Origin of the sequence: Butyrivibrio sp. LC3010 (assembly GCF_000424385.1) — a bacterium.
GTDB lineage: Bacteria > Bacillota > Clostridia > Lachnospirales > Lachnospiraceae > Butyrivibrio.
Map to the genome: position 1 here is coordinate 57,672 of NZ_AUJU01000005.1, position 115,343 is coordinate 173,014.

At 39.1% G+C, this 115,343-nt stretch carries 91 protein-coding genes (2 of these 91 cut by a window edge); 89 read left to right on the top strand and 2 right to left on the bottom strand.

The genetic code is table 11. The features are described from left to right. From G622_RS0105260 to G622_RS0105270, 3 genes are all read left to right on the top strand, one after another. Nucleotides 1–223 carry the final stretch of a diaminopimelate dehydrogenase gene (locus G622_RS0105260; RefSeq protein ID WP_026509819.1) on the top strand. Its footprint begins 764 nt before the window's first position, so the window shows 223 of its 987 coding nt (coding positions 765–987); its start codon lies off the left edge, out of view; it ends in the stop codon at nt 221–223. Between the two features lie 272 nt (nt 224–495). Then, nucleotides 496–1,485 (top strand): helix-turn-helix transcriptional regulator, encoded by a 990-nt coding sequence (locus tag G622_RS0105265; RefSeq protein ID WP_026509820.1) that lies wholly within the window; start codon nt 496–498, stop codon nt 1,483–1,485. 147 nt (nt 1,486–1,632) lie between these two features. Then, a complete protein-coding gene (locus G622_RS0105270; protein ID WP_026509821.1) occupies nt 1,633–3,291 on the top strand; it encodes a SulP family inorganic anion transporter in 1,659 nt (552 codons plus the stop codon). Nucleotides 3,292–3,399: 108 nt separating this feature from the next. Here G622_RS0105270 and G622_RS0105275 read toward each other — a convergent pair whose 3' ends face one another. After that, nucleotides 3,400–4,260 (bottom strand): YitT family protein, encoded by an 861-nt coding sequence (locus G622_RS0105275; protein ID WP_026509822.1) that lies wholly within the window; start codon nt 4,258–4,260, stop codon nt 3,400–3,402. A 97-nt stretch (nt 4,261–4,357) separates the two neighbouring features. On the opposite strand from G622_RS0105275, the gene G622_RS0105280 reads away from it, so the two are divergent. From G622_RS0105280 to G622_RS0105410, 27 genes are all read left to right on the top strand, one after another. Beyond that, the gene (locus G622_RS0105280; protein ID WP_305803653.1) at nt 4,358–5,011 is read left to right on the top strand and encodes a sugar transferase; all 654 of its coding nucleotides are present in this window, start codon (nt 4,358–4,360) and stop codon (nt 5,009–5,011) included. Then, entirely contained in the window at nt 5,011–6,009 is a 999-nt protein-coding gene (locus G622_RS0105285) for an ATP-grasp domain-containing protein (protein ID WP_196814179.1), read from the top strand. The genes G622_RS0105280 and G622_RS0105285 overlap by 1 nt, the downstream gene beginning before the upstream one ends. After that, nucleotides 6,006–7,109: a glycosyltransferase family 4 protein gene (locus G622_RS0105290; protein ID WP_026509825.1), complete on the top strand. Its 1,104-nt coding sequence runs from the start codon at nt 6,006–6,008 to the stop codon at nt 7,107–7,109. Before G622_RS0105285 ends, G622_RS0105290 begins: the two co-directional genes overlap by 4 nt. Nucleotides 7,110–7,320: 211 nt before the next feature. After that, nucleotides 7,321–8,637, top strand: a complete 1,317-nt coding sequence (locus G622_RS0105295) for a nucleotide sugar dehydrogenase (protein WP_026509826.1) — start codon at nt 7,321–7,323, stop codon at nt 8,635–8,637. A gap of 110 nt (nt 8,638–8,747) precedes the next feature. After that, the gene (locus tag G622_RS0105300) at nt 8,748–9,551 is read left to right on the top strand and encodes a DUF2334 domain-containing protein (protein ID WP_026509827.1); all 804 of its coding nucleotides are present in this window, start codon (nt 8,748–8,750) and stop codon (nt 9,549–9,551) included. Between the two features lie 2 nt (nt 9,552–9,553). Beyond that, on the top strand, nt 9,554–10,831 hold the full coding sequence (locus G622_RS0105305; RefSeq protein WP_026509828.1) for a glycosyltransferase: 1,278 nt from the start codon (nt 9,554–9,556) through the stop codon (nt 10,829–10,831). Further along, entirely contained in the window at nt 10,831–12,063 is a 1,233-nt protein-coding gene (locus G622_RS0105310; RefSeq protein WP_044912998.1) for a glycosyltransferase, read from the top strand. Before G622_RS0105305 ends, G622_RS0105310 begins: the two co-directional genes overlap by 1 nt. Nucleotides 12,064–12,249: 186 nt before the next feature. Then, nucleotides 12,250–13,344 carry a glycosyltransferase family 4 protein gene (locus tag G622_RS0105315; protein ID WP_026509830.1) on the top strand — a complete coding sequence of 365 codons (1,095 nt, stop codon included), beginning with the start codon at nt 12,250–12,252 and terminating at the stop codon, nt 13,342–13,344. Nucleotides 13,345–13,422: 78 nt separating this feature from the next. Then, nucleotides 13,423–15,360 carry an asparagine synthase (glutamine-hydrolyzing) gene (gene asnB, locus G622_RS0105320; RefSeq protein ID WP_026509831.1) on the top strand — a complete coding sequence of 646 codons (1,938 nt, stop codon included), beginning with the start codon at nt 13,423–13,425 and terminating at the stop codon, nt 15,358–15,360. A 33-nt stretch (nt 15,361–15,393) separates the two neighbouring features. Next, the gene (locus tag G622_RS0105325; RefSeq protein WP_049945696.1) at nt 15,394–16,647 is read left to right on the top strand and encodes a glycosyltransferase; all 1,254 of its coding nucleotides are present in this window, start codon (nt 15,394–15,396) and stop codon (nt 16,645–16,647) included. Nucleotides 16,648–16,657: 10 nt separating this feature from the next. Further along, on the top strand, nt 16,658–18,187 hold the full coding sequence (locus tag G622_RS0105330; protein WP_026509833.1) for an MBOAT family O-acyltransferase: 1,530 nt from the start codon (nt 16,658–16,660) through the stop codon (nt 18,185–18,187). A gap of 67 nt (nt 18,188–18,254) precedes the next feature. Beyond that, complete coding sequence (locus G622_RS0105335; RefSeq protein ID WP_026509834.1) at nt 18,255–19,364, top strand: hypothetical protein; 1,110 nt, start codon at nt 18,255–18,257, stop codon at nt 19,362–19,364. A 41-nt stretch (nt 19,365–19,405) separates the two neighbouring features. After that, nucleotides 19,406–20,449, top strand: coding sequence for a glycosyltransferase family 2 protein (locus tag G622_RS0105340; protein WP_026509835.1), 1,044 nt, complete (start codon nt 19,406–19,408; stop codon nt 20,447–20,449). 15 nt (nt 20,450–20,464) lie between these two features. Continuing rightward, nucleotides 20,465–21,334, top strand: a complete 870-nt coding sequence (locus tag G622_RS0105345) for an alpha-1,2-fucosyltransferase (RefSeq protein ID WP_049945697.1) — start codon at nt 20,465–20,467, stop codon at nt 21,332–21,334. A gap of 98 nt (nt 21,335–21,432) precedes the next feature. Further along, nucleotides 21,433–23,256, top strand: a complete 1,824-nt coding sequence (locus G622_RS0105350; RefSeq protein WP_026509837.1) for an ABC transporter ATP-binding protein — start codon at nt 21,433–21,435, stop codon at nt 23,254–23,256. Beyond that, nucleotides 23,225–24,397 (top strand): hypothetical protein, encoded by a 1,173-nt coding sequence (locus tag G622_RS0105355; protein WP_026509838.1) that lies wholly within the window; start codon nt 23,225–23,227, stop codon nt 24,395–24,397. The genes G622_RS0105350 and G622_RS0105355 overlap by 32 nt, the downstream gene beginning before the upstream one ends. Further along, nucleotides 24,369–25,778: a sugar transferase gene (locus tag G622_RS0105360; RefSeq protein WP_026509839.1), complete on the top strand. Its 1,410-nt coding sequence runs from the start codon at nt 24,369–24,371 to the stop codon at nt 25,776–25,778. Before G622_RS0105355 ends, G622_RS0105360 begins: the two co-directional genes overlap by 29 nt. A gap of 11 nt (nt 25,779–25,789) precedes the next feature. Then, a complete protein-coding gene (locus G622_RS0105365) occupies nt 25,790–26,824 on the top strand; it encodes a glycosyltransferase family 2 protein (RefSeq protein ID WP_026509840.1) in 1,035 nt (344 codons plus the stop codon). Beyond that, nucleotides 26,824–27,864: a glycosyltransferase family 2 protein gene (locus G622_RS0105370; protein WP_026509841.1), complete on the top strand. Its 1,041-nt coding sequence runs from the start codon at nt 26,824–26,826 to the stop codon at nt 27,862–27,864. Before G622_RS0105365 ends, G622_RS0105370 begins: the two co-directional genes overlap by 1 nt. Further along, entirely contained in the window at nt 27,861–29,246 is a 1,386-nt protein-coding gene (locus tag G622_RS0105375) for a DUF3329 domain-containing protein (protein WP_026509842.1), read from the top strand. Before G622_RS0105370 ends, G622_RS0105375 begins: the two co-directional genes overlap by 4 nt. A 1-nt stretch (nt 29,247) precedes the next feature. Continuing rightward, on the top strand, nt 29,248–30,459 hold the full coding sequence (locus G622_RS21715; protein WP_044957179.1) for a polysaccharide pyruvyl transferase family protein: 1,212 nt from the start codon (nt 29,248–29,250) through the stop codon (nt 30,457–30,459). Further along, a complete protein-coding gene (locus G622_RS0105385) occupies nt 30,460–31,374 on the top strand; it encodes an alpha-1,2-fucosyltransferase (RefSeq protein WP_026509843.1) in 915 nt (304 codons plus the stop codon). A 94-nt stretch (nt 31,375–31,468) separates the two neighbouring features. Next, entirely contained in the window at nt 31,469–32,278 is an 810-nt protein-coding gene (locus G622_RS0105390; RefSeq protein WP_026509844.1) for a DUF4422 domain-containing protein, read from the top strand. 27 nt (nt 32,279–32,305) lie between these two features. Beyond that, complete coding sequence (locus tag G622_RS24330) at nt 32,306–35,077, top strand: sulfatase-like hydrolase/transferase (protein WP_026509845.1); 2,772 nt, start codon at nt 32,306–32,308, stop codon at nt 35,075–35,077. Next, nucleotides 35,078–36,007 carry a LicD family protein gene (locus tag G622_RS21725; protein ID WP_049945699.1) on the top strand — a complete coding sequence of 310 codons (930 nt, stop codon included), beginning with the start codon at nt 35,078–35,080 and terminating at the stop codon, nt 36,005–36,007. Nucleotides 36,008–36,137: 130 nt separating this feature from the next. Beyond that, nucleotides 36,138–36,863 carry an IspD/TarI family cytidylyltransferase gene (locus G622_RS0105405; RefSeq protein WP_026509846.1) on the top strand — a complete coding sequence of 242 codons (726 nt, stop codon included), beginning with the start codon at nt 36,138–36,140 and terminating at the stop codon, nt 36,861–36,863. Then, on the top strand, nt 36,860–37,699 hold the full coding sequence (locus G622_RS0105410; protein ID WP_026509847.1) for a LicD family protein: 840 nt from the start codon (nt 36,860–36,862) through the stop codon (nt 37,697–37,699). Before G622_RS0105405 ends, G622_RS0105410 begins: the two co-directional genes overlap by 4 nt. Here the strand turns inward: G622_RS0105410 and G622_RS24335 are convergent. Continuing rightward, nucleotides 37,696–38,640, bottom strand: a complete 945-nt coding sequence (locus tag G622_RS24335) for a glycosyltransferase family 2 protein (protein WP_196814180.1) — start codon at nt 38,638–38,640, stop codon at nt 37,696–37,698. The two genes, G622_RS0105410 and G622_RS24335, sit on opposite strands and share 4 nt — an antisense overlap. Nucleotides 38,641–38,807: 167 nt before the next feature. On the opposite strand from G622_RS24335, the gene G622_RS0105420 reads away from it, so the two are divergent. The 59 genes from G622_RS0105420 to G622_RS24360 form a co-directional block, all read left to right on the top strand. Further along, nucleotides 38,808–40,523, top strand: a complete 1,716-nt coding sequence (locus G622_RS0105420) for a glycosyltransferase (RefSeq protein WP_026509848.1) — start codon at nt 38,808–38,810, stop codon at nt 40,521–40,523. A 66-nt stretch (nt 40,524–40,589) separates the two neighbouring features. Then, nucleotides 40,590–41,393 carry an ABC transporter permease gene (locus G622_RS0105425; protein WP_026509849.1) on the top strand — a complete coding sequence of 268 codons (804 nt, stop codon included), beginning with the start codon at nt 40,590–40,592 and terminating at the stop codon, nt 41,391–41,393. A gap of 116 nt (nt 41,394–41,509) precedes the next feature. Further along, nucleotides 41,510–42,451, top strand: a complete 942-nt coding sequence (locus G622_RS21735; RefSeq protein WP_081675194.1) for an ABC transporter ATP-binding protein — start codon at nt 41,510–41,512, stop codon at nt 42,449–42,451. A 1-nt stretch (nt 42,452) separates the two neighbouring features. Continuing rightward, entirely contained in the window at nt 42,453–43,538 is a 1,086-nt protein-coding gene (locus G622_RS0105435; protein ID WP_026509850.1) for a glycosyltransferase family 2 protein, read from the top strand. Between the two features lie 100 nt (nt 43,539–43,638). Continuing rightward, nucleotides 43,639–44,682: an NAD-dependent epimerase/dehydratase family protein gene (locus tag G622_RS0105440; RefSeq protein WP_026509851.1), complete on the top strand. Its 1,044-nt coding sequence runs from the start codon at nt 43,639–43,641 to the stop codon at nt 44,680–44,682. A gap of 109 nt (nt 44,683–44,791) precedes the next feature. After that, nucleotides 44,792–46,006 (top strand): CDP-glycerol glycerophosphotransferase family protein, encoded by a 1,215-nt coding sequence (locus G622_RS21740; RefSeq protein WP_044913030.1) that lies wholly within the window; start codon nt 44,792–44,794, stop codon nt 46,004–46,006. Then, nucleotides 46,006–48,006, top strand: a complete 2,001-nt coding sequence (locus tag G622_RS21745; RefSeq protein WP_049945701.1) for an LTA synthase family protein — start codon at nt 46,006–46,008, stop codon at nt 48,004–48,006. The genes G622_RS21740 and G622_RS21745 overlap by 1 nt, the downstream gene beginning before the upstream one ends. A 6-nt stretch (nt 48,007–48,012) precedes the next feature. Continuing rightward, a complete protein-coding gene (locus tag G622_RS0105455) occupies nt 48,013–49,728 on the top strand; it encodes a DUF6020 family protein (RefSeq protein ID WP_026509852.1) in 1,716 nt (571 codons plus the stop codon). 3 nt (nt 49,729–49,731) lie between these two features. Continuing rightward, entirely contained in the window at nt 49,732–52,164 is a 2,433-nt protein-coding gene (locus G622_RS26135; protein ID WP_049945702.1) for a CDP-glycerol glycerophosphotransferase family protein, read from the top strand. Nucleotides 52,165–52,310: 146 nt separating this feature from the next. Next, entirely contained in the window at nt 52,311–53,432 is a 1,122-nt protein-coding gene (locus G622_RS0105465) for a right-handed parallel beta-helix repeat-containing protein (protein ID WP_026509853.1), read from the top strand. A gap of 119 nt (nt 53,433–53,551) precedes the next feature. Beyond that, entirely contained in the window at nt 53,552–54,364 is an 813-nt protein-coding gene (locus G622_RS0105470) for a hypothetical protein (RefSeq protein ID WP_026509854.1), read from the top strand. 283 nt (nt 54,365–54,647) lie between these two features. Then, nucleotides 54,648–55,622 (top strand): glycosyltransferase family 2 protein, encoded by a 975-nt coding sequence (locus G622_RS21755; protein ID WP_044957180.1) that lies wholly within the window; start codon nt 54,648–54,650, stop codon nt 55,620–55,622. Between the two features lie 167 nt (nt 55,623–55,789). Continuing rightward, entirely contained in the window at nt 55,790–56,218 is a 429-nt protein-coding gene (locus G622_RS0105480) for a GtrA family protein (protein ID WP_026509855.1), read from the top strand. Nucleotides 56,219–56,279: 61 nt separating this feature from the next. After that, entirely contained in the window at nt 56,280–58,991 is a 2,712-nt protein-coding gene (locus G622_RS0105485) for an Ig-like domain-containing protein (protein ID WP_026509856.1), read from the top strand. Between the two features lie 77 nt (nt 58,992–59,068). Further along, a complete protein-coding gene (locus G622_RS0105490; RefSeq protein WP_026509857.1) occupies nt 59,069–60,439 on the top strand; it encodes an O-antigen ligase family protein in 1,371 nt (456 codons plus the stop codon). Between the two features lie 174 nt (nt 60,440–60,613). Continuing rightward, nucleotides 60,614–63,148 (top strand): YfhO family protein, encoded by a 2,535-nt coding sequence (locus tag G622_RS0105495; protein ID WP_026509858.1) that lies wholly within the window; start codon nt 60,614–60,616, stop codon nt 63,146–63,148. Between the two features lie 389 nt (nt 63,149–63,537). After that, nucleotides 63,538–63,816 carry a flagellar biosynthesis anti-sigma factor FlgM gene (flgM, locus tag G622_RS0105500; protein WP_026509859.1) on the top strand — a complete coding sequence of 93 codons (279 nt, stop codon included), beginning with the start codon at nt 63,538–63,540 and terminating at the stop codon, nt 63,814–63,816. A gap of 218 nt (nt 63,817–64,034) precedes the next feature. Next, nucleotides 64,035–64,556, top strand: coding sequence for a flagellar protein FlgN (locus G622_RS0105505; protein WP_026509860.1), 522 nt, complete (start codon nt 64,035–64,037; stop codon nt 64,554–64,556). Nucleotides 64,557–64,951: 395 nt separating this feature from the next. Then, nucleotides 64,952–66,637 carry a flagellar hook-associated protein FlgK gene (flgK, locus tag G622_RS0105510; protein ID WP_026509861.1) on the top strand — a complete coding sequence of 562 codons (1,686 nt, stop codon included), beginning with the start codon at nt 64,952–64,954 and terminating at the stop codon, nt 66,635–66,637. 47 nt (nt 66,638–66,684) lie between these two features. After that, on the top strand, nt 66,685–68,541 hold the full coding sequence (gene flgK / locus G622_RS24345) for a flagellar hook-associated protein FlgK (RefSeq protein WP_026509862.1): 1,857 nt from the start codon (nt 66,685–66,687) through the stop codon (nt 68,539–68,541). Between the two features lie 14 nt (nt 68,542–68,555). Further along, nucleotides 68,556–70,745 (top strand): flagellin N-terminal helical domain-containing protein, encoded by a 2,190-nt coding sequence (locus G622_RS24350; RefSeq protein WP_049945703.1) that lies wholly within the window; start codon nt 68,556–68,558, stop codon nt 70,743–70,745. Nucleotides 70,746–70,907: 162 nt separating this feature from the next. Continuing rightward, entirely contained in the window at nt 70,908–71,369 is a 462-nt protein-coding gene (fliW, locus tag G622_RS0105525) for a flagellar assembly protein FliW (RefSeq protein ID WP_026509863.1), read from the top strand. A 59-nt stretch (nt 71,370–71,428) separates the two neighbouring features. Continuing rightward, on the top strand, nt 71,429–71,650 hold the full coding sequence (csrA, locus tag G622_RS0105530; protein ID WP_026509864.1) for a carbon storage regulator CsrA: 222 nt from the start codon (nt 71,429–71,431) through the stop codon (nt 71,648–71,650). A 251-nt stretch (nt 71,651–71,901) separates the two neighbouring features. Further along, complete coding sequence (locus G622_RS21770) at nt 71,902–72,390, top strand: flagellar protein FlaG (protein WP_049945704.1); 489 nt, start codon at nt 71,902–71,904, stop codon at nt 72,388–72,390. A 118-nt stretch (nt 72,391–72,508) separates the two neighbouring features. After that, a complete protein-coding gene (gene fliD, locus G622_RS0105540) occupies nt 72,509–74,110 on the top strand; it encodes a flagellar filament capping protein FliD (RefSeq protein WP_026509865.1) in 1,602 nt (533 codons plus the stop codon). 113 nt (nt 74,111–74,223) lie between these two features. After that, nucleotides 74,224–74,655, top strand: coding sequence for a flagellar export chaperone FliS (fliS, locus tag G622_RS21775; RefSeq protein ID WP_242832960.1), 432 nt, complete (start codon nt 74,224–74,226; stop codon nt 74,653–74,655). A 93-nt stretch (nt 74,656–74,748) separates the two neighbouring features. Further along, nucleotides 74,749–75,228 (top strand): hypothetical protein, encoded by a 480-nt coding sequence (locus tag G622_RS0105550; RefSeq protein ID WP_026509866.1) that lies wholly within the window; start codon nt 74,749–74,751, stop codon nt 75,226–75,228. Between the two features lie 8 nt (nt 75,229–75,236). Further along, nucleotides 75,237–76,235, top strand: coding sequence for a hypothetical protein (locus G622_RS0105555; RefSeq protein WP_026509867.1), 999 nt, complete (start codon nt 75,237–75,239; stop codon nt 76,233–76,235). Nucleotides 76,236–76,301: 66 nt separating this feature from the next. Continuing rightward, on the top strand, nt 76,302–76,763 hold the full coding sequence (gene fliW, locus G622_RS0105560; protein ID WP_026509868.1) for a flagellar assembly protein FliW: 462 nt from the start codon (nt 76,302–76,304) through the stop codon (nt 76,761–76,763). Between the two features lie 374 nt (nt 76,764–77,137). Continuing rightward, nucleotides 77,138–78,655, top strand: coding sequence for a flagellin N-terminal helical domain-containing protein (locus tag G622_RS0105565; RefSeq protein WP_026509869.1), 1,518 nt, complete (start codon nt 77,138–77,140; stop codon nt 78,653–78,655). Between the two features lie 167 nt (nt 78,656–78,822). Further along, a complete protein-coding gene (locus G622_RS26440) occupies nt 78,823–80,742 on the top strand; it encodes a flagellinolysin (RefSeq protein ID WP_026509870.1) in 1,920 nt (639 codons plus the stop codon). 67 nt (nt 80,743–80,809) lie between these two features. Further along, complete coding sequence (locus G622_RS0105575) at nt 80,810–81,160, top strand: hypothetical protein (RefSeq protein ID WP_155831423.1); 351 nt, start codon at nt 80,810–80,812, stop codon at nt 81,158–81,160. Between the two features lie 19 nt (nt 81,161–81,179). Then, the gene (locus G622_RS0105580; RefSeq protein WP_026509872.1) at nt 81,180–83,018 is read left to right on the top strand and encodes a motility associated factor glycosyltransferase family protein; all 1,839 of its coding nucleotides are present in this window, start codon (nt 81,180–81,182) and stop codon (nt 83,016–83,018) included. Nucleotides 83,019–83,376: 358 nt separating this feature from the next. Then, nucleotides 83,377–84,858 carry a flagellin N-terminal helical domain-containing protein gene (locus G622_RS0105585; RefSeq protein ID WP_026509873.1) on the top strand — a complete coding sequence of 494 codons (1,482 nt, stop codon included), beginning with the start codon at nt 83,377–83,379 and terminating at the stop codon, nt 84,856–84,858. A 280-nt stretch (nt 84,859–85,138) separates the two neighbouring features. Continuing rightward, nucleotides 85,139–88,339, top strand: coding sequence for a hypothetical protein (locus G622_RS0105590; protein WP_026509874.1), 3,201 nt, complete (start codon nt 85,139–85,141; stop codon nt 88,337–88,339). Nucleotides 88,340–88,356: 17 nt separating this feature from the next. Continuing rightward, nucleotides 88,357–91,659 carry a hypothetical protein gene (locus G622_RS0105595; RefSeq protein ID WP_026509875.1) on the top strand — a complete coding sequence of 1,101 codons (3,303 nt, stop codon included), beginning with the start codon at nt 88,357–88,359 and terminating at the stop codon, nt 91,657–91,659. Between the two features lie 147 nt (nt 91,660–91,806). After that, nucleotides 91,807–92,484 carry a DUF3990 domain-containing protein gene (locus G622_RS0105600; RefSeq protein WP_026509876.1) on the top strand — a complete coding sequence of 226 codons (678 nt, stop codon included), beginning with the start codon at nt 91,807–91,809 and terminating at the stop codon, nt 92,482–92,484. Beyond that, nucleotides 92,462–93,100, top strand: coding sequence for a helix-turn-helix domain-containing protein (locus G622_RS0105605; RefSeq protein WP_026509877.1), 639 nt, complete (start codon nt 92,462–92,464; stop codon nt 93,098–93,100). The genes G622_RS0105600 and G622_RS0105605 overlap by 23 nt, the downstream gene beginning before the upstream one ends. A gap of 240 nt (nt 93,101–93,340) precedes the next feature. Then, nucleotides 93,341–93,553, top strand: a complete 213-nt coding sequence (locus G622_RS0105610; RefSeq protein WP_026509878.1) for a type II toxin-antitoxin system Y4mF family antitoxin — start codon at nt 93,341–93,343, stop codon at nt 93,551–93,553. A 26-nt stretch (nt 93,554–93,579) separates the two neighbouring features. Further along, the gene (locus G622_RS0105615) at nt 93,580–93,900 is read left to right on the top strand and encodes a HipA N-terminal domain-containing protein (protein WP_026509879.1); all 321 of its coding nucleotides are present in this window, start codon (nt 93,580–93,582) and stop codon (nt 93,898–93,900) included. Beyond that, complete coding sequence (locus tag G622_RS0105620) at nt 93,897–94,841, top strand: HipA domain-containing protein (protein WP_026509880.1); 945 nt, start codon at nt 93,897–93,899, stop codon at nt 94,839–94,841. The genes G622_RS0105615 and G622_RS0105620 overlap by 4 nt, the downstream gene beginning before the upstream one ends. A 340-nt stretch (nt 94,842–95,181) precedes the next feature. Beyond that, on the top strand, nt 95,182–96,180 hold the full coding sequence (locus G622_RS21790) for a Gfo/Idh/MocA family protein (RefSeq protein WP_049945705.1): 999 nt from the start codon (nt 95,182–95,184) through the stop codon (nt 96,178–96,180). A 9-nt stretch (nt 96,181–96,189) separates the two neighbouring features. Next, complete coding sequence (locus tag G622_RS0105630; RefSeq protein WP_026509881.1) at nt 96,190–96,978, top strand: transcription termination/antitermination NusG family protein; 789 nt, start codon at nt 96,190–96,192, stop codon at nt 96,976–96,978. Nucleotides 96,979–97,105: 127 nt separating this feature from the next. Then, nucleotides 97,106–98,458, top strand: a complete 1,353-nt coding sequence (locus tag G622_RS0105635) for a Gfo/Idh/MocA family oxidoreductase (RefSeq protein WP_026509882.1) — start codon at nt 97,106–97,108, stop codon at nt 98,456–98,458. Nucleotides 98,459–98,900: 442 nt separating this feature from the next. Further along, entirely contained in the window at nt 98,901–99,767 is an 867-nt protein-coding gene (locus tag G622_RS21795) for a hypothetical protein (RefSeq protein WP_049945706.1), read from the top strand. Nucleotides 99,768–100,131: 364 nt separating this feature from the next. Continuing rightward, on the top strand, nt 100,132–101,343 hold the full coding sequence (locus G622_RS21800) for an AAA family ATPase (protein WP_044957183.1): 1,212 nt from the start codon (nt 100,132–100,134) through the stop codon (nt 101,341–101,343). Nucleotides 101,344–101,428: 85 nt separating this feature from the next. Continuing rightward, nucleotides 101,429–101,854, top strand: a complete 426-nt coding sequence (locus G622_RS0105650) for an adenylyltransferase/cytidyltransferase family protein (RefSeq protein WP_330363570.1) — start codon at nt 101,429–101,431, stop codon at nt 101,852–101,854. Between the two features lie 73 nt (nt 101,855–101,927). Next, a complete protein-coding gene (locus G622_RS0105655) occupies nt 101,928–103,070 on the top strand; it encodes a CDP-glycerol glycerophosphotransferase family protein (protein ID WP_242832961.1) in 1,143 nt (380 codons plus the stop codon). Between the two features lie 41 nt (nt 103,071–103,111). Continuing rightward, nucleotides 103,112–104,620 (top strand): amino acid adenylation domain-containing protein, encoded by a 1,509-nt coding sequence (locus tag G622_RS0105660; RefSeq protein WP_026509885.1) that lies wholly within the window; start codon nt 103,112–103,114, stop codon nt 104,618–104,620. Beyond that, nucleotides 104,617–105,486 carry a formyltransferase family protein gene (locus G622_RS0105665; protein ID WP_026509886.1) on the top strand — a complete coding sequence of 290 codons (870 nt, stop codon included), beginning with the start codon at nt 104,617–104,619 and terminating at the stop codon, nt 105,484–105,486. Before G622_RS0105660 ends, G622_RS0105665 begins: the two co-directional genes overlap by 4 nt. Then, nucleotides 105,483–105,971, top strand: a complete 489-nt coding sequence (locus G622_RS0105670) for a methyltransferase domain-containing protein (protein ID WP_026509887.1) — start codon at nt 105,483–105,485, stop codon at nt 105,969–105,971. The genes G622_RS0105665 and G622_RS0105670 overlap by 4 nt, the downstream gene beginning before the upstream one ends. Before the next feature lie 265 nt (nt 105,972–106,236). Next, the gene (locus G622_RS0105680; RefSeq protein WP_026509889.1) at nt 106,237–106,473 is read left to right on the top strand and encodes a phosphopantetheine-binding protein; all 237 of its coding nucleotides are present in this window, start codon (nt 106,237–106,239) and stop codon (nt 106,471–106,473) included. Nucleotides 106,474–106,476: 3 nt separating this feature from the next. Further along, nucleotides 106,477–107,445 carry a DUF1919 domain-containing protein gene (locus tag G622_RS0105685; protein WP_026509890.1) on the top strand — a complete coding sequence of 323 codons (969 nt, stop codon included), beginning with the start codon at nt 106,477–106,479 and terminating at the stop codon, nt 107,443–107,445. A 180-nt stretch (nt 107,446–107,625) separates the two neighbouring features. Further along, nucleotides 107,626–108,633 carry a radical SAM/SPASM domain-containing protein gene (locus G622_RS0105690; protein ID WP_026509891.1) on the top strand — a complete coding sequence of 336 codons (1,008 nt, stop codon included), beginning with the start codon at nt 107,626–107,628 and terminating at the stop codon, nt 108,631–108,633. Between the two features lie 9 nt (nt 108,634–108,642). Further along, nucleotides 108,643–110,784 carry a hypothetical protein gene (locus G622_RS0105695; RefSeq protein ID WP_026509892.1) on the top strand — a complete coding sequence of 714 codons (2,142 nt, stop codon included), beginning with the start codon at nt 108,643–108,645 and terminating at the stop codon, nt 110,782–110,784. 22 nt (nt 110,785–110,806) lie between these two features. After that, nucleotides 110,807–112,222, top strand: coding sequence for a glycosyltransferase family 4 protein (locus tag G622_RS0105700; RefSeq protein ID WP_026509893.1), 1,416 nt, complete (start codon nt 110,807–110,809; stop codon nt 112,220–112,222). A gap of 64 nt (nt 112,223–112,286) precedes the next feature. Beyond that, nucleotides 112,287–113,414, top strand: coding sequence for a radical SAM/SPASM domain-containing protein (locus G622_RS0105705; protein ID WP_242832962.1), 1,128 nt, complete (start codon nt 112,287–112,289; stop codon nt 113,412–113,414). A 15-nt stretch (nt 113,415–113,429) separates the two neighbouring features. Next, entirely contained in the window at nt 113,430–114,602 is a 1,173-nt protein-coding gene (locus G622_RS0105710) for a radical SAM protein (RefSeq protein ID WP_026509895.1), read from the top strand. Beyond that, nucleotides 114,593–115,343: the 5' portion of a radical SAM protein gene (locus G622_RS24360; protein WP_026509896.1), read on the top strand. 341 nt of this gene lie beyond the right edge of the window; 751 of the gene's 1,092 nt are visible here — the first part of the coding sequence; its start codon is at nt 114,593–114,595; its stop codon lies beyond the right edge, outside the window. The genes G622_RS0105710 and G622_RS24360 overlap by 10 nt, the downstream gene beginning before the upstream one ends.

Consider the following 115,343-nt stretch of genomic DNA (forward strand, 5'->3'; position numbering starts at 1 on the left):
AACAGGTAAGACAGGTGCAGATAAAGAGCACAACCATGTTATTGAGTATAGCTTAAAGCTTGATTCCAATCCGGAATTCACAACAAGCGTACTTGTTGCAGCAGCAAGAGCAGCACTTCGCATGAACAAGGAAGGTCAGACAGGCTGCAGAACCATGCTTGACATCCCTCCGGCATATCTTTCAGATAAGAGCGGTGAGGAATTAAGAGCACACCTTTTATAATCTCACATATTGATCAGACTTTTGGGTTATGGAATTATGTGGAAAACTGTCAGTATGGGACAGCACATGATTTATTACTGCAGATAGTTTAAATTATCAGGCGCCATCGGATTTATACCGGTGGCGCTAGGCATATTTTGCCAAATGATAATTATTGCTTAAAATCATTTAAAAGTTTACTATATAAAGAGAATTGATTATAAGAGCCGGCTATATCAGTATCCGGCCGGCCCGGGTCAGATATAAGTCAGCGTTTATAGGGGAGGTCTGCAATGCCTAAAGGGACAAATCAGAAGCTTAAACTGTACTATCTTTCGAAAATCCTGCTTGAGGAGACTGACGATGATCATGGTCTTACCATGCCGGAAATTCTGAAGGAATTGGAAAAATACGGGGTTAGTGCTGACAGAAAAAGCATTTACACTGATATAGATGCCCTGAATGATATCGGGCTTGATGTGGTAGGTGAAAAAACAGGGAAAAATTTTTGCTATCATATCGGAAGCAGAAGATTTGAACTGGCTGAATTAAAGCTTCTGGTGGATGCCATACAGTCCTTTAAATTTATAACCGAGAAAAAATCCAATGCTTTGATAAAAAAACTGACTACTCTTGCAAGTAATTATGAAGCTATTCAGCTTGAGCGACAGCTTTCCGTGAGTGGACGCATAAAAACCATGAACGAGAGCATCTATTATACTGTCGATGAGATTCACAACGCTATTGCACAAAACAGAAAGATAAAATTTAATTACATGACCTGGAATACAGACAAAAAACTTGTTCCAAGAAAAAAAGAGGCTTATGTAATAAGTCCCTGGCGTCTTACCTGGAATGATGAAAATTATTATCTCATCGCTTATGACTCTGATGCTGGAATTATTAAGCACTACCGCGTAGATAAGATGAATAAAATAGAAATTCTAGATGATAAGAGAGAGGGAAAAGAGCATTTTAAGGCCTTTGATCTGGCTGAATACACCAACAGGGCTTTTGGTATGTTTGGCGGTGAAGCCACGAATGTGACTTTGACAATAAAGGATGAGATGATCGGAGTTCTTCTGGACAGGTTCGGAAAAGAAATAATGATAAAACCTGCCAAAAAGAAGGGGTGGTCTGATGTGAGAGTTGAGGTTGCTGTCAGTGAGCAGTTCTTTGGGTGGTTGTTTGGTCTTGGACCATCCATAAAAATATCTGCTCCCGCCTCTGTGGTAAAAGCGTACAAGGAAGAGCTCAATAATCTTTTGGATTTATACAAATAATAAATTTTTATAACAAAAAAATTGTGATATAATTTTGTCTGTTTTAAGTAATCATCCGGTGAAGTAGTGTACTGATATATTCTTTATGATTTGATGAAGATGAACATGCAGGCACATGATCCGGGCATTTATGGGAGATTTTAGATTATGAAAAAGGACAAAATTAAGCCGATGCTTTTCTCTGTGATAAAGCAGTATTCGGCGAAGCAATTCACTACTGATGTGATTTCCGGTATTATTGTTGCAATCATTGCACTTCCGCTATCGATTGCTCTGGCGCTGGCTTCCGGTGTTGGACCTGAGGAAGGTCTTTATACGGCAATCGTGGCAGGATTCATCATTTCATTCCTGGGCGGCAGCAGAGTTCAGATAGCCGGTCCTACGGCAGCATTTGCTACAATTGTAGCAGGCATTGTGGCTAAGGACGGAATGGAAGGCCTGATGATGGCAACCATAATAGCCGGAATTCTTCTTATAGTAATGGGTCTTTTAAGACTCGGAACTCTTATCAAGTTTATTCCCTATACAATCACAACAGGCTTTACTGCAGGTATTGCAGTTACTATTCTTGTGGGACAGATAAAGGACTTCCTGGGACTTACATATCCCAAGGGAACAGTGACTATCGAAACTACTGAGAAAGTAGAAGCCATTATCAACAATATATCTACCTTAAATTATCAGGCACTAATTGTTGGTCTTGTGTGCCTTGCAGTCCTTATTATATGGCCTAAGTTTTTCGAGAAGATTCCTGCATCACTTATTGCGGTAATCGTCGGTATCCTGATGGTCAAGGGACTTGGTCTTAAGGTTAATACCATAGGAGATCTTTATACAATAAACGGTGGACTTCCTAAATTCCATGCTCCGGTATTCAGCTGGAAGCTTATAAGAGGATCTTTTTCAAATGGCTTTACTATTGCAATACTTGCTGCGATAGAATCACTTCTTTCAGCAGTTGTTGCAGATGGAATGATCGGTTCACATCACAGATCCAATATGGAGCTTATAGCACAGGGCTGTGGTAACATCGGTTCTGTTTTATTCGGTGGTATTCCTGCAACAGGTGCTATCGCAAGAACAGCTGCAAATATCAAGAATGGTGGTAGAACACCCATCGCCGGTATTGTTCATTCTATAGTACTTTTGTTGGTACTGGTGGTTCTGATGCCCTATGCGGCTCTTATACCGATGCCTACAATTGCAGCAATCCTGTTCCAGGTTGCCTACAATATGTGCCAGTGGAGACCCTTTACACATCTGTGTAAGACAGCTCCCAAGAGTGACATAATCGTACTTGTTACAACTTTTGTTCTTACAGTTGTATTTGATCTTGTTGTTGCTATTGAAGTTGGAATGGTTCTCGCATGTCTACTTTTCATGAAGAGAATGAGCGAGGAGTCTTCAGTTCGAAGCTGGACTTATGTAGATCCTGATGACACAGATGTGACAAAAGAGGATCCGGACAGCATTGATCTCAGAGTAGTACCTAAGCATGTCCGTGTATATGAGATATCAGGACCTATGTTCTTTGGTGATGCTGATGCTCTGGCAAACATAACCACCAAGGAATTTACAAAGAGCCTTGTAATAAGAATGAGAAGCGTACCAGCCCTCGATGCAACAGCTATGAGATCTTTGGAGATGCTCTATGAGGACTGCAAGAAGAAAGGTGTTCGCCTCATATTCTCACATGTTAACGAGCAGCCCATGAGAACCATGGAAAAGGATGGATTTGTGGACAAGGTCGGCCGTGAGAACTTTGCGGCACATATTGATGAAGCTCTTGAACTTGCATCCAAATAAATAATGAATAAAAAATCCCACACCGCATGTGATATGGTGTGGGATTTTTGCATAGCTAAAGCATTTATGAGTGTTACCAGACAATAATCATTTTAAGTGCTATATGGATCAGTCTCTGGGCTTTAAGTAGAAGTTACCCTGAACCCTGTCGGTTCTGATGGAGTTTATGAAAGCGCCATCGTCAACTTCCTTAATAGCAGGGATCAGTTTCCTTATATCGGAGGCACTGACTACGGAGTAAACAACCATCTTGTTGTTGTGCTCAAAGGAACCTTCGCCGTGCATGAGGGTAGCTCCGTGGTTACTGATTCTGTAGATGATCTCACATACTTCTGCAGGCTTGTCGGTGATAATGAACAGTGTCTGCTGCTGATAGGTTCTGTACATAATATGAAGAACCTGTGTGGATACATACTGGAAGATGATTGAATATAAAGCTTTGTCCCAACCAAAGAGTATACCTGCAACAGTAAGGATGATGCAGTTGCCGGCAAGGATTATCGGGAAGGCGTCGATACCCTTTCTCTGTGAAAGGAATATGGAGATAAAATCAGTACCACCGCTTGTAGCATCAACCTTAAGGCAGATTGAAAGTGAAACGCCTGCGATGATACCGCCAAATACGGATATCAAAAGCGGATCGTGGGTTATGACATGGCTGGGAATAAGGTCAACAAAAAAGCCGTTGAATACAACCATTATCATGGAATATAAAGTGAATTTTTTACCGATATAACGAAAACCAATATAGATGGGAATTATATTCAGTATGATGTTAATGGGCGTATAGGGGATTCTAATGCCGAAAAACTTAAGGGCAATACGCTGGATGATGATGGTAAGTCCCTGAGCTCCGCCGGGATAAAGACCTCCTGCGTTAACGAAGGTCTGGATATTTAATGCCATCAAAAAAGCAGCTAAAAGTACTACTACAAGCCTGATGCTGCCTCTTCTTAAATCTAACTTCATTTTATTAAAACTCCCTGCAAAACGATTATTTGAAATAAAACTTCTATAGGTTATAATACAATATTGGAATAATAATTGGCAATTATGGATGATAAAAATGAACGATAAAAAAAGAAGGCAGGGAATCTATGCCCTGTGCATAAAAAGAATAATAGATATAATCCTTTCACTTATGGTACTGATATGCTTTAGCTGGCTTTATCTTATACTTGCGATACTGGTCAGGGTTAAGCTGGGGAGTCCTGTGATATTCAGGCAGCCCCGTCCGGGAAAGGATGAGAAGGTGTTTAACCTGTACAAATTCAGATCTATGACAGATAAAAAGGACGAGAACGGCAATCTCTTACCTGATGAAGACAGGCTTCCTGAGTTCGGGAAAAAACTTCGCGCCACAAGTCTTGATGAGCTTCCTGAGTTTATAAACATACTTAAGGGTGATATGAGCTTTGTGGGACCAAGACCGCTTCTTGTAAAATATCTTCCTTTATATAATTCAGAGCAGAAGAGACGCCACGAGGTTCGTCCGGGACTTACCGGATGGGCTCAGGTGAACGGAAGGAATCTTCTTAGCTGGGAGGACAGGTTTGAGAAGGATGTATACTATGTTGATCACATGTCCTTTCTGATGGATTTAAAAATAGTATTTATGACTGTTGCTGTTGTCTTTAAGCATGATGATGTAAACAGCAAAACAGATGCTACTATGGAGGCCTTTACAGGCACTCCTGAAAAGAACGAGGTGAACCAATAATGAATATTTTATTTACCAGCGTGGGAAGACGCTGCGAATTACTTAAGGATTTCAGACAGACACTGGGTGATAAGATTAAGATAGTAGTTACGGATAACAGTCCCTATGCGCCTGCGCCTGCCTTTGCAGATGTGGTATACAGAGTTCCGCTTATAAATGATATAAGATATGTTCCTACCATACTTGAGATATGTAAAAAGGAAGAGATAGATGCCATAACCACACTTATCGATCCTGAAATATCCATACTTGCTGAGCACAGAGCTGAATTTGATGCCATAGGAGTAGAGGTTCTTGCACCTTATAAGGAGACAGCTGATCTGTGCTTTGATAAATATGAGATGTTTAAATATCTGACAGAGAAAGGAATTCCTACGGTTCTGACCTTTGGATCATTCTCTGATTTTAAGAAAAGCTACGACAGAAAAGAGATAGATTTCCCTGTATTTGTAAAGCCCAGAACAGGCAGTGGAAGTGTTGGAGCTAGAAAGGTTGAGAGCCTTGAACTTTTAGAGGAGCTCACTGCCAGAAATCCTGAACTTATAATCCAGCAGTTCATGGATGGTAAGGATATGGATGCAGATGTTTATGTTGATACCTTCACACATGAACCTGTGGCGATTTTTTCCAAGAAGAAGATCTCAACCACCATCGGAGGAGCTAATAAGACGATATCCTTCAAGGATGAGGCTCTTTTTGACTTTGTTAAAAATGCCATGAAAGTATTTAAGTTCAATGGCCCTCTTGATATGGATCTGTTCTATAAGGACGGGCAGTATTATCTTTCCGAGATTAATCCCCGCTTTGGCGGAGCATATCTTCATGCCTATGGAGCGGGAGTTGATTTCCCTGCACTGATATATAAGAACGTAGTAGAGAAGAAGGCAAACGAGCCTGTTATTGGAGAGTATGAAGAAGATATCTGCATGCTCATGTACGACAGTGTGGTGATTGAGAAGCTTTCTGAGCTTGAAGGCAGAATGAAGGAAATGCAATGAAAATACTGATACTGTCAAATTATGCCAATGGGCTGTGGCTTTTTCGAAAGGAACTTTTAAAATCCTTATTAGATGCAGGACATGAGGTCCTTATCTCAGTGCCGCCCGATGAAAACTGTTATAAGCTGAAGGAATACTGTACAAGGCTTATAGAGACTCCGCTTGAGAGGCATGGTAGTAATCCTTTAAAGGACCTTGCACTCTTGATCGGATACAGGGATATGATAAGGAGAGAAAAACCCGGGGCAGTTCTTACTTATACAATAAAGCCTAATATATATGGCGGTATGGCATGTAAGCTTACCGGTACTCCATATATAACCAACATTACCGGTCTTGGAACAGCCATTGAGAATGGCGGAGTCATGAGCAAGGTTCTGATAGGGCTTTACAGAGGAGCCACAAGGGGAGCAAGAAAAGTCTTTTTTCAAAATGAGAGAAACAGACACTTCATGCAGGAAAGAGGAGTTGCTCTTAAAAACAGCGGACTTCTTCCCGGTTCCGGAGTTAATCTGACAGACCATCCTTTTCACGAATATCCCGATGAGTCGGAAGGAATCCACTTCCTTGCGGTTATTAGGATGATGAAGGATAAGGGTATAGAGGAATACCTGGAAGCTGCTGAAAAAATCAGCTCCGAGTATGAGAATGTATGCTTTGATCTGGTGGGAGAGTTCGAGGAGGATGAGAGAGACATCTATGAACCCCGCATAAAAGCCCTTGAGGATAAAGGAATCCTTCATTACTTTGGACATCTTGATTCTGTCGAGCCGGTGATGGCAAAGAGCCACATAATAGTTCATCCTTCCTACCATGAGGGAATGTCAAATGTGCTTCTTGAAGCTGCAGCCTGCGGACGACCGATTTTATGCACCAACATTCATGGCTGTATAGAAGCTCTTGACGGAGAAAAAAGCGGCTTTACCTTTGATGTAAAAAGTGCTGACTCTCTGGTAAATGCCATGAGAAGAATCCTTTCTCTGGGAGAAGAGGACCGCAAGAGGATGGGAATCGCCGGCAGATCATATATAGAGAAGAACTTCGACAGGCAGCTTGTTATTGATGCCTATAAGAAGGAACTTAACGGTATATGCTCCTAAGTTGACATACATAGTATAATAGGTTGTGAAGGCTAAAAATCTAGACAGGCTTGATTACTGCCTGTAGAGTAAGTCTTTATAAAGTTTTAAAGAAATGAAGTGTTGCTGTGAGCACTTTAAGGTGCGAAAAGTAACGACGAAGAAATTCGTATCATCAGTGAGTGGAGATTTTTTCTCCCTTAAATCACTATATAATAGTAGAGGTATAAAAATGAGTTTGTATGAGAAGCTCCTTGCAGGAGAAGAAAAGCTTTCATTAGTAGGTCTTGGATATGTGGGTATGCCTATCGCAGTAGCCTTTGCAAAAAAGATAAAGGTTGTAGGTTATGACTTTAATGCAGAGAAGGTTGCACTTTATAAGAGTGGTGTTGATCCTACAAGAGAGGTTGGAGATGCAGCAATCAGCGAAACTACTGTAGATTTTACTGCTGATCCCGAGAAACTTAAGGAGTGCAGATTCCACATTGTTGCAGTTCCCACACCTGTTAATGATGACCACACACCGGATCTTACTCCTGTTGAAAGTGCCAGCAGAACACTTGGTAAAAATCTGACTAAAGGCTCAATAGTTGTTTATGAATCAACAGTATATCCCGGAGTAACTGAGGATATCTGTGTTCCGATCCTTGAGAAGGAATCAGGCTTAAAGTGTGGTGTTGATTTCAAGGTTGGTTATTCACCTGAGCGTATCAACCCCGGTGATAAGGTTCACCGACTTGAGACCATCGTTAAGATTGTTTCCGGAATGGATAAGGAGACACTTGAGGAGGTTGCAAACGTTTATAAGCTCGTTGCTCTTGCAGGTGTTCATGAGGCTGACAGCATCAAGGTTGCCGAGGCTGCCAAGGTTATCGAGAACAGCCAGAGAGACATCAACATAGCATTTATGAATGAGCTTTCTATGATCTTCCATAAGATGGGAATAGATACAAAGAGTGTCCTTGAGGCAGCAGGAACCAAGTGGAATTTCCTTGGATTCAGACCCGGACTTGTAGGAGGACATTGTATAGGTGTTGATCCCTATTATCTTACATACAAGGCTGAGGAGCTTGGCTATCACAGCCAGATAATTCTCTCAGGACGTCGTATCAATGATGATATGGGTAAGTATATTGCAGAATCCTGCGTTAAGAATCTGATAGCACAGGATCTTAATGTTAAGAATGCAAGGGTGGCAATTCTTGGTTTCACATTTAAAGAGAACTGCCCTGATACAAGAAATACCAAGGTAATTGATATTTATAATGAGCTCAGGGAATATGGCATCGATCCTGTAGTGGTTGATCCAGAGGCTGACAGCGCAGAAGCAAAAAGACTTTATGGCATCACTTTTGATAACATGGATGCTGTTAAGGATATGGATGCAGTTATCATGGCTGTTGCTCATGAGGAATTCAAGGGTATTACCATTGATGAGATTAAAAAGTGGTACAACCCGGAGCATAATAAGAGAGTATTCCTTGACGTGAAGGGAATATATAATAAGGATGATTTCGATGGCGCTGAGTTCAGCTATTGGAGACTTTAATAAGAAAATATATAAATGCTGTTTAGTGGTTATCGGATGATAACAGTATTTAGTCAAATAGCAAAGACTAGGGGGATATGCCGCCACCGAAAAAGTGGCGGCGTTGTTGTATGAAGATAGTTATAAGACTTGATGACATTTCTCCGGGAATGGATATGGGAAAATTCAGAAGGTTTAAGAGGCTGTTGGATGAGAATCACATAAAGCCTCTTATTGGTGTTGTCCCGGAAAATAAGGATCCTAAACTGGATGCCTTCAGAGATGAAGAGGAGGACAACTCTTCAAATGGATCAGATGATGACTTTAGCGGTGATGATAAGATAAAGGAGAAGGATTATCATTTCTGGCATCTGATAAGGAATCTGCAGACAGAGGGCTGGATAATTGCCATGCATGGTCTTAACCATGTATATACGACTAAAAAGGGCGGAATGTTCCCACTTAATAAAAAGTCGGAGTTTGCAGGTATCAGTCTTGAGAAGCAGATAAGCATGATCTCTGAAGGAAAAAGCATTCTTGGCAGTCATGGCATAGCCACTGATTTTTTCATGGCTCCAAGTCACAGCTATGACAGAAATACCATAAAAGCACTTGCGGAAAGCGGCTTCAGAAGAATTACTGACGGCTTTGGAAAACAGGCCTACAGACGATTTGATTTGACTTTCTTTCCTATATCTTTCAGGAAGGATTCAGTGCTTAAGGATGAGAGCGAGGGATATACTACCTTCGTAATTCATACTAATACATTAAACGGGGATGATTTTGCATATTACGAGAAGGTATTCGAATCAGGCAAAGTGGTGAGTTGGGATGAATGGCTCATGCAGGAACCTGTGGAAGCCCCGGTTTTTCAGGGGATTAAAGAATATCTGATGGCACGCTTAAAATATATCGCCGTAAATAAAAGGTGGTAACGATGGCAGAACCGATAAGAATTTTGCATGTTTTTGGAACATTGGGACTTGGAGGGGCTGAGAGCAGGATTATGGATCTGTACAGGCATATAGACAGAGAGCGTGTACAGTTTGATTTCCTGGTTCACTCGGATCCCGAAGCTACAGGCAAAAAATGTCCCACCTCGGATGAGCTTATGGCGGTCAGGGAGCCTGACTATTTTGATGCCACGGTTAAGAAGCTCGGTGGAAATATATATGCGATTCCAAAATTTCATGGAACAAACGCAAGGGATTACAAGAATGCTATACGTATGTTTTTTATGCAGCATCGCGGTGAGTGGAGGATGGTGCAGGGGCATATGACAAGTACTGCTGCGATATATCTTCCTCTTGCGAAGAGCTGTGGTATCAATACTACAATTGCTCATGCAAGAAGCGCAGGTGTGGACCCGGGAATCAAGGGCGTTGTCACCAGAATAATCAGAAGCCCTCTGGCTAAGGCAGGGACATGTGATCTCAGGTTTGCCTGCACGGAAAATGCCGCAAGATCAGTATTTGGCGATGCCATGACAGACGATGGACAGGTAAGGATAATTCCCAATGCAATCGATTTGAGGCGTTTTGTCTATAATCAGGAGATCAGAAACAAGATAAGGAATGAACTTGGACTTTCAAATGCAATTGTCATAGGACATGTGGGAAGATTTCATTATGCCAAAAATCATGAGTATCTTCTGAAGGTGTTTGCAGAGTTTTTGAGAATCTTAAGCCATGATGATTCGAATTCCTTTAACATTCTTCATGGAATGCGAATACGTCTTCTGATGCTTGGCGAGGGTTCGCTTATGGACACCATGAAGCAGCTTGCATCTGACCTTCACATAGATAAGCATGTTATATTCTGCGGGAACAAGACCAATGCCAATGAGTATTATCAGGCTATGGATTATTTTCTTTTCCCTTCAAGATATGAGGGACTTCCGGGAACAGTTGTTGAAGCGCAGTCTGCAGGACTTCAGTGCCTTATATCTGATTCAATCACTCCGGAGGTTGATATTACTCCTCTTGTCAGCAGGATGAGCATAGAGGAGCCGCCGGCGGTCTGGGCCAGAAAGATTTTAAATGATCTTATGCTCCGTGACTACAGGGAAAGTGACAGTGAGAATGAGGAAGAGATACCTATAGGCGACAGAGAGGCTTCCAGAGAGCCTGTAAATGCAATGATAAAAAAAGCCGGTTTTGATGTCAGGACCCAGGCTGAGATAATGCAACAATTCTATCTTACAGGGAAATTTTAATGAAACGACTTTTACTTATGGTGCCGATGCTTCACCAGGGCGGATTTGAGAGAGTCTGCGTGGCGACTGCCAGGCTTATGCAAAAATATTATAAGGTGACTATTCTGATTTTTTCTGACAAAGATATCAATTATGATGTATCCGGAATAGACGTGGTAAACATTAATGTGCCTGCCACCAGGAAATTTGGGAAGCTTGGCAAGGTTGTAAATGTACTTCGCAGAGTGCGAAAGGTCAGAAGTTATAAGAAGAGCCATAATATTGATATTTCATACAGCTTCGGCTCAAGTGCCAACTATGTTAATGTTCTTTCAAAGGCTGGTAACAGGGCTAAGGTACTTACGGGCCTTAGATGTTCTACTGATATGGAGAATAAAAGGGAAGTTACTCTTTTTTGTAAAAGGGCAGACCAGGTTCTTTCCTGTTCCAAGGAAATAATGAGAGAACTTGAGCGTGATTACAACTATGAGAAGAGCAGCTATATCTATAATCCGCTGGATATATCCATGATTACTGAAAAAGCCGGGGACAAGGAAGGGCTCTTTAGAGCAAAGGATATGTTTGGAAATGGACTGCTTGTTGACAACACACTGGATAGTCCTTTCACCATCGTATCTGTTGGAAGACAGGATTATATCAAGGGATTCTGGCACTTAATCAAGGCATTTTCAATCGTGGCCAGGGATTATCCTGATTCAAGGCTTGTGATTGTAGGAACAGGTGATTTTAGCGGACTTAGGAAACTGGCTGATGATCTTGGAATTGGAAAGAAGGTCTTTTTCCCTGGACTTCAGAAAAATCCCTTCCCGTTTGTGGATGCGGCTGATCTGTACGTTTTAAGTTCAAACCATGAGGGATTCCCTAATGCGCTTCTTGAAGCCATGGCACTGGGAAAGCCCTGCGTGGCTGCTGATTGCAAAACCGGACCAAGAGAGATTCTTCTGAATGAGAAGGAATATCAGAAGCTTATTTCCGATGCGCCTGACGGATCATCAACAGATAAGATAATTGAGGGTGAATTCGGAATAATCGTTCCTGATATGGATCAGAACATTGATCTTGATGCATCCAATATTACAGAGGAGGATATGCTCCTTGCCTATGGAATCCTCAAAATGATCACAGATGAGGAAAAGATGAAAAAATATGGCAGGAAGGCCTACGAGAGAGCACTTTCCTATAATCCTGAGGGATATGCAAAGAATCTTTATACAATACTTGAGAAGATTTGATGACTTTTTGTGGGCAAAAGCGGAAATCGCCCGCAAAAATCCTGCCTTCGGCAGGACACGCCCCTCGCTTTGCGAGGACCTGGTCCAATACGATTCCCGTTTTTCTGAGGAAAAACAGGAATCTATAACATCCTGCTTGTGCGGGTAGTGTAAAATCAATTATGAAAACAGTGGAATGAGATAATTATGAAAAGAATTGCGTTTCATTTAAATAGCCTTGGTCAGGGCGGAGCTGAGAGAGTTGTAAGTAATCTGGCCAATCAGTTCGCCAGATCCGGGTATGAGGTTTTCATTGCTACAGAGTGGTATGATGAGAATGAATTCACCCTTGATCCCAGGATAAACAGAATCCATGTGGGACTTCTTGAGAGTGATGAGAAGAAGGACAGAATTACCAAATTCTTTTTGAGAGTGAAGTATCTTAAGGCGTTTCTAAAGGAGTACAAGCCGGATGTTCTTGTGGCATTTGCTCACAGAGCAAATTACAGAGCACTTATGGCAAGCAGGAGTACAAAAACACCTACGGTGATTTCAGTCAGAATAAATCCTGTCGGTAACTATGATGCATTTTCAGATAAGATACAGATAAAATGGCTTTTTCCAAGGGCAGCAGGCTGTGTGTTTCAGACTGAGGAACAAAAAGAATTCTTTAAGCCCTACCTGCAGGATAATTCAAGGATTATATTAAATCCTATAAATGCAAAGTATCATGGAGTTGCACATCCGCAACAACCGGATAAGGCAGTTGTGCATCACGCAAGACTTGTGGATTTTAAGAATCAGCTCATGCTCTGTGATGCATTTTTGAAGGTCCATGACCGCCATCCAGATTATGTCCTTAGAATATACGGAGGCGGATCTGAGGATGGAACCAGGGAAAAGCTGGAAAAGAAGATAGCAGATAATAATGCAGAGGATTTTATCTTTTTGATGGGGCCCTGCAAACACATAGATGCAGAGATACCTAAGGGAGAGGTATATGCCTACAGCTCGGATTACGAGGGCTTTCCAAACTCTCTGCTGGAAGCAATGGCTATGGGAATGCCAGTGGTGTCTACTGACTGTCCTCCCGGAGGACCAAGAACAGTTATACGGGACGGAGAAAACGGATTTCTGGTTCCGGTGGGAGATGCTGATGCTCTGGCTGACAGAATATGCCGTCTTATTGAGGATAAAGACATGGCAAAACGTTTTGGCATAGAAGCAGCCAAGGTATATGATATAGCAAACTCTGAAACAATATTTGAGCAGTGGAAAGAGTTTTTGGAAGAGGTTATATAAGTCTATATTACGCTGACCACTAAATATCACGATCATTACTTATTTCAATAAAAATATAAAAAGGAAAAGGAGCAGCCCATGTGCGGAATCTGCGGATATATATCCAGAAACAGAATAACCAAGGAAGAGCTCACAGTCATGAATGACACAATGATCCACAGAGGTCCTGATGACAGTGGAGTAGAGCTTTACCCGGGCAGAGACGGCTACGTTATAGGCTTTGCACAGAGAAGACTTTCAATCCTGGATCTTTCGCCCCTTGGGCATCAGCCCATGTCTACGGAGGATGGCAGGATTTCTGTCGTTTTTAACGGAGAGATATATAACTTTCTCGAATTAAAGGAGGAGCTTAGAGATTATCCTTTTAAATCCACCTGTGACACAGAAGTTATCCTGGCAGGATACCTTAAATGGGGAGCTAAATTTACGGAGCATATCCATGGTATGTTTTCAATTGCGCTATATGACAGGGAAACACAGGATGTTTATCTTGTGCGCGACAGAATAGGTAAAAAGCCTCTTTATTACTGGCTTGAGGATAACAATCTTGTTTTTGCCTCTGAGCTTAAACCTATAATGAAATGCCCCGGATTTACAGGTAATATCAGAAAATCCATAATACCCAGATACCTTTACCAGCAGTACATCAATGCTCCGGAGAGTATTTTTGAGAATGTGTGGCAGGTAGAGCCCGGGCAGATGCTTATTTTTAATAACGGAAATACTACAAAATACAAGTACTGGGATGTTAAAAAAGCCTATAAGGATAATTCAGCCAATATGGTTTCTTCCTATGAAGAGGCGAAGGCCGGACTCAAAAAGCGACTTCAAAAGTCGGTTGCAAACAGAATGATAGCCGATGTTCCGCTGGGGGCCTTTTTGTCTGGAGGCTATGATTCCTCACTTATAACGGCACTTGCCCAGGAAAACAGTAAGGAGCCGGTAAAGACCTTCAGTATAGGATTTAACGTTCCTGAGTATAATGAAGCAGAATTTGCAAAGCAGGTTGCAAAGCATCTTGGAACAGATCACACAGAGCTGTACATCGACGAGTCTGAAATGCTTGATCTTGTGGAAAGCATTCCTGCATACTATGACGAACCCTTTGCGGATGAGTCGGAAATACCGACCATGCTTGTATGCAAGCTTGCAAGGGAGTCTGTTACTGTTGCATTATCAGGTGATGGCGGTGATGAATTTTTCTGTGGCTACAATATCTATGAAAATGTAGCGCAGGCACAAAAGCTGGATATTCCGGGGGCAATCGTAAACGGCATTGGACAGATTCCTGTAGGAAATGAGAAGCTTCTTAAGAAAATGCCCTTCAGGGTACAGGTTGTCGCAGATAACAGGAATCCGGAGACAAAGACACAGTTTTCATCTCCCAGCTATATTCTTTCAGCACATGCTTTTGTAACAGGTAAAGAGAGCATGGATCAGACTCTTACATATGATCAGTATATGAGAGGTGACTTTGGAGATGATGGCCTTTTCCCCTGCAAATATCCTATAGAATCTTCTTACGGGATATCAGACTGGCAGATAAGGCGTATGATTCTGGATATGGATACATATCTTCCTGGAGATATTCTTGTTAAAATGGACAGGGCATCAATGAAGTATTCTCTTGAGTGCAGATGTCCGATCATGGATACGGATGTAATGGAATACAGCTTTTCCATACCACATAAATATAAGTTTATGGATGGGGATAAGAAGCATATTCTTAAGGATATTGCGTATGATTACATACCAAGACAGTTACTGGACAGACCCAAAAAGGGATTTGGAGTTCCCATGGATGCATGGCTTAGAGGGCCTCTTAGAGATAAGCTGATAGATTACAGTGATGAAAGCTTCCTTAAGAGACAGGGAGTGTTTGATGCTAAATACACTTCACACTTTATCAGAAATTATCTTGAAAAAGGTGATGGAGGTCCTGCAACCGGCGCTAATTATTCGAAGCTTTCCTGGAGCTTTTTCAATTTCCAGCAGTGGTACGAGAGATATATGTAGTCAGATTTTTGTAACTGACAGATGAGGTTTTATATGGACGAAAGAGCGAGTCTGAAGAAAAAGCACATAGCAATGTACATAGGCTCACTTAATAAAGGTGGAGCAGAGAGGGTGATGTGTAACCTGGCTGAATATTTTTTCAGTATAGGTTATAGAGTCACGCTGGTAACAACCTACCTTTCTGATGATGAATATGATATTCCTGATGCTGCCTGGAAGGTCCTGAAAGCAAATAATGGCAAAAATGCGGTCAAGGTGCTTAATCCCGATGAAGATGAACGTTATGTTGACTTAAAGGGTGGAGCACCGGTGGGGATAAACAGAGTCTTTTCTGCGCTTATGCCTTATGAAAAGGGCAGCAGAATTCAGAACTTTACCAAGAGAATCGATAAACTTACAAATATCTGGGAGACATTAAAGCCTGATCTTATTTTGTCATTTCTTGGGAAAAATAATGTGATGGCAATACAGTCTGCATCAGGACTGGGAATTCCCGTAGTGGTATCTGTAAGAGCAACGCCTTCAGAGGAGTATCCGTCATTTGGTCTTAATACCTCTATGAAATTCCTGTTTCCAAAGGCAGCAGGGGTTGTGGTTCAGACTAACGGAGCCATGGACTATTTTGGGGCATTTATAAAGCCTAAGTGCAAGGTTTTGCCAAATGCAATAAACGAAGAGTTTATAAATCATGAGGTAGTTCCCTTCGACGATAGAAAAAAGGTAATAGTATCGGTGGGAAGACTTGATGAGAACAAGAATCAGAAAATCCTTATCCATGCTTTTTCACATGTGGTTAAAAAGTATCCTGATTACAGGCTGATGATATATGGAGATGGACCAACCAGGAATGTTCTTGAGAAGCTATGCGGAAGTCTTGATATTCTCGATGAGTCCGGAAGAGGCCTACCCGGAAAGGTGACTTTTAAGGGAAGCGTTGACAGAATCGCCGACAGGATAAGCGAAGCAGAGTTCTTTGTGCTGACATCAAGAACAGAGGGTATGCCCAATGCGCTGATAGAAGCAATGTCATTGGGACTTTGCTGTATTTCTACGGATTGTCCCTGCGGAGGACCGGCAGATCTTATTGAAAATGGTAAAAACGGTCTTCTTATACCTATGGATACGGATGTGACAATGGCAGCAAATATTTGTCATGCCCTTGACAGGTTGATGGCTGATTTGCCACAAGCCAGACAAATGGCAGGAGCGGCACTTGAAGTCAGGGAAAAATACAATCCTGATCGCGTCAATAATATGTGGCGCGAGTATTTTGAAGAATTGATTTAGGAGCAAATGAATGCAATTTAATTCATACATTTTCATACTGTGCTTTCTGCCGCTGTCGCTCATAATGTATTTTTTATTTCATAAAACGGGCAGACATAAGACGGCAATGCTTTCCCTGCTTTTAATGTCATTGTGGTTTTATGGATATTTTAATCCGAGCTATCTTCTTATCATCTGCAGCAGTATTGCAATAAATTATCTGTTGTCAAAAGCCATGATATTGCACGGAGGGGAAGAGAAAAAGAAGCGGAAGCCCTTTTTGATATTGGGGATAATTTTTAATGTAGGCCTGATATTTTACTTTAAATACTATGATTTTTTCATACAGAACATAAATACAGTTTTTAAGGCGGATTTTAATCTTAGACATATAGTACTCCCACTGGGAATAAGCTTTTTTACATTCCAGCAGATTTCATTTGTGGTAGATGCGTACAGAGGAGAGACAGACGATTATTCTTTTCTTGAGTATGCGCTGTTTGTTTCATATTTTCCACAGCTTGTGGCAGGGCCGATTGTACTGCATTCGGAGCTTATTCCACAATTTCGTGACAGTAAAAAACAAAAACCGTATTTTGAGAATTTGAGCCGTGGCATCATGATGTTTACCAGAGGACTTGGTAAGAAGATGTTGATAGCTGATATGTTTGGCAAAGCAGTGGATTTTGGATATTTACAGGCATCTCTTATTCCCGCAGGGGAGGGGGCTCTCACAATACCTGAGATAATAATTGTAATGACTGCTTATGCATTCCAGCTTTATTTTGATTTTAGCGGTTACAGTGATATGGCAACAGGTCTTGGAGCGATGTTTAATTTTGACATTCCCATGAATTTCAATTCTCCTTTCAAGGCTATATCAATCGCTGAATTCTGGAAAAGATGGCATTTGACACTGACCAGATTCCTTACCACATATGTTTATATTCCTCTTGGAGGAAACAGAAAAGGAAAACTCAGAACCTATATAAATACGATGATAGTTTTCCTGGTAAGTGGAATATGGCACGGTGCTAACTGGACCTTTATCCTGTGGGGAATATCCCATGGCATAGTTCAGTGTATCAATAAGCTTACTCACGGCACATATGTAAAGGTCTGTGATGCTGCAGGAAGGCTTCCTTTTGGAGTTATCCTGAAGGGCATAATAAGAGCAGTGAGCTGGTTTGTTACCTTTGAATTTCTGTGCGTATCATGGATCATGTTCAGGGGAGCGAGTGTAACACAGTTTATTCAGATCATCAAACGTTTTGGCGTAGTTAATCTGGATGTAAGATCAGAGCTGATAGAGGGATTCAGAATACCTAAATTCAAGTATGTGTTAGAATTCCTGCATCTTCCAAGCTCAGATCACACGGTACTTATGACAGGATGCATTTTATCGCTATTGGCCGCTTTTGTTATCTGCCTTTGCTGTGAGAACAATTATGAAAGAAAGTATAGGACCAATGCATTATCCCTTGTGTTTACATGGGTTATACTTGTTGCCTGCATTGTGTCCATGAGCTCAATATCGACTTTTCTTTATTTTAATTTTTAAGATATTGAATTTTCTCAGTAGTGCAATCTCTGCTTTTGAGGAAAAAATAATATTATGGAGTTAACCGATGTCTGCAAAAAAATGGTTTAATGCAATTTTGATCATGACTATTCTTACCCTGTTCCTTATTGGAGGGGTGGTGTTTTTTGTGGACCCGTTTTTTCATTACAGAGCACCAAATCCTTTGTTTTTCTATAAACTGTATGATCAGAGATCCCAAAATGACGGGATTACAAAGCATTTTGATTATGATGCTATAATTACGGGAACTTCAATGTCTGAGAATTTTAAAGCAAGTCAGTTTGAGGAAGGACTTGGATTTAGCACGATAAAGGTCACTTACTCAGGTGCTACATATAAAGAAATCAATGACAATCTGGCGGTGGCTTACAGAAGCGGACATAATCCCAGATATGTTTTGAGACCGCTTGATTATTCACTGCTTGTTAAGGATAAGGATGAACTCAGAGAGGATATGGGCGAATATCCTGAATGGATCACAAACGATAATCCTATAGATGATGTAAAATATCTGTTGAATAAAGATGTGCTTTTGAGATATGCACTCCCTGCCCTTGCTTCATATTTTCAGGGAGAGGAACCGGGACATACAAGCTTTGATGATTACAGCTATACTGATCAGGACAATAAGTATGGTAAAGACTATGTCCTAATGGGAAAGAAGAGGTTTAAAGAGCCTGAGAGCCAGCTTCTTATCACCGGACAGGAAGAAGAGTTTAAAATACTTGATGCCAATATTGAGCAGAATGTAGTATCTCTTGCAAGGAAGCATCCGGAGACGAAATTTTTATATTTCTTTCCTCCATATTCAATGGTATATTGGGGGAATCTGTATGAAGCGGGAGAGCTTGATGAGATTCTTGCTTATAAGGAAGCTGCCATAAGGCAGATGCTTGAGTGTGATAATATTCATATTTACAGCTTTACGACTCATACGGATATTACAACTGATCTGTCAAAATACAGAGATCAGGCTCACTATGATGCAGAGGTAAACAGTTTTATTATGGATACCATAATAAAATATGAAAACGGCTATGAGGAGACAGATATGTTTACTTCCTCTGACAGGATTACCGGTGAAAATGTAGACGACTACTTAATGACGGAAAAAGTTTTATTAAATAGCTTTGATTATAATAGTCTGATAAAATAAAAACCGTTTTAACACATTGCATATATGAAAATGGTGGATATATGAAAGATTTAAGTCATTTTTATTTTGATGGCATACCTAAAGCAGAGCAGCCCCTGATTACGGTGGCAATTACCTGCTACAACGTTGAAAAATATATGGCCAGATGTATTGAGTCGGTGATGGCACAGACTTATTCGAATCTGGACATACTTATAATAGATGATGGTTCAAGAGATAATACCGCGCGAATTTGCGATTATTATATGACTCAGGAAAAGAGATTAAGAGTAGTCCACCAGTCGAACCAGGGACCGGGGACTGCCAGGAATCAGGCAATCGCTCTGGCTAAAGGAGAGTACATTGCTTTTCTTGATGGCGATGATTATGTGGAAAGCTATATCTATGAGTACATGATGAGTGCTATATTGGCTGCAGAATGTAAACTGGCTATCTGTGATTATTATGAGGATAAAGAAGACAGGGCTATTGATATTCATCCACTTACAGAGGATATGAGAGCAGGAAAAGTATTTCTGCTTGGGCTTGATGATATGATCGCCAGCTGCATAGAGGAATCAGATGTTCTGCCAGTGAGAAGCATGGTGTGGAACAAGCTTTATCACAGGAGCCTTCTTGTGAATAAAAGCTTTCCCAATAAGCTGTTCTATGAGGACAGGCGATTCACGCTGGAAATCCTTGGAAGCGCAAAAAAGGCCGTGTTCGTTGACACTCCGCTTTATCATTATATAATAGACAGGAAGGACAGCGTGAAGGATCAGGAAGGCTTTTTTGCCATCTTTTCCGAGTGGATACCGTCCTGTAAATCAGTCAGGGATTACCTTGTTGGAATCGGCAGAGATGATCTTGCATATACCCAGGACTATCTTATGTATAAGAGGCTTTTGGATTTTTATACCGAGGCAAAGCTTGACAAGATTGGTGACAAAAAGAAGTATCTTAAGGATATAACTTCCTACACCGAGAGATGCAGAGATGATTTTGATAAAATCTATAGCTGCCGGATTGCAGATCCCAGAGAAAAAAAGAGGATGCAGAAGTTTTTAGAGCATCGGTTTATATTTGATCATTTTTACATAAAGTAAGGATCAGGGGGACGTATGATAATTATAAGAATGATGGGCGGTCTGGGTAATCAGATGTTTCAATATGCCCTGTATCTTCAACTGAAAGCGTTGGGGAGAGAAGTTAAGATTGATAATTTTTACGGATTTCGCGATGACCCTCAAAGAGATCCGGTTTTGGAGGATATGTTTGGCATCACCTATGATAAGGCAACTGATGCCGAGGTGGTCGATATCACGGATTCATATATGGATCTGTTCAGCAGGATCCGCAGAAAGATTTTTGGGAGAAAAACCAAAGAATATGAGGAACTGACAGGAATCTTTGATCCTAAGATCTTTGAAATGGAGGAAGCTTATTTAAACGGCTATTTCCAAAGTGATAAGTATTTCAGTGATAAGAATGTTATAGCACAGCTTCGGAAAGAATTTACTTTTAATCCGGCCGAAGTATTTACCTCGGAAGAGAGCTGGGAGCTGTACAGACAGATAAGGGAAACAGAATCCATCAGTATTCATGTGAGAAGAGGAGATTATCTGCTGCCGGGTGCCATTGAGACCTACGGCGGAATCTGTGATACTGATTATTATAAAAGAGCAATCGATCTAATGCTTTCCGAACATCCGGGAGCTATTTTCTATGTATTCACTGCAGATAAGGAATGGTGTGAGGAGAACGTCAAAGGAAAGAAATTCCGCATTGTAGATACAGGCGAAGAAAATGAGGATGCAGCTGATATGCTGCTCATGAGTCTGTGCAAACACCATATTCTTGCAAATTCAAGTTATAGCTGGTGGAGTGCATGGATCAATGATTCACCGGATAAGACTGTTATTGTGCCTAAAAAATGGCTCAATAACAAGCCTATGGATGATATTTATACTGAGCGTATGACGCGCATTTGATTCATACGAAGGCACGAGTCAGGATAACATGCCTGCATGTTCATCTTGCGATACCCGCGGGTATTTAACTTTAAATAAATCGATTACAAAGGATATTTATGAGTTTAACTGATCCAAAGGAGAAGAAGGCTGAGAAACTCAGTCTTTTTTCCAAAATAAATTATATTTTTGATAAAAAACAAAAGAGAATGCTGGTAATTTTAGGATTTATGATAATTATCGGCGGTTTATTTGAGACACTGGGTGTCGGAATCCTTGCTCCCGTGGCAGGGGTTATTCTTGATCCCGGTAAGGTGCGCGAAAAGATAGACAGCATAAAGATATTGAGGAGCCTGACGGATTCGATGGGGCTTGATACCGATGCAAAGCTGATCTGTGCTATGTTATCGCTGCTAATTGTAATATATATAGTAAAAAATATTTATCTTATATTTTTGGTATATGTCCAGAACAGCTTTATCTCAAGAACCCGCAATGACATGATTTCCAGAGTTATGAGAGAGTTTTTGAACAGACCCTATGAGGATTATCTTGGGGCGGATATACCTACGGTATTCCGTATTACAGATGGTGATATACCAAAAACATTTTCTTTGATGCTGGCTCTTTTGAATTTGTGTACAGAGCTGGTTGTCTCATCATTTTTAGGTATTTTCCTTATTTATACCAACTGGAAGATGGCGCTGCTTATGATAGTGGTGCTTGGAGGCATGACTGTTCTTATTACCAAGATTTTAAAGCCACTTATGAATGAAATCGGAAGAAAGAACCAGTCCATTGCTTCAAGGATTGCAAAGTGGAGAATTCAGGCTATCTATGGTCTTAAAGAAGTTAAAGTATTAAACCGTGAGGACTTTTTCATAAGAAATTATTATGAGTCAGGTAAAATCGGTGCAGAAACGGACATCAGATACACGGTTCTTAATAATTCGCCAAGGTCTTTGATAGAGACGGTTTTCATGGCTGCTGTGTTTGGATTTATGATTGCCTATGTGGCACGGGGCGGAGATACCAAGCTTCTGGTTACACACCTTACAGCCTTTGGTGTTGCAGCTGTAAGACTTATACCCAGTGCAAACCGTATAAATACTTATATTACGGAGATTGCATATGAAGAGCCTTCGCTTAATTTCGTCTATGACAATCTCTCTGAGTCCATGAAGACAGACAAGAAGATGGCGGCTGAGAGGATGGCTATAGCTGGTCCTGCCTTAGAGCTACGTGACAAGATTGAACTCAAGGGAATTACATTTGCTTATCCTGATTCCGATAAGAATATTTTTACAGATGCCAATATGACAGTACCTAAGGGTAAATCAGTTGGTATCATGGGATCATCGGGAGCAGGAAAGTCAACCGTTGTAGATATTCTGCTTGGATTATTACACACTCAGAGTGGAGAAATTCTCTGTGATGGGGTAAATATTTTCAGCAATTATGAATCATGGCTTGCACAGATAGGATATATTCCGCAGAGCATCTATCTCATAGATGAGTCAATCAGAGACAATATTGCGTTCGGTATAGATGCAAATGAAATTGATGAAGACAGAATATGGCAGGTATGTGAGGAAGCTCAGCTCGCTGATTTCATAAGAACTCTGCCTGAAGGTCTTGATACTAAAATCGGTGACCGCGGTGTAAGACTCTCCGGCGGACAAAGACAGAGAATCGGAATTGCCAGAGCTCTTTACCACAACCCTGAGATTCTTGTTTTTGATGAGGCAACAAGTGCTCTTGATAATGAGACAGAGGCAGCGGTTATGGAGGCGATAAACAGCTTTCATGGTAAGAAGACGATGGTGATCATCGCGCATAGGCTTAATACAATCGAGAAATGTGATCTTATATATGAAGTCAGTGACGAAAAGATCGTGGAGACTACACTTGATGGAAAAATCGTTTATCACAAGACTACGTAATATATTTTTATATATTGCTCTTACCATAGAACTTTTGCTGATGATATATGAAAGAAGTGTATTTCCGCTTTCGAGTCCAAAGCCTGTTTTCAGGGTAAGCTTTATATTTACGGTACTGGCACTATTGCTGACGCACTATTCAGTTAAACAATGGATAGTGATAGTGATCACAGGGGTAATAAGTGTGATAGGCTACAGGGTTACCGGGAATAATGATCTTCTCAGATTTTCATTGTTTGTGATAGCCTGTAAGGATGCTGATCTAAAGAAAATGTTAAAGTATATCTTTGCAGTAACTGTTGCCGGGGCTCTCATTATAGTGGCAGGATCAGTTTTTGGTATTGCAGGAGATGTAAAGCTTATTGGTGATTTTGGAAGAGGAGCGGATGAAGTCAGATATGCCTTTGGCTTCGGACATCCCAACACCCTTCAGAGCGTGATATTTTCTATCACTGTTTTGTTCATTTATCTGATAAAAGATTTTGAGAAATTCAAAAGAAATGTTATAATGTTAGCCGCGCTTGTATTTAATGTGATCATATATTTTCTGACATATTCACGGACAGGTACAGCGCTTACGGTTTTTACTATCATGATCGCATTTTTGGTTTATGGGATAGAACCGCTGAAGAGGTCAAAGCTTCTGTATATCTCCGGGGTAGTGGTGATAGCAGGATGTGTCGGCTTTTCAGTTTGGGCAGCAGCCATAAGCAGATATGCAAGGAAGAAAAAGTATCCGTTTTACTATAAGCTGGACAGACTGCTTACAGGTAGGATACAGTCGTTGTATTATGATACAAAGCCGCATAAAGGCTCACTTCAGACCTGGAGCTTGTGGGGAGACGAGTTCAGTGGTAATGCCTTTTTTGATATGGGGTGGGTCAGGCTTTTTTACTGGTATGGGATTATACCCGCGATATTGATTCTGATAGTGATCGTTTATCTGATATTCAAGTTGTATCAGAGGAGAGATTATGGTGTTATGATCATGATAATCTCTGTAAGTTTATTTACTCTGGTTGAAGCAAGTTTTGTTTCTTCTTTTATAGGTAGGAATTATTTGCTTCCCATCGCCGGGGTTTATCTGTTGTCAGACAGATGGGAGGAGAACAGTGCAAGGAAAAGCAAAGTATCTAATTAACTACACATTATGGATAGTAGATATAATATCCATAATCATTTCATTCGTGCTCGGTACATATTTCCGTTTCTGGAATTTCAGGGACATGCAGGATAAGTCAATGCACTTCTATATCTGCGTTATTATGATACTTATCTGTACGATCTACACTTTCGCAATTGATTCAAACAGAGGATTTCTAAAGCGAACCATATGGCAGGAGGGCGCAGCCATTGCAAAATTTGAGTTTGTGCTTATTCTGGGAACTATAGCTGTTGCTTATGTGCTTAAGCTGGCGGAGCAGTTCTCCCGTCTGGTTATGCTTTATTTTATAGTGATAAATGTCATTCTGACATTTGTTTTTCATCAGTTGGTAAAACTGTTCCTGAAAAACTACTGGCAGAATGGAGATTCTGCGATAAAGCTTCTTGTGGTTTCCGAGAAAGAAATCATGATGCCTACTATCAGACATCTTCAGCACAGACTTGAGTTCAATTATTCCATTGAAGGAGCTGTCTGCCTTGATGAGGATATGTCCGGTGAGGAGATCAGAGGCGTAAAGATAATCGCTAACAGAGATAATCTTATCGATACAGTGACATCATATCCTGTTGATGAGATATTTATATACACTCCCAACATCAGCCAGAAAGCATTGAATGATACAATTGCTGCTTTTGGAGATATGGGTGTAACTGTTCATTATTGCGTAGAACTTCCCAATATTGCAGGAAGTACTTCAGTTGGTAACCTTGCAACCTATTCTGTTATTTCATACATCCATGGAACCGAGAGATACAGAGCACTTATCTTAAAGAGAGTCATGGACATAGTTGGATCTTTGGTAGGACTTGCCATAACAGGAATTGTTACTCCTTTTGTGGCACTTGCCATTAAGCTTGATTCTCCGGGACCGGTATTCTTTTCACAGGTTCGTATCGGCAGAAACGGAAGACGTTTTAAGATTTATAAATTCCGAAGCATGAGGACCGATGCTGAGGAGGTTAAACAGAAGCTTGAGGATCAGAACGAGATGAACGGTCTGATGTTTAAGATGAAGGATGATCCGAGAATTACAAAGGTGGGAGCATTTATCAGAAAGACAAGTATCGATGAGCTTCCACAGTTCCTCAATATCTTTAAGGGTGATATGAGTCTTGTGGGTACAAGACCACCCACCGAGGATGAATTTGAAAAGTACAATCAGTACTACAGAAGAAGAATCAGCATGACTCCCGGTCTTACAGGGATGTGGCAGATCAGCGGCAGAAGTGATATAGAAGATTTCGATGATGTTGTAAAACTGGATCTTCAGTATATTGATAACTGGTCTTTAGGACTTGATATCAGTATTCTTTTAAAGACTGTAGGCGTGGTACTTTTTGGAAGAGGTGCACGTTAAGAGAGGAATACATGGCAAATAAAGAGGTTAGCGTTATTATTCCTGTTTATAATATTCGGGAATATATTGGCGGTTGTATAGAGAGCGTTATAAACCAAACCTATAGAGATATGGAAATTATCCTGGTGGATGACGGAGCCAGCGACGGAAGCGGAGAAATCTGCGATGAGTACGCCGCAAAGGATGAGCGCATCAGGGTAATCCATAAGGAAAACGGTGGCCTGATATCTGCATGGAGTGAGGGCGTAAAGGCTGCCAATGGCAGATACGCCCTCTTTATTGATGGTGATGACTGGGTAGAAACCAATATGATAGAGGAGCTTTTGAAGTATGTGTCAAAAGAGCCCGGAATCAGGGAAATCATCAGCAGTAATTATATAATTGAAAAGAAGAACGAAAAAAGAAAAGCTACTCAGGGTTTAGCGCCGGGAGTTTATGAAAACGAAGCACTTGACAGTGTACGTAAGAGACTTCTGGGTGAAGAGAACAGACCTGTAACAATGTCCAGGTGTATGAAGCTTATAAGTCGTGAGCTTATCCTTGATAATCTGCATTATCTGAATTTTAATCTTCGTATGGCGGAGGATGTGAATATTACCCTTCCGTGCCTGCTTGATGCAGACAGACTCACTGTAGTGGAGGACGGATATTTTTATCATTACAGGACGGTGGGAGAGTCCATGTCCCATGGCCACGACAAGAGACTTCTTGCTGACATTAAAATGATATACAAGACTTTTCTGGACATCATGAAGGATAAGGGAGTTTCTAATGCAGTGGAGCAGATGGACAGAGAGTATGTAAGACTCCTGTTTCTGGTTATGAAGAGTGAGCTAAGGATCAATGCTCCGGATGTTACGGGTAGAGTAAAGGAAGTATTTGGAAAAGGAGAGGTGGCAGACATTATTAAGAACACGCCTGTTACCGTATCTGAAAAAGGAAATAAACTGATATACTTATGTATGAGGCATCCGATCACGCCGGTAATACTTGGAGTTCGGATGATAATAAAGGGGTTCGACAGAGTGACGATGGGGGCACACTAATGAATAAAGCCATGGCAGAGCCGTTGGTCAGCGTTATAATTCCGGCTTATCAGGCACAGGACTATATTGAAAACTGTGTCAGATCAGTATGCTCTCAGAAAATATCAGAAGATGTAATTAATGGCTTTACCAAAAGCGATAATATAATTGAAGTCATCATTGTTGATGATGGTTCTAAAGATTCTACAGGGAGAATCTGTGATGAGCTCTCTGCACAATTTTCGAATGTAAAGGTACTTCATGTAAAAAACGGCGGTGTATCAAAAGCCAGGAATCTTGGTATTGAGAATTCCTGCGGCAGATATATCGCTTTTGTTGACGCTGATGATCTGGTTGAAGAAAGCTATATTTCTGATCTTCTAAGGAGTGCTGCGCAAAATAATGCAGACATCGTCATCATGGACGGAAAGATTAAAACGGATGAACTGATTTCCGGATACAGATATATTGAAGATGGGATCCTTAGTGAGGATACACACGTATGGGGGAAGCTTTTCATAAGAAGTCTTCTGGAAGAAGATGGAAAAATCAGATTCCCTGACGGAATTACCATTGGTGAGGATATGCTTTTCCTGCTGGATATACTTATAAAAGCAGGTAGTAAAAAGTGCATCAGCATGATAACCGGAAGCGGATATAGGTATAACTTTAATGACAGCGGTGCTATGCTGACAGAGTTTAAGCCATCCTATTTTGACCAGATAAAATGCTGGGATATAGCTGATGAAAGATTAAATAAAATTGAGTATAAGCTCTCTGATAAAGCTCGTTTGAAATTTGCAGTCATTAGAATAATGGCAGCGCTGTTAGTGGTTTCTAAATTTGCTAAATCAAATAATATGAGAGAAAATATAGATAAAATATCCGCAGAAGTCATGAAGGATAAGGTTATAGGTAGTGCTTCTCAGGTTATTAGCAAAGCTCTGCGGATAAAAGGCTCCTATAACCGGCTTTCAGCCGGTTATAAGATAAAAGTTGCGATTTTTAGATTCAGTCCTGATTTATATATAAAATTATACGGACAATGGAAAAAGAGATGATAAAGGAAGAAAACACAAGAAAAAAACTGTTCATCTTATCAGTAATAATGTGCTTTATTACCATTTTGATATATGAGATGCTGACTCCCAGACTTATGGATGACATGTCCTATGGTAGAGAAGTGGAGGAGGCAGGTAATTTTCTTAAACTTTTTGGGCAGGAACACAATCAGTATCTGACCTGGACCGGGAGATCTGTGGCCCATATAATGCTGAGAATCTGCATGTTCATAGACCTGCACACCTTTGGGGGAAGAGTCTTTTTTAATTTCCTTTCGGCAGCGGTCTTTACAGCACTTACTTTACTTATATATCTTAATGTGGACAGTAATGTACGATATAACATAAATAATTATCTTTTATCAGTATTGCTTATATGGATGACAGGCATATCCTTTGGAGAAACCGTGCTCTGGGAGACCGGTGCCTGCAACTACCTTTTTACCACAACGATCATAATGACAATGATCACTCTCTACAGGAGAGCCTACAGAGACAGTATTTCCGGAAGGAAAAGTACCGGAAGTGACCTTTTGATCAGAAGTGTCGGCTTTTTCATCCTGGGTATCATAGCAGGCTGGTGTAATGAGAACACAAGTGGTGGACTGCTCCTGCTTATGCTGATAATTGTTTTGTACTATAAAAAGATTTTTCCCTGGACAATTACCGCCATATCCGGAACCTTTGTCGGGCTGTTATTTATGGTGCTTGCCCCCGGGAATAAGATAAGAGTTCAGTATATGGAGGAGTCAAACACAGGTCTTTTGGCAATTGCGGCGAGATTCCTGAAAATAACTCTTACATTGAAGGAAGAATTCATGGTTCTTCTGATCGTACTTGCAGTTCTTTTTATATTGCTGATGGTGCAGGGAAGGAATTTTGAAGCATTAAAAGAGATGTGGCTTTTTGCTTTTATATTCTTTGCCACATCATACAGCCTGATTCTTACGGTTACGCCTCAGGTGAGAGCGTACTTTGGTGCCGGGATTTTTCTTATAGTAGCCATAGTCCAGGGATTTTCAAATGTAAATACCATGGATGAAAAGGGTGATGTTTCTGAGCTCATGAAGACTCTTAAGCTTGGAAGTGTAGCAGCTTTGCTGATCTTTATGACCTTTACTTATATTGAGAATGCTGCAAATCTTGCGAGAATATATCGCGATGAGAATAAGCGCTTTGCATATCTTGAGGAGAAGGCCCAAGAAGGCGCGGTTGACGCAGAGATACCAATGCTTCACAGTCAGTTTGACAATAAGTATTCAGCAGCTTTTGAATCCGATGTGACAGAGGACTGGCAGAACTGGAATAATCAGATGATTGCAAGATATTATGGCTTCCAGACAGTATTGGGATTAGATCCTGATGCCTGGGAGGAGGAGTGATATGGATAGGCAGCTTTTATTTTATATGCATGCAGGCAGCGGGAATCATGGCTGCGAAGCCATAGCAGATGCTACGCTGGAAGCTTTTGACAAGGTATGTGGGGGTGAAGAAAGCATACCTCCGATCATAATCTCAAACAGCAAAGAGCAGGACTTGAAATACGGTCTGGGTGACAGGGTTTCAAAGAACCAGTGCTCAATTGTGCAGGAGAGACTAATTTCAGAGGACCTTATACCTCATATTTATTATTATGTATATAGAAAACTCACAGGAGATGCGGTTTCATTTCTCAGGTACCAGTTTAAGGACGTTCTGAAAAAGGCAGGTTCCTATAAGCGACCCATTGCAGTTTCAATAGGCGGTGATAATTATTGTTATCCTGAGATGGTGAATGATTTAAAGCTTGCTCATGAAGCCTTTTTGGAAAAAGGCATGTCCTCGGTTCTTATGGGCTGCTCTGTTGAACCTGATACGGTTCCTGCGCTAAAGGATGATCTTATGAAATTTGATCTCATAACCGTAAGAGAGTCCATATCCTATGATGGAATGATTGCAGGAGGAATCCCAAAGGATAAGGTGAAATTATGCCCGGATCCGGCATTTATGCTTCCTGTGAAAAATAAAAAGCTTCCTGAAGGCTTTGTCGAAGGTAAGACTATAGGATTAAATGTAAGTCCCATGGTTCAGGGAAAAGAGTCAAAGCCCGGAATTACCATGGAAAACTACAGGAATCTTATAAGACATATTCTGGAAGATAAGAGAGATTTATGCGTTGCTCTTATTCCTCATGTAGTGTGGAAGAGTAATGATGACAGAGGGCCGCTTACTGAGCTCTATAATGAGTTTAAGGACACCGGAAGGGTTATACTTGTGGAGGATGCCTCAGCTGAGGAGCTTAAGGGAATAATCAGCGCCTGCAGGATTTTCATAGGTGCAAGAACGCACTCCACGATTGCAGCCTATTCAACCTGTGTGCCTACGCTTGTTCTTGGATATTCCGTAAAGTCGAGAGGAATTGCAAGAGACCTTTTCGGAACTGATGAAAACTATGTGGTGCCGGTACAAAAGCTTGCTACCGAGGAGGATCTGGTGAAGGCTTTTGACTATATACTTGAAAATGAAGATTCCATCAGGGACAGGTTAAATACGATAATGCCGGATTACATATCCCGTGCGGATTTAAACGTGAGATACATAAAGGAGCTTTTCTAAATGCTTATAATACAGATTGCCGGCGGGCTCGGAAATCAGATGCAGCAGTACGCTATGTACAGAAAGCTGAAAAGAGCCGGAGCTGACAAAGATATAAAACTTGATACATCCTGGTTTGATTCAAAAAATCAAAGCGGAGTACTGGCTAAGAGACAGCTTGAGCTTTCCTATTTTCAGAATCTTCCTCTGCCTGTCTGCACAGATGAGGAACGGGCATATTTTCAGGACAGAAGTGTATTCAGGAAGGCTGTTGAGAAGCTGATCCCTGCTGCAAGTAAAAGATTTACGGAAAGCTGTATGTATCATCCGGAGATATTTGAGCTCAAGGACAAATATATAGAAGGTTATTTTGCGTGTCAGAAATACTATGACGACATCATGGATGAACTTAGGGAACTGTTTATTTTCCCTACACATCCGGATCAGGAGATCAATATAAAAAATATGGATCTTATGAATGAGATGGAAAACGTTACCAGTGTAAGTGTCCATATAAGAAGGGGCGATTATCTCGATCCTGAAAATGCAGCGCTCTTTGGAAATATCGCTACTGAGAGATACTATGAGAGTGCCATGGATTACTTCAGAGCTCTTAACCCTGATACGCATTTTTATATTTTTACCAATGACCCTGAATATGCAAGGCAGAAGTATTCTGATCCCAAAAGGTACACCATCGTGGATCATAACACAGGAAAGTACTCACTGCTTGATATTCAGTTAATGAGTCATTGCATGGGGAATATATGTGCCAATTCCACGTTCTCATTTTGGGGTGCAAGGTTAAATAAAAGGCCTGACAGGAAACTTGTCAGGACGCTTACAATGCGAAATAACCAGCCTGTCACACCGCAGCTTATGCATGAATACTGGCCCTCATGGGTGCTCGTGGACAAAGATGGCAATGTAATGTAAAATAGAACTTTAGTACAGATTTCAGTGAGACATGGAAGCCGACGTGACTTGCTCATATGAAATTGGCGATTATGTATGAAGAAGGAAACGGCAGATGCCCGATATAAAGATCATTATAGCAACAACAAAAAAATATAGAATGCCAAGTGATCCGGTGTATATGCCTTTACAGGTGGGAGCAGGTCAGAAGAAGGCAGCTTCTACACCTTATGAAAAGGACAATACTGGGGATAATATTTCGCTTAAAAACAGCAGTTACTGTGAGCTTACAGGTTTGTACTGGGCTTGGAAAAATCTTAAAGCAGATTATATTGGACTTGTTCATTACAGAAGATATTTTGCTTCACCCGAGACCAGGGGAGAGGATGATCCCTTTAACAGGATCATGGGCGGTGAAGAGATTAAGCGTCTTTTGGCTAAAAATTGTATTATAGTACCTAAAAAGAGAAAGTATTATATAGAGACTCTTCAATCGCATTATGCGCACACTCATTATGTGGAACAGCTTGATGAGACCGGTAAGGTCATAAAGGACCTTTATCCTGATTACATGGAATCATTTGAGAGAGTGATGACTCAGACTTCAGGACATATGTTTAACATGTTTATAATGCGCAGGGATGTACTTGATAAGTATTGTGAGTGGCTGTTCAGTATTCTCGCGGAGGTTGAGAACAGATATCCCGAGAAGAATTTGAGCGCTTATCAGGGGCGTTACATTGGAAGAATAGCAGAGCTCATATTTAATGTGTGGCTTGATTATCAGGTTACAACAGGAGCGATTCCCAGATACCAGATTCAGGAGCTGCCATGTGTACATATAGAGACGATTAATTGGTTAAAAAAGGGAGGAGCATTCCTTGCAGCCAAGCTCTTCCATAAAAAATATGATCATAGTTTTTGATCATAAGGAATTAGTGGGAATTGTAAAGTGGAAAGAAAATCAGGAAAAAGTGCTGTTGTCGGCATTGTTTATTTATTATTTATATTATTTGTTTCAGCTATTAGTTTTAAGCACATAACTGATTTTACAGGAAAAAGATATATTATCATAAGTGCTTTTCTGTTTGTGTTTGCGGCTTCTTCACCCTTTTTGCCGGGTAAAGTGAAGCGGGAGGCACCGAAAGCACTTTATATAGCAGGACTCATTCTTTATCCGCTCCTGTGCTTCTATTTTACTGAAGCTGCACTGGAGACAGGATTTGATTTCCCAGGGAATGGATTAAAAATTATTCTGGGCAATTATGGACTGTATGCACTTATCGTATGGTTCATTTTCGCGTTAACCCTATCTTACGGCATTTCGTTTTTTATTAGCGGACTGCTCTTTATTTCTTTTGGACTCGCAAATTATTTCACGGTTTTATACAGACAGGTTCCTATTCTAGCCGGTGATGTGGCAACAGCAGGAACGGCGATGAATGTGGCAGGACATTACAGCTATGAAATGGGAATGCGTCAGTTCATGGCAATACAGTTCCTTTTGGCAACGTTGGCTTTTGCTCTGTTTTTCAGAGTGAAAATGGAAAAGAAGCCTGGCCTGTTAAAAAGGGTTTCAGTTGCAGCCATAGCGGTAGTAGTATTTTTATTTGCTGCAAGAACAATAGCTTTTAGTGATTTTTTGGAAAATCAGGGTATATCAGTTCATGTATGGATACCTATTAAAACCTACAGACAAAAGGGCGGACTTCTGACTTTTGCCAGAAGCATCAGGAATATGGTAGTTGATAAGCCTGAAGGATATGATCCGAAAGAGATAGAAGAGCTTATGGAGACATATAACTCTGATTCCATATCTGATGATAAAGTAAGACCCAATGTGATCGCTATTATGAACGAGGCATTTTCTGATCTTCAGGATGTGGGGGATTTAAATACCAACATACCGGTTATGCCTTTTTATGACAGTCTTACGGAAAATACCATAAAGGGATGGAGCTATGTGTCGGTATTTGGTGGCCAGACAGCCAGCAGCGAGTACGAGTTTTTATCCAATGATTCCATGGCGTTTTTACCTGCGGGAACAACACCGTATCAGCTTTATATCAAGGATTTTATGCCAACCCTTACAGGGAATCTTCTCCTTGATAATTATTGCAGGGCGATAGCATTGCATCCTTACAAACCGAATGGATACAATCGTAATAACGTATATCCCGCTCTGGGCTTCGATCAGTTTATTTCGGCTTCGGATTTCCCTGAGGATGTGGAGACTATGTCTGAGCACATCACTGATAATGCGGATTATGACAGAATCATAGAGGAATATGAAAAGTCAAGGAAAGACAGTGATGAACCATTTTATATATTTAACGTGACCATGCAGAACCACGGACCTTTTTCAAATGATATGGAAAATGTGCCTGATGAAGTGAAAGTAACAGATGAAGAGCTGAACATGGAGGGTGTTCAGGATTATCTTAATCTTATACACGAGAGTGATAAGGCTTTGGAGAAGCTTGTTAAGTACTTTGAAAAAGTTGATGAGCCGACGGTTATAGTTTTCTTTGGGGATCATGAACCCGGAGTGGGAAACAGTTTTTATAATAAGCTGGTTGGCGGAAATAAGAATAACCTTGAGGGAGAGGAGCTTTTGAATCTGTATCACACGAAGTTCCTTATATGGGCAAATTATGACATACCCGAGGCGGATTATTCCGGAGAAAACGGAATAAGCGTCAATTACCTTCAATCACTTATGCTGGATGCGGCAGGAATGAAGATGAGTGGATACAATAAATATCTTCTTGATGTGATGAAGGAGGTTCCTATAGTTACTTCCAATGGGTATATTGGGGCTGACGGGAATTTCTATAACACAGATGACAGTACTTCGCCATATTATGAACGTATGGAGCAATACAGAAGACTTGTATACAACCATCTGTTTGATAAAAAGACAAGGGTGGATGATTTTTATGAGTTTTCATTGAGTAATCCGCAGGAAACAGCCCAAATAAGAAATGACCTTGTGGCGGAAAAGCATATAGTTCATGCAGGAGGATATATCGAATCGGTAGGCGGTGAGCAGATAAATTACACCAGCAGCGTGGAAGCGCTGAATAACTGCAATTCCAAGGGGAACAAATTCTGCGAGCTGGATTTTTTGATGACAACGGATAAAAAGCTCGTATGCGCCCATGCATGGAAGCAGCTCTATAAAGATGGTGAGCCCCTGGAAGAGGCGGTATCACTGGAGGATGCACTTTCCTGCAGGATGGAGAACGAATTTACACCCCTCTGGCTTGGAAGTCTTGTGGATTTCTTGAGAAGCCACGATGACTTGTATATCGTAACAGATATAAAACAGGACTATAACGCAGAGGGCGCGAAGATGATCGCGGAGTATTGCCCTGACCTTAAGGACAGATTTATAATTCAGGTTTACCATGAGGAAGAAGCAACGGTCATGGAGGAGCTTGGATTTAACAATATTATTTTTACGCTTTATAGAACCGAAGAAGAGGAGCGGACAGCGGCTGCCCTTCTGGACGCTGCATCAAAGCATGACTTTGTTGCCTTTACTGCAAAAAAAGCCTTCATAAATGAGGAGTTTGTAGCTGATATCAAGGCTACTGGAATTCCGCTGTTTACACATACTGTAAATAGTGCCGATGAGATGAAGGAATTCATCAAGCTCGGAGTAGACGGCTTTTACAGTGATGTGGTGGATTTTGATAAAATAAAAGAGGAACTTGAATAAATGGGTAATAAAAAAGCTATAGGAGCCGGTGACAGGAGACACTTTTTTAAGACCGGCTTCAGGGGAGCACCGGGGACCTTTGAACTAAGTGATGAGCAGCTTAAGGAGTTGCAGAAGACTCTTCTGGAGATGCTTAAGGATTTCATAAAGGTCTTTGAAGAGGAAAAAATATTCTATACCCTGAGCGGTGGTTCCGTGCTGGGAGCCATAAGACATAAGGGCTTTATACCCTGGGATGATGACATTGATTTAAACATGCCCAGGAAGGATTTTGAACATTTAAAAGAAGTTTTCCACAAAAGGCTTGGGGATAAGTATGTCCTTTGCGGACCAGAATGTGGACGAGGCTATGGAATGTCCCATGTTCAGATCAAGAAAAAGAGAACTACCTATAAGGCTTTTAATGAACTTACAATGAAGGACACAGGTATTTTCATAGATATATTTATCCTGGAAAACACCTATGACAATCCGGTAAAAAGAAAGATACACGGTATGCTCTGTCTTGCTCTTGGATATATTCTGACCTGCAGGAAAACAGCGGAGGACTGGGAGGCATTAAAGCCATATCTCTCGGTCAATGAGGTATTAAGAGAGGCCTTTGAAAAGAAGATGAAATTTGGAAAACTCTTTAAATGGCTGAGCCTCGATAAAGTTGCCAAATGTGTTATTTATTGGTATTCTTACTGTGGTTTGGAGGATTCCAGGCTGGTCTGCATACCCAGCGGACGAAAGCATTATTTTGGTGAAATGTACAAAAGAGAAGATATGTGCCAATCAAAGAATGCAGTTTTTGAAGGGTTAGATGTAAGGATTCCCAAGGGGACAAAGACCTATATGGAGATTCTTTACGGACCGGACTATATGCAGATTCCCAAGGAAGAAGACCGAGAGATTCACTCGGCGGTAGCTTTGGATTTTGATAAATAACCGTAAGTTTTGAGAAAAATTATGTTTACGAGGAGGAACCATTATGACGAAGTCATGATTCGGAATGGTTCCGACCGATAGGGCAGGATTACGAAGTAATCGTGCCAATACACAAAGAGGAGGAGACCTAATGGCTAACATAGCAATCATAATTGCAGGTGGATCAGGACATCGTATGCAGCAGGATATTCCTAAACAGTTTATCAATGTGTATGATAAGCCTGTACTGATGTACACTCTGGAGGGATTTCAAAAGCATCCTCAGATTGATGCGATAGAGCTTGTATGTATCGACGGCTGGCAGGATATGGTTTGGGCTTATGCCAAGCAGTTCAATATTACGAAATTAAAATGGATAGTTCCCGGCGGAGAGAGCGGACAGGAATCCATTAGAAATGGTGTGTTCAATCTTGAAGGTAAGGCTGAGGATGATGATATTATAATCATTCACGATGGAATAAGACCTCTTGTGGATGAGATGGTTCTTTCCGATGTAATTGTAGTATGTAAAAAGCATGGAAATGCTGTGACATCCCTTCCTTATAATGAGCAGATCTTTGTTGTAAATGATGAGGAAGAGGGCACGACAAAAAAATATATTCCAAGAGAGACCTTAAGAAGAGTTTCAACACCGCAGGCTTATAAATTCGGTAAGCTCGACTGGGCATATCATGAGGCTTTTGAAAAAGGCATCGGAATTAAGGGCAGTGCTTATACCAATACCATGATGGTTGATCTGGGAGAGAAACTATACTTTGCAGCAGGTTCTGATAAGAATATCAAGCTTACTACAAAGGACGACCTTGAGATGTTCAAGGCATATCTTAAATCTGATAAGGATAACTGGTTAAAGTGAGAGAATCGGATGTTAAGGGGAAACGACTTTCCCTGCAGGAAATAAAAGATACTCAGCTGAATATTCTTCTTGAATTTGAGAAGATTTGTGATGAGAACGGACTTACTTTTTACCTCTGCGGAGGAAGCCTTCTGGGGGCAGTAAGACACAAGGGCTTTATACCCTGGGATGATGACATAGACATCTGCATGGCAAGACCGGAATATGACAGGCTCTGCAGGCTTGTAAAAAATGATGAACTCAAGTCTCCCGACTGGCTAAAGATAGTCTGCTATGACAACGGCACGTCCAGATTCCCTTTTATAAAGGTTCTTGATAAGCGAACAGTGGTGTTTAATGACTACTTCAGAGAAGAGGAATACGACAATCTGTGGATAGATCTTCTTCCGGTGGATGGACTTCCGGATAAAGAGGAAGAAGTTGCAGATCTGTACAGGAGGGTTACTACCTATAGAAAATATGTACAGATGAAGCACATAAGACCTTTTGAAGGTAAGAGCTTATCCAAAAAGCTGGTAAAGCCTCTTCTTTTTCTTATAGCAAATATCGTAAATACTGACAGGTATAATGATAAGCTAATAAGCGAGAGCTGCGCCTATCCATATGAAAAAGCGAAAAATGTTGGAATTGTAACTGAAGGCCTGTACGGCGTAAGGGAAGCTATTCCGAGAGAAGCTTATGAGAAGTGGATAGAAGTGGAATTTGAAGGGCATATGTTTAAAGCATGCTCATACTGGAACGAATATCTCCACAACCTGTTTGGAGATTACATGCAGCTTCCTCCTGAGGACAAGAGGAAGACACATGATATGAAAGCCTACAGGCTTTATGATTAAATAAGTTTTTTAAAGACTGACCATTTGCTCTTTTCCCCATAGGAATCGAAGTAGCTTCTTCGACTATCGGAAAAGAGCTCATTTATTGCCTGTTTGTGGGCGGGGCTAACGGTTTTCTTGTCATTAAAAATCTTGTACCATCCAAAGACATTGCGAAGCTCGTGTTCAAGAATTTCAAAGCGAACCTTGTCGTTGACATTATTGTCATTGCACATATTTTCACAGATTTTGAAGGACTCAAGATCACAATCGAAGTGTGTGGCACGTTTTCCCACGAGAGAGTCACCGATGTTTTTTCTGTGGAAGACAAAGGTGCGTCTGGTGATCATAACCCTTTTGGCGATGATGCAGACATTTACATAAAAGGAGCGGTCGTTTGCACAGAAAAGATCGTTGAATCGGATATTGTTCTCCAAGAGAAATTCACGTCTGTAAATGCCATTCCATGGAACAACATTGATACAGTACAGATCTTCAGGTCTGTTATGAAAATCAAGTACAGTATTGTAAAGTTCCTTCTTAAATCTGGGGAATCGATACTGCTTTTTTATGGGAAAACCTGTTTTTTCATTAATGGCAACGCAACGGGTTTTCAGCATATCCAGATAATTCTTTTTGGCTTTTTTATACATGTAGGCGTAAGAACCCGGAGCTACAAAGTCATCGGAATCCATAAAGTGGACATACTCGCCCTTTGCGATTTCAAGACCTCTGTTTCTTGAAGGGCCTGCATACATGTTTTTTTCATTCCTAAGGACAGTGACGTTGGAATATTTTTCTGCGTATTCCTTAAGAATCTCCGGAGTGGAATCTGTAGAACAGTCATCCACGCAAATAACCTCAAGAGGAAAATGCTGTTTGAGAATACTGCCCAGACATTTTCTGATATATTTCTGGGCGTTATAAACCGGAATAATAACTGAGATTTTTGGTTCGTTCATTTTTGCCTCGTTAAAATAGTAATTCTGATTTTTTCTGCAAAGGCAGGTAAAATCAATGATTCCCACACAATTTATCCTTGTTATTTTTTGGGAAATCATAGTATATTGTACCAAATGGGCAAAGTATTATCTATGCCTGTATTGATAATTATCAAAGGATTATTTTAATGTTCAATAAGATAAAAAAAGGATTTTTGTTTATAGGAACCTCTGCGGCAAGAGGTGCTGACAGGTTCAGAATCAGGGAGCATTTCAAGGGCATACAGGATTTTTCCGGTATGTCTGTTTCTGTTGTCTATCTTCCTAATGATAATCCGGGGGTAAGGAAGAGATTCGAAGAATCAATAAAAAAATCCAGAACAAATATAAAATACGAAATAGTTGAAAATGCAGCTGATGCCAGGGGTGAGTACCTTGTTTTTGTGAACAATGTGGATGAAGTACATGATGGCTGGCTTGATTTTCTTGCAGAAGCCTTTGTAAGAAATGACAATGTCGGAATCGTCGGTGGTACAACCTATTACTCAATGAAGATGAGAAAAGGAAAAGCATTGAAGATCAGATTTAAGGGAGTAAAGTACCTTCCCTATTCCACTGCAAACCGCGGGACTTTGTGTAAGCTTCTCGATGCCGATGTGAAGACAGAGGAGGACAATTTTGGTATAGCCGGGACGGATATTCCATCCATCAATATCATTATGATCAAGGCTGATTATTATAAAAAGATAGGCGGTCTTTGCAGTTTATATGTGAATAATTCCTGGGACTTTGCACTGGCGGATCTGTGTCTTATGTCCAAGGCATATGGTAAAGATAATTATCTGGCGGATTACTGCCTGGTTTCTGTTTTCAGAGATAAAGAAATAAGGAAAGCAAATAATTACGGAAGGCCAATACTGCCTGGCAGATGGCGGAGCGGTGGAAATCAGGGAACAAGGCCAAAGCCTGACAACAACGAGATTGACATCTGTGCATCCATGCCCGGAAATGACGATGGGAAATTCTGGGGAGACTATCATTTTGCATATGCCTTAAAGGGTGCGTTGGAAAAACTGGGATATAAGGTAAATGTGCTTCCAATCGACGACTGGTACAAGGAGAGTACTGCAAGGACAGTTATTGTACTTCGCGGTAAGCACGGATATTACAGGAAAGCTTTAAGCGACGGACAAAGACTTGTTTACTGGACAATCTCACATCCTGCAGATATCAGGGAGACAGAACTGATGCAGGCTGATTACATATTCTATGCATCGGATATTATGAAACAGAAGTTTGGCGAAAAAGTTGCGGTTCCTTCTGAAATTCTGATGCAGTGCACTGACCCTTCCGTAATGTCATACAGCAAGGATAAGGTTATACCTGAAAACAATTATGCACCTGAGCTCCTTTTTGTGGGTAACAGCAGAGGAGTCTTCAGGAAAATACTTAGGGATGTACTTCCGACGGATCATGACCTGCATGTTTATGGAAGACATTGGGACAAATTTCCTGAGGTTCAGAGCCATGTGATAGCAAATTATATATCTAATGACAAGGTTTCTGCAGTTTATCACGATGCCAGAATTCTCTTAAATGATCACTGGGATGATATGAGAGAATACGGAATCATTTCCAACAGAATCTTTGATGCCATGTGTGCAGGCGCTTTCGTGATAAGTGATGATGTTCCGGGACTTAATGAGACATTCGGTTCAAGCCTTGTGACCTATAAGGACAGGAAAGATTTAAGTGACAAAATAGATTACTACCTTACCCATGAATATGAGAGAGATAGAATTGCCAGAGCAGGGAAAAAGATGGTTATGGAAAATCATACTTTTGATAGCAGGGCAAAGAGAATATCTGAGGTGATAGAGGCTGATAAACAGGCCAGGTTGTAAAACGGGTAAATAATTGCTATTATAGATGTTTGGTGTAGTAATTAAATTTTGAAGAGTAAGAGAGATATGAGAATCAGTAATAAGATAAAAAAAGGAATAAGAAAGGCAAAATCTTACAAATTCCTGTTTGAGGAACTTGTACAGAGAGACTTTAATCAGAAATATAAGCGAACCATACTTGGTATGGGATGGAGTATTTTATCCCCGCTTCTTCATCTTCTTGTAATGAAGATAGTGTTCACACAGTTTTTTGGAAGAGGTAAGAATTCACTTTATTATACGACCTACCTTTTTTCGGGAAATATAATGATGTCCTTCTATAAGGAAGCTACGAAGAACGGAATGAGCTCACTGTTTAAGGAACGAAGGATTCTTCAGAAGATAAATGTTCCGAAATATCTGTTCCTGTTGTCAAAGAACGTGTCGGCTTTTGTTAATTTTATGCTGACGCTGGTGGTATTTTTCATATTCTGTTTCTTTGACAAGATAAAGTTCGGACCGCATATGCTTATGATCCTGTATCCGATATCTACATTGCTTATCATGAATATCGGAATAGGAATGATTTTATCAGCGCTTTATGTCTTTTTCAGAGACATTCAGTATCTGTATGACGTATTTTTGACACTTTTGGGATATTTGTCAGCTATATTCTATCATGTAGAGGATTTCAATAATGTTATGATCCAGAGGGCATTTCTGCTGAATCCCGTTTATGTCATGATAAAGTATGTCAGAGTTGTTGTAATGGAGTGCACCATACCTTCAATAGAGTATCATGTGCTTTGCGCTTTTTATGCACTGTTTTATCTGGCAATAGGCTTGTGGATTTATAAGAGATACAACCACGAGTTTGTTTACTACCTGTAATATGATGGCGTCAGTGTTGGATTTATATAAAGAGAGCACTTGGTGGGGCTTACGGGCTTTATGGAGAATGTTAAGACCGTAATAGTTATAATACAGGCAAAGATTTAGGAGTACACATGTCAGTAATAGAATGTAATGATGTTAGTATCCGTTATATCACCGGAGACTTAAAGGCAATTGGATTAAAGGAATTCGTGGTAAGAAAGCTCAGTGGTAACTATCATGTGGAGGAATTCTGGGCAGACAGACACATAAATTTCAAGCTTGAAAAGGGAGAAATGCTTGGTATCATCGGTTCTAACGGAGCGGGTAAGAGTACAATACTTAAAGCTATTTCCCAGATACTTCTTCCCGTTGAGGGAACTATCAAGGTTAATGGAACAATAGCAGCGCTGCTTGAGCTTACCAGTGGCTTTGATGAAGATATGACAGTTAAGGAAAATGCGTACCTGCGTGGTGCCATGCTTGGTTATACAAGGCAGTTTATGGATGAGAGATACCGTGAGATAATCCAGTTTGCCGAGCTTGAGAAGTTTGAGGATTATCAGTTTAAACAGTTATCAAGCGGAATGCGAAGCAGACTGGCCTTTTCCATCGCATGTCTTGTGGATCCGGATGTACTGATTCTGGATGAGGTTTTATCTGTTGGTGACGGAGCTTTCAGAGAAAAGAGCGGAAATAAGATGAGAGAGATACTTAAAAAAGGTATCACTGCAATTCTTGTATCACACTCCATATCTCAGGTCAGAGAGCTATGCGATAAGATACTGTGGCTTGATCATGGTAAACAGATTGCGTTTGGCAGCGATGTAGAGAAGCTTTGTGACGCTTATGAGGAATTCCTTCAGACGATGAAGATTCCGCAGTCACAGGCCGACATAGATAAGCTTGCAGCAGACTTTAAGATCCGCAAGGAGAAAGAAGTCAAGGAACAGACCTCAGAGCTTAGAAAGATGATGGGGACAGTTCCGGAGGATGAAGCATATAGAGCAGCTATTGGTTTTCTTAAAGAGAAATTCCCCGAAACACTCAGGGATATTGATAAGTTGAGAGATTAGTATGGAAAAGAAAGTTACGGTTGTAGTTCCTTCGTACAATACAGAGAATCAGATAGAAAAATGTCTTGATACCATTTGCTCACAGACGCTTAAGGATATCGAGATAATAGTTGTTGATGATGGCTCGTCGGACAGAACTGCTGATATAGCTGATGAATATGCCAAAAAGGATGACAGGATTCAGGTTGTAAGAAATGAGCACCAGAATGCGGGCGTAGCGAGAAACACCGGCCTTGATAAAGCAACCGGTGAGTATATCGTATTCTGGGACTCAGATGACTTTTTTGCTGTAAATGCTCTTGATAAGCTTTATACGAAGTGCAAAGCAGAGAATGCGGATATCTGTATTTGCGATGCTTATCATGTGGATGATAAGAGCGGAAAAAGGATTCCCGGGAATAAGAATAATTATCAGTATCTTATAAACGGTGATACCTATAACAGGAAAACCAACCCTGACTACATCCTCAATATAACTACGAATGTACCGTGGAATAAAATGTTCCGCACAGGGTTTATTAAAAGTACGGGGATTCGCTTTCAAAGCATCGAGAGAGCAAACGATGCTTTTTTTACTATGTCAGCAATGGTTCTGGCAGATAAAGTTACGATAATAAGAGATTCCCTTATCTATTGGAGATTCAATCAGAAGATAAGCACCACCAGCGACAAATCAAGATCTCCCATGTGTGTGTTCAGGGCATTTGAGGAGACAAAGAGATTTCTTGAGGAAAAGGGCGTATACGAAGAGGTTAAGAGGAGCTTTTTGAACAGAGCGGTAGACAGTTATCTGTACAGCCTAAAATGCCAGAAGAGTCTTAGTACTATAGACAGCTTCAGAGAATCCTTTGATTATATTAAAAATGAAGCTTTTGGAAAGCTTGGCTGGGATGAAATAAGAACTGATGATATTTATAAGCACAATAAATATCTGACTCTTAAGCATGTTACTGAAGGAAGCTATGAAGAATATATGTTATTCATGGAGAGCGAGCTTCAGAGCAAGTACAATAAGACAGTCAATTCAAAGGCATATAAGATTGGTAAAAAGATGCTCTGGCTTCCCAAAAAGCTTTTTAGACGCTGATTACTGTTAGTGCATGTCTTTTGGCGCGTAAGATACCAATATCTGACAGGGCTATGTCAGATATAAACTGGCGTTTATAGAGGAGGAGGGATAAAACGGTATGAATTTACTTGAAAATTCATTATATAAAGAGGACATAGAGTACATTCTCGGAAAGGAACTCCCTTGGGAAAAGATTAAGGGGAAAAGCTTCCTTATATCAGGAGCTACCGGCCTTATTGGGAGCTGCCTTATTGATGCCCTTACATGTTTTGAGGAAAGAGAAAAATCAGGAATAAAAATATATGCTATCGGAAGAAGCAAAGAGAAAATAGCTAACAGATTTAATCCTGATATTGTAACTGCGATTGAGCAGGATGTTAATAAACCTTTCATGGATGAGATTAAAAGTGTTAAAGCAGATTATGTGCTGCATCTTGCAAGTAATACTCATCCTATGCAGTATTCGACAGATCCGATAGGAACTATAATGACCAATCTTATCGGACTAAACAATATGCTTGAGATAAGCACCGATGCAGAGAGATTCATGTTTGCGTCCTCTGTTGAGATATATGGTGAGAACAGAGGAGATGTGGATCGTTTCGACGAATCTTACCTTGGATACATAGATTGTAATACCGCAAGGGCCGGATACCCGGAGGGAAAAAGAGCAGGAGAGTCGCTTTGCCAGTCCTACATCAAGCAGAAGGGGATGGATATCGTTATTCCGAGACTTTCAAGAACCTACGGACCGACCATGCTTTGGTCTGATACCAAGGCTATATCGCAGTTTATTAAGAAGGGCGTTGATGGTGAGGATATAGTTCTTAAGTCAGAGGGAACTCAGTTATTCTCATACAGCTATGTGGCTGATGCGGTTACAGGTCTTCTTTACGTACTTCTTCTTGGTGAAAATGGTGGAGCCTATAACATCGCAGATGAAGCCTCTGATATAGCATTAAAGGACCTTGCGGCAATCATAGCTGATTATGCAGGTAAAAAGGTTATCTTTGAGCTTCCTGATGCTACTGAGGCAGCAGGATATTCCAAAGCAACCAAGGCAATACTTGATTCTGCAAAGCTAAAAGCTCTCGGATGGAGCGCAGGCTATGACATGAAGAAGGGACTTGAGCGCACAATAGACATTTTGAAGGCTAACTAACTAAAAGCGAGGGGCGTATCCTGTAAAGCAGGATTCTTGAATGAATTTTCCTTTTTGCATTCAAGAAGTCTTAGACTTTTGGATACTTTTAGATGAGAAAGGTAATTAAATGGCATTTAAGGAGTGGAGACAATCCACTGAGGATTTTATTATAAGATGGGTTTCCAGAAAGATAGTTTTTCCTGTGATGTTTTTCATCGGGAGCCGTAGACCCATTAAAGAAAATAAGGTGGTTTTTCTGGAGCTGAGACTCCTTTCACTTTCTAATAATCACAAGGAGCTGTATAAGAGGCTTACTGAAGATTATGATATGGATGTGAAATGCGTGTTTTTCAGGATTGGAACTGACAGACGCCGGGAGATATACAAGCATTATTCAGAGTATATCTGGGAGGCCTCTGATGCAAAATACCTTATATTCAGCGAAGGAAATGATGTTCATGCCTGTGTGCCCAAGAGAAAAGGACAGCATCAGTTAAATACCTGGCATGCTGCAGGGGCTTTTAAGAGATTCGGACTTTCCACGGCTACGAAGCTTTTTGGGGATACCGCTGATAACATGAAAAGATTTCCCTCCCACGGGAATTATGATCTTGTAACGGTAAGCTCTCCAGAGATTGAGTGGGCTTATATAGAAGCCATGGGAAAAGAGAAAGACCCTGAATGCATTAAGGCAGTGGGACTTTCAAGAACGGACGTTTTCTATAAGGATGGCGAAAAGAAGGAAGCCTTCGAGAGATTCTATAAGCAGTTTCCTGAGGCTAAAGGCAAAAAAGTAATACTTTACGCACCGACCTTCAGAGGGAAGACTGTTGGTGCCGAAACTCCGGATAAACTTTCTGTAGAGAAGTTTTTTGAGAGATTGAGTGATGAGTATGTCCTTGTGTTCAAGCATCATCCTATTGTACATAAAAGACCTGCGATTCCTGAAAAATACAGTTCTTTTGCTAAGGACCTTTCAGACAGCATGACTATAGAAGATCTGCTTTTTGTAAGTGACATCTGTATTAGCGATTATTCATCTCTGATTTATGAATATTCACTTTTTGAAAAGCCTATGATCTTTTTTGCCTATGATCTGGATGACTATTTTGACTGGAGAGGTTTTTATTATAACTATGATGAACTGACTCCGGGACCTGTCTATAAGACTAACGAAGAAATCCTTGATTATATCGAAAACATCGATGAGAGATTCGACAAAGAAGAAGTAAGAAAATTCAAGGAGCGGTTTATGAGTGCGTGCGATGGCCATGCAACTGACAGAATCATGAAAATGTTCTTTGAGCCATCACTTGAGAAGTATAAGAAGAAAGAAAAATAATGACTAAGAACAACAGAGTTTTAAAAATAATTTACCTGGTAATTGCGGCAGTGGTAACGGTTTTCGGGCTTAGTCTGGTAACGGATTACACAGGAAAAAGATATATTGTTCTGACTGCCTGCTTTTTATTATTTGCATTTGCATTTCCGTTTATCTGTGACAAAATGCGAGGAATCCTGGATAAGTGGCCAAGATATGTGGTGCTTTTGATATATCCTTTTATATGCTACTACCTTACAGAGTGCGCTTTGGATACTACATATTCGATAATAGGAAGTAAGCTTAAGGTTATAGTTGGTAATTACGGGCTGTACGCTTTGCTTCTCTGGTCGATTTATGCTTTTACCTTATCCCTTAGATGGTCATTATTTATTTCGGGAGTGCTCTCAGGGATGTTCGGTGTTGTGAACTATTATGTAATCAAGTTCAGGCAGATACCGATTCTGGCAGGGGATATAGCTACAACAGGAACAGCACTAAACGTTGCAAGCGATTATGAGTATTCATATACCATAAAACAGTTTATGATGATCGCATTTATTCTTGCCTGCTTTTCATTTTTCCTTTTTTACAGATCCGGAAATGAGAAGAGAAGAGATCCCCGATTCAGACTTATAATTGCAGGACTTGGAGCGGTTGTTGTTATCTCATCCGCATATACACTGGCAGGAACGGACTTCCTTAAAAACCATGGCATTACGATCAATACTTTCATGCCGATAAAGTCTTATCGAAATAACGGAGGACTTTTAACTTTTACCAGAAGCATACGTACAATGGTGATTGATAAGCCCAAGGGCTACAGCATAAATACCATAACGGAGCTTCAGGAAAAATACCCTTCGGATAAAGTATCCGCTGATACAGATGCCAAGAGACCGAATGTAATAGTAATTATGGATGAGGCATTTGCTGATCTTCAGGATGTGGGCGTGCTTCATACTGATAAAGAGGTAATGCCTTTTTATGACAGTCTGACAGAGAACACGATAAAGGGCAGAAGCTATGTTTCAGTCTTTGGTGGTCAGACGGCTAATACAGAGTATGAGTTTTTAAGTAATGATTCCAAGGCGTTTCTTCCTGCGGGAACTACGCCATATCAGCTCTATATTAAGAGTTTTATTCCGACACTTACTCAGAATATGATTCTTGATAACTACAGCGGAATACTTGCACTTCACCCTTATAAGGCAAGCGGGTATAACAGACAGAATGTTTATCCGTACATGGGATTTTCTGATTTCATTACTGTGGCTGATTTTGCTGAGGATACACATACTATCGGCGGACACGTTGATGATAAAGAGGACTTTGCAAGAATTATTGAGGAATATGAGAAGGCAAAGAGTGAAAATTCAGAGCCATTTTATATTTTCAATGTTACCATGCAAAATCACAGTCCTTACGTTGGAGAGTGGGAAAATCTTCCTGATGAAATAGATATTCTTGATGATAACCTGAAGCAGGATGGCGTTGAGAATTATCTTAATCTCATTCATGAGAGTGATGATGCACTTAAAGGATTGGTTGAGTATTTTGAAAAAACGGATGATCCCACGGTAATAGTTTACTTTGGAGATCACGAGCCGGGACTTTCTGATGAGTTCTACAATGAGCTTCTTGGAGCTGAGAAGAACAGCCTTAAGGGACTTGAGCAGATGAATCTGTATCACACCAGATTCCTTATCTGGGCGAACTATGATATACCTGAAGAAAACTATGTTTTTGAAGATGGTATAAGCATAAATTACCTTCAGTCTGTTATGCTTGAAGCCTGCGGAATGAAGATGAGCGGATATAATAAGTATCTGCTGGATCTTATGAAGGATGTTCCTATCATAAATGCCAATGGCTACGTTGGAGCAGATGGTAAGTTTTATGAAGTGGACGATAAGACTTCACCCTACTACAATGAGATCAATGTATACAACACACTTTGCTACAACCATCTTTTTGATAAAAAGAACAGGGTGGATTCGTTCTTTGAATATGGGGAGTGACACTGCTTGAAAAGGTATTTTAATATTTTAAAGGAAAAGGGCTTTGTTATAGCTGATGTGATAGCATCACTGTTTTTTGCCTTTTTCCTCACAGTTGGATATTCCGTTAAAACTACAGGCGGGATAGAACTTATAAAGAATAATCTGATAAAGAGCATTGCAGAGTATCTTGGATATTCTGTTATGCTCTTTGTCGCGTTTTCTGTGGCAGCAATGCTTGTGGATATTGCTGTAGAGAAGGACAGTATAAGGATTGTAGGAAAAGGCATGTTTGGGGCTTATTTGAAATACTTGAGGGAAAAGCCGTTTGTCACCACTTTCATTACTCTTTTTATATGCTTTCTGCCTTTCTTTGTGGCGGCATTCCCCGGCCTTGTTATGTCTGATAATAAGGCGCAGCTTGCCGGAGCCTTTAATACTGCATCCTTTAACCATTATGCTGTGGACTATACAGGTTCAAAGCTTGATAACCATCATCCGATTTTGCATACGCTTTTACTATATGGATGTATCAGATTGGGAGTAGTGATCTTTGGTTCCTTTAATGCAGGACTATTTCTTTACACCCTGATACAGTTTTTGTTCATGCTGTGCTGCTTTTCATATGTTGTAAAAATCTTCACGGAATATGGTTTTTCTGATTTCTGGAATATCGTTTTTATGTTATATGTGCTTTTTGCGGGAGGACATCTTACAAGGTACATGTTTCTTGCTACTAAGGACATCATATACACAGGATTCATGCTGCTTTTTCTGTCAGGAGCATTTAAGATTTTCAAGGATAAGAAAATGAATTTCATGCTCATTTTTTCAGGGCTTGGCATGATGGCTTTCAGGAAAGATGCCTACTATATTCTTTTGCTTTCTTTAATATTTGCAATTATTCTTGTTTCATGGAAAAGAAGAACCGGGTGGACCTTGATCATAGCTTTAGTGCTGATAGGTATCGTGGTGGTTCATTCTCTTTGGAATAATGCGCTTCTTCCGGCAGCAGGAATCATGCAGGGGAGTAAGCGAGAAATGCTGTCTCTGCCATTTCAGATGACGGCCAGATATGTCAGAGACTGCGGAAATGATGTTACTGAAGAAGAAAAAAACGCAATTGATGCGGTTCTTTCGTATGACACCCTTGCAGAGGAATATAATCCAAGGCATTCATCTCCGGTAAAAAACGGTTTTAAAGAGGACTCCACATCTGATGATATGAAGAACTATTTTAAAGCGTTTTTCTCAATGATGAAGAAGCATCCCAATGTTTATTTCTATGCGCTATTGGAATTTAAGTATGAGCTGTTTTATCCGGTGCCTTTTAATAAGGCATATTACAACTATGATTCTGCTCAGAAAACTATGGGAGAATTGAACGAGATACTTAAGGATGAGGGAGCAGACTTTTCGTTTCCAAAATCAGAAGCTTTAACGGGATATAGAGGAGTTATTTACAGCATACAGACCGCATTATCAACTTATCCTGTAATCGGCATTTTCAGCTCTTCATCGACATATACCTGGACGCTGATTCTTCTTGCTTTATATGCGATTGTAAGAAAAAATAAATATGTATTTTTAATGTGTGTGCCGTTCCTTGCGATAATAGCACTTTGTATTGTTGGACCGCAGAGCGGAGCTCACATCAGATACTTATATCCTATACAGATGGCGATGGTTCCACTTATTGCCATGTCCATGAATATTTTCAGAAACTGCCAAAGGAGCAATTAACAGATGAGTTTTTTTGATAACAGACATGTTAAAGGCAGGAGCTTTAAGAGTTCTGCATCAGCCAACACCAGTCTGTCAGCAAATTTCAACAGAATACTTACAAGAAAGATAATGTTTCCCTTAATCTATCATTTTTATGCGCTAAAACCGGTTAAGGATGATAAGGTCATTTTTCTGGAGATAAGATTCGGTGAACTTACGGATAGCTACAGAGAGCTTTTTAACTATCTTGTAAGAAATTATGAGATGGATATACACTGTCATTTTTTGAGACAGGGCTTTGTGAATAACAGGCAGGAGCTGAAAAGGCAGATAGACTTTATAAAGGATGCCGCCACTGCAAGATACCTTATTTACAATGACAGCAGTGATACGCAAGGGTCCTTTAAAGTCAGACGCGGAACCCATGTGATGAACGTGTGGCATGCTGCCGGAGCCTTTAAGAAGTTCGGCAACAGCACCGCAGACAAGCTCTATAATGACGGAAAAAAGGGAGTGGTCTACAGACTCCATCCAAAGTATGACCTTGTTACGGTATCAAGTCCTGAAGTCGAGTGGGCCTATGCTGAAGCTATGGGCATGGATAGCTCCTGTGTAAAGGGAATTGGAATATCAAGATCTGATGTATTTTACAGAGATGATTTCAAAAGGAAAGCCTATGAGCATCTCCTTGATGAAATGCCTGCTGCAAAAGGCAAAAAGGTACTTCTCTATGCACCTACTTTCAGGGGGATTCCCAGAAATGCCATGACACCGGACATGTTTGATATAGGTAAGTTCTACAGCCATTTCAAGGATGACTATGTTTTGCTGGTAAAGCATCATCCTCTTGTTAAGAACAAACCACAGATATCTTCTGAGTACTCGGATTTTGCCAGGGATATGACTGATGCCATGAGTATAGATGAACTTTTATGTGTAACGGATATCTGTATTACGGATTATTCCTCACTTATTTTCGAATACTCCATATTTGAAAAACCAATGCTGTTTTTTGCATATGATCTGGCTAATTATTTTGACTGGAGAGGATTCTATTACAACTTTGATGAGCTTACCCCCGGACCAGTATGCTATACAAATGCAGAAATGATAGATTATATCGAGCATGTTGACGAGCGTTTTGACAAAGCCAGGGTCCATGCCTTCAGAGAGAGGTTCATGAGTGCCTGTGACGGGCATGCTACAGAGCGTATTGCCAGGGAGTTTTTTGGCAGCAGGCTTGATAAATATAAGAGAACAGAACCTGTAAAAGGCGACTTTACTGATCTTCCGGAGGTTAAAAGCCTTTTTGGCACAGAACAGAAGCGGATAGCTGAAATGGAAAAACTCAGGAAAAAGGCAAGGCGCGCTTACGATAATGGAAAAACAAAACCGATAGTTCCCGGAAGAGTAGTGTTGCTCGGAGATGAGAATTCTGACTGGGATGTTTTTCTCGGTGCAAAGAGAATTCTTGAAAAGGAAGCTGAGAGTAGCGGAAAAAAGTGGGAGATTCTTGAGGATATAAAGTATAACAGCGACAACATTGAAACTTTTTGTGAAAAGCTATCCTGTGCAGAACGTATTTACTGTGCAGGCGAACCTTATATCTTAAGGATGTTTGATGTAAGACCTGAAACTCTTATGATCCAGATAAGCCCTGAGCTTAGACCACTGTATCCTCTGTGGGGAGCTTCGAAGGCATCAAGAAGCGGATATAATGTTAAGGAAACCAGGCTTTTCCCTGTTAAATCCGCTTATGATGTTGTCTATGGCAGCACAAAGGAAGAGGAAGAGTTCTGGAGGAAAAATTATAGACTGAGAAGTGGCGGCGTGATAAAAACAGACAAGAATCCGACACTTCTAATGCTTGGTGATGAGACTTACAAAGAAGAGGCAAGAACGAGGCTTCAGCAAATAATCCCATATGCGAAGGATAAGAAAGTCATCGGCTTTATCTGCAGGGACAGAGAGCAGCTTGATGGAAAGCTTGCTAAGCTGTTTACAAAAATGCATGAGGATTTTGCGAGAACCACTATTTGTGTCTGCATGGCAGTGGATGGTAAGCCGGGAAGTGTTGTTACAGTTCCTGATTATCTTGAGGGATTTGTGTTTGATCCAAGGAGAAGCCTTGCTGAAATGGTGGCAATGCAGGGAGCACAGGGAGGCGACCGGGAGAAGTTCCAGATGACAGGCGCAGCGGATGCAGATTACAAAAATATGCCTCCACTTTCAGTAAATGAGCTTATATCAGCATCAGATGCGGTCGTAGCTGATTACAGTCCCAGAGCATTTGCTGCAATAGAAGCTGAAAAGCCGCTGTTTTTATGGATGCCTGACAAGATTGGATACAGTAAGGTTCAGGAAGAATATTTAAGTATTGCTGAATTGTATCCAGATTTATGTGTGACTTCAGATGCTGAACTGATAGACAAACTTAAAAAACTGATTAAATAAAACCATAATGTAGAGGCTTACAAAACTGTAATAAAAGTTTAATAGTTGATTTAGAATTCTTGCTGTATTGAGATGCTATAATAAATCCACTAGATATGCAAAATGACTCTTAATTTATGATTTATGTATTTTTAGGAGGATAATTTATGAAGGATAGGAAGAGTATAATCAAGTATGGACTGACCGCAGCTATTATGGCATTTTCCATAATGCTGATTGGACCTTCGCAGGTAAGTGCGAAAGAAGTAGTGCACGATGATGCTGATCAGTATAGAGATCAAAAGGCTATTCAGGAAGCAATAGATAACGGAGAAGATGTCGTATTAAAGGGTGAGATATACTTAAATGGGTATCTTAGAATTAAGAGTGGCACACATATTGAAGCTACAGGAGCTACTATAAAGTGCAGAGGAAATATGTTTGCAAATGCTGATGGAGTTGATAGTTTCAATGACTTTTCCCTCAATGGTGGAACATGGATCAGAGCTGATGGTGCTGATGGAAATCCTGCTTTTGAGCCTAAGCATGATACACAGTCTGCTATTAAACTTTGGGGCGGCAATGGCATAAAGATTACAAACGCTACATTAAAGGTATCCGGAATGGGCGGACACAACATTGAGCTTGTAGCATGTAAGAACGTAACAATCGATAATTGCATTATTGAAGGTCAGGGCTCCAGCAGTGATAAGACCTGTGAGCAGATTCAGCTTGATATGGCAGCGCCGACAACAGCAGCATTTGTACCTTCCAGCATGTACGGAGAGTGCTGTGAGAATGTGGTTATAAATAAGTGCACTGTTACCGGAAACAGAGGTGTTGCAGCTAATATTCCTATTAAGGGTGGCAATGCAGTGAAGACTTATTCAAGCAATTATCATAAGAAAATTTCAGTAACCAACTGCAATATTACATCACTAAAAACAGAAGCATTACTTCTCTTCAATACAAACGGCATAACCGTTACTGATAATGAGATCATCAGCAATGCCAAGAAGTCACAGAAGTATAAATCCTTTGGTCTCCATGTTCAGACTTATGGCAGCGGCAAGGGTGGCTTTAGTAAAGGCAAAGTAGTAGTTAAGAACAACACCATTAAGGGTGGAATGTTCGGCGCAAGTATTTCAGGAACTACAGGCCATGCTAAATTCGGTAAAGTTACATTTACAGGAAATACAGTATTCAGTAAGGGCGGAATAGATAATGCATACCACATTGATTCCTATAAGAGTCTTAAGGACAAAGGAAATAAGTGCAAGAAGTGGTAAATGTTTCATAATTAAAGTATTATATATATGATAACAAAAGAGGCAGTCAAAATGATTTGACTGCCTCTTCATATAATAAACGCGCGGCAATCTATTTCTTGAGCCGCATAGGAGGTTATGTGAAAAGAGTAATACAAGCTGCAATAGCGATAATGCTTGCAATTATTTTATTACCGGGCAGAGCCATGGCTGAGAGTCCTGTTGTTAATCAGACACTTTTCCCGGAAGATATAAAGGATAGAAAAATAGTTCATGCCTGTGGTGAGTATAACGGAGTAAGACATGCTAATTGCGAAGAGGCACTTTTGGAAGCTATAGATAAAAACAGAAGAGTTATTGAGATTGACTTTATGTTCACATCAGACAATGTGCTTGTTTGCGATCATGCTTTTATTACATTCGGAAGGAAGACTGTTTCCTATGATGAGTTTCTTAGCTCAAAACCAGATGAAGAAGGAACGGCCATGACTGCCAGACGGGCAATTAAGCTCTTGAAAAATACTGATATTAAACTGATCGTGGATACCCAGGAACCAAAACTTGTTACGGTGTATAAAGAGCTTAAAAAGATATGCAGGAAGGAAAAGGCTGAAAAGTATTTCGAGAATATAGTTCCTCAGATTTATTATGAGAAACAGTACAGAGAGCTTGAAAGCTTCAATAATTTTCCGGAATACATTTTTGAAGCCTACAGACTAACCGGAGCTCCTAAAAAAGGCGGGCATGCGGATTTTAAATACTTCAGAAAAATCTGCAGAAGACGTAAGAAAATAAGATATATCGCATTTTATACAGATTATGTAAACAAAAATGCGGTGAGCATATTCCAAAAAATAGGAGTTGGAGTTATTGCTCATCCCGTAAATACTATTTCGAAGTACAGGCAGCTAAGGAAAATGGGTGTTACAGCTGTCATGACAGATGTTTTGTAGAATATTGAAGTTCCTTGTTATCGTTCGGAAGGCAGGATATGCCACTTGATTCGTAAGGACCTGCTCCAATACGATTATGGAATATGAAATAACCTGATATCAGTGAGACTGGTATCAGGTTATTTTTGCTTGCAGATAAGTGTGATTACCATTAATATAGTAATGATATTGTTTTGAAGAAGTGGGAGCTGGTTATCGTTAGCGCACGCCTTTAGGCGCTCACGTTATCCGTATCCGACCGGACTGAGTCAGATATAAGCCAGCGTCTATAGAGGAGAAGTGTATGAAGCTCATTATTCAGATTCCATGCTATAACGAGGCAGAGACCTTAGAGGTTGCACTTAATGATCTGCCGAAGCACATCGATGGAATTGATAAGATAGAGTATCTTATTATAAATGACGGAAGTAAAGATAACACAGTTGAAGTGGCCAGAAACTGGGGAGTTCATTATGTTGTGAACTTTAAGAAAAATAAGGGACTGGCTAAAGGCTTCATGGCAGGACTTGATGCCTGCCTGAGAAATGGCGCGGATATTATCGCTAATACGGATGCAGATAATCAGTATAACGGAGATGATATTGAGAAGCTTGTTCGCCCTATTATTGATGGGAAGGCTGACATAGTGATAGGTGCAAGACCTATAGATCAGACTGAGCATTTTTCACCATTAAAGAAAAAACTTCAGCATTTCGGAAGCTGGGTTGTAAGGAAGGCATCAAAATCAGATATACCGGACGCTCCAAGTGGATTCAGGGCATACAGCAGAGATGCAGCCATGAGACTAAATGTTGTAAATGAATACACCTATACACTTGAGACGATTGTACAGGCAGGCCGCGAGAGGATTCCTATGGAGTCGGTTGATATCAGGACTAACGCTGAGCTTAGACCATCAAGACTCTTTTCAAGTATGCTTGGATATGTAAAAAAATCTATGCTTACTATAATAAGAGCCTATATCATGTATAAGCCATTGCAGTTTTTCTCAATCTGCGGTGCTATACCATTTCTGATTGGCTTTATTTTAGGAGTGCGCTATCTGGTATTTATAGCAATGGGAATTGATGGCGGTCATGTTCAGTCGCTTATTCTTGCAAGCACACTGATGATGCTGGGATTTATGACTTTTATTGTAGGGCTCCAGGCAGATGTTATCGCAGCAAACCGCAAGATACTTGAAGATGTACAGTATCATGTGAGGAAGCTTGATTATGATAATGCCGCTGCAAAGGATGAGGACAAGATTGAAGCGTAAGATTTCATGAATGTATGACTTTTTGTGGGCAAAAGCGGAAATCGCCCACAAAAAATCCTGCCTTCGGCAGGACACGCCCCTCGCTTCGCGAGGACCTGGTCCAATACGATTCCCGTTTTTCTGAGGAAAAACAGGAATCTATATATTGAATTAACGGAAAGAAATGTATGTTAGAAAAGATATTTAAAAAGCTGGTTAACAAAGAGACTATTCTATATACGATTTTTGGCGTGGCTACAAGTATTTTGAATGTAGCCATGTTTCATGTTCTGGATATACTTGGCATGGAATACAGAATTGCCAATCTGATAACTCTTATAACTGTTAAGCTGGCTGCATATTTATGTAATAAGAATTTTGTTTTTAAGAGTAAATGCAATAATTTCATGGAACTTGTCATGGAGTTTGCAAGGTTTGTTTTCTGGCGCGGTGCCACAATGATTCTGGACTATGTAGGACTGATTTTCCTCGTGGAAATAGTTCATATGAAGAAGCTTTATGGAAAAATCATTGTGACTGTGCTTGTTATTGCGATTAATTATGTGACAGGTAAAAAGCACGTGTTTAAGAATCAGGTTGGGACTGAGAAAAATTAACACCTATTAAAAACTTAAGTAATCTGAGGAATAATTTGGGGAGAGGGGAAAGGAAATAAGAATGAAAAAAGTTTTATCAAAAGTATTAGTCGGCACAATTGCAGTTTCATGTGCATTTCAGGGGCAGAGCGTAAGCGCTGTGGAAAACCTTGAAACAGTACAGGAACTTGCTGAATCCGAGGTGTCTGATGGAAACGCAGAAACATCGCAGGAACTTGCTGAATACGAGGTTTCCGATGGAAATGCAGAAATATCTGAAAATCAGGAAGAGTCTATTGGGGATGACCCTGCTATATCAGATGGAAATGCGACAGAGCAGGAAGAAGGCCCTTTAAACAGCGCAGAATTTACCTATGAAGCTGATGTTGAAGGCTATAAGTTTTCATTGTCTGCTTCGGAAAATATCATTCCGGAAGGCACCACTGTAGAGATACTTAAGTTATCTGAGGAAGAGGAGAGATTTGCCAGGGAAGAGATTCAGGAGATGTCTGAGACCAGCGTAATGGAGACATCATCCTTTGATATTAAGCTTTTGGGTGAAGACGGACAGGAGATTCAGCCTCAGGATGGAGAGGTACATATAAAGGTTAAGCTTCCTGAGGAAAAATCCTACGCCATGGAGGATTACGGCGGAAGTGCTGAGTTTAAGATGTTCCACCTTCACGAAGCTGACAATGAGGAATTAAGCACAAGGGTGAATGAAGAGGAATCAGATATTGCCATTACATCATCAGAATCAACTGAGGTTTACGTGGAGGAGTCAAACATTGATCCCCTGACTCATGAGCTTATAAATAAGTCTGATGTAAAGGTGCTAAATGCCGGCACATTTGAGGAGCCTGAATATCTTAAGGAATATGAGCTTGAATGTGATACAGACAGTTTTTCAGTTTTCTCTATAGCAACATTGTTAAAATACAGCTACCAGGAATCTGCATCAGGCCAAGAGACAGTATATACCTTAAATGATACAGAAATGCTGAACTCTCAGTTTACACAGTATGTAAACGGCGCATTTAAAAAGGCCTGGGATGGATACAGGGAGGATAAGTCAAAGCATTATAAAGTAGTTCTTCCCACAGGAACATATTATAAGAATAATGATATCAGCGATGTTTCCATGAGAATTGGAAGTAACACCACTTTTGATATGAACGGCTCAACCATTGTAAGTCTTGATGGAAGACTTATGCTTACAACAAGAAAAATAAAGAGTGGCGATTATCCTGTTGGTGAAGGCAAATATGATGATTATGAGAATATAAAAATACAGAATGGCTGCTTTAGCTGCAATTCATCTGAGACAGTACCAGTCAGATTTGCTCATCTTACAGGTCTGACTATCGATAATGTGACAATTGAGGATTGTGCAGCAAGCCATATGCTTGAGATAGCGGCATGTAAGAATGTGTCCGTAACGAACTGTATTTTCCAGAATTCAAAGAAGGTTAGTGTTGAACCTCTTGAGGCTTTTCAGATTGATGCAGCCAATGAAGATGCAATGAAATATGATCAGGACAATGCCTATGATGACTATTGCTGCGAAAATGTAGACGTTTCCGGATGTATTTTCAGAAATGTTTATCGTGGATTTGGAAGTCACACTGCAATTCAGGGCAAGTTCTATCAGACTAATGTTAAGGTTCATGATTGTACCTTTGAAAATATCTCCAATACAGCTATCATGTGCACCATGTGGAAAGACTCCTCAATTTACAACAATGTATTTACAAATGTTGGAAGAGGAATTGATACCACTTCATATTCCTGGTATACACATATGGCAACATTAGAAGAGGACAAGCCATCAGCATTTTCATATGATGCAAATCTTTCTATTACTGGCAATACTTTCGCTTTAGGTGGAGCTGATAGAGACAGTAATACGCTTTCTGCAATCATGATAAGCGGTTATCACAGCAGCAGCTCAAGTGATGAATATCCTGCAGGAACCTATGCACCCTCCGGGTTCACTATTACAGATAATGTAATAACAGGTTACAGTGACTGGGGCAATTATAATGATGGATTTGTTTACGCAGATATATATGTACTGTATGCTAATGGTGTGACCGTAGCAAGAAACACCATGAGAAACGGAAGATTTGGTGTTCTTGTTCAGAGCAGCAGTGAGGCTTCTTCAGTTGGAAATAACAGTTTTGCAGACATACAGGCCGCTGCAGTTGCTGCAAGAAGTGGTGGAACAATATCTGATGTGAGAGATAATGCACTTGCTGATTCGATTCCTTATGCACTTTATATCGATAATGATTCAACCTGTAACGGTAGCTTTTCACTAAGTTACACCATGGGCGCAGGGGAAAATGTTCAGATTAGGAAATTAAGTCTGCCCAAAGTGACATCCGACCTTGCAAATGCTGAGTCTCTTAGATTCAGCTCATCCAAGAAAACAATCGTGAAAGGCGGAAATGTAAAGCTTTCTGCCAAGAAAAGGGGTAGAGCTACTGTTTCAGCATTATGGCAGCGCGGGAACGGAGCAGTTAATATAGCGATAGACGTTACGGTTAAGAAAGCTCCAAGTAAAGTTAAGCTTGGAAAAAAGAAACTCACACTGAAAAAAGGCACAACTTATCAGCTAAATCCAAGGGTTAACACGGCGTGCAGCACTTACACATATAAATCTTCTAACAATAAGATAGCTAAAGTGTCAAAGAACGGACTCATCACTGCTAAGAAAAAAGGAACTGTAACTATTACAGTTACCACATATAACAAAGTTTCCAAGACGATTACAGTCAAAGTTAAGAAATGATGGCTTCCATAATAGTGAAGCTAAGTATAAGTAATAAAAGGTTTCCGGGACAACAAAAGTAAAGGTTAAGAAATAATATGGCAAATGAAAAGAGCATAGAAAAAAAGTCAATACCTGTGAACATTGCAGAGTTCATCCTGAAGTACTATTTTTTATGGGGAATGTTCTTTGCGGTGACTTTAAGATTTTTTAAAGTCTATAGAAGTTACTATACGCTTATTGGTGCGACTGCATTTTTTGTGCTTTTATATCTGATTACGAACAGGACTCTATATCTGAAAGAATTTCTCTGGGGGCATAAGCTTCTAAGCTTTACAGCCTGCATGTGCCTGCTGTATCAAATGTTTGTATTAAGACTGGCTTTTCATACGATAGCCAGAGGATTGCTGTTATATATACTTATATTCACGGGCTTTTTATATGGAAAAAAATATAAGGACAGCTTTGGGAAAGTTCTACATGTGGCTACAGTTCCGCTGGCGGTAACTTCCATTTTCGGAACTATCTGGTGGGCGCTTTGGATTTTTCCTCTTGAGAGTATCTCAGTGGATGCTGCCAAATTTTTCTATGAACTTCCGGGAAGAATGGTGTCAGTTTATGTTCATCCTATATTAGCTGGATTTTTTATGCTGTTCCTTGTATGTATAGCACTGTTTTCAGGGCCCTTTATAAAGGAGACAGGGGATGCTGCTCTGGATGGAAAGAGAAGGAAAATAGATACCGGTATCAGATTGGTTATGGCATTTATTGGTATCGCCGGAGTTTATTCATCACTTACAAGATCAGCATATCTGGTGCTTGCTGTAATGCTTATCATATGGGCTACGGGAAATAAAAATCCGTTGAAACGGATAAGAAAGCAGAGAAAGAAAGCCGTAAAAAAATCTACCTCAATAGCTGTTACAATCGCAACTGTTATTGGAGTACTGGCGGTTTTGTTTGTAATATTATATGTGACCGGTGTGGTAGAAGTTATCTACAACAGATTCTTTGGAATCAACTGGCGTGATGATCCTTCATATACATTCCGCATGGATACGATAGGTATTGCGGTAAGATATATTTTTAAGAGAGGAATAGGCGGGTTCCTGTTTGGAATTGGTGCCGGAAAAGCATATCATATTCTGGAGATTGAGACCTGGCTTATTGAGAAATATAAATCACTTCCTGCTATAGATAACTCATATTCAACAATGATCCTTGAGCAGGGAATATTTGCATTTATCATGTATTTTGGGGAATCATTGTATTCATTTAAAAAGGTTTTGCAGATGAATTATGGGGAGAAGACACCTCAGAATAATAAGCCGGAATGGATTTATTATTTACTTCTTCCGCTCCTTACTATGACATTTATTTTTGACTTTCAGGGGTGGCCGGGAGCATACTTTGTAATAATGGTACTTATAGGGATTGATATGAGTGCCGTCAGAGGCGAAGATAAGTAAAGCATTTTAGTTTTGTTTTTCAGGGAGAATTTAGGCTTGTATAGCATTAAGAGATACTTGAACAGAGCATTTAGTGTAGTTTTACGAGCTTAATTCAATCTATGTAAGTCGACCTGATAAGGTTCTTTCGAGCCTGATAGAGTTTGATTGAAGTATAGAGAGGCTTCGGGGGATATGGTAAGTTTAATTGGGGAAAAAATAAAAAATAACAGGAAACTATGGGCAGCATTTTCAGCATTTTTTGCTGCAGGGCTTTTTGCTGCTCTGTGCTTTGTTCTGCATATTACACCTTTTGGTGATAAGACTTTTTTATATGAAGATATGAAGCAGCAGTATGTGGATTTCTTTTCATACTATCATAATGTCTGGCATGGAGAGGATGGCTTCTTCTATTCTGAAAACTGTGGACTTGGATCAGATATGTTCGGTATATGGGCATATTATCTGACAAGTCCATTTTTGCTAATGTTCATATTTATTAAGGACCAATATTATGCGATAGCGGTAACCTTCCTGATCATGTTTAAGGTGGCTGCAATGGCAGCTACTACATCCTTGTTTTTTTCATATATTGACGGGGATGAAATGAAGATAAACAAGGATAGAAAACCTGAGTATTCGGCTGAGAGCAAACATAAGTATTTTGGTAGGAAGAATATTATAGATGCTCAAGATAATACTAGGCGTAATAACTCTGCCATCCTGGCAGGAGATTATTTCCTGAATTCCGGAAGTGGCAAATTATGGATTAACGTTTTATTGTCGGTTGTTTTCTCTTTTAGTGCCTGGACAGTTGCAAACATGACAAACATCATGTGGCTTGATGCTGTAATTCTAATGCCGATAGTTCTGATTGGATTTTTTAAGATGATGCGTGGCGAGTCAAAGGGAAGAGCAATATACATCATTTCAGTAATGGTGATGATAGTACTTAACTACTATATTTCAGCTATGGTTCTGATGTTTCTGGGAGCTTTCGCGGTTCTGCAATGCCTGGAAGGGTATAGTGGAAACTCTGAAAAGTTAAGTATCAGAGAAGTTGCTGACAGGAAAAATATATCAGGATCTTATCGTAACATTGGTATAAGTGGCTTTGCTGAATTCATTACCACGACAGTAGTTGCACTGATTTTGGATGCGTGGTTTTTGGTGCCGACTGTTTTATCGCTTATGGGAAGTAATAAGGATCATTCCGCAGACATGGTAAGGGCTTTTTCAGAGTATCTACCATCATCTGAGGCGGTGGGGAGAAATCTGTCTCCTTTTTCAGTAATATCAAAGCTTTTCACAATGAGTTATGATTCGCTTGAAATAATGAATGGTCTGCCAAATATATATTTTGGTGCGGTGTTGATCATTCCGTGTATCTTATTTTTCTTTAACCGAAGCATTCACAAGAGGGCAAAGCTACTTTGTGGAAGTTATTTGATCATGCTTATGATGTTTTTCTGCATTAAGCCGTTAAATACACTTGCCCACGGGGGAACTGAGGCATATGGATATTTGTACAGATATTCTTTTATCTTTTCATTTGTATGTCTGATTTTGGTTTATTATACGCTGACCCGTATGGAGGGAATAGTTTTTAAGGACGTGCTCATAGCTTGTGGGATTGCACTTGGCCTTTTTATTGTTTCAATCATAAATAAGCCTGGTTTTATGGGAACAAAGGCGTGGATAATAAATGCGGGACTTGTTGCTGTTTCAGCTGCCTTTATGGGATGGTTATCACGGATAAATACAACAGATTCTTTGAAAGGAAAGTCATTAAATAAAGCCCTGAAAGTAACAGCAAGAGCAATATTTGTCGGATTTGTGGCTGTTCTTGTGCTTGATATATCGATGAATTTTGTACGTGTTTATAAGAGCTCTTCCATGAATGCTGAGACAGCATCAGGATATATGGAAAAATGTATCCTGACAAGGCAGGCACTTTCAAAAGTTATGGACATAGCGGAAAGCGAAGACAGCAGCCTTGAAAGAATTACCGTATCAGATGACGGATTTTTTAAGTCGAAGGAATCATACAGATTAGAGTTCCTATCTCCCCGCACTCCCAACGACAGTCTCCATTATGACTATAACGGAACCACAACCTACAACAGTCTTCTTAAGGTTGAGAATCGCCTCTTTATGTATAAGTTGGGATTTAATGATAATGGTCTTTATACAACCTACGATGCGCAAAACACAGCCTGTGCCGATGCTATCCTGGGCATAAAGTACCTCATTGGCGATGATGGCAAGATAACTGAGAATCCTTATGTATTGCCGGCAGAGTATACGTCAGGTGAGAATGTAACAAAGCTCTTGGAAAAAATAGATGTAACCAGGAATCCTTTTACAGCACAGGAAATGTTGCTGAAAGGATTTACCGGAATGGATTCAAAAGTATTTTATGAAGCAGAGATTGAAAAAGAGGAGCAGAATCTTTTCAAGTATGTGGTAACACCATCACTTGATGGTGAGTTGTATTTTTATATGAATCGTGAAGGCATGATTCAGAGAGCGCTGTCCATCTACCTTGACGGAGAGTTTGTCAGCGGATACGGGAATGCTTCATGCCAGAAGGTTATTGATCTTGGATATCATCATAAGGGTGAAAAAATTGAGCTTATGATAGAAGATGGCGATCATATGGGAACTCTTCCCGGAGAACCTGAGATAGTTACAGAGGATGTGAAGGTGTTGGAATCAGTTGAACGTTAATTAGCATCATTGCAATCAGTTAAACAGTATCTATCAACTTTTAGAAAACCATTGATCAATAATCGGCTTTAGATGTCATAAATTTAACATGAGAAAATCTTAAAAAAAAATAAATTTTTTTTATGAAATAGGGGTTAAGTTTTGCTATATGCTCTCCGATAATATTATCGGTGGGGAACAAATGACACAATACCTTGGGTTTTCAAAGGTGAAACTACTAAATCGGGTATGTCGTAACTACTATCCACAAGATAGTGTTATATGAGGGAGAGAGCAGAGGAAGAATAAAAATTATTTGATATTTTTTCAGAAAACCTCTAAATTAAATAGAAAATACTCCGATAAAAGTAGTAGAACTAAAGAAATTCTCCAAGGAAGGAGGAAACGATATGCGTATAGAAGCTTACAGCCAGATTCAACAGGTTTATGGCACCAGTAAAGTGAATAAAGCAGCAAAGACTCAGAATACCACTAGAGTTTCTGATTCTCTGAATATTTCCAACATCGGTAAGGATATTCAGGTTGCTAAGCAGGCTGTGAAAGAGGCTCCGGATGTCAGGGAGGACGTTACGGCACCTATAAAGAGTGCGATTAAGAACGGAACGTATGACGTTAGCGGAGAGGCTTTTGCAGATAAGCTCCTCGCTAAGCTCAGTGAATCATTCTGAGTAGGAAGTTGTCATGAAAAACATATATGGAAACTATTAGAGCCGGCTTAATCGAACGGTTTAAGCTCCGATGGAAATTAGGCAGGCTCTATATCTATGCCCTTTTTTAGGATAAATCGATGTGATGAATTGCCAGATGGGCAATCAGGGAGACTGTGAATTGTACTAAGCAATTTGTTACAGGATATGCCGGTTAGGACAAAAAGGAGGACAAAACTATGGCAAGTTTATTACAGAATCTGGTTGATGTTCTCGACAGAGAATGTGCGTTATATGAAAGACTTCTGGTTTTGTCCGGAAAGAAGACCCCTGTAATTGTGGAGAGAAACTTAAAAGAGCTTGCTAAGATAACAGAAGATGAGCAGGCAGTTGTTTCCCTTATAGCTGCAGTTGATAAGGAACGTGAAGCAGTAATGGACAGCATTGCAGATGTTATCGGTGAGAAAGGGAATGACCTTAAGCTCACTGATCTTGTAAGAATGCTTGATTCAAGACCCAACGAGCAGCGAAGTCTTGCTGTTCAGAGAGATAAGCTCAAGTTTATTTCACAGAATGTCCAGAGAAACAATGACCAGAATCAGATTCTTCTTCAGAGCTCACTTGAAATGGTGCAGTATGAGATGAACATAATTCAATCAGCAAGGCGCGCTCCTGAGACTGCGAATTATACAAGATATGCAGGATCAAGAGGCGACAGACTGGGTGTTGCACCTATGGGAAGATTTGATGCGAAGCAGTAAAGGATTTTTGTGGGCGATTTCCGCTTTTGCCCACAAAAAGTCATAGGAATTTAAGTGTGTGAGGAGTCAATTTGTTAAAAACAACAAATATGACTCTTTTCTTTTGCCATTTAGGTCTGAGGATCAGGTAAATGAGGATTAATTTGTGTAAAAGAAGGAGTCACTAATGCAAAGAAACAGGCAACATTTTTTCTCATAAATATAAGATATAAGCCAAATCTGCCGATAAAGTATATGAATGAAGCAGTGAATAACACTTCCAGCGCACAACTATTTAACTTAAGAAGCAAGATTTATAACTGTCAGAAGCAAGAATATCCTACATAACAAAGCAGGCAACAACAGAAATAATAAGTTTAATTAGCAAAGCACTAATTACTTGACGAGGTAGATACATGGGATCTTTAATGGGTAGCTTATATATTGGAGCATCAGGACTTCAGACATCACAGAATGCTCTTAATACAACAGCTCATAATATGTCAAATATAGACACGGAAGGCTATACAAGGCAGCAGGTTTCACAGGGCACTCGCCCATACATCACCACTGAAAAGGATTTCAGAATAATCTCATGGAAGCAGACCGGACTCGGTGTTGCTTACAACAATTGTAAGCAGGTCAGGAGTCTGTTTCTTGATCAGAGTTATCGACAGGAATCCGGAAGAGAGGCCTTTTATGATGTGTCTGTATCAACCCTTGAAGAGATTGAGGATCAGCTTCAGGAGATGAACGGAGTTGAATTTGCGGAGTCCATGGAAAACCTTTGGGTGGCAGTTCAGGAGTTGAGTAAAAATCCAACCTCTGCAGTTAACCAGAGTACACTAGTGACAAGAGCAAATGAGTTCCTTGTAAGAGCCAATAGTGTGTATGAAGGCTTTACAAATTATCAGGATAACATGAACCGCAAGGTTGCTGATTATGTAGAGCAGATAAACAAAATCGGTGACAGAATAAAAGAACTTAACCTTAATATAGTTCAGATAGAATCAGGGCATCAGGAGCATGCCAACGACCTGAGAGATGAGAGAAATCTACTTCTTGATAAGCTTGGTGATCTTGGAAGAATAAGTTACTACGAAGATGTATTCGGAAATGTACTTGTACAGTTCGAAGGAACACAGTTTGTAACGACAGACCATGTAAATCATATGGCATGTGACAGCATTCTTCCGGCAGATAAAGGTGGAAGCCCGGTTGGATATAACACACCATATTGGGAATTTGCAGCAAAAAAAGAATACGATGAAGTTCGTAAAGAATGGGTGGTAACAGATATACGAGGTGCGAAAGTATTTGATCTTCAGCAGCAGGTATCCTCAGCCATGAACACTGATATCGGAAGACTTCGTTCAGTATTGCTTGCAAGAGGTGATCATCATGCGAACTATCATGATATAACAGATGACCCGACAAACAATTACTACAACAGAAATATTGCACAGTCAGTCATCATGAATGTAGAAGCAGAATTTGACCAGATGATAAAAAACATGTGCACAGCGATCAACAAAGTGTACGAAGAAGCAGCAAGTAATCCGGTTACCAGCGGAGAAGTACAGGGATTTGCAGCGGATTACGATCTTTTCAAAGTCCTGAACGAAGAGGACTGCCTCAACTATGATATAGATGAAAATCATAAGGCAGGAGAAAATAAAAAAGGATTCATCATTACGAATATTGGAATCAATCCGATATACCTTGATGAGCCTACTGCGATGACATTCATGCTAAATGATGGAAGCGAAGATCAGGATGCAGTAGAAAAGCTAAAGAGCGCATTTACAACTGCAGAGTATCTGATAAATCCCAATGTTGCTACCAAAACAGATTTTGTAGGTTATTACAATATGCTGGTTTCACAGGTTGCAAACTCAGGGGAGGTATATAAAGGTATTCAGTCAAATCAGGAACTGACAGTAACAGCAGTATCAAATGCAAGAGAACAGATAATTGGTGTATCCAGTGATGAAGAGCTGGAATTCATGATCGAGTTCCAAAATGCATTTAACGCTTCCAGCAGATACATCAACGTGGTAAGTGAGATGCTGGAGCATGTGGTAACTGCTCTTGGTTCTTGATCAGCAATTTCATGAACGGATTTACTTTAGAAAGAAAGGAATAACATATGCCTTCAACATTTTTTGGATTAAACATAGCGGCGTCAGGACTCAGGGCAGCAAATGCAGCGCTGAACACAACTGCAAATAATATCGCAAATGCCAATACTGAAGATTACAGTCGTCAGAAGGTAAATCAGCAGGCATCGGATGCGCTGAGACTTTTTACAAGTTATGGATGCGCGGGTGCAGGTGTTGATACCCTTTCAATCGAGAGAGTGCGAGATGAGTTCTATGACGTGAAATACAGAACCAATGAAACACTTCTTGGGCGCGTATCCCAGAGAAATTACTTTAACCAGTTGACCCAGGAGTATTTCAAAGATGAGGGAACAACCGGATTCTCAAGCCTGTTTTCAAAAATGCAGTCAGCTCTTCAGGATGTTATGAAGGCCTCAGGAACAACGGAGTCAAAGGCAACCTTCGTCTCATCAATGTCCCAGATAACGGACTATTTTAATTACATGTCAGAATCGCTAAAGCAGCTTCAAAATGACATAAATCAGGAAATCAAAATGGACTGTGACAAGGTCAATTCCTACGCACAGCAGATCTGCTCACTTAACGAACAGATAAACATAATAGAGATGCAGGGTTCAAGGGCAAATGAACTTAGAGACCAGAGAGACGGACTTCTTGATAAGCTTTCCAAGATTGTAAATATCGATGTTAAAGAAACAAAAGTAGTTGATGCAAGCAATCCGGAAAGGGAGACAGGTGCCACAAGACTTATCGTAAATATTGCAGGAAAGCAGCAGCTCCTTGACAGCTATTCCTACAGACGACTTATCTGCGTAGCAAGAGATGCAGATGAAAATGTAAATCAAAGTGACATTGTAGGATTATATGATATAAAGTGGGCTCCTTCAGATTTTAAAGATGGCGATGACTCTAGCAGACTTGACGTATTTAATCTTGATAACAAGTTGATCGGCGGAGAGCTTCAGGGCCTTATCGATATGCGTGACGGAAATAACAGTTTTTACTTTAACGGAGTAGTCCAGAATTCTGAAAAAAATAAATATACCGGCACTACAAAAGTTACCATAAAAGTAGATGATCCGCTTTTGAAGGACATGAACAAATGCACACTTCCACCCACAGGAAAACTGGAAGTTGCAAATAAAATCTACTCCTATGACGAGTGGCAGTATGACGGAGGAGATACCTATACATTTACATTGACAGCAGAGAGTACAGCCTCCACAACGCCGCCATCAGAGAGGACAGCCAAAGCGGGAGCAGACTTTGAATACCAGGGAATCCCTTACTACATGCAGCAGATGAATGAATGGGTCAGAAAGTTTTCAAGCAGGGTAAATGAGATAATGTCCAAGGGTTTTACTGCAGATTCACTTGAAGGACAATACATTTTTTCAGGAACCAATAGTATGGATTCCAGCTCACAGTATTCATATCCGCAGCTGACGACACTTTCCAATAATAAAGGCTATTACAATATTACAGCAGGTAATTTCATCGTAACAAGAGAACTCAGGGCAAACGCAGATCTTTTGGCAACCAAGATGGATGTAACGGAAGGTGAGTCAGAATATAGAAATATAGAATTACTGAATGAATTTCTTACCAAAGAAGATATATTCAGAGGCGCCACAAGCGGAGAATTCCTGGACAAGGTACTTGGAGATGTGGCACTTAACGCAAGCAATGCTGAGACACTTGAACAGACCTACACAGCCCTTGAGAAAACAATCGGCAACCAGAGACTTTCAGTAATGGGTGTTGATGAAGACGAAGAAGCATCTGCACTTGTTCAGTTTGAGCACAGTTACACACTTAACTCCAAGATGATCAACACACTATCTCAGGTTTATAACAGACTGATACTTGAGACCGGAGTATAAAGAGAGGATTTACCATGAGAATTACCAACAAAATCATGAACAACAACTCACTCTATAATATCAACAACAATAAGGTTGTTGAGGATGAGGTTAACACTCAGATGGCCACCGGAAAAAAGATAGCAAGACCTTCTGATGATCCGGTTATAGCGATCAGAGCCCTCAGACTTCGTTCAACTGTATCACAGCTCGAACAGTATTATGACAAAAATGCGAAGGATGCAAAGAGCTGGATGGATGTTACAGAGGATGCACTCTCAACTATAACGGATGTGCTTACGGATGCGATAATGCAGGCTAACAGAGGTGCAAACAAGGATCTTACGATGGCAGATCTGAATACCATAGTTACTCAGCTTGATGCACTTTCTAAAGAGTATTACTCCACAGGTAATGTGGACTATGCTGGTCGTTATGTTTTCACAGGATTCCGCACAGATACAGCATTATCCTATGACAAATCTACGACAGAGAACTTTACAGATATAAATGACGAATTCAATGCGGCAGATGTATCCAGGTCCTTCAGAACACTTAACATGCATTACCTTGATGCAGGAAATATTCTCAATGTCAGCGGAGGCGGTTTCATAAATGAAACAAAGGAAGTTGATATAAGGCAGGTTGATATCGGAAGAATCAGACTATCCTATGACAACCTTGATTATAGTGAAGGGGATGGAAAGCACTCAGAGCTTAAGTTCAGGGAAAATCTGAACAAAGAAGCAACTGCATCGATTACCGATACAGGACTTACATATTTTGATATGACCTTTGTGAATTCGGAAGGTATTGAGCAAAAGGCCTACATTCCGCTTTCAAATGTATATTCAGTTACTGTTGGCAACTACACATATTCTGCTGAAAGAGCAAGCGCAACAGATCCTGAAAGAGGATATATAATAAGCGTTACAGATCTCACAACCTATGATCTGTACCAGTTTGAAGTAAGTAAGGACGGAGTTTTAACTGACTCTGATGGAGACGGAAACCTGGATGTTCCGACCGGAATAAAAAGTGCAATTGTATCCACGCATACTACCAGCGTTTCATCCATAGATTTTGCAGATGGAGAGAACACCGAGACTACAGTACCACTCCTTGGACCGGTTGGGCAGGAATACACCATCGAAACTCATAATGGTTTCATAGCAACTGTCAATGGTGACGGAACATTTACCCTGGAAAAGGAAACGGATTATGATGAATATGATAATCCTACAAAGACTGTTATCAAAGTTACTGAAAATGGTAGTATTCACACTTCCTACAAGGAAACTTCGATAGAGATTGATTCATCACGTATCCTTTATTCAACATCCACTGAAGACGAGATTGATGCAGCTTATAAACAGTTAAATGGCGACTATGCTCCAAGAAGGGCTGACTTCAACACAGGTAATCCCGTTACTGATGAAGAAAATTATGAAAAAGCATATGAGGAATATCTTAAGACCTACAACAACATAGTATTCTTAAATGCAAAGACTGGCGAGGTTCTTTTGAACAATTATTTGACAGAAAAGCTGGCTGCACTTCCATTCATCATAAATGCCAATACTACAGATGTTGTTTATGACAAGAAGGAATGGCAGACAGGAGATATAAGACCTCAGAATCTGTTCGCATGTGTGGACAAAGATGGAGTTATCTACAACGGAGGAAATGCTCCTCATGAAATTCAGTATGATGTAGGATATTCACAGAAAATTACTATAAATACCAGTGCAACATCAGTTTTCACGACAACTGTAAAACGAGATGTTTTCGATCTTGATCAGTTAGCAGCTAAGCTTAATAACGTAGATACAACCATGAAGACACTAAAGGATAAGCTCGCTACACTTACGGATGAAAAGGAAAAGAGAGTAGTTCAGAATGAAATAGATGCATGCAAAAAGGCTTATGACTATTTAAGACAGAATATTCAGGAAGAGTTTGAACATAAGATTACAAGTATGCAGGTTGCTCTGGATAAAGCAAATGTAGCAGTTACTGATAATGGTACAAGAAGTAAGAGACTTGAGCTCATCAACTCCAGACTTCAGGACCAGAATACAACATTTAAGACATTACAATCTGACAATGAGGATGCGGATCTTGCTGAGACAGCTACGAATCTTGCCACTGCGCAGCTGACTTATCAGGCAGCGCTTATGGCAACAGGTAAAATAGGAAAAGATACACTTATGAACTACATCTGATATAGTTATTACTCTGGCCGCTAAATATCATCAAGATACTGTCTAGAGTAATATATTTTACCTTGCTAAATATCGTTAGTTTTTATACAATCATTAATAAGAGAAAGTTCGATGAAATGCTTAAACAGCATTTTACATATTTTCATATGGAGGGGCACCAGAATGAAATTAAAAACCAGAATTTTCGGAGAAATTGAGATTGAAGACAGCAAGATCATAGAGTTTCCGAAGGGCATAATTGGTTTTCCGGACATGACTCAGTTTGCACTGATGCATGATAAGGACAAGGATACCAACAACATCAGATGGTTGCAATCACTTGATGATCCGGTATTTGCAATGCCGGTTATGGATCCTCTTTATGTTAAACCGGATTTCAATCCGGTGGTTCAGGAAGATAGCATTAAGGATATCCTGCCTCTGGATGATGAGGATCTTTTGATTCTTGTAACAGTAACTGTTCCGCAGGATATTACCAAGATGACAGTTAACCTTAAGGGACCTATCATTATTAATTCGGGTAACTGCAAGGCATGCCAGATCATTATCGACGATGATGATTATCCTGTTAAGTACCCTATTTATGACTATCTTCAGAAACAGAAGGAAGCAGCTTCAGAATAATATCACATCAAAAACTTCTGTTGGGAGTTCGGTATAAAAAAGGAGAGGAAGGAAGAGCTATGTTAGCATTATCCAGAAAAAAGAATGAATCTATTATCATTAATAATGATATAGAGATCACAATTTTAGATATCAGGGGTGACCAGGTAAAGGTCGGAATTGCGGCGCCGAAAGAGGTGCCTATCTATAGAAAAGAAGTTTATCTGCAGATTCAGGAGGAGAACAAAGCGGCGACAAATACCGATGGTATTTCTGCACTGGCTGATCTGCTTAAGAAGTAAAGTACGAGGGAGTTGTTACACAGTTGGGGGTAACAGCTCCCTTTTTCTATATTAACAGACTATTAATATTCTATAAAATTACTATAAGATGCTAAAGGTTTGACATCTTCATCCGATATAATGGATATAGGAAACTATAAGTATGACCTTTTATGACGGTTCTTAGTTAGTTCAGAGCTGAATATACAGAGGATACTTATAATAGTGCGGAAAAGGATAGCCGCTGTAATATACACAAGGAGGTGAGAGAGATGGCTATGGATGCAGTAAGTAATGTAGGCGCATTGAGCAAAACTCAAATTCCTGAAGTTCAGAAAGCAGAACGTGTAGTTAACTTTCCTGAAGGTGGAGCAGGACAGAATCAGGAGAAACCTGATTTTTCATTGAATACTCCCCAGCATACAGCTCAGGCAGCACAGGCAGCACAGGTAGCACAGGTAGCAGCCGCAGAGCAGCAGGAAAACAAAAACAGTAACGTTCCGACTCGTCAGGAAATAACAGAAGAACAGATTGATGCTGAGAACAAGCGAATCAAGAACGCGATCAGCGAGATGAACAAAAAGCTTATCAGCAACTCAGAGGCAGTCTTCGGTATTCATGAGGATACGAACCGTATCACCATAAAAATCGTGGATAAGACAACCAGAGAGACAATAAAAGAGCTGCCACCGGAGAAGACGCTGGATATGATCGCAAAAGCTTGGGAACTTGCAGGACTTATGGTCGACGAAAGAGGCTAAAAAGGTTCTTTTGAAAGCAGTTTTAGAACGTGCAAGGGGCATTCTGCGCTTTTTTTCAAGCTGGTTCTGGCGAATGTAGAGAGTGCAGTATTTTATATACCCGGGAAAGGAGCACCATATGACCATGAGAATAACCGGACTCGCTTCCGGGCTCGATACAGAGAGTATCATTACCGAGCTTACGAAGGTAGAGTCAAAAAAGGTTGATAAAATAAAAAGTGATCAAAAAAAGCATGATATGAAGCTTGATAAGTGGAAGGAACTCAACAAGAAGGTTGTGGATTTCTACAATAAGACACTGAGCAACATGCGATTTGATTCAAATTATATTAAAAAGACAACAGAAACTTCCAACGATGATGCTGTATCAGTTACTACCAGTGGTACAGCTATGAATAGCGTCCAAAAACTCTCTGTTGATAAGCTTGCCAGCAGTGCCTATATGACAGGAAGCAAGCTTGCTTCGAAGTTGGCAGATGGAAAGGTAAATCAGACGACTACACTGGATAATATCGTAGGATATGGCGCCGGTGGAACCGTAGCTGATGAAGTTAAGAATAAGCTTACCATTAAGTTTGGTCCCAAACCCGCAGAGGGAGCAGAAGATACAAGGGAAGCAGTAACTGTTGAGATTAAAGGTACAGAGACTATAGCTGATGCAATTGCGAGGCTTAAAGATGTAAGGTCAAAAGACGGTTACGGAATTAGTGCAAGTTTTGATGCTGTTCAGGGACGTACATATATGGCGGCTACTACTTCCGGGGCCGATGCCGGTTTTGAAATTGATCTTGAGGCTTCTGATAAAAATGTAGTTGCCGCGCTAGGAATTAATACATCTGATGGCGCCATTTATAATGCAGGAGAAGATGCAAAGATAACACTTAATGGTGTAGAATATACTTCTTCCAGCAATACATTTGATATAAATGGATTATCAATAACTGCAAAACAGACAGCTTCAGATATATCTCTTACAACAAAGACTGATACCAGTGGTATTTATGACATGGTCAAGGGATTCCTTAAGGAATACAACGATCTGGTTGGTGAGATGTTTACCCTTTATAACGCTGATGCAGCCAAGGAGTACGATATTCTTACCAAAGAAGAGAAGGACTCCATGACTGAGGATGAGATAGAGGAGTGGAATAAAAAAATTGAAGATGGCCTTCTGTCAAAGGATCAGACAATTTTCAGAGTCATGAATGAAATGAAGAATATCATGATGCATTCCTATGACTGGGGAGAAAAGGATATTAACAAAGAAACCGGTGAAGAAGTTGAAGTAAAGACTTCATTCTGGTCATTCCATATCGCTACACCCGGATATTTTGCCGCTGAAGAAGCTGACAGAATGAAGTGGCATATTTATGGGGATGAAGATGACGATAAATATTCCAGTGAAGAAGATAAACTTAAGGCAAAAATTGAGAAGGATCCGGAGCTTGTAAGTAAGTTTTTCAAAACGATATCCTCTGAAATGTACTCTAAGTTGGGTGATCTTATGAAGTCAACAGAGTTTTCAAGTGCTTATACACTTTATGAAGATAAGCAGATGAAAAAGCAGGTTGATAATTATAAGAAACAGCTCAAAGAGGCTCAGGATAAGCTGGGGCAGACCGAAGATAAATACTATGATAAGTTTGCCCAAATGGAAAAAGCAATGACTAAGCTTAATGAACAGACTAACTCTCTTTCCGGTATGCTTGGAACAGGCTGATGAGAACATAGCTGAATAACGACTTCCCCCATGTTTAGGGGGAAGAGACTAGAGGGTCAGCGCGGCTGACATATAAGGGGATAACGACAAGATAAAACATGGAGGTGAATTCTATGCCGGTAGCGAGAAATCCTTACGCTAAGCAAATGAATCAGTATCAGAATACTAAAATCCAGCAGGCAAAGCCCGAGGAACTTACTCTGATGCTTTATGAGGGCGCCATAAAATTCTGCAATATTGCAATTATGGGGCTTGAAAATAATGATGAGAAAAAATTTACAACATACCTGTTAAAGGTTGAAAATATAATAGATTATCTCAATAACACACTTGATATGAAGTATCCGGTTGCCAAAGATTTTGAGAATGTATATAACTACCTTATGAAAAGGCTTGTTGAAGCGGATCTTCATAGAGAAGAAGCAATGGATATCATGAATGAAGTGAATAAACACATTCACACTATGCGTGACACATGGGTGGATGCAATCAAAATAGCAAAAGGACAAATGCCTGCTCCTAAGCCGGTTCCGGCAGGAGCATAAGAGGCTTTGAATTAAGAATATTACAATTGTCAGATAAACTGACGGATGAGGATTACTGGGGATTGATTATTTGAAGAAAGTGGGGAAGACAAAGTGACAGAGTCATATCTGGACATGATGGAAGAGAGCCTTAGAGAAAAGATTAAGGTGCTACAAGAAGTAGCTACTGAAAATGAGGCTCAGAAGGAAATACTGGAAAGTACAGTAGCATTTGATGAAGCAGGATTTGATGAAGCAATTAGTCGCAAAGGCGAACTGATAAGGCGGATTGAGAATCTAAATGACGGATTTGAAAGCTTGTACGAACGTGTAAAAGCTGAACTTCAGGATAATAAAGATAAATATAAAGAAAAAATAGAAGTCTTTCAGGATCTTATAAGGCAAATAACTGATTTGTCCAACTCAATAGAAGCTGGTGAAAAGCGCAACAGAGCTCTGGCAAAAAACTATTTCAGTTCTTCGAAAGGGCAGATAAATCAAAGCCGAAGATCCTCACAGGCAGCACTTGATTATTATCTTACAATGAACAAATCCAAGATTACACCGCCTCAGTTCTATGATACGAAGAACTAGGTGATAATGTGAATGAATTTCCAATTGTAAAGGAATATGAAAATAGAATAGTTGAGATACTTTTAAGTGAAGATATCACAGAGTGCTTCGATGAGATGTTACAGATCGGAGCGAGGATAATCAGCGGAGCGCTCTCTCCGGAGGGTAAGAGAGAGCTTGCTGAACGTATCAGAAAAAGTATCTATTTTCTTCCTATGGAAGATACACCGGATATGCTGCGTCACGTAGCATATCTTCATTTAATGGTGCGCCTTACTGAGAGTAAGGAATTCTACACAGAATTTCTATCTTATGTTGACGGGATGCGCATTGACGAACGATATAGATTTTTCTTATTAATGCAGGCAAGATATTTGTCATATCAAAAGCCTTACATCATTACGTTTGAATCAGAAAGATTATTCCACAAGATTTATAAGAGAAGTAAAAAATATTATGAGGATACACTTGGAGGTGGTGGGAATTTCTTAAAACTCACCAGTAGAAACTGTGGACAAACAGTTATTTTAACCCAGCAGTATCTGACAGACACACATAGAGAAACACATATTACAAATCTCATAGCTCAGGAGATTATGGTAAGTATGTGCCAAAATACTTTTATAATTAATACTAATGATCTGTTGCCGGTCACAAATGTAGTGCCACTCTTTGGAATAGAGGGGCATAATTCAATGCAATACCTTGCAAATGCCAATAACGTTTTTGTAAGAGGGTTAGCGGTGCCTTATTTTCAATGTGATGACAAAATGCCATCACCAGATGAACTTAGGGTAATTATCAGCACTTTACGAGAGCTTAGGCCGGAATATATTATAAGCTGTGGGGATCATTCAATTACGGCGTCACTTGCTGCAAAGATTGTTCCTGTAATTCCTGGATATCAGATAGCTCCTGATGATAATCCACAGCATATCAGAGAGAATCTTCTTAATTATAGAAGGATGATAGAAGAAAAGAGATTTTGGCAAATACGTTTTAAAGTTAGCGAAAATATGATAAACTGATAAGAGAAAAACTAAAAGTTTTTATTAGGCAGAAATTTAAACGTATGAGTATGAGGAGGGAGAGAAATGAAAGTCAGTACCAGGATCTTTGGCGAAGTAGATATCGAGGATAAGAAAATCATAACAATGCCTTTTGGTCTGGTTGGTTTTCCTGATCTTCAGAAATTTGCACTTATCCATGACAGCAAAAAGCCTGTAGGTGCATTGTGGTATTTACAGTCAATGGATGATCCTGATATAGCACTTCCGGTTATTGATCCTTTGACGATTAAACCGGATTATAATCCTCAAATTGAAGAGGCAGATGTAGAACTCCTTGAGCCACTTACTGAAGAGAATTTACTTCTTCTGGTTACAATTACTGTTCCTGAAGATATAACCAACATGACTGCGAATCTCAATGCACCAATTCTTATTAATTCAGATACAGGTAAGGGAGCGCAGATAGAGATTGTATGGGGAAAAGAGGAATATGTAACAAAATATCCTATATATAAATATTTGAAGAGCAAAAAAGAAGAAAAATAGAAATTAGCTAATTATTTATAAAACCATCAAAATGATTGTAAAATCGCTTCACGCACCATCATTTTGATGGTTTGACTATTTTACGAAAACGATAAAATTGAGTAGGACTTAATATTATTTTATAAATAATTTATATTTTTTTTGAAAATAGGGGTTAACTTTATGATAGTCCGTCCGATATAATGTATGTAAGAACACAAAATGCATTAATTATGTGGCACGGAACACAGAAAGATGCATTAGTGGATATAGTAGGATAGACATTGAGAAGTAGCCTAGGAACCTGCTCAGATGTATATCCGAATCTGAAACACAATTCAATATTTTAACTACGGCAAAAGGATTTGCCGCGTACACAAACAAGGAGGTACATTATGGTAGTACAACACAACGTCACAGCGATGAACGCTAACAGAAATCTTGGAGTAACAACTGGTTCACAGTCAAGATCAGCTGAGAAACTCTCATCAGGTTATCAGATTAACCGTGCGGCAGATGATGCAGCAGGTCTTTCAATTTCCGAAAAGATGAGAAAGCAGATCAGAGGTCTGGATCGTGCTTCAACGAACGCTAATGACGGTGTTAGTTCTGTACAGACAGCAGAAGGTGCACTCACAGAAGTACACGACATGCTGCAGAGAATGAATGAACTTGCAGTTCAGGCAGCTAACGGAACAAACAGCGCAAACGATCGTACATCCATCCAGAACGAAATTGATCAGCTGACAACTGAGATTGATCGTGTTGCTGAGACAACAAAGTTCAATGAGACATACTTGCTTAAAGGCCAGACCGGATACAAGAATAAGTACATGGCAGCACATGATGCTGGTCTTCAGGGAACACTTGCTGACAATCTTAAAGGCGGCGGTGCAGCTACATTCACAACTGACATCAAGACAGATACTGATAAGACTATCGCAGGAAAAGATTATCATATTTATGATAAGTCTACTGATACAATTAGCGTAATTCAGGGTAAGATTGAGAAAAACTTTAACACAGCAAAAGCGGCAAATACTGATGGCACTATTGCAGAAGATAAGATAGCTAGCGTTACCATAAACGGTGCTACATATGTAACAGGAGCAGCTTCACAGGATAGTTCCAAGACAGTATTTAAGCTTGGTGAAGAAGAATTTACACTTGATGAAATAAAGGCTAAGGTTGTTGATGGAGCAAAAGTAGGTGTAGGTAAGGATACAGCTGGTACAAGAACTGCAGTAGATAAGAGCATCGATAAAAATATCGAGATAAGTACAGCAGTTAGCAAGATAACATCTGCGCTTACTCAGGCTAATAAGATTGGTGTTGATGCATCTAATAGCAACACAGGAGCTAAGGATCAGAGCAAGGTTAAGGTTAAAGTTTCTGCAGGAGAAGCAGATGCTGCTGATAAGACTATCGATAAAGATGATAAATCTACTTATGTAAATGGTTCTTATACCTTCTCTATTTCCAAAGGTACTGCACAGGTAGCTAAGGATCTTGGTCTTCAGCTTCATGTTGGTGCTGATGCAGATATGACCAACAAGATTACTGTTGGCGTAGAAGCAATGACAGCAAAGAACCTTGGAATCCAGAACCTGAATGTTGTGGATAACACAGGTACAGCTGCAACATATGCAATCGATGCGATTGAAGATGCTATTAAGACAGTATCTGCTCAGAGATCTGCACTCGGTGCTGTTCAGAACCGATTAGAGCACACAATTAAGAACCTGGATAACGTTGTTGAGAATACCACAGCAGCTGAGTCCCGTATCCGTGATACAGACATGGCTGATGAGATGGTTACTTACAGCAAGAATAACATTCTTGCACAGGCTGGTCAGTCTATGCTTGCACAGGCTAATCAGAGTAACCAGGGTGTTCTTTCACTCCTCGGCTAATCCAGTTAGCGAATTACTAAAGTACATTAAGTACACCATAAAGAGGGCTCTCCCGAAAGGGGGAGCCTTCTTTGTGTGGAAGGGTAATTTATTTCAATATTTGTCCGATATCATATATGAAACCAATCAAGCACTAATATGTTTTATTAAACAGGTAGGATTCATATATGGTTATTCAGCATAATTTACAGGCATTAAATTCTAATATTCAGGTTGGAATCTCAACTAGTGGACGGGCAAGGTCTGCTGAAAAATTAGCCTCCGGATACCAAATTAATCGTGCGGCAGACGATGCTGCAGGTCTTAGTATTTCTGAAAAAATGAGACGCCAGATGCGAGGACTTGGTCGCGCTGTAAATAACGGCAGGGATGGGATTTCCTTTGTCCAAATAGCAGATGGAGCGCTTACTGAATTACATGAGATGCTTCAGCGCGGGAATGAACTGGCAGTGCAGGCAGCGAACGGAACTAATACTCCTGAGGACAGGCGTGCAATCAACAATGAAATCGTCCAGCTAAAAAATGAAATTGATGCCATCACTTCCAAAACGAAATTTAACGAGCTGAATGTATTTCTAAAGGAAGGGCCGGAGCCTCCGAAAGTGCAGGATGTACCTACATCTCCGGATATACCTGATGAAATAAAGAATCCGCTGGTAGATGTAGCTGAAAAAATTTCTGAGGAATACTATCCCAATGCCATAGAGCAGATAATAAACGGAATAGGATCTGTGGGAAGTAAACTAAGAGAGCTGGCTTCAACTGAGGGCACAAGCCAGTTTGATACAGCCCTTATAGTGAACTATTTAGATGGCCCCGGCAATACGCTTGCTCAGATGGGGGCATCATTTGTAATGCCCGGGCAAGGTTTTGAATCAAATTCACTATCTATGAAAGTTGATAGTGATGATTATCCTTCGATTAACGTAAGTGAGCAGGAGCTTGGAAAACTTGAATCCACTATAGCTCACGAGACAATGCATGCAGTTATGGATGTTGTATTTCCCAGAAGAATGGCTACGGAAGGTGGAGCAGAGGATTTTCCGGAATGGTTTATTGAAGGGGCAGCCCAGCTTGCAGGAGGTGGTTTTGCGGCAGGTTGGAATAGTCCGCTTCAAAGCATCGCAAGTCAGCTTTCAAGTGAAAGTGACAACAGAGGTGATAGTGTTATAACTGAATACTTAAGTCAGGGCGGAGAATTCACTGTGGATAAAAGTCCTTATGGACACGGATATCTTGCTGCAGCTTATGCCAGCTATCTGGCAGCAGACGGAAATGATGTGACAATGAATAATCTAAGAAATGGATCAAGTAATCTGTTTCAGAAATTTTTAGATGGAGATAGAGGCGGAAGAAATGATTCTTTTACTGATGTAATAAAAACAGCAACAGGTTTGACAGAACAGCAGCTAAAAGATGCGATCAATAGTGGAAGTAACGTTTCACCGGGAAATGGAAAATATAGCCCGGTAGAATTCATCAGAAGACTCGCATATAACAGCCTGGGTGGGGTGGGTTCTTTTGTTGCCGATAAACTAAATACAGGTGGAACTCAGGTACTCGGATCTACGGCTATTAAAGATGAACAGCCATTTAAAATTACAAGTCAGTCTATCAAGTATGTAGAGATTTCGGAAGAAATACCTGAAGAATTGGCAAAGGAAATAGAAGAAAAAGGTCAGGAGTATACTGTTGACCTTCACCTGGGAGCTGATGCGGATCTTGTTAATAAAGTTAATATTATGAGATATGACATGAGTACCAAGGCGCTTCTTTTGGAAGATACAAATGTTCTCACGTCAGAGAGAGCAACCTCTGCTATTGATGACTTCGGTAATGCTATTCTGACAGTCAGTGCTGTCAGAAGCTACTTTGGCGCTATACAAAACAGACTTGAGCACACAATGCTCAATCTTGGGAGTACAGTAGAGAATACAACAGGTGCAGAATCCCGTATAAGGGATACGGATATGGCTTCTGAGATGGTGAAACAGTCTATGTACAATATTCTTTCTCAGGCGGGGCAAGCCATGCTTGCACAGGCAAATCAGACTCCTCAGGGAGTAATGGCACTCTTGCAGAATTGATGAGCCCTTTTCAAGTGAATGAAGTGCATGATATAATTTTCTGTATATTAAGTAAGTAGTGTGACTATTGTGGCAGATAAGAATTCAGTACCTGAAATATGATGAGTGGGGATTTATGGAGAGCATAAAGGATTTAGGACGTCAGGTGATAAAAAATAATGATAAAGCTGCAGACACCATTTATCAACGAAAGCCAGGCAGTGCGGAGATGGTAGCGCCGGTAATGAAGCAGCTTGTAATGTTCACAGAGCTTCTTGTTCAAAGTGGCAAAGTTGATGCGAGTAATATGGAAAGATTTCAAAAGTGGCAGACAGATTTTGGAAGGCTTGCAGCTGCAAATGAAGCAGGTGATCTGATACTTGCAGCGGATATAATACATCATGATCTGAATAAGCAGATAGAGGAATGGATAAAATAAGGGGGATTTTAATATTCTTATGGGTGGGGATATGATTCAAAAGAGCGAAGAAATAAGAGAAAAAAACTTCCGGGAATTTGAGAAACGATATGGGTTCAGACCACAGATTGATACTAACGAGGATAATTATTATAGGATGGAACTCGCTAAAAATGGCGACCCCATCCTTTTTATTAAGGGCGCAGGACTAAATGGTGCTGATCTCAGGATGAATAGTGAATATGATCCTGTCTATGAGTCTAAACGCTGGGTAGAGAGATTTGAGTTTATTAACAGGATGACTATTGTTCTTTTGATGGGATTTGGAGTGGGGTATAGTCTCGGCGCGCTTGTTAAGAAGCTGCGACCGGACACGAAGTTCTACGTCTATGAACCTCAGGAAAGTGTTTTTTCATATGTATGTGGGTGTGTTGATATTACTGATTTTATTAATCATCCAAGGATATTTATGTATGTAAGTAAAGAACAGCAGGGGCTTTATGTAAATGATGTCATGATGAACATGATTACATACAGCTCTGAGACAGAGAAGATATATTCACCTTATTATGCTGAAAACAAGGAATTTGAGGAATGCTGCGCTGCTCTTACAACTATAATGAATGCTCAGAGTAATTACCAGCAAAATCGGGGAAGAATTAGCTTAAAATGCAGACTTTATGCCTGGAACCATATGCGAAATGCCTCTCTTTTAAAAGATCTTCGTGCGGTTATTCCGGAAGGTATGCCAGCAGTTATAGTATCTGCGGGACCTTCGCTAAATAAAAATGTAGATGTACTTAAAAGAATTAAAGGACACGCATTAATTATAAGTAGTGACAGGGCAATCAATGTATTAGATGATCATGGGATTGAGCCGGATATGGTTGTAACTGCTGAGCCGGTAAAAGATCCTGCTTTTCTTAAATATAAGGTAGCAGAGAAGATTCCGCTGCTTTGTTCTATGCAGGCTAATAGTGAATCACAGAAATTGTTTAAGGGCAGATGTATCTATTTTCATACATTCAGATATGAGCATGCGTTGTTTGGAGACAGGGTTGAAGCTGATTTTCAGGGACTGGACCTTGGCGGTAATGTATCAGGTGCCTGCTTTGTAGCCTGTGAGAGGCTGGGCATAAAAACCATTATCCTGATAGGACAGGATATGGCATATCTTGATGGTAAACATCATGCCGATAAATCAGATTCCGGTGGTGATGATGCGAGAAATCTTGAGACAATTGAAATTCCCGGAGCCCTTGGGGGAACAGTTAAGTCATGTGCTATGTGGAGAGAGTTCAGAGACTTTTTTGAGAGGAGAATAAAGCTGAATCCGACTCTAAGAGTTATCGATGCTACTGAAGGTGGGGCGCTTATCCATGGTTCTGAGGTGATGACGCTATCAGCGGTTGCGGATAAACTTGAAGAAAACACTTATGATATTACTAATGCAGTAAGGAATCTTCCAAAGGCACAGACAGATGAAGAGTATGAAGATACCGTGGTTAAACTTCAAAAGTGGTGCGATGATCTGGATATGATTGCCCGTAATTCCGAGGAGATAGCCACAATATGTAATCAGTTATTAAATGTTTGTAAGTATCAGGATATAAGTGATAAAAAGAATAATAATAAGATTAACAAGCTTGACAATCTTAGAGATGAAATATACAAAACCGTCATAAACAGCTTGATGGAGGATTTGTGGGTTGAAGATTTATATTCAATTCCCGGTTATCAGTTTATGATAAGAAATAATGAGGAGGCGATTCCTGTTTTTGAAGATGCAAAAAAGTATTATGCTCATCTTCCGGAGGACTGTAAGAGTTTGAAGGAAGCGATTTTGGAGGCTATAGAGGAAGGAAAATCAAATGAGTAAAGGTACTTCATAGGTAATTCTCATGATTGTATATTGAAAATAATTCATTTTTTGAAATAAATCTTAAATTCAAACAAAGTCTGAAAACCCAGGTAAATACTGCGCTTTCGGACTTTTTAATTTGCCGGCAATTCAATTTTGAAACAAAATATCAAAAAAATTTCAAAAATGGGGTTAAGTAATCGGAAAACCGAACGATATATAGAGTGTAAAAACAAATACAAACATCGTCAAGGATGATCGATGTGGGAGCGCACTCAACTTAATAAGAAACTTTTTAATTTGAATTTTTTTATCAAGCAGGCAGTCTCTGACTATACGGATTATAGGATGAACTGCACCCACATGGAGGTATAATATGGTTATCCAGCATAATTTGACGGCGATGAATTCTAATAGAATGCTTGGCATTACAACAAGTGGTCAGGCAAAATCTTCTGAAAAACTTTCCTCAGGTTATAAAATAAATAGAGCAGCAGACGATGCAGCAGGACTTTCAATTTCTGAAAAAATGAGAAAACAGATGAGAGGTCTTGACAGAGCATCAACAAACGCAGATGACGGTATCAGTTCAGTACAGACAGCAGAAGGTGCACTTACAGAAGTACACGATATGCTTCAGAGAATGAATGAACTGGCAGTACAGGCAGCAAACGGAACAAATAGTGAGTCAGATCGTAAGTCTATACAGGATGAGATCAGACAGCTCACAACAGAAATTGACCGTGTTGCAGAGACAACGAAATTTAATGAGACCTATCTGCTTAAGGGTGGAAATGGTTATTTTGAAAAATATATGGTAGCACATGATGCAGGCCTTAATGGTGTTCTGGCAGATGCGGGAACCTACGGAACCTTTACGATGGATATCAAAAATGATACCAATGTTAAGATTGCCGGAAAAGAGTACCACATATACAAGGATGATGATAAGGTAAGTAAAATTCAAGACGAAATATGGGAAATGTTTTCTGCAGCAGGTTCAAAGGGTGCTAAGGGGTTATCAGATAAGGACAAGAAAGTAGTTATTGATGGTACTGAGTATGAGATCAAGCCAAGTTCGTCAAATGCGAGCATTAATATTTTCAAGTTTGGTGAAGAAGAGTTTACTGTAGAAGAAATCAAACAGAAGGTTGTCGATGGATCCAAGGTAAGTGTAAAGGGTGGTGATACCAGAACAGCAGCACTTGAGACTCTTGATAAGAATATACATATAAGTACGGCAGTTACTAAAGTAAAGAATGCACTTTTACAGGCAAACAGAGTTGGCGTAGATTCAAAGAACATGAATAAAGTTAGCGTTAATATTAACGGTTCAAAATCTATAGATGAGGAGACTAAAAAAGAGATAACAATTACAAATGGTACTGCTGGTGTTAGTGGAACATATGTATTCAGCATCACAAAGGGTACCGCTCAGGTAGCAAAAGACCTTGGTCTTAGCCTCCACGTAGGATCAGATGCAGACATGACTAACAAGATAAGTGTAAATATTCAGACCATGACAGCTGCTCATCTGGGCATCCAGAATCTTACAGTAGAAGACAGCACCGGAATTGCAGCAACATATGCAATCGATGCTATTGAAGATGCTATTAAGCAGGTATCTGCTCAGAGATCAGAACTAGGTGCTATTCAGAACAGACTTGAGCACACAATCAAGAACCTGGATAACGTAGTTGAGAACACAACAGCAGCTGAGTCCAGAATTCGTGACACAAATATGGCAGACGAGATGGTTACCTACAGCAAGAACAACATCCTCGCACAGGCAGGACAGTCAATGCTGGCTCAGGCAAACCAGAGCACACAGGGTGTTATGTCACTCCTTCAGGGTTAAACTAAGAAAAGCTGGTGAGGTTCTTTCGAAACTGATTCGAAGGTATTTTGCAGAACTTGATCAGAGTAACTCTCTAATAATGAAACAAAATTAATCAAAATCAATTATGCTGGGGCGCTCTCCATGATGGAGGGCGCTTCTTATATATTTTGGAACAAAGTTTACCAATAATTAAGAGCTTTTTTAGAATGGCTCAATAAACACAAAATCAGGAAGTGTTAAACTTATATATAAGAGTGGGAATATGTGCATTTTATTAAATGTAAGGTGGGTAACAAGTATGGATAAAATGGTGAAAATTAAAAATAAAATAATTAGCTTTGCTCTGACTATATTAATGACTGTGGGACTATTTGCAGATATAGTTCCTGGGATGGTGATTACTGCTGAGGCAAAGACAAATTTTAATATACTTTTGTGGTCGCCTTATAAATGTACAACTAGTGGGAACGGAACTGATGAATGGATTGCGTCAATCAAGGATTGTTGCCAGCAAGCACAAGGGATTAGTATAAATTTACAGGAAAAGGTTAATAACACAGTGCTGACGACTAGTGATTTGGCTGGAGTAGATTTAGTTTTTATTTTGCCTGCCAATGGTCAAATTAGTTCGCTTTTAGGGGAACAGAATGTTAATGTTCAGCATCTTCAGCGTTTTGTAAACGTTGGAGGAAGGATAATAATGAATGGTGAGCATCCAAATTTCTCCAGTTCATTTAATAGAGCATTAAGCGATCTGGCAAGCGAACTTGGTGGAAACTTTAGTATTGGAACAGAAGCTAAGGATTTAAGTAGTGAAACTGTTATGACATTAAATACTGCTGAAAAGCCGTCCTTGACACAAGGTTGTGAAAATATTAGACCTAATGCATTTGCAGATATTGCCTCCACAAACACTAAAAGTGCAATATGGGTCATGAAGGATAAAGATGATAAGGTCTTTGCTATGGATCAGGCGGTTGGTAAGGGGTATATTACAGCTATTTCTGATATAAATTGGATTTCTTCGCCAACAGGTGATGCTAAAACGGCAGCAACACAGTTTCTTACAAATTTGCTTGTGGATTCTTCGCAAAATATGGAAGAGGTTAGTAAACCCACCATTACAGGACCTCAGGATCTGGAATGGGAAGAGGGAGACAATACGCAGCGTACACTATCGGTGACTGCCTCTGCTTCTAATGGAGGAACATTATCCTATCAATGGTACAAAGGAACATCTGCAGACTTTACGCCGGGAAGTACAAATATCATTAACGGGGCAACAGGTGCAAGTTATACAATTCCAAGCCCTGAATCTATGGAGGTTGGAAACTACTACTATAAGTGCATAGTAACGAGTACAGTGGGAACATCAAATGCATCTCGGACAAGTGATGCAGCTACAGTGACAGTAAAAGAGCGTCCTGTCGAAGAGCCTGTCATAACAGGACCAGGGAACCTGGAATGGTTTGAAGGTGATCCTTCTAATCGCAAGCTTTCAGTCACTGTAACAGGAACAAATCTTGGAGACTTAACTTATCAGTGGCATAGGGGAACATCTGCAGATTTTAAACCTTCAGATACAAATAAGATAAATGGAGAAACAGCAAAGGATTATACAATCCCAAGCCCCGAGACCATGAATGTGGGTACTTATTATTACAAGTGTGTAGTTACAAGTACGAAGGGAACAACAAAGGTGTCTGCAACGAGTAATGCAGCTACTGTAACTGTAAAAGCAGTCCAGCCGGATCCGCCAATAGAGCCCAAGAAGCCTGTAATTATGGGGCCTCAGAATCTTGAATGGTATGAGGGAGATGGTACATCACGAACTTTGTCAGTCACTGCTGCTGCGGAGGATGGTGGTATTCTTACTTATCAATGGTATGAAGGGTATACTTCGGACTTTGAACCTGGATACGAGAATATAATAAGTGGAGCGACAGGTTCCGACTACTTCATACCGGCTCCCGGAACAATGGCGATAGGGAACTATTACTACAAGTGTGTTGTAACAAATACAATAGAATCTGCAAGTGCGTATTCTGTAAGTAATGTAGCAACAATTACGGTTAAGCCACTTCTGCCGGGGCAACCGGTTATAAGCGGACCACAGAATCTGGAGTGGTACGAAGGAGATAATATGCAGCGCAGGCTCATGGTAACAGCCAGGGCAGATAATGTCGGAACAATGACTTACCAGTGGTATAAAGGCTCTTCTGCAGATTTTGTTCCGGGAAATTCAAGCATCATAGAAAAAGCAACCAGAGCTGCCTATAGCATACCAAATCCCGGAAAGATGTCTGCCGGTTCATACTATTACAAGTGCGTAGTAACGAATACGAGAGGTGGAGAAAAGGCCACTTCTATAAGTAAAGCAGCAACAGTTACGGTAAAAACTGTAGAAACTGTCACACCTGAACCCCAATATGATTCCGGTGCAATGGAAGTTGATGTGGAAAAAAGGGAGAATACGCCTGACGTTGCTGTACGTGGACTTACGGAGGAAATCGCCTGGGCAGTAGCGACTGATGAAGAAAAGAATGAGATCAGCAAAGGTACTAATGGAAAGTTGTGGCTTGAGATTACGAATATTGATAATTCTGTAAGTGCTGACGACAGGCAGAAAGTTGAGCAGGAGGGCAAAGTGCTAAATGATGCTACGGTTGGAATGTATCTTGATTTTTCTATGTACTTCCAACTGGGCAAGGGCTATAAGAGGAAGATCAGTGAGCTTAACGGGAAAAGTATAAAGGCAACCGTGACAGTTCCTGCAAATCTGCTTACAACAGAAAAGAAGAGAACCTATTATCTGGTAAGCGTGCATAACGGAGTGTTAAGGATTCATGGAAGCTCAATCTCTGATAAGATAAATGCCACAATCTATGACTTTTCAACATATGCCATCATATATTCGGATGAGGATGAACCAGTTCTGCAGGCGAATATCAAAATTGAACAGACCCATGATAAGATCATAGTCAGATGGGATAAGATTCGTGATGTGGGAAAAGTTGACCTGTTCTTGCAATACTGTGGAAAAAAATACTCTAAAAAGCCTACAAAAACCACAAAGAGCAGGAAAGTTACAATTACTACTATTAAAGGCAAAAAGATCAATCAGACCAAGAATTACAAAATGTATCTGGTAGCATATGATAGCAGTGGCAAACGAATAGGAAAGACATTAAGCTGTCACTTTGCGGGAAAGTTTAATAAGTATACCAATCCTAAAAAGCTAAAACTCTCTACAAAACAACTTACTGTATCAGTAGGGCAGAGTGCCAGGATAAAGGGTTCGATAAAATACGAGGATCCTAAAAAGAAGGCTCTATCAACAAAGCACGCTCCAAGGTATCGCTATGTATCGGATGTACCTGAGATAGCAGCGGTTGACAAAAATGGCAATATCACTGGACTTAGTCCTGGAACCTGCGATGTGTATGTATGTTGCCAGAATGGTATGTCAAAATTTGTTAGTGTGACGGTTACAGAATAATTTTGCGAGGAATCAGTATGGGCAAAGTTGCATTTATTAAAAATCGGGTAATAAGCTTTGTTCTTGTATTAGTGTTCACTGTGGGTATATTTTCAGATATTATTCCAGGGACTGTGCTTCCTGCTTCCGCCAAAACGGATTATAAAGTTCTATTGTGGGCACCTTCTGAGTGTAGTAATACTTCTGCATGGATTGACTCTATTACGAACCTGTTTAAGTCTGTTTCCGGAGCAAATGTGACCGTTGATGTCAGGAAGAATGCTAGTGTTTTGTCCGAAAGTGTGTTAAATGGTGCGGACATGGTCTATATTTTGCCGTCTACTGTAACCTCGGATATTTCTCTTTTGGGTACTAATAATGCTAATGTTAATCCTCTTAAGAACTTTGTAAATTCGGGCGGAAGAATTGTGATGAATGGAGAATATGCCGGGGGAACTTCCAAGTTTAATGGGGCATTGAATACACTTGCTGCTGCACTGGGAGGGGGTTTTGAAATTAGTAAAAACCCTGGTCAGGATAGTTCGGAAAATGAATTAAGTTTTAACGATGCAGCAAGACCGGAATTAACAAAAGGGTGTAAAGGTATATATCCTGTAAAATATGCACATATAGAGTCTACCAATACAATTGCAAATAGTGCGGTATGGCTCATGAGGGATAAAAATGGAAAAGTCTTGGCAGTGGATCAGTCAGTAGGGAACGGACATATTACAGCAATATCTGATGTCAATTGGTTTGATATTGGTAGTTCTTTAGATGGAGATCAGGAAAGAAAAGCCAAGGCCATCGATGCAGCAAAGAATTTCCTTAGTAATTTGCTCGTAGAATACTCACAGAATATTGAAACCGCAATTAAGCCCTCTATTACAGGACCGCAAAATCTGGAATGGGTACAGGGAGATAAAACGAAACGGACACTCTCAGTTACGGCAGCGGCAGATAGTATAGGAACACTGTCTTATCAATGGTATAGAGGATCCTCTGCTGCGTTTACTCCGGGAAGTACAAATGTTATCAGTGGAGTGAATGGTGCAAGTTATTCTATTCCAAACCCTGAATCTATGCAGGCAGGAATCTACTACTATAAAGTTGTAGTGTCAAATGCAACGACTCTGGGAAGTGCTTCGGCAACAAGTAATGCAGCAACGGTGACCGTAAAACAACAAAATCCTGTTAAGCCTGCTATTACGGGGCCACAAAACCTGGAATGGGATGTGGGAGATAAAACGCAGCGTATTCTCTCGGTTACTGCTACGTCATCTGATGGCGGGAATTTAACTTATCAATGGTATAGGGGAGCTTCGGTAGATTTTACACCTTCAGATGCGAATAAGATAAATGGAGAAACTGCCAAAGATTATACTATCCCAAGTCCCGGGAATATGGCAGTGGGCACTTATTATTATAAGTGTGTAGTGACAAATACAAAGGGGGCGTCAGTTGAATCTGCAATAAGTAATGCGGCTATAGTGACAGTAAAGCCGGTCCAGTCGGAACCTGATCCGGAGCCAACTCCTGATCCGGAGCCAACTCCTAATCCGGAGCCAACTCCTAATCCGGAGCCAACTCCTGATCCTCAAGTAGAGCCTAAGGCTCCGGTAATTGCCGGGCCTCAGAATCTTGAATGGTATGAGGGAGACGGGACGCTTCGAAAACTAACTGTAAGTGCAGCGACTGAGGATGCGGGAAAACTTTCTTACCAATGGTATGAAGGGAACACTCCGGGATTTGAGCCGGGAAATGAGAGTATTATCATCGGCGCAACCGGTTCAGAGTATTTTATACCGGTTCCTGCTACCATGGCGATAGGTAAATATTATTACAAGTGCGTAGTGACAAATACATTAGAATCGAAAAGTGTTCATTCTGCAAGCAGTGTAGCAACTGTGACAGTAAAGCCGCTAAAGCCGGGAAAACCTACTATAAATGGGCCCCAGAACCTTGAATGGTATGAAGGGGACAATATGCAGCGAAGGCTCATGGTAACAGCTCGGGCAGAAAATGTCGGTCTCATGACTTATCAGTGGTATAAAGGCACATCACCGGATTTTGTACCGGGAGATTCAAACATTATAGCAAAAGCAACAAGAGCAGACTATAGTATTCCAAGTCCCGGAAAGATGTCTGCAGGCCTATATTATTACAAATGCGTAGTAACAAATTCGAGAGGCGAAGAATCTGCATCTGCCATAAGCTCTGCGGCAATTGTGACTGTTAAATCTATATCAACTATAGAACCTTTGCCTGTTTCCGATCAGGGGACAATGAATGTTGATATAGAACGCAAGGAAAATACACCTGATGTAGCAGTTCGCGGCCTGACGGAGGAAGTTGCCTGGGCGGTAGCGACTGATGAAGAAAAGAATGAGATAGGTAAAGGCGCTGATGGAAAGCTGTGGCTTGAAATCACAAATATTGATAACTCCGTAACTGCTGATGACAGACAGAAAGTTGAGCAGGAAGCCAAGATATTAAATGATGCCACAGTTGGAATGTATCTTGATTTTTCTATGTTTTTCCAACTCGGCAACGGCTATAAGAGAAAAATCAGCTCGCTAAACGGAAAAAATATAAAAGCGACAGTTACAGTTCCTGCACATTTACTCACCACAGAAAAGAAGAGAACTTTTTATCTTGTAAGCATACATAACGGAATATTAAGAATTCATGGAAGCTCACTATCAGACAAGATAAACGCAACAATCTATGATTTTTCAACTTATGCAATCATATATGCAGATGAGGATGAGCCTGTCTTTGAAGCGAACATAAAAATAGAGCAGACCAATAATAAGATCATAGTCAAATGGGATAAGATACGTGATGTGGGAAAAGTTGATCTGTTTTTGCAATATTGTGGAAAAAAATACTCCAAAAAGCCTACAAAGACCACAAAGAGCAGGAAAGTTGCAATTACTACTCTCAAAGGCAAAAAAATCAATCAGACCAGGAATTACAAGATGTATCTGGTAGCATACGATAGCAGTGGTAAACGCATAGGTAAAACCTTAAGTTGTCATTTTGCAGGAAAGCTTAATAAGTATACCAATCCTAAAAAGCTGAAACTTTCTACGAAACAGCTTAAGGTAGCTGTAGGACAAAGTGCAAGGATTAAGGCATCAATAAAATATGAGGATCCCAAAAAGAAGGCTCTGTCAACAAAACATGCTCCGAGATACCGTTATGTATCAGATGTACCAGAGATAGCAGCAGTTGACAAAAAAGGTAATATCACAGGACTCAGTCCAGGGACTTGCGATGTGTATGTATGCTGTCAGAATGGCATGTCAAAACATGTATCTGTGACGGTTACGGAGTAAAGAAGGTGAGATAAGACTATGGAGCGCAGCGTAAGCTGCGCTTTTAGTATGGTTATAAATCATAAGGACAATCTGCACAAGTATTAAGCGATGCTTGAAATGAATATCGCTGTGGCGATATAATACTGCTAAAGGAGAAAGTATATTATGAAAGAGACAATTTACCATGGATCAGATCATATAATTGAAATGCCGGAGTATGGACTTGGTAGTATGAAAAATGATTATGGCAGAGGATTCTACTGTACAAGAAGCCTTGAACTGGCTAAGGAATGGGCTTGTGGCAGGGGGAACAGTGGGTATGCTAATGAATATGAGTTAGAGATGGATGGACTAAAAATTCTTAACTTAAATGAAGAACCTTATAACATTCTTAACTGGCTGGCAGTTCTGACCAAGCATAGAACATATTGGCAAAACAGTAGTATTTCTGCGGATGCAAAGAATTATTTACAGGATAATTTCTATGTAGATTTGTCTGAGGCAGATGTTGTCATAGGCTATAGGGCAGATGATTCATATTTTACTTTTGCACAGGATTTTGTGGCAGGTGCTATTTCCTTGGAAAAATTAAAACGGGCTATGCATCTTGGAGAACTTGGCGAACAAATTGTACTAATAAGTAAGAAGGCATTTGAAAATATAAAATATATTGGTAGTCATGAGGCAGATGTTGATATTTACTACAATCAGAAAATGGAAAGGGACGGCAGAGCCAGAAAAGAATATCGTGAGGAAAAACGTTCTGCTTCTGAAATAAGTGAACTATATATGTTGGATATTATGAGAGAGGGCATGCAAAATGGAGATCCACGCTTACGATGAAATGTATATCGAATCTGCACAGAACATAATGGGGCATATGTTTGATTTTGCAATTAATGAAGTTGGTATAGATTCGGATAAATATGCCGGTATGTTTGCAATTTCACCAATTGCCATCCAGATGGAAAAGGGAAATCCTACCTATGTAGCCGGGAAAACCGGCCCTGAGATAGTCAGATTGGTTTTAGAAACTGCAGGTTATAATGTACCTATACCGCAGGATAAAATGTATATTGATAGAAGCCCTGAGTATTGGGGAGGATGGGTACTTTCCTACTATCAGTGGGTTAGAGATTTGCATTTTTCCTATATTTTGAAGGCTGTGCATTTTTCTGAATTATTGAGAATGTATCCTGTTTTTCATGAAATGGATATTATGAAGTTTGTTGAAGAGCTAGATTATAAACTGCAAACATATTATCCTGATACTGCACTGAAACGTTATAGAACCAGACTGGGAATATCACAAAAAGAATTATCGATTAAATCCGGAGTATCATTAAGACAGATTCAACTTTTTGAGCAAAGACAAAGAGATATAAGGAAAAGCCAGGCAGAAACTGTTTTGCAACTTAGTAAGGCTTTAGGCTGTGATATGAAGGATTTGATAATGTGAAAGGGATTTGTCTGAGGCAGAGTATGGTAATGAAGATGGCCGAGGCTGTTGTAATAATCAACAGTTGTGCCAAGTATTAGAGCCATGTTTTTGAGTACAGAATATGATGGAACAGTATCCCCAAGAAAAAATATACCCCAAAGGGTATAAAATAATGCAAAATATCAATATTACACCCTATAAGGTATAAAATAACTAGTATGAGTTGAAATTATACCTTATAGGGTGTAAATTTATATTATGAATAAAATAGCAGAATATATAAAAACAGAACGAAAAAAGGCAGGTTTAACTCAGGAAGAATTTGCACTACGTGCAGGTCTTGGGCTTAGATTTGTGCGTGAACTTGAACAGGGAAAAGAGACCGTACGCATGGACAAAGTTAACCAGGCACTCACCATGTTTGGAATGGAAGCAGTCCCAGGGGAATTATCGCGCGATATAGATGTTTGATTAAAAATATTTACAGGTGAAAAATTATGAGTAGAATAGGCAAGGTTTATGTTCAGGGAATTCCGGTGGGAGAAATATCCGAAGAGGATGATGGTTACTTGTTCAAATACTATGAGTCATATTTACAAAATGAAGGAGCATTAGCCGTAAGCTTGACACTACCTTTGCAAAGTGAAGAGTATAAATCAAATGTCTTATTCCCTTTTTTTGATGGGCTCATACCAGAGGGGTGGCTTTTAAATGTTGTAGAGCGGAATTGGAAGGTAGACAGTAAGGATAGATTTGGGTTAATGCTTGCATCGTGCCGTGATTGTATAGGAGATGTCTGTGTGGAGGCTGTTGAATGAGATGTTTATGCTGTAATAAGGAAATAAATGTTGCAGATGTGGAGTCGGTAAGAATAGGATGGCATAAGAAATGTGTCAAAAAATTCTTTGGTACAGAACATCTTCCGGAATTGGATATTGATGATGAAACATTTGAGAAAATGGCAGATGCAGCTGTAAATAAAGGGCTTACTATTCCCGGAGTCCAGAAGAAACTATCTGTTCATTTAAGCAGAGATGCCGGAGTATCCAAACTGACTATAATAGATTATCCAGCAGGATATATCATTAAACCACAATCTGCGATTTATAAGTATCTGCCCGAGGCAGAGTTCATGGTAATGAAGATGGCCGAGGCTATAGGTATAAAAACAGTACCTTGCGCACTTATCAAGACAGATGGCAGTTACACCTATATTACTAAAAGAGTTGACAGAAATAAGAGCAAAATGCTGGCTATGGAGGACTTTTGCCAACTTTCCGAAAGAATGACAAGTGACAAATATAGAGGCTCCTATGAAAACTGCGGAAAAGTTATAAAAAAATATTCACAAAATATTGGAATTGATTTGGCAGAGCTATATTATAGGCTCTTGTTTTGTTTTGTGACCGGTAATTCCGATATGCATTTGAAGAATTTTTCACTTATCGAAAATGCTCCTGGAAATAGAATATATGGTTTATCACCTGCATATGATTTATTACCAGTGAACCTACTTCTTCCGGAAGATCTGGATCAAATGGCATTGTCATTAAATGGTAAAAAAAGAAATATCAGGAAAAAGGACTGGATGATACTTGCTGACAATTTTGGACTTACGGAAAGAGTGGCAACAAACTTGATCGGTAAAATCAAGGGTGCAAAAGATGTAATCATTAATGAGATAGGATTCTCATATTTACCGGAAAAAATGAAGGAAGATATGATAAAAATTGTAGAAGCTAGAATGGCAGTGATTTAGAATTAGGCTGTGATGTGATGAAAAACGAAAAGTTGATATACAATTTCGGTCAGCGTATTGAATTTGTACATGACTTTAAAAATTTCCATATAATTTCAAGAATTTTGTGAAAACTATGGTATAATATTATTATATTTTTCAAAGCTTGCACCGTGACAACTTCAAATTTGATTTTTGCTTTACAGGATTGCTTAGATGTAATATTGCAAAGGAAAAAGAACAACAGTCAGAAACAAATTAATAGAATTATTAACCACCGTAAAGCAGAGATGAAATATGAAGCTGCTATGCGGTGGTTTTTATATTATGGTATGTTAGCGTTTTCGATTGAGGGGAGAAAATGATACGAATTGGCATAATCGGTACCGGAAGAATTGCCGGTAGAGCCGTTAATGAAATAAAAGAGGTTGAAGACCTCTGTCTTTTTTCTGTATTTAATCCCGATAAAGAACACGCAGAAGAATTTGCAAAAAAATATAATATTGATCACGCATATTCTGATATAGATGACTTCCTTGAAAGTGTTGATGCGATTTACATTGCTTCGCCGCACGGAACACATTATGAATATGCTAGAAAAGCACTGACAAAGAAAAAGCACGTGCTCTGTGAAAAACCAATGGTACTAAGCGGCAGTGAAGTCAGAAATCTTTATGAAATAGCTGAAAGTAACAACATTATTTTGATGGAAGCCATAAAAACAGCTTATTGTCCCGGATTTCAGAAACTTGAAGAGGTAGTAAAAAGTAGTGCTATCGGCAGCGTAATTGACGTAGAAGCAGCATTTACAAGACTTACAGATGGAAATGTAAGAGAACTTACTGACATAACAAATGGTGGGGCGTTCACAGAATTTGGCAGTTATACTATGCTTCCGATATTTAGATTTCTAGGCACAGACTATAGGCAGGTGTTTTATCATTCAATTCCTGTTAAGCATAGCGAGGGTGTGGACGGCTACACAAAAGCTATATTTAAATATGAAAATAAATTCGCCACGGCAAAGACAGGACTAACAGTTAAAAGTGAAGGTCAGCTTCTGATATCTGGAACACTAGGATATATACTTGTTCCTTCTCCCTGGTGGCTTACAAGATATTTTGAAGTACGCCATGAAGACCCGAAACAAATTGAGAAGTATGAATGTGAATTTGAAGGGGATGGCTTAAGATACGAATTTAAGGAATTTTGTAAAAGAATTAGTCATGACACAGGAGAGATACCGAAAGGCGTAGAACATAATAACTGTCACAAGGATATAGAAGAACTACTTAATCGAGAGAAGTGCGAGGCAGTAGCACGGGCAGAAGTCTTTGAAAAAATGCTGAAGGACAGATGAGGAACATAAATGGCAGACACCTGGTACGTGGTTCAGGTCAAGAGCGGTGATGAACACGAGCTTAGACTACTAATAGAAAACCGAAGCGGCAATGATCTGAAAGGGAAATGTTTTGTGCCACTTTATGAAGAAGTAAGAAGAAGTGGTGGTAAGTGTAACATATATTTCAGGCGACTTTTTCCGGGATATATATTTGTTGAAAGTGATAATCCACAGAACATATTTGAGAATTTAAAGAAGGTCCCAGAATTCACCAAACTTCTTGGAACCGTGGAAGATGATGGTACTAAGTTATTCATACCAATTGGGGATAAGGATAGAGAATTCCTTCAGACACTTTTTACGGATGGAATGATGCATGTTAGCTATGTTCATATGGCTAAAAATGGAAGAATAGATAAAATTGTGGGGCCTTTGGCAAATTACAAAGATCATATAACAAAATTGGAAATGCGACATAGAATGGCCGTAGTTGAAGCAGAAATGTTCGGAAAAAAGAGAAAAGTACGATTTGGCTTATGGACAGATGATGATCCTGCTCTTCCGCAATTGCAAAGGCAGTTAGATATATTCGACAACGATGAAAACAATAAAGGAGATGTGCTTACAGGAACTGTAGCTATAGATATCGGAATCCACGTTGGCGATAAAGTCGTCGATGAAACCGGAATATATGGTGAACAGATTTTTACAGTAGAAAAAGTAAATGCGAAGCACAGAACCGTGATTTCTTCATTTGAAATGTATGGGACTACCGCAAGAATAGAGCTTAGAGCAGATGATGTCAAAGTAATATAACTCAAAATATTATAAAAATCTAAAGATGGTCCGATATATATAAGAAGTAATAAGTATTCTTGTGGATAAAGCAGTGAAAACTCATAAGAATCAGTAGTAACTGTGATATAGGGTAGAGGGCACGCCAATGAAAAAGGTCATAACCTACGGTTCATTTGATTTATTTCATGAAGGACATTATAGGATTCTCGAACGTGCTAAGGCACTTGGAGATTATCTTATTGTGGGTGTGACCACAGAACATTTTGACAGGCAAAGAGGGAAACTTAATCTGGTTGACTCAATAATGACCAGAATAGAAAATGTGCGGCATACAGGCTTTGCAGATGAAATCATAGTTGAAGATCATGTGGGGCAAAAGGTAGAGGACGTACAGAAGTATGGAATTGATACCTTTGTGCTTGGGTCTGACTGGGAAGGGAAATTTGATTACCTGAAAAAATACTGCAATGTGGTCTATCTTGAGAGAACCCCCAATATATCATCTACTTTTTTAAGACATGACAGAATGAGGTTGATCAAGCTGGGAATAGTAGGTACAGGTAGAATTGCCATAAGATTCATAGATGAAACCAAATATGTATCAGGTGTGGAGGCAGTAGCGGCATACAATCCGGATGAGATAAGTCTTAGCAATTTTGCAGTTAACTATCCGGTTCTTACTTTTTCAGATTATTTTGATGAATTTTTAAATGAAATAGATGCAGTTTATATAGCGTCTCCTAACGAGACCCATGCAGATTATGTCAGGAAGGCTATATTAGCAGACAAACATGTACTATGCGAGAAGCCAATGACCTTCACCTATGATGAAGCAGTAGAGATGTATGGACTTGCACATGATCACGGTGTAGTCCTGATGGAAGGAATAAGGGCAGCGTATCTTCCTGGATTTCAGCAGCTCCTTACAGTAGCTACAAACGGGAGCATAGGAGATATTTGTGATATAGATGCATGTTTCACAAGAATTGGTGGGAAAAACACTCGAGAAATGTCAGATGTAAAATATGGCGGAGCGTTTATGGAATATGGAAGTTATACAATGCTTCCAATATTTAAACTATTTGGCACAGAATACGAGGACATAAGGATAGATTCCATTCTTGGTGAAGGCGGAATTGACAGATTCACGCGAGTACAGTTTTTATATAAAGATCGAATGGCTACATCAAAAACAGGAGCCGGAGTAAAGTCTGAAGGACAACTTGTAATATCAGGGACAGAAGGATACATAATTGCTCAATCTCCCTGGTGGCTCATTCAGAGCTTTGACGTGAGATACGAGGATCCCGATAAGGTAGATCACTACGATTCACCATTTATCGGTGGCAGCGGTTTTAGATATGAGATCGCGGAATTCCTTGGCAAAATCAATAAGACAAGTGGCACGGATTATAAACTAACATCCCAGGAATCAATAGCTATGGCTAAAGTCGTAGAAAAATTCATGGGAATTCGAAGGCAACAGCAAGGCTGGTAGGTATTTTTAAAGAAATAAAGCAGGCAGCAGGGCTTGAAGATAGGTATTTTTAGATGTAATGCAGGCAGTCAGCTGTTAGATATTTTTATGAAGCATTGTAGGTATCAGGGCGGTTATACTGACGGTGCCAAAGATGCGGACATATTGAGGGGAAGGTAGTTACATCAAGAGATTGGTGTGATGTGGCGAAGCTCGGTCAAAATGCGCAATCAAAATACAACTTGACAATAGCAAAGTTAAAAGATAATATGATTACTGTTCAAATGCCATAAAGGTATCCGGGCAAATCGCTCAAATAGTTCCATGAATACTACTAATTATCAGGGATTGTTGTATGAAGTTTTGTTCTGCTGATTGCTTATTATAGTAATTAGTAAATCTGATTAATTCTTCGTCCTTTATGGATATTTGAAATGGTAGTCATAAAGGAGGATAATTATGTATGACAGAAGACACTATTGTAACTATTAACAGGGAACACAAGGACAGACTCTTTAACTTTATCTTTGGAACAGAGGCTAATCGAAAATGGACATTGCAACTGTATAACGCTGTTAACGGTTCAGACTATGAGGATGAGACACAGATAGCATTCAATACACTTCAGAATTACTTATATGTAAGTATGAAAAATGACACATCGTTTGTCATAGCAGGAAGTATGAATTTGTATGAACATCAATCTACATATAATCCCAATATGCCATTAAGGATGTTAAGATATTTAAGTAGTCTGTATTCAAAATATATTGCTGATAATTCGCTGGATATTTTTGGAGAAACAATAATACAGTTACCGGTACCAAAACTTGTGGTATTCTATAATGGAGATAGAGAAGTAGATGATGAGACAACACTTCGATTAAGTGATAGTTTTTTACCTGAGCAGAAAGGTAGATCTGACATTGAAGTTAAGGTGAGGATGCTTAATATAAATAGCGGGCACAACGATAAGATATTTCAGGTCTGCAAACCACTTAGTGAATATTCGTGGCTCATTGACAGAATAAAAAAAACTAAGAACCTGGAAGGCATAGAAAACGCTGTGACTAAAGCTATAGACCAGATGCCAAATGATTTTGAAATTAAAAGATTTCTCACCAGTTTTAAACAGGAGGTTATTGATATGATGCTTGCAGAAGAACAGGAAATCAATGCACTTGAACTAATAGCTAAGGCGAATGAGAAAAAAGGTAAAATAATTGCCAGGTATGAGGATGGCATGTCGATAGCAGAGATTGCTAATAGAATGAACATTTCTACAAAATTTGTAGAGAATATGTTAACTGAAGCAGGTTTACTTAAATGATTTTAGGTTCAAAGGTAATGGTATAAGAAATAATAGAATAAGACAAATTAAGCGCAGCGTAGGCTGCGCTTTTATAATACAAAAAATGATGACTTTTTGTGGGCAAAAGCGGAAATCGCCCACAAAAATCCTGCCTTCGGCAGGACACGCCCCTCGCTTCGCGAGGACCTGGTCCAATACGATTCCCGTTTTTCTGAGGAAAACAGGAATCTATACATTATTAAGAATTTATAGGTATATCTTCGAATGAACAAAACAAGAGGAGAACTATCAAGTTAACTAAACTGAATTGAACATTCTACTAACTATGTTTATAATATTACTTTAGATGTAATAACATTAAAAGGAAGGCAGATTATACCTAATGGGAATGTACCTGGATCCAGGAAGTGAGAGCTTTGTAAAAGCTATCAAATCTGATATATACATAGATAAAACCGGATTACTTGATATATTGAATTCGAATATTGGAAAAGAGAAGTGCTTTTTCGCAGTTAGCCGTCCGAGCAGATTTGGCAAATCCATGGCGGCAGGAATGATGGATGCTTATTACAGCCTTGGTTGCAATTCCAGGGAATTGTTTCAGAGCCTGGAAATCAGTAAGAAAGAAAACTTCGGAATATTTTTAAACAAATATCATGTTCTTCATATAGACATGTCTACTTTCCTGAATGACGCAAAAGAGGGTGAAAATCCTGTCGACAACATGAACGATACTGTGCTGAATGAATTTAAGGAGGAACATTCAGATATAATAGATGAGACGATTACTACTGTTCCTAAAGCTATTGAAAAAGTTTGGAAGAAAGATGGAATAGGATTCATCATTATCATTGATGAATGGGACTGCATTATTCGCGATGCAAAAGATGATAATAAACTGATAGAGTATTATCTTAAATATCTTCGTGGATTTTTTAAAACCGAGGAGGCTAAAAAGTGTGTTGCATTAGGCTATATTACAGGTATATTGCCTATAAAAAAATATGATGGTGAATCTGCGATGAACAATTTTAGCGAATATACAATGATTTCGCCCAAAAATCTGGCGCCATACTTTGGATTTACAAGAAAGGAAATAGAGCCATACCTGGAAAAGTATGATATGGAATTAGAAAAAATAGAGAAATGGTACGACGGGTATGAAATGGAAACGCTTAATGCGGACAGAACCAGATCCTATGTTCATATGTACAATCCAAATTCTATAGTAGATGCTATTACTTTTAACAAAGTCGAGTCCTATTGGAAAAATACTGCGGGATTTAGACAACTAAATGATTACATTGGGTTAAATAAAGACGGACTTAAAGAAGCAGTCATTCATATGCTTTCGGGGGAAAAGATTCAGGTTGATGTCAGTACATTCCAAAATGATCTGACCAGTTTTTCATCAAAGGATGATGTTTTGACGGCCTTGATTCATATGGGGTATTTAGGATTTGATTCCAGGACAAATGAAACTTATATTCCTAATGAAGAAGTCAGGGAGGTATTTAGCAGTGCAATAAAGGTAGGAAAATGGGAGGAAATCGCGGAGGCACTCAGAAACTCAGAAGAACTACTGGAAGCATGAACATAAGTCATAATAGAGTGTCGATAATAGATAGTTAAGCGCAGCGATAGCTGCGCTTTTATAATACATAAAAACAGGAGAAATAGTGTACAAACTAGGCTATACGCAAGGCGTATATGATATGTTCCACATAGGACATTTACACATTATAAATAACGCAGCAAAGAGGTGCGAGAAGCTTATAGTTGGTGTTAATTCCGACAGTCTTGTTCAGCAGTACAAGAACAAGATAACAGTTATTTCGCAGGAAGACAGAGCTGAGATCATCAGAAATCTCAGAAGTGTTAATGAATGTGTAATTGTCGACACACTGGATAAAGTTCAGCTATATGAGAAATATCATTTCGACGCTGTATTTATCGGTGATGACTGGAAGGGCGATGAAAGGTGGATACAGACTGAGAAAGACTTAAAGCCATACGGGGTAGATGTTATATACCTTCCGCATACGCCGAATATATCCAGTACGCTTCTTAGGGTAGAAATTCCCAGACGAGTTGACGATATATAATAATCTAAAATATATGAAAAGTAGTGATGATAAATATATACAGATGAGAAAAAGAAAAGCAGGCACATTAAGCTTGCTTTTTCGAATAATGTGGCTTTTGCCTGTCAAGAAGAACAGGGTGGTTTTTTCTTCCTACGAAGGAGATGGTGGCTTTTGCTGCAATCCAAGATATATAGCTGAAGAATTGCATAGAAGAAGGCCTGATCTAGAGATAGTATGGCTTCTTCATGATACTACAAAAGAATTTCCTGAGTATGTCAAGAAAGTAGAAGATAGTACTTTAAATACCGTGTATTACCTGGCAACAGCCAGAATCTGGATCGACAATTACAGAAAACCTTATGGAACACTTAAACGTAAGGACCAGCTATATATTCAAACCTGGCATGCAACAATTGGATTTAAGGCGGTCGGTCTATACAGAGGAGATGCATTTCCTACAATAGCGCGGATGGTCAGTGAATGGGATTCTAATTTGGCTGATTACTTTCTGACTAATTCACAGTATTGTGATGATGTATATCCTAAAAAGCTTCTTTACAGCGGACCAACGTTAAGGGTGGGATCACCTAGAATTGATCCAATGATTAACAATAAAGATGAATTATATAAAGCTATAAGAGAAAAGCTCGGTCTTGATATCAGCTGTAAATTATTACTATTTGCTCCAACCTTTCGGGGAGGTAATCAGCAAGGGAAAAAGCAGGTAATAGCTGAGACTCCACAAATAGACTTTGACAGATTGATAAAAACTTTAACGGACAAATACAACTGTGAATGGAAGGTGCTGCTAAGACTTCATCCACAATTGTCTGCAAAATTGGACAAAATGCCTCTCCTATCAGAGGATGAGAGATTGATAGATGTAAGTCAAATGCCTGATATTAGCGAAATAATGGGCGGATGTGACATGGTGATAACAGACTATAGCAGCTGCGCATTCGATGCAGCTTTTGCTGGAATTCCGGTATTACTTTTCGCGGATGATGTACAGGAATATGTTAAAAATCGTGGTCAGTTTATGTGGAAAAGAGAGGAACTGCCATTTGATATAGCGGAAGATAATGACTTATTAAATAAGAATGCAGAATTATTTAATGAAAACAGATATAGAGAAAATGTAGAGTCCTTTATGCATAAATATTGTGTTGTTGAGGAAGGGCATGCAAGTGAGAGAGTGGTGGACGTGATACTGGATAATTATGCTGAGGAATGATATCTGAGGAAGAGTAACTAGAAGGTGATGATTTAAGAATTATGCAGACAAATGTATTACATTGGCTAGACAATACTGCAAAAAGATATCCAAATGAAATGGCTATCATAGACGAAAATTACAGCATGACATGGAGTCAATATAGAAAAAAGAGTCTCGGGATAGCAAAAGCGATAATTGAAATGAATTATGGGCCAAAGAGACCGATTGTTGTTTATTTAGATAAAAGCGCAGCTGTTTTAGTTTCTTTTATGGGGACTGCATATAGCGGGAACTTTTATTCGCCAATTGACACGACAATGCCAAAGGCAAGAGTAGAAAAAATACTTGAAATACTAGAACCTGGGTTAATAATTACTTCGAGAAATCTTTTTTCTGCCATTAAAAAATTGGACTACAAGGGAGAAATAATAGTCTATGAAGATATTAGATGTGTAGATGATTTTGGAGATGTGCTTGAAATACAAGAACATATTTTGGATACAGACCTTTTATACGTTTTATTTACATCAGGATCCACTGGAGTGCCTAAAGGAGTATGTATATCTCATGGAAGTGTAATTGATTATATTGACTGGGTGGTAGATACGTTTTCAATTTCATTTGATGATTCTTTCGGAAATCAAGCGCCTTTTTATTTTGACAATTCTATTTTGGATATATACTCATCTATGAAATCAGGTGCGGCGCTGTATCTTATTCCTAGGAAACTATTCTCACAACCTGTCCCATTGTTAAACTATTTGAAGGAAAAAGAAATAAGTACTATTTTTTGGGTTCCTTCTGCTTTGATAGTAATATCAAAACTGAAAGCGCTTCGCAATGTGGATTTAACAGGAACGTTAAAAAGAATACTATTTTGTGGTGAGGTTATGCCAAATAAGCAGCTGAATATTTGGCGAAAGTTTTTACCGAATGTTTTGTATGCTAATTTGTATGGACCTACTGAAATCACGGATGCATGTACCTATTATATAGTAGACAGAGACTTTAGGGATGATGAACCGCTTCCTATTGGAAAACCAATGCGAAATACGGAAATAATGGTGTTGGATGAAGAAAACAAACTAATTTCAGATGAAGGAAAACCAGGAGAATTATGTGTTAGAGGTAGTTGTCTTTCTAAAGGTTATTACAATAATAAAGAGAAAACAGATTCTGCTTTTGTCCAAAATCCGATAAATGATTCTTATCCTGAAAAAATATATCGTACTGGTGATATAGTTCAGTATAACGAAAAGCACGAGTTGGTCTATATGTCTAGAAAAGATTATCAAATTAAGCATATGGGTCACCGTATTGAACTGGGAGAGATTGAAACAGCAGTTTCTTCTTTGGAGGGAGTATCACAATGCTGCTGCCTTTATGATGAACAGCGTTGTAGAATCACGCTATTTATTGACAAAGAGATACCTAAAGAAGAGATTAATCAAATGCTTATGAATTTGATTCCTGCATATATGTTTCCTGGTAAAGTGATAGTGATGAGAGATATGCCAATGAATGCGAATGGAAAAATAGATAGGGTTCGTTTAAAGGAATTGTTGTGAATTATACATCATTTAAGAAAGTTATTGTGATTGGCTCTTGGAACGTGGCAGAGGGAGTCTTGCGAATAGTTGAAAGAAAGAAAAAGGATTATCTGTATGACATCTTATACATTGATAATGGCGATGCTTTATATAGTCCAGCCGGAAGATTTGCTGATAAAGTTGGCATTGCTCATATAAGGGAGACTGAACACGATAATCTTACGAAATTCTTTTCTTCTATTACTGAGAAATCATTGATAATAAGTGTTGGGAATTACTATTTGTTTCCGAAGGAAATTGTAGAAAAAGAACATATTGTCATTATAAATTTTCATAATGCTATTTTGCCTAATTATCCAGGGAGAAATGCTGCTACGTGGGCTATTTATATGGGAGAAAAAACCACAGGTATTACGTGGCATTACGTATCCAGTGGAATAGACGATGGCGCTATTATAAATCAAGAGTTCTGCCAAATTGATGGAGATGAAAAGGCGTATCAGCTAGTGAGTGATCAGATGAAGATCTCCATATGTGGATTTGAGAAGTGTATTGATTTAGTTTTACTTGAAAAAGCAAAAGTTACTAATCAGGACATAGAATCTAGTAGAAAAATTTATTATTCCGATGAGATACCACAAAATGGATTGTTTTCGATTCATGATAATCCAGATAAAATTTATAGATTGTTAAGGTCCATTGATTATGGCAAAGCTTCAGTATTTCCTCCAGCAAAATTTATAATAGATGGAAAACTGAGAGAAGTGATTCGTTATCGCATTTGCCAAGAAGATGCAAAAGCCAATAATGTCATATCGCTGAAATTTGGGAATGGTAAGTACTTATTGATACGATATAAAAATTCTGAGGAGGAATCATATTGACTGGACAGTTGAAAGGATTACGAAATCCAAGATTGTGGGATTATATTGCAGTGAAATCTACTGATAGTATCTCTAGGGGTGGGTGGTACTCAAGTTTTGGAGGTAAACCTTTTTCTTCAGAGGAAATGGAACAATACGTCAGTAATACGAAGGATAAGCTCGTACCTTATCTATCACAAGAGAAAAAGGCCTTAGAGATTGGTGGTGCCTCCGGGTTAACGATGTTCGAAATAGCTCCTTTTGTAAAAGAGTATATTGGAACTGATATGGCTAAAGAAAACTTGCGAATTAATCAGGAGTACATTGAAAGTAATGGCATTTCAAATATTAAACTTATAAATTGTTCTGCTGATAAGTTAAAAGAAGCGGTACACCAAGAGATGGATATTATCATCATTAATAGTGTATGTCAGTATTTTCCAAGTATGGAGTATTTTGAAGATGTGATAGAAAATTGTATTTCCATGATTGGCACGGGGGTATAGTTTATCTGGGCGATCTTTTAGATAGTCAAAAGCTTAGCGAGTTTATAGATGAACTTAAGCTTTTTAAGGCAAATAATCCAAATATTGATATGGTTAAAACTGATCGTTCAGATGAGTTATGGATTAGTAGAGACTACTTTGAGACAATAACAAAAAGATTTGATCAAATACAGGATGTTTCTGTGAGTGATAAAGCTGGCGACATTGTTAATGAGCTTACTAAATATAGATATGATGTGATATTAAAGCTTTAAGGAGAGCCAAAATGGAAGAAAGGATATTAAAAGTTATTGATGGTATCAACGAGGAGATTAGGGATTATAAAGGGGATAATCTTTTTGAAGCAGGATTGCTTGATTCTTTTCAAGTAATTGATCTTGTTAATGCTTTGGAAGAGGAGTTTGACATCGAGATAGATGCCAAATATGTCATTGAAGAAAACTTCAAAACAATAGAGGCTATTGTTTCTCTGATGCAACCACTTGATAAGTGGAGGACATAGCTAATGGTAATAACCACTAATGACACTAGAAAATTTATCGAAGATTTTGAGTGCCCTCTTTATATATATGGAGCAGGAAGAATTGGATATAGAGTTGCGTGGTTTTTAATAAAATGTGGGATTGAAGTAAATGGTTTTTTGGATCGAAATATAGAGGTTGATTCAGAAAAAAAACGAAGTATTATGGTTGAGGAGATTTTGTTACCTATTGAATCACCAACGTTTCTGCAAACTCTGAATCAACATGTTCGTGTAATTTCTGCAATAGCTGATCCAGAGAAAGTAATTAATTCTATTTTTGAACTATATTCTAATTCGGTCAACAGCTCAAATATTATCCTGCTCACTCCCTATAATAATGATTTTATACATGGTGATAAGAGAATAGATTTCAATACGATGCTATCATATTTTAGAGCAAAGCTTGTACGAAAAGAATTACCTTCTATTCTTTCAAACAGTTGTAATGCTGGAATGATTTATAACATGTTAGGTGAAAGGGTGATATTTAAATCACCAACTATAAATACGCATATTGGACCAAAGGATTTTATTAAAATTTGTAAAGAACCACGAAAATATCTATCGAAAGACATTAGTTTTTCTCATTATGGATTATATAACGGGCAAAAGACAATAATTGGAAGGATCGATGATGTATTTGTATATTTTCTTCATGGGGATGACGAGAATCAGGAATATCAAAGAGCTTTGAAAAGATGGAACAGACTAAGGAAAGCTGTTGATTATGACAATTTAGCATTTGTTATGGAAGAGACTTATGAGAGAGAGCCCATTACATACAAAGAAGCAAAAGACTATTGTGAAATTAAAAATAAGCATCTTCTTTTACTACGAACCCGAATGTTTGGGGAGTTAAATAATACTATTTGTATCAACCATAACAACTTTAGAGAAAGGGGGATTGTAGTAGAAGAGTGGTTTGATTTATTGGGGTGGATCAATGAATAATATGATAAAATGTGTTGGCTTTTTACATGAACTAGAGCCAAGAGAATGTGTATATGGCTACGATGCGTGAATAGGCACATAATGTCAAGCTACTTTTGGGTCAATTCCAAGATTCTTGGTATCTAATATGAGCGAGATTTAGTTGACTTTGAGTTGAGAAAATATCTAAGGAAGAGTAACATGGCAGAATATAAACAGTGGAGAAATGAAGATAGAACTTTTTTGAAGGATGTTATACCGTTGGATACTCCATACAATCTAAAGGTCGAGGTGTCTTCGCTGTGTAATGCCCGCTGTGTTTATTGTGCACATTCCAAGCCAAATCACGGTGTATATGAAGGAAACATGTCCTTGGAACTAATGGACAGAATCCTCTCAGACTCCAAAGAATTCCCACGTAAATATAAGGTGATGGAAATGTTCTCCTTTGGAGAATCCATGTGTAATCCAAACCTAGAACAGATGATTTCAATGGCAAAAGAAGCTGAAGTTGCTGATAAAATCAACTTCACTACGAATGGTCTTCTCATAAATAAAGAGAGAGCAGATAAACTGATTGCCTCAGGTGTTGACATAATCCGTATTTCACTTCAGGGTCTTGATGCACCGGCTTATAAAAAGACTTGTGGGATCAAAGTAGACTTTGACCGTTTTGTAGATAATCTCAAGTATCTTTTTGATAATCGTGGCAATATATCGGTACGAATGAAAATAGCTGATATAGCTATTGATGACGTTCCAGATGGCGAAAAGAAGTTTAATGAAATTTTTGGACCAATCGCTGACAGCATTTTTATTGAGAAGATAATTCCTATGTATGCGGATATTGATTACAACACAATTGATGGCGAAATCTATGAAAAGGCCATCAATGGTCGAGAAAATGTCAAGCAAAAAGAAATACATACAGTATGCAATCGACCATTCTATAGATTCAGAGTTGCAGCTGACGGCAAAGTAACAGCAGCGTGTTGTGACATTCCCAACGATTTCTATTTTGGAAATATTTATGAAGATTCACTTGTGAACATTTGGAATAGTGAAAAGAGAAAACAACTTCTAAGGATGCAACTGGAAGGCAAGCGGTTTATGCATCCTATTTGTAAGCAATGCACTATTCCGAATGATATTACTACAGAGGCGGATATACTGGATCCTTGGGCGAAAGAGTTGTTAAAAAAATTGTAAGGGATTTAAGTGGAACAAGCATATAAACACGAAATAGAACAATTTAAAACAGCATTTTCCTGGTTAAAAGATAAACGCATAGTATTATATGGAATAGGGAGATATACAGCGACGATTTTATCTGAACTCAGTAACCAATTTGATTTTGTTGGTCTATTGGATAAAGATCCAGAGAATATTGGAAAAGAGATTAATGGCATAAAAGTTGTAGATTTGAAATATGCAGAGAAAAATGCGGACTTAATTATTATTAATACTCAGGAAATGTATTGGAATACAATTCTTAGGCGCATTTCAGGATCCCAAATTCCAATATACTTTAGGAGTGGTCAGCAAGCGATTAGCATAGACTCTTCAATTCGTGATGCTGACCCTTACTGGGAATTAGATGGTGATGGTATATACCAAAAGGCATTAAACTATGATGTGGTTTCATTTGATATTTTTGATACTATCATAATGAGGAAGACACTTTTGCCTAAAGATGTTTTTTTAATACTTGAGAAACGGGCGTATGAAGAAAAAGGTATTTATGGAGAAATTGCCAAGACGAGAACTGAGATAAATGCTATATGTATAAATGAGCTATTGAACTTTGACGAAATTTATGATTTGGTGCAAGAAAGGCTGAATTTATCTAACGACGATAAGGAATATCTAAAAAAACTTGAGATGTCTATTGAAAAAGATATTTCAATACCTCGCCTTGCTATTGTTGAACTGGTAAATAGAATTGCAAAAGATAAAGATGTATTCCTGATTAGTGATATGTATTTGCCTATAGAATTTATTAAAGAATTATTGACGAATGCAGGAGTAGACTCTAATTTAAATATCTGGATTTCATGTGAAAAGAAGGCTACCAAGAAGCAAGGGGATTTGTGGGAACTATACAAAAAGACTCTTGGGAAGAAAAAGGCTTTGCATATTGGCGACAATGAACAAAGTGATGTTGCTATTCCCTCACAACTGGGTATTGATAGTATCCATATATTAAGTGCATTTCAACTTTGGGAAAAATCTACCATGTCAAGAGTACTATCAAAAATTTTGACAAAGGATGATTTTTGCGCTGGATTAATAGCTGCTAGGCTGTTTGAAAATCCATTTGCACTCAAGCAAAATAGCGGACATGTTGTGATTGGTGATAGCAAAACGCTTGGTTATGTATACTTTGGCTCTTTAATCTACGTTTTCTTGAAGTGGATCATGGATCAAACTAAAGAAAAAGGAGGCAGACCATTCTTTTTGGCAAGAGATGGTTATTGGCTAAAGAGAGACTATGACTACATGCAGAATCTGTATTCAAAGGGACTTGAGAAGGCAAACAATTCTTTATCATCAGATTATTTGGCAATTTCGAGACGAATTGTATTAGTTTCTGCGATAGATGAACCGGATGGCTGGGAAAGATTAATTTCTTTTTCATTTATAGGTGATTTTAAATATTTTTGCAGAACAAGGTTGAGTTATGAACTTCCTGTCGATGATGAACATGCACATGAAAATATAACAATGCCGATTGATTATAAAAAAGTTAATGGGTGGTTAGAATCTTATAAAAAAGATATAATAGCTGATCTTGAAAAACAGAAGAAAAGGTATATGAAATACTTAGAGAATAAAAAGTTATCTGAGCAGGATTTTGTTATTGATCTGTGGTTCAACGGTAATAATCAGCTATATCTTTCAAGGACTATAAAGAAGCATTTGACAGGTCTTTATTTAGTTGCAAATTTAAGTCCTGAAAATAGTTGTGCTATTAATAATACTTTAATCCCATGTTTTCAAGAAGAAGATGATCCATTGGCACTAAAATCTTCTATACGTAAACAGGCTGCTTTTGTTGAATCTATCCTAACAGCGCCATATGGAATGATTTCATCTGTTAATGATGATGGGGCGTATATATGTGAACCTAAAATGGAGAATCAAAAAAGGTGGGTAATCAGAGTAAACATCAACGAAGGTATAAAGTCCTTTTTTAGGGATTATATCGATTTATGGGATGGAGAAATCACAACACAATTTGTGAATGATTTTTGGGATGAAATATGTGATAGAGGTATAGAACTTTCTGATAATCTGAAAAAGGATTTTTTCTGCGACAATGTATTGGTGAAAAGACAGGAAACAAGTGTCTTTGAATAACAATTAGGTATGATGAGATAAAATGATAGATTTTTCATTGGAACGCAAGAAAATAAGGTTAGTTCTCTTTGGCGCTGGACTATATTTCAAAAATCGAGCAAAGTATTTATTCGAGAAAAATGAAATTGTTGCATTAGTTGATAATGATAGGGAAAAAATAGGCACAGAATTCGCTGGTCATATTATAGCTGAACCGAGTTCAATTACAAAAACAGAATATGATTATGTTGTTGTAATGAGCATTCATTATCAAAAAATAAAAGAACAATTAGTGACATACGGAGTTAGTGATTCCAAAATTATTCAATATAACAACTTTGCGGCAAAATATATGCGAAAAAGAATTCATCATAATAGTACGAAAGACTGCGCCAGCTATCAGGGTTACAAAGTCTTATTGGCGTATACACAGATGAGTACTGGAGGAGCTGCTGAAGCAGTAAGAAATACTATTGATGTGTTATTAGAACTTAGAAACAATGTAGATTTAGCTGTTGATATTATTTCTAAACAGGAAGTAGAAATCTTTAATAAAAAGGGTGTAGATGTTATAGAAACAACAGACATTTATTCTGACTTGGAAACAATGGATGATGAATGGTTAGATAAATATGATTTGGTCATAGTAAATTCTGTAGACTTGATATTGTTTGCAACTGAAATATGCAGTATAAAGAAGACTATTTTATGGATACATGATCCACCATCTAGAATTAACACGGTAAAAGAGAGCTATAATTTTAAACCAGATTGGGAAGATAATTTAATTGTTTATGCTGTTAGTGATTTGGCAAAAAAAAGTTTTATAAATTTTTTTCCTACGGTAAAAAATGTGGGTATTTTACATTACGGCATACATGGCTATTCAATAAGTACTGGAAAAAAAGAGCGAAGGGAAAAACTTCATTTTGCAGTAATAGGTGCTTTTAGCTATATAAAAGGGCAGGATATTATGCTCGATGCAATAGATTTACTTCCTGAAGATGTACAAAAAAAAATAGAGGTTTGGTTTGTTGGCACTTGCGATTCTCAAAATCCACTGTTAAGTAGAATTAAGGCGAGTAATTGTGCAAGTTATAAAGGATACTTTGAAAAAGATGAGATGGGTGCACTTTATGAGAGTATAGATGTTGTGGTTTCTTCATCAAGAGAAGACATGCTTCCGACAGTACTTGCTGAAGGAATGTCACACAAAAAAGTATGCATGACCTCTGATGCTACTGGTATAGCAACTTATATTGATGATGGTATTAGCGGTTTAGTTTTTAAAAGTGAAGATTCATGCGGGCTTGCAAAAAAAATCGAATGGTGTATTGATCACAAGGATGAATTAAAAGTAATAGGAGAACGCGGAAGGATGATTTTTGAAAAATACTTATCTATTAAGGAACTTAAATTTAATATTAACAATATACTAAAACTTATGACGCTGTCATAGATGCAACATTAATAAAAAATATCCTATATACAGAGAATTTGAAAGTGAATTTATGGAGAATGCGTTGAAAAAATATATTATATTTGGTGCTGGAGCGCTTGGAAACAGAGCAGTTGCTAAATTCGGAAGGGATAACATAAGCTTTTTTATCGATAATAACCCTGAGCTATGTGGGAAATACAAGGCAGGTATTGAAATAAAAGATATTCATACTATTATTGATAGTCAAAATGATTCAACTATTGTTATAGCAAGTAGACATTGGCGGGCGATGGAAAAGCAGCTTAACGATTTAGGAATAGAAGACTATGTGATTTATAGTCAGAATGCGTACTTTGATACTCCTGATATTATATACAATCCGTATTTAGATAGAAGGAATGATACCGATGGTGGCGCTAAAGTATTGGAGATAAATTCTATCACTCAGGAATTATATAAAAATGGAGAAATTAGTTTTTTTAATCATATTGAAATTGAAACTGTAAATAGGTGTAATGGTATTTGCTCTTTTTGTCCAGTGAATGCAAGGATAGATTCTAGGAATTATTCCATAATGGATCCCAAATTATTTGAGAAGATTATTAATGAATTAGAAGAATATTCATATTCAGGGCGCATCGCTTTATTTTCAAATAATGAGCCTCTCTTAGATGAAAGAATAATAGACTTTCACAAATATGCAAGAGAACACTTACCTAAGGCAAGAATGCACTTATGTACTAATGGGACTCTTTTAACTGTGGAAAAGTATAAATCGCTAATGAAGTATTTAGATGAATTAATCATTGATAACTACAATCAACAATTGGAAATTATTCCTAGTGTAAAAAAAATTCTTGAGTATTGTAAAGGTAATTCTGATTTGGAATATCGTACGACAATAGTGTTAAGAAAAACAGAAGAAATAATGACTAGTAGAGGTGGAGATGCGCCGAATGTAAAAAATATAGAAAAGTATCCAAATGCAAGTTGTATACTTCCTTTCACGCAGATGGTAGTAAGACCAGATGGAAAAGTTTCGTTGTGCTGTAACGATGCGCTTGGAAAGATGACAATGGGTGATTTAAATACTGACTCATTGGAGAACATTTGGAATGGAGAGAAATTTGAGCAGATAAGAAAAAAAATACTGGATGGAAGAAAGAACATTGAACGCTGCAAATATTGTGACACATTATACTTAATATAGGAAAGGATTTTTTAATTGAAATCAATTAGTATTGATGATCTTAAAGCTAAGCATGTATATATTTATGGTGCCGGAACTTATGGCTCTATTACAAAAAAGATATTAAGCGAAAACAGCATAGATGTAGAAGGATTTATTGATTCAAATGCAACAATGATTAAAAGTTTTCAAGGCAAGTCAGTTATTCTTCCAGAACAAATACCTGAGATAATGGATAGAGTTATTTTAGTTGCGAGTTTAAATCATATACAAGAAATGATGGATAAATTAAATAGCTTAAATGTAAAAGACTATTATTCGATTGATGAAGTTTTGGATGCAGGTAGTTATTCTGATTATTTCAACGAGTATGAAAAAGAAATTATTGAAAAAAAAGAACGATATAAAGCGAAGCTCAGTGGTTTAAATAGTTATAAAATAATAATATCTAACATAGATCTTGTAGTAACTGAGTATTGTAACCTAAGTTGTCATGGATGTGGGAGTCTTATGCCACTATATAAAAAACCAGAGCATATATCTTTAGATGAGATAATGGTTCCATTTGATAGGTATTTGGATTCGATTGATGAATTATTGGAATTGAGAATACTGGGTGGAGAAACATTCCTTTACCCAGACCTAGCAGCGCTTCTTAAACATGTAATAAATAGCGAAAAGATAAAAAAAATAATTATTTTTACCAATGCAACGATTATTCCAGAAGATGATGTAATGGAACTGATTGCAAATGAAAAGGTGTCAATACATGTTGCTAATTATGGAAGAGTGAGTAAAGAGCTGGACAAATTAATTGCGGTATGCGATGAGAACAATATTAGGTATTATGTACATGATTATCTAGAATGGAAAGATATGGGAAATCTCGACTTTAGAGATTACGATTCTAAAAAGCTTAGAGAGTTATTCATGAGCTGTGACAATAAAAATTGCTCTTCATTCTATAGAGGAAAAGTGTATGTATGTCCAAGAGCGGCACATGGAGAGAGACTAGGATATTTCAAAAACCGAGAGGATGAGGTAATTGATTTCAACATTGAAAAGCCTATAGAAATGATTAGAAAAAAAATTAGAGATATGTCGAGAAAAAATTGTTATAGTGCCTGCAATTATTGTTCTGGCAATAATATATATAATAAAACTATTACTGCAGCTCAACAGATAAACAAGGAATTGACATGGAAATAATAGTTTATGGAGCTGGATCAGTTGGACAGCATTTAACTGAACGTTTAAATAATTATTATGCTCATTCCACGAGGATTTCAGCAATTTTAGACAAGAATAAAACTGTTACATTGAATGGAGACACGGTTACCGATATTAAAGAATGTGACAAAAGGTTGCCAATTGTAATAGCTATTGGATCTAGAAAAAAAGCTATGGAAGCTTTCCTTTTTTTGGAATTCAACGGATTTAAGGACGTTTATTTATATATACGGAAGGATAATCCACCGTATGGAGAACTAGCGGATTTCCTTGGCAATGAATGCATAAAAATTGACAACTACGATTGTGATCTCATACCACATGTTGAGTTACATGCTATTGATAGCTGTAATCTTAATTGTCGTGGATGTGCGCATTTTTCACCTTTATATAATTCAGATGAGTTTGATTTTGGAGAAAGGATTAGAGATATAGAAATGCTTTCTCAGTTGAGTACGAATATTCTTTCTTTTTTTATTTTAGGAGGTGAACCATTCCTTAATCCCCAGTTGAAAGAGTATATAATTGCTGCAAGAAAGAGTTTTCAGAAGTCCGATATAGAAATAGTAACTAATGGTACTTTGCTTTTAGCATGCGATGAAGATATATTGAATGCAGCTAGAGATAATCGTGTAGTGTTAGCGATTTCTATTTATGAAGCAACTAATAAGATTCTTGATAAAATCCTTCTTAGGCTCCAGAAGTCAAATGTTGAATATA

Bases quoted from the DNA above. Each gene is read 5' to 3' on its own strand.
- G622_RS0105265 (WP_026509820.1), top strand. From the start codon at position 496: ATGCCTAAAGGGACAAATCAGAAGCTTAAACTGTACTATCTTTCGAAA.
- G622_RS0105270 (WP_026509821.1), top strand. From the start codon at position 1,633: ATGAAAAAGGACAAAATTAAGCCGATGCTTTTCTCTGTGATAAAGCAG.
- G622_RS0105275 (WP_026509822.1), bottom strand. From the start codon at position 4,260: ATGAAGTTAGATTTAAGAAGAGGCAGCATCAGGCTTGTAGTAGTACTT.
- G622_RS0105280 (WP_305803653.1), top strand. From the start codon at position 4,358: ATGAACGATAAAAAAAGAAGGCAGGGAATCTATGCCCTGTGCATAAAA.
- G622_RS0105285 (WP_196814179.1), top strand. From the start codon at position 5,011: ATGAATATTTTATTTACCAGCGTGGGAAGACGCTGCGAATTACTTAAG.
- G622_RS0105290 (WP_026509825.1), top strand. From the start codon at position 6,006: ATGAAAATACTGATACTGTCAAATTATGCCAATGGGCTGTGGCTTTTT.
- G622_RS0105295 (WP_026509826.1), top strand. From the start codon at position 7,321: ATGAGTTTGTATGAGAAGCTCCTTGCAGGAGAAGAAAAGCTTTCATTA.
- G622_RS0105300 (WP_026509827.1), top strand. From the start codon at position 8,748: ATGAAGATAGTTATAAGACTTGATGACATTTCTCCGGGAATGGATATG.
- G622_RS0105305 (WP_026509828.1), top strand. From the start codon at position 9,554: ATGGCAGAACCGATAAGAATTTTGCATGTTTTTGGAACATTGGGACTT.
- G622_RS0105310 (WP_044912998.1), top strand. From the start codon at position 10,831: ATGAAACGACTTTTACTTATGGTGCCGATGCTTCACCAGGGCGGATTT.
- G622_RS0105315 (WP_026509830.1), top strand. From the start codon at position 12,250: ATGAAAAGAATTGCGTTTCATTTAAATAGCCTTGGTCAGGGCGGAGCT.
- asnB (WP_026509831.1), top strand. From the start codon at position 13,423: ATGTGCGGAATCTGCGGATATATATCCAGAAACAGAATAACCAAGGAA.
- G622_RS0105325 (WP_049945696.1), top strand. From the start codon at position 15,394: ATGGACGAAAGAGCGAGTCTGAAGAAAAAGCACATAGCAATGTACATA.
- G622_RS0105330 (WP_026509833.1), top strand. From the start codon at position 16,658: ATGCAATTTAATTCATACATTTTCATACTGTGCTTTCTGCCGCTGTCG.
- G622_RS0105335 (WP_026509834.1), top strand. From the start codon at position 18,255: ATGTCTGCAAAAAAATGGTTTAATGCAATTTTGATCATGACTATTCTT.
- G622_RS0105340 (WP_026509835.1), top strand. From the start codon at position 19,406: ATGAAAGATTTAAGTCATTTTTATTTTGATGGCATACCTAAAGCAGAG.
- G622_RS0105345 (WP_049945697.1), top strand. From the start codon at position 20,465: ATGATAATTATAAGAATGATGGGCGGTCTGGGTAATCAGATGTTTCAA.
- G622_RS0105350 (WP_026509837.1), top strand. From the start codon at position 21,433: ATGAGTTTAACTGATCCAAAGGAGAAGAAGGCTGAGAAACTCAGTCTT.
- G622_RS0105355 (WP_026509838.1), top strand. From the start codon at position 23,225: ATGGAAAAATCGTTTATCACAAGACTACGTAATATATTTTTATATATT.
- G622_RS0105365 (WP_026509840.1), top strand. From the start codon at position 25,790: ATGGCAAATAAAGAGGTTAGCGTTATTATTCCTGTTTATAATATTCGG.
- G622_RS0105370 (WP_026509841.1), top strand. From the start codon at position 26,824: ATGAATAAAGCCATGGCAGAGCCGTTGGTCAGCGTTATAATTCCGGCT.
- G622_RS0105375 (WP_026509842.1), top strand. From the start codon at position 27,861: ATGATAAAGGAAGAAAACACAAGAAAAAAACTGTTCATCTTATCAGTA.
- G622_RS21715 (WP_044957179.1), top strand. From the start codon at position 29,248: ATGGATAGGCAGCTTTTATTTTATATGCATGCAGGCAGCGGGAATCAT.
- G622_RS0105385 (WP_026509843.1), top strand. From the start codon at position 30,460: ATGCTTATAATACAGATTGCCGGCGGGCTCGGAAATCAGATGCAGCAG.
- G622_RS0105390 (WP_026509844.1), top strand. From the start codon at position 31,469: ATGCCCGATATAAAGATCATTATAGCAACAACAAAAAAATATAGAATG.
- G622_RS21725 (WP_049945699.1), top strand. From the start codon at position 35,078: ATGGGTAATAAAAAAGCTATAGGAGCCGGTGACAGGAGACACTTTTTT.
- G622_RS0105405 (WP_026509846.1), top strand. From the start codon at position 36,138: ATGGCTAACATAGCAATCATAATTGCAGGTGGATCAGGACATCGTATG.
- G622_RS24335 (WP_196814180.1), bottom strand. From the start codon at position 38,640: ATGAACGAACCAAAAATCTCAGTTATTATTCCGGTTTATAACGCCCAG.
- G622_RS0105420 (WP_026509848.1), top strand. From the start codon at position 38,808: ATGTTCAATAAGATAAAAAAAGGATTTTTGTTTATAGGAACCTCTGCG.
- G622_RS0105425 (WP_026509849.1), top strand. From the start codon at position 40,590: ATGAGAATCAGTAATAAGATAAAAAAAGGAATAAGAAAGGCAAAATCT.
- G622_RS21735 (WP_081675194.1), top strand. From the start codon at position 41,510: ATGTCAGTAATAGAATGTAATGATGTTAGTATCCGTTATATCACCGGA.
- G622_RS0105435 (WP_026509850.1), top strand. From the start codon at position 42,453: ATGGAAAAGAAAGTTACGGTTGTAGTTCCTTCGTACAATACAGAGAAT.
- G622_RS0105440 (WP_026509851.1), top strand. From the start codon at position 43,639: ATGAATTTACTTGAAAATTCATTATATAAAGAGGACATAGAGTACATT.
- G622_RS21740 (WP_044913030.1), top strand. From the start codon at position 44,792: ATGGCATTTAAGGAGTGGAGACAATCCACTGAGGATTTTATTATAAGA.
- G622_RS21745 (WP_049945701.1), top strand. From the start codon at position 46,006: ATGACTAAGAACAACAGAGTTTTAAAAATAATTTACCTGGTAATTGCG.
- G622_RS26135 (WP_049945702.1), top strand. From the start codon at position 49,732: ATGAGTTTTTTTGATAACAGACATGTTAAAGGCAGGAGCTTTAAGAGT.
- G622_RS0105465 (WP_026509853.1), top strand. From the start codon at position 52,311: ATGAAGGATAGGAAGAGTATAATCAAGTATGGACTGACCGCAGCTATT.
- G622_RS21755 (WP_044957180.1), top strand. From the start codon at position 54,648: ATGAAGCTCATTATTCAGATTCCATGCTATAACGAGGCAGAGACCTTA.
- G622_RS0105480 (WP_026509855.1), top strand. From the start codon at position 55,790: ATGTTAGAAAAGATATTTAAAAAGCTGGTTAACAAAGAGACTATTCTA.
- G622_RS0105485 (WP_026509856.1), top strand. From the start codon at position 56,280: ATGAAAAAAGTTTTATCAAAAGTATTAGTCGGCACAATTGCAGTTTCA.
- G622_RS0105490 (WP_026509857.1), top strand. From the start codon at position 59,069: ATGGCAAATGAAAAGAGCATAGAAAAAAAGTCAATACCTGTGAACATT.
- G622_RS0105495 (WP_026509858.1), top strand. From the start codon at position 60,614: ATGGTAAGTTTAATTGGGGAAAAAATAAAAAATAACAGGAAACTATGG.
- flgM (WP_026509859.1), top strand. From the start codon at position 63,538: ATGCGTATAGAAGCTTACAGCCAGATTCAACAGGTTTATGGCACCAGT.
- G622_RS0105505 (WP_026509860.1), top strand. From the start codon at position 64,035: ATGGCAAGTTTATTACAGAATCTGGTTGATGTTCTCGACAGAGAATGT.
- flgK (WP_026509861.1), top strand. From the start codon at position 64,952: ATGGGATCTTTAATGGGTAGCTTATATATTGGAGCATCAGGACTTCAG.
- flgK (WP_026509862.1), top strand. From the start codon at position 66,685: ATGCCTTCAACATTTTTTGGATTAAACATAGCGGCGTCAGGACTCAGG.
- G622_RS24350 (WP_049945703.1), top strand. From the start codon at position 68,556: ATGAGAATTACCAACAAAATCATGAACAACAACTCACTCTATAATATC.
- fliW (WP_026509863.1), top strand. From the start codon at position 70,908: ATGAAATTAAAAACCAGAATTTTCGGAGAAATTGAGATTGAAGACAGC.
- csrA (WP_026509864.1), top strand. From the start codon at position 71,429: ATGTTAGCATTATCCAGAAAAAAGAATGAATCTATTATCATTAATAAT.
- G622_RS21770 (WP_049945704.1), top strand. From the start codon at position 71,902: ATGGCTATGGATGCAGTAAGTAATGTAGGCGCATTGAGCAAAACTCAA.
- fliD (WP_026509865.1), top strand. From the start codon at position 72,509: ATGACCATGAGAATAACCGGACTCGCTTCCGGGCTCGATACAGAGAGT.
- fliS (WP_242832960.1), top strand. From the start codon at position 74,224: ATGCCGGTAGCGAGAAATCCTTACGCTAAGCAAATGAATCAGTATCAG.
- fliW (WP_026509868.1), top strand. From the start codon at position 76,302: ATGAAAGTCAGTACCAGGATCTTTGGCGAAGTAGATATCGAGGATAAG.
- G622_RS0105565 (WP_026509869.1), top strand. From the start codon at position 77,138: ATGGTAGTACAACACAACGTCACAGCGATGAACGCTAACAGAAATCTT.
- G622_RS26440 (WP_026509870.1), top strand. From the start codon at position 78,823: ATGGTTATTCAGCATAATTTACAGGCATTAAATTCTAATATTCAGGTT.
- G622_RS0105580 (WP_026509872.1), top strand. From the start codon at position 81,180: ATGGGTGGGGATATGATTCAAAAGAGCGAAGAAATAAGAGAAAAAAAC.
- G622_RS0105585 (WP_026509873.1), top strand. From the start codon at position 83,377: ATGGTTATCCAGCATAATTTGACGGCGATGAATTCTAATAGAATGCTT.
- G622_RS0105590 (WP_026509874.1), top strand. From the start codon at position 85,139: ATGGATAAAATGGTGAAAATTAAAAATAAAATAATTAGCTTTGCTCTG.
- G622_RS0105595 (WP_026509875.1), top strand. From the start codon at position 88,357: ATGGGCAAAGTTGCATTTATTAAAAATCGGGTAATAAGCTTTGTTCTT.
- G622_RS0105600 (WP_026509876.1), top strand. From the start codon at position 91,807: ATGAAAGAGACAATTTACCATGGATCAGATCATATAATTGAAATGCCG.
- G622_RS0105605 (WP_026509877.1), top strand. From the start codon at position 92,462: ATGGAGATCCACGCTTACGATGAAATGTATATCGAATCTGCACAGAAC.
- G622_RS0105610 (WP_026509878.1), top strand. From the start codon at position 93,341: ATGAATAAAATAGCAGAATATATAAAAACAGAACGAAAAAAGGCAGGT.
- G622_RS0105615 (WP_026509879.1), top strand. From the start codon at position 93,580: ATGAGTAGAATAGGCAAGGTTTATGTTCAGGGAATTCCGGTGGGAGAA.
- G622_RS0105620 (WP_026509880.1), top strand. From the start codon at position 93,897: ATGAGATGTTTATGCTGTAATAAGGAAATAAATGTTGCAGATGTGGAG.
- G622_RS21790 (WP_049945705.1), top strand. From the start codon at position 95,182: ATGATACGAATTGGCATAATCGGTACCGGAAGAATTGCCGGTAGAGCC.
- G622_RS0105630 (WP_026509881.1), top strand. From the start codon at position 96,190: ATGGCAGACACCTGGTACGTGGTTCAGGTCAAGAGCGGTGATGAACAC.
- G622_RS0105635 (WP_026509882.1), top strand. From the start codon at position 97,106: ATGAAAAAGGTCATAACCTACGGTTCATTTGATTTATTTCATGAAGGA.
- G622_RS21795 (WP_049945706.1), top strand. From the start codon at position 98,901: ATGACAGAAGACACTATTGTAACTATTAACAGGGAACACAAGGACAGA.
- G622_RS21800 (WP_044957183.1), top strand. From the start codon at position 100,132: ATGGGAATGTACCTGGATCCAGGAAGTGAGAGCTTTGTAAAAGCTATC.
- G622_RS0105660 (WP_026509885.1), top strand. From the start codon at position 103,112: ATGCAGACAAATGTATTACATTGGCTAGACAATACTGCAAAAAGATAT.
- G622_RS0105680 (WP_026509889.1), top strand. From the start codon at position 106,237: ATGGAAGAAAGGATATTAAAAGTTATTGATGGTATCAACGAGGAGATT.
- G622_RS0105685 (WP_026509890.1), top strand. From the start codon at position 106,477: ATGGTAATAACCACTAATGACACTAGAAAATTTATCGAAGATTTTGAG.
- G622_RS0105690 (WP_026509891.1), top strand. From the start codon at position 107,626: ATGGCAGAATATAAACAGTGGAGAAATGAAGATAGAACTTTTTTGAAG.
- G622_RS0105700 (WP_026509893.1), top strand. From the start codon at position 110,807: ATGATAGATTTTTCATTGGAACGCAAGAAAATAAGGTTAGTTCTCTTT.